Consider the following 115,343-nt stretch of genomic DNA (forward strand, 5'->3'; position numbering starts at 1 on the left):
AACGACTGCTGATCGTGGAAGGCAATGTGACAATTCGCCAAATCTTGGTTCAACAAGCTCAGATGTGGGGCGTCACGGCTGAAGCCGTCGGTTCTAGCCAGGCAGCCTTGGAGCAAATTACGCAAACTCCCGCCTTCGATTTAGTGATGCTGGACCCGCAGGTTCCAGGCTTTGATGGCTTGAGCTTGGCTACAGCGATTCGCCAACAGCCGCAAGGTCAAACCGTCCCCCTCGTCCTGCTGAGCTCTGTAGGCAATTCCAAAGCCCAGACCGAGCTAAGCCCGATCAAGATTGTTGCAATCCTGAGTAAACCGATTAAGCAGTCGCATTTCTATGAACTCCTGATGCAAGTTTGGGGACCAGAGGCAGGTTCTGCTTCATCTGCTAGCCTGCGGGCTTCGGAAGTCAAAGCTGAGATTCCTTGGCTGGCGGCGCAACATCCTTTACGAATTTTGCTAGCTGAAGACAATGTGGTGAACCAAAAAGTAGCCTTGCATTTGTTGCAACGGATGGGCTACCGCGCTGATGTGGCAGGTAATGGCTTGGAAGTATTAGTTGCTCTGCGCCGCCAGCGTTATGACCTGATTCTGATGGACATGCAGATGCCCGAAATGGATGGCTTGACGGCAACAAAACAGATTTGTCAGGCTTGGTCGGTGACTGAGCGGCCTCGCATTGTTGCCATGACTGCCAACGCCATGCAAGGAGACCGAGAAGTTTGTCTGCAAGCAGGGATGGATGACTATATCAGCAAGCCGATTCGAGTTGAAGAATTAATGCGGGTGCTGCGAGAGGGTCAGGCTATAACAGCCCAAAAAGCTAGTACTTTTGCCTTTGGAGCCCTAGAGACTGTAATTGATTTGGAAATATTGCAGTCTTTGCAACAGGGCGAAGACCTAGCTGCTAGTAGCTTTTACCAGGCGATTGACAGTTATCTAGAGGAAGCCGCTGATTTGATGCAAGCGATCGCGCTAGCGGTGACGAATCACGACCCAGCCGCCTTACATCAAGCCGCCCAAACCTGGAAATCTTTGAGTGTGATAGTCGGGGCTTTGCCGCTAGCTGAGCTTTGCCAAGAACTGGAAGCGATCGCGTGTCAGGCAACGCTGGAAGAAGCCGTGGTTTTGCTGCCCCGCTTAGACCTGGAGTACAGAAAGGTGAGAACGGTGCTCCAGCAAGTTAAAGACTGTTGATACACTCAGCATGGTCATAGGCAGGACTGTTGACTTTGGTGCTAACTGGGTAAGCAGTCATAGCCTCGGCTGCATAAGGCTGAAGCCAAGGTTGCAACTGCTCAGGCTCCCGCACAGTGGGATCAAGCCACAAGTCGTGACTTTCGGGAGGCAAAATCACGGGCATGCGATCGTGGATCGAGCTGAGTAACGCATTGGCTTGGGTAGTGAGAATAGTGCAGGAATCAAGGCGATCGCCCTCTGGGGTTTGCCAATGCTCCCACAGCCCTGCAAAGGCAAACGGTTGCTGATCTTGCAGTCGGAAGTAGAAGGGTTGCTTTTTCTTCTCTAAGCGCTGCCACTCATAAAAACCATCTGCCACAATCAGGCAACGTCTTTGCCGAAATGCGGATCTAAAAGCAGGCTTCTCCGCCACTGTTTCCGAGCGAGCATTAATCAACCGAGATCCCATACTCATATCTTTAGCCCAATTGGGAATCAGTCCCCAGCGCAACTGACGCAATTGTCGCTCGGGCTGTTCTGCGGGTTCTGCGGTCGCGAGAATTGCCATGATCGGCTGCGTCGGCGCAATATTGTACCGGGGTGCGAGATCAGGTACTGCCGCTAAGTGAAATGTGGCAGCAATGGTTGCTGCGGATTGGCTCTGAGTAAATCGTCCACACATGCCTAAATCCTTCGCCTCTCAAACCTGGGATAGCTTTTTTTCTGAGCAGATTCTCTTACATTGAATGTAGAGCTAGGCCGAACCAGGCTTGCTCTGTCTAGCGAAGAATATTCATCCTTGGTAATACTCTTACTAGAGTTTATTTACTAGATTGGGCTTGACCTCCGTGGCTGATGATCGGTTGCAACTAAAAACTCAATCTGAACCCCCTGTCCAGCGGCCTACGCAAGCTCGGCGGCTGTTGAATTGGTGGCAATCACTCAAGCCGTTTCCGCGCTTTTTGGCGATCGCGCTGGCAGCACCCCTCCTCGTGCTGAATGCTTGGGCGCTGGCGTTGATGTTCGAGTACTTCCACTCCCTGATTGTGATTTTGATTGGCGCGTCTTTGATCGCCTTTCTACTCAACTACCCAGTCAGTTGGTTGGAGCGGCATGGTGCACAACGGCAGCAAGCAGCAATTTTGGTGTTTTTGTTGGCTTTGTCAGTGTTGTTGGCCTTAGGCGTGACGCTAGTGCCTTTGGTGTTCAGTCAAGCTCAACAATTAGTCAGTCGCTTGCCCGACTGGATTGACTCTGGGCGGCGGCAATTGCTGATGTTGAATGAGCGGGCGGAAGCGTTGAATTTGCCCGTTAATTTTGATGCGTTGGTAGTGCAAATCAACGATCGCTTGAAGGGGCAATTACAAGGAATTGCAGGGCAAGCGCTCAACTTGGCAGTGATTACGGTTACAAGTTTGCTAGATGGTCTATTGACCATTGTGCTGTCGTTCTACTTGCTGCAACATAGCGATCGCCTCTGGTTTAGCGTGGTGGAGTGGCTACCTGCTCCCGTGCGTCAGCCTTTTACTCAGACGTTGCGCCTGAGTTTTCAGAACTTTTTCATTGGGCAGTTGATTCTTGCTACCTGCATGGCCTCTGCCTTGATTCCCACATTTTTGTGGCTGAAGGTGCCTTTTGGCTTATTGTTTGGCTTGACCATTGGCTTGATGGCTTTGGTGCCCTTTGGCGGTACCGTCGGCATTGCCCTCGTGACGCTACTGGTAACTTTGCAAAACGTGTGGCTAGGGCTGCGAGTTTTGATTGCTTCGGTCATTGTCCAGCAGATTCTAGAAAACTTGATTGCCCCTCGAATCTTGGGCAGCATGACAGGCCTAAACCCAGTCTGGGTCCTAATCTCTATTTTGGCAGGGGCACGGGTCGGTGGATTGCTCGGTGTAATTGTGGCGGTGCCCACAGCAGTCGTGATCAAAACTGCTTTAATGGCCTTGCGATCGCCTAACCTTGGCCAAGCCGCAAGCCACAATTTTGTGACGGAAGGGCCGAGTCTCAGCGCTCCACGTACGATTGTGGAAACCGCACCCATGCACCCGCCAGAAGACCCCACGCTCAAAGAGGTACCAGAAGCTTAGCGCTCCATCCAGTTCGAGCCTAGGTCTGAGGATTTACCATCGAACCCATGAACAGCAAGCTACCTGTCTGATTGTCTCGGATTGCGTAAAAGAAGGGGCGATCGGCCACTAGCTTGAATGGCGTTGGTGGAAATTGAGTTGAGGTAACGATCATCTCTACCGAAGTTGCTGCGGCTGCCTCAGTGCCAACTTCATTGACTTCCACAAAGGTTTTGTGTCGGACCTGATCGATCGCCAAATCTGCCTGACTCATTCCCGAGAAATCCGCCTTGCTGCTATTGAAAGCAATGCCCATACCCAACGTTTTCAACGCGTTGTTGAGATTGAGGTCGTACTCTAGCTTGAACTTGGGAATTTGAACGGAACCGGGACGATTTCGGAACTCCTTCATCCATTGCTCCCAATTAGCGGCGGTTAAATCGCGGTAGAAGGACGGTAGATTAGATTTAGATTTAGGCAAAAACAGATACAAGCTCAAGCGCCCTTCTCCATAAGGCAGGCTTACCGCTTGAAACTTACTAGTTTCGTAATAGTCGTATTCCCCGGTTTGGGTCATCAGGGGGTGCTGCTTACGGGTACCATTCGCCAGCGTAAAGGGACGTTCTACGGTGGCTGCTGCGTCGAAGGCTTCGCTCCACTTGCCTTTGAAGTAGACCGCATTGAGTAGCAACAGCACCAAATTCGGTTGCACTTGGTCCACAATCTGGCTGATTTTACCTCGGGTCTTCTGCTGCACCCAACGGTTGATCTGGCTAGCTGCCTGAGGCTGGGTGAAATCCAGTTCCGTGATTTGGGCTTTGTAGAACTGTTGGTTGCGCTGCAAAAATTCTCGTTGGAATCCCGCGCCTTTTTGGGTCCACAACGAGTTGGCGATCGCTACTTCTACCGCTGGGTCTGCCTTTTGCAATCCTGAGATCAGGGCTGCATTGCTGCGGTTCACGTCCGCTAAGCTTAACCCTTGCAGTTCCAGCGCTTTCGCCATTGCTTGCTGCGTCTCTCCCTTGGCTCCGTTGTAGGTCATTGCTAAGGCGATCGCAACACTAGAGGGTGAGATAAACACATTCTTGCCAGCATCAGCTTTCAGAGCTTGGGCAAATAGCTTGAAGCCAAAGGTGGTGTTGGCAGTCACAAGTTTACGATCAAGGGCCTCTGATTGCGAAGTGGTTGCCTGAGCCTGAGGCCGTACAGAAGCATTAGGCCGTGCCTGGGCAGCGCTAAGCGTCACCAGTTGCCAGCCACCGACCAAGCTAAGCAGTAACAGGGTGCTAGCGGTAATCGTGCCAACTCGTTGCAATGACCGTAAATTCATGAGGCTGCTCTGTGGCTCAGGGATGAAAAACTTTCCTCCCCTAGATTAGTCTGGTCGGGATAAAAGCACCGGGTAGTTACCTTTTCCGCAACATCTCATTACGGTTGGTCACTGACGGTTGGCAACTGTGTAATCCAGAAGCTGCTAGGCATGTTGAGTCTATGTGGCTTTATTTGTAGCTCCAGCTCAACATCCACAGAACACTGCTCACCAGCATCACAGTACAGAGCGCGATCGCCGTTGCCACCCCAGGAACAAAAATAAAGCCGATCGCCGCTCCAATCATGGCTCCGACAATAGTACCTAGGACTGCTCCCAATGCTCCTGACCACAAAGCCCCCGATATGGAACCCGAACTTGGCTGAAAGAAAAAGCTCAGCTGAGAAGCCAACAGTGTATTGAGCAAACCGCCTATCACCCCGATACCCGCTCCATAGCCCGCATAACCTGAACCTGCGGCGATCGCAGTCATTAGGACTTCTGGGGTAATACTGGCAACTGGGAGACCAATGAGACTGCCGATGCTACCAACAATGCCCCCTAAGCCAGTGCCATAAACGCTCCAAAAAATCACATTTGGGATTTGGAGCCGAGCACTAAATAAGGAATTGCTTAACGCCCCACCCATGATCGCCACGATCACCGCGCCAATCGACTCAAAATGAGGCAGATTCGCTTGTAGCGGCACGATAGCCTCAGGCAGCAGCCAGCAAACTACCCAGAACAGCGCTGCACTAGTCACACTGCCAATTGAAGTCAGGATCGTAGCCGCGATCGCGGCATTCACAGGCCCCCAGATGGCACCCCCCACCGCGCCTAATAATCCACCCCCAACTGCCCAAACAATGGCCCAAACAAGTATCCAAACCACAGGCACAATCTGGTTTAACGAGCCGGAACAGTCCACCAAGCCAGCCCATATGGTTGAGTTGCTTGATTCATCTGCTGGCGATACAGAACCCGGATTTTATACCGCCCCGTCGTAGGAATCGCGTAAAAAATATGCTCAACGCTATCAACTTCACTAACCGAGGCCCAGATGCTATCCGCTGGGTCATTATCCTCAGCTCGCATCAAATACAGATCTAGATTATTCAGGCCGCGATCGCTAAAGTTCTCGTTGATATCATACTCACCATTGCGATTTCGGTCTTGTAACTCCACTCGCCGAGCCCAAGCCAAGGTGACAGAGACAAAGCTGCCTTGTTGTAGAGGCTGCTCCAGCACATAGTCCTGAAACGAACTCTTCGCTTGCGCCGCTACAGTTCTGTAATCCCAACCAATCGGAGGAACTGGCGTTGTTGGGTTCCATTGGCCTGGTTGAAATTGTTGGTAGGCGCGAAACGTGTTGAGTTGTCCCGTGCCCATATGCAGGTTGAGGGGAATCGTGCGATCGCGGTAGGCATCTGAAGCGAACCAGTCTTGCTGATTGCGATCCAAAATGGTGCGGCCCATGCCTAAAGTCCAGCCATCACCTCGATCGCGGACTTTATCCGCTGAGTTGAGCAAAACTGATTTCATCACTTCGTGCCGTCGAGCATCCAACCCCCACTGATTGCTTTTTCGGCGCATCGCGGCATCGCCAAATTCTTGTAACAAAGCCACGCTAGCGGTGACGTGGGGTGCCGCAAAACTAGTACCAGTGACTCTAGTGGTTTTGCCATCTGGGTTCAGCGCCACGATGTTACTGCCAGGAGCCACTAAGCTAATAGCGCGACGAGGCCCCACGTTGCTCTCCAGACCAAGCGATCGCTGGGATGGGGAAATAACCTCGTCACCTAAGTTAGCTGCATCTACCAGAGCAAAAGGCCCATTACTGGTTAAACGGCGAGTAAAAGCGACATTCACCCCATTAAAGTTGTCTGTGGGAATAGAAATCCCCCCTCTCCCCTGATTACCAGCGACAACATACAAAACGTCATGGGCGCGAGTGGACCAATCTAGACATTGGGTGAGTAGGGCATTGCCATCAAGACGGGCTTTAGGGCGCGGGTCTTGTTGTAGCGATTCCCCAAAGCTGAAGTTAATAGCTCGGATGTCTCCTCCATTTTGCTGCGCCACATGCTGAGCTGATAAACATTCTTCTGGTTGGCCGTTACCCTGCAATAAGCCAACCGCAGATGCATAAAGCCGCGCTTTGGGTGCCACTCCCCGCATGGTTGGATCAGCGCTAACCATGATGCTGGCCACATTTTGAGCGTGACCGTCGACGTGGGTGTTGCCTTTAGCAGGGCCATCCCGAAAGAAGACCCGCAATAGCGCGATCGCCCAGCTTTGATTAACGGCCTTATCGACACCAAACTTACCCGGACGACCGATTTCTACCTGACCAATCGCAACTTTGTTGCCCGTAAGGTTGTAGGGGGGAGCTTGCAGCCGATAGGCATCAATGCCCGCTTCACCGAGCGAGCTTCTAGCAACCTGGAAGGAGGCAGGCAGAACAGTAACACTGAGTCCTCCCCATAACCCTGCTAAGCTGTTCAACATCCACGGCTGAGTCACAGCCTCTCCTCCACGAAATCTTTACAAGCCAAGGGGGATTTGAGGATCAAATGACAACCTTCTAATTAAATATTTTTTAAACATTTTGTTAAACTGGATACGACAGAGGACACGGGAGAAATCGTTCGCCATGACGCAGCCGCAATCCGAGAAACAGATAGTTATCGCTCCATCCATCCTATCAGCCGACTTTAGCCGTTTGGGAGACGAAATTCGTGCAGTAGATGCAGCAGGAGCAGACTGGATTCACGTAGATGTGATGGATGGCCGCTTTGTTCCTAACATCACGATCGGTCCGCTGATTGTAGAAGCGATTCGCCCCGTGACTCAGAAGCCTTTGGATGTCCACCTGATGATTGTGGAGCCAGAGAAGTATGTAGAAGGTTTTGCTAAGGCTGGAGCCGATATTATCTCTGTACATTGCGAGCACAATGCTTCTCCCCATCTGCATCGCACCCTCTGTCAAATTAGAGAACTCGGTAAGAAAGCTGGCGTAGTCCTCAATCCCTCCACCCCACTAGAATTGATTGACTACGTTTTAGAAGTTTGTGACCTCATTTTGATTATGAGTGTCAACCCTGGCTTTGGTGGTCAAAGCTTTATTCCTGCGGTCCTACCCAAGATTCGCAAGCTGCGTCAAATCTGTGATGAGCGGGGTCTCGATCCTTGGATTGAAGTTGATGGTGGCCTCAAGGCTAACAATACTTGGCAAGTCTTAGAAGCAGGTGCTAACGCGGTTGTGGCGGGTTCTGCGGTCTTCAATGCACCCGATTATGCAACTGCGATCGAAGGTATCCGCAACAGCAAGCGTCCTGAGCTAGCCACTGTTTAATCTGACAGTTACCTAAACTTTTGCTTAGATAATTCAATGGCAAGTTACTAGTTCCTAGTAGCTTGCTTTTTTATTGGTCTTTGATAAAAAACGGTAGACGCTAAAAATGGCAAAGCTCTAAAGGATTTTAGCCTTTAGACTGGGCTGGCTCTATTAAATAATTAAAAACCCAAAGGTAGCTAATTAAAGGTACCTTTGGGTTGAAGAGTTTGTACAGTTTGAACTGTCTAAATCATGAGCACCATTAAAGTGAAGATTTTCAATTAACCTTGACTCGAATAGTGCTGATTCCCTGAAGTTCAGGATTACTTATTGCGGTTAGAGAGCCATCTAGCAGCCACTAACCCAAACGCAGCACCCACCATAGGATTGCTAAAGAATTTAACAATGCCTGGTTGCTCAGCTAAAACATCGCGGAAAAGATCAGGATGATTGTGATAAGCAAAGCTCGCCAGCTTAGTCACATCATCTGCATTCATGCGGCTGGGGTGATGAGTAGAGAGACTCAACTGCCGTTCCAAATCGCGATCGCTCAACCCACGTTCTTTGAAGTGCTTGAAAAACTCACGAGCTACATCGTCCCGCTCATTGGGTTTGATTTGGGCGATCGCTTTCTGTAGCTCAGGCTCCATTTGAGCAGAAGGGATCTTCTCTGGATGGAAGGAACGACCAAACAAATGACGGCGCTCATCTTTAGAAGAACGCTGAGCAAAATCGTCAAAACTTTGATAGTTCTCTAGAGACGAGTTATCGTCGAGTTGCTCGGTGCTGCCATGAGCCAAATCATTCATGATTTGACGCTTGTAATCTTCGCTGCTAGTCACAGTATTAATCTCCTATTAATCATCAGAGTTTTGGCAACATCTGAAGTTATAAAAAAGCTATTTGAAATTGAAAGCTGCTCGTAGAATAGCGATCGCTGGTCTACGTCTTGTTGGTCTACACCTTACTGATACTCAACTTGCTTAGAGCCAGAATCGTAGCGAGCAGTCAAAATCAACTGTTTGTCGGGGGCATACATCAAGACCGTCAGATCACGGTTAGGCGCACTCTGCCGGAAGCCTTGTACCAAAGACTTGGCTAAGGGCCGCACTTCGTTAGGCTTAACTTGCTTGGAAATTACTACTCCCAGCTTGTTGTTATCCCGAACATAAGCATCCTGCACTAAACCATGAGCTGTCTGCACAACCCAGTTAGCAAAGTTGCCACCTGCAGCCGTGTTACCTCGTTCCAGTTGGCTATAACCTGAACGATTCTCAATTTGAGTCGGCTGGTTCACCGCTTGAGTGGCTGAGGATGGCCCACCACAAGCGGTTGTAATGGTAAGTACCAAAACCAAAGCTAAAGCCGTGAAAAACTTACGACTATGTTGAAGTAAATTCACGAAAGGTCTCCTCGCAAAATTAATTAATCATTTGAATTGCTATAACTTCCCACTGTTAAAAGTAGGGCTTGGAAGTTGTTTGGCAAATGGTGAGCCTACTACAGATGGCAACTAGATTTGAGTTAGTTAAAAACAGTATTTTTGAAAACAGGTGAGACCTTCGGAGCTAATATCGGTTTTGTAATTACTCGTAACTAACTCAAATTCAGAAAGCTCAAGAAATATAAGTACCCAGTAATCTGGGTAGCTCGCGAGCTACCCAGCACTCACATTAGAACTAGCTATGACTAGTCAATTGCTTTCTTGATGTTATCTTTGATGTCTTCTTTAGCGTGCTGAGCTTGAGACTCAACTTGCTTGGCTTGTCCTTCTGCTTGGTCTTTGGGATCGCCCGTTATATTTCCCCAAGCTTCTTGAGCTTTGCCCTCAATATTTTTGCCAGCTGCTTTAGCTCTATCTTCTGCACTCATTTTATGTACTCCGTAATTTTCAAAACTCTAAATTCAAATATCACGTTGAAAAGTGAAAATCTATTCCACTTGACAATTCCTAATGTAGCGACAACTACGATCTGAGCCATCTGCCAGAAGTTGCATTAGCCTTACTCTGGATTGCGCCTTTTGATTTAACCTTTAAGGATTACGGTTTATGAATTAAGAAGTTTCTTATTTATTAATCTCTTGAATTTGATTCTTAATTCAGTAAATGTGAGCCGAGAAAGGTAAAAAATATTGCCCTACCTTTGGCTGTCTCAAGAGTTTCCTAGGATTGTGCCCAATCACTAATTGATTTACTAGTTAGATATTTGACTGTTCAATGTAAAGACCTAGATTCTAATCAGTCCTCAGCTCACAGTTCCATCCGCTACAGTTATATTGAGGGTCACTAATGGTTGTAATTCGCAGTTCAGATTGAAGTGTTGAGATATCCTGGGTTGCTTTGGCTGGTTTCATTTGTGATTTCAACGGGCGATCGCGAATTTCACCGTGTTCTAGGCGACCAAATGTACTACTTGAGATCGCTACACTAGAGGAGTGGCTAGTTGACTCCGAGCGACCCCAGATTGCTCTCAAGTCACTAGGCGCAAGAGCCGAAACTCTAGCAAATTTGTGCTTTTATTGAGTCGAGATTATGGCGCAATTCCAGATTCAAGCTCCTTTTCAACCCACTGGCGATCAACCTAAGGCGATCCAGCAACTGACCCAGAGCGTGAGGTCAGGTGAACGTTTCCAAACTCTGCTGGGGGCAACGGGTACTGGTAAAACATTTACGATCGCTTCGGTGATTGAAAACGTGGGAAAGCCCACTTTAGTCTTGGCTCATAACAAAACCTTAGCGGCCCAACTTTGCAACGAGTTGCGAGAGTTTTTTCCTAACAACGCCGTCGAGTATTTCATTAGTTATTACGACTACTATCAACCGGAAGCTTATATTCCGGTGACCGATACTTACATTGAAAAGACAGCTTCGATCAACGAAGAGATTGATATGCTGCGGCACTCGGCCACGCGATCGCTGTTCGAACGGCGCGATGTGATTGTGGTCGCTTCCATTAGCTGCATTTATGGCTTAGGCATTCCCTCCGAATATCTGAATGCGGCTGTGCCCCTGCGCGTGGGGATGGAAGCCGACCAACGCCAAATTCTGCGCGATTTAGCTTCTGTGCAGTATTCTCGCAACGACTTAGAGATGGGGCGCGGTCGCTTCCGAGTCAAAGGGGATGTGCTGGAAATTGGCCCAGCTTACGAAGACCGTATCATTCGAGTGGAGTTTTTTGGCGATGAGATCGACGCGATTCGCTACATCGATCCCGTGACGGGTGTAACGCTGCAAAGCATGGAAGGGGTGAATATTTACCCTGCCCGTCACTTCGTCACTCCCGAAGACCGCCTAGAGGGAGCCTGCAACGCCATCGAACAAGAGCTGCGCGATCGCCTGGAAATTTTAGAGCAAAACAACAAGCTCCTAGAAGCCCAACGCCTAGAGCAGCGCACCCGCTACGACTTGGAGTTGCTACGAGAAGTGGGCTATTGCAACGGTGTAGAAAACTACTCGCGCCATCTCGCCGGGCGGCAAGCGGGAGATCCCCCCGAATGCTTAATCGACTATTTCCCCCAAGATTGGCTCTTGGTCGTTGATGAATCTCACGTCACTGTGCCGCAGATTCGGGGTATGTACAATGGCGACCAAGCCCGCAAACAAGTGCTGATTGAGCACGGATTTCGTTTACCCAGTGCCGCCGACAACCGCCCCCTCAAGTCTGAGGAGTTTTGGGGCAAGGCAAAACAGTGCATTTTTGTTTCTGCCACTCCTGGAGACTGGGAGATGGAAATTTCGGAAGGTCGAGTCGTAGAGCAAGTGATTCGGCCTACCGCAGTACTTGACCCGGAAATTTTCGTCCGTCCCACTACAGGCCAAATTGATGATTTGTTCGGCGAAATTCAAGAGCGAGTGCAGCTTCAGGAACGGGTGCTGATCACCACGCTGACTAAGCGGATGGCTGAGGACTTGACCGAGTACTTGCAGGAGCGCAGCGTTCGGGTTCGCTATCTGCACTCTGAGATTCACTCCATCGAGCGGATTGAGATTTTGCAGGATTTACGGGAAGGCACCTTTGATGTGCTGATTGGCGTGAACCTGCTGCGTGAAGGGTTGGACTTACCAGAAGTATCTCTGGTCGCAATTTTAGACGCGGATAAAGAAGGTTTCTTACGAGCGGCGCGATCGCTGATTCAAACTATTGGTCGGGCAGCGCGTCACATCCGAGGTCAAGCTATTCTCTACGCCGACAACCTGACTGACAGTATGGCCAAGGCCATTAGCGAAACCGAGCGGCGGCGAGCAGTGCAAATGGAGTACAACACCAAGCACGGCCTCACGCCACAGCCAATTATCAAAAAATCGAGTAACGCTATTTTGTCGTTTTTAGAGGTATCCCGCCGTCTCAACGCCCAAGAACTAGATCAAGTCTATGAGCAAGCCAGTGATCTCCCTCTAGAAAACATTCCGCAGCTAATCGGTCAGCTAGAAGCTCAGATGAAGGAAGCGTCGAAAAAATTAGAATTTGAAGAGGCCGCTAAGTATCGCGATCGCATCAAACACTTACGCGACAAGCTATTGGGCCACTAAGCACCTCCGTATTATCTCTCAAACTTTGCCTCTGCTTGATGAAACTCTCATCACTGCTTCAAATTGAGCTGTGAAATCACTCCTAAGCTAGATGTCTAGAAGCGGTTCCTGAAAGCGAGAATATGGAGGCTTACTCGTCTTAAGATTTGTGGCTTTCTGATTAGCAGAACACAGCGCATTCCATGAGAGCTGAGTGAGCTACCTAGATAAACGTCTAGCTAGGAGCTTGATAGTGAAGCAACATAACCGATTGCAAGCATATCGCTACGCGAATCGGGGCAGCATTTACCTCTTTATGCCCATGCTGGATTTTAATGTCATGGCAGAAGTGGGAGAAACTCCACCCTAAGGGATTGCGATCGCAGCAAAGCGATCGCTGGGTAAGTTATTGCCGATCACTATTTGTTAGAAACTTGTTCGCTGAACTTAAGAGTTGGGCAAGATTCTTGGTAGCACTACAGGAATTTTAAGTGGTCGGCTTTCAACCTAGAAAGCTATTGAATAAAGTTGCAAAACTTTTAAAACAATTGGTTTAACTAATAGCTGCTATTAGGAATACAACACTCGGTGGCAAATCAGGGGTCTACTTAAAATTGAGAATCAGGCAATTTGCAACAGCGAGTCTACTCTAGGGGCTCTATTGCAACAGTTAAGTGCTTCGAGTCCTTGTTGGCTGTTGCCACGACAAGGTTGACCAAAACATACCTTACTCACTTAAACTCTTAACTCAAATGCCCTACTCTCCAAGGCCCTCTTCCCAGGCAATTTCTAGTAGAAGCCCTATTCTTCCCTGCAAGCCTTTGTCTCCTGAATTTACAGTTGCCATCCCTACCTATAATGGTGAGCACCGCTTGCCTGGGTTGTTAGAGCGCCTGCGATCGCAGGTGAATACAGAGCATTTTCGCTGGGAAATCCTTTTGGTTGACAATAACAGTACAGACCAGACTGCTGAGGTCATTCGTACCCTCCAGGCAGATTGGCCCGCTCACTGTCCCATCCGATACTTATTTGAGGGTCGCCAAGGCTCTGCTTATGCGAGGCAGCGGGCGGTGCAAGCAGCCCAAGGCGAGCTGATCGGTTTTTTAGATGATGACAATCTTCCAGATCTAGGCTGGGTGGCAGCAGCTTACGCCTTTGCTCAAACTCACCCTAGAGCGGGTGCCTACGCGAGTCAAATTCACGGTGACTTTGAAGTAGAACCTCCCGAAAACTTTAAGAGAATTGCTGGTTTCTTAGCGATTACTGAACGCGGTCCTCAGCCACTGCTATACGATCCTCGACAAAAGTTGTTGCCTCCCTCAGCAGGCTTAGTGGTGCGTAAAAGTGTCTGGAGCCGCTATGTGCCTCAAACTTTTACCTTAAAAGGAAGAGTTGGACAGTCTCAGGGGCAAGCGATCGCGGCCAGCGAACCGGGGGAAGATCTAGAACTGCTTCTGCATATTCAGAATGCAGGTTGGGAAATTTGGTACAACCCAGACATGGAAATGCACCACAAAATTCCCCACTGGCGTTTTGATCGAGATTATCTACTCGCCATGTTTCGAGGGATTGGTCTGAGTCGCTACTACACTCGCATGCTTAGTGTTAAACCATGGCAGCGTCCATTGGCAGCTCTGGCCTATATCCTGAACGATATGCGTAAAATTTTCTTGCACTGGCTGAAATATAGAACCGTCATCCCTCAAGATTTGGTAGCGACTTGTGAAATGGAGCTGTTCCGCAACAGTTTACTGAGCCCCTTCCACCACTGGAAGAAAACCCTGAAAAACTAAGAGGGCCTAAGTTCTAATCTTCCTATGGATGTAACGATCGCAATTCCTACCTACAACGGTGCCGATCGCCTGCCGCTGATTCTGGAGCGCTTGCGATCGCAAACTGCTGCTGAATCGATTCGATGGGAAATCATCATCGTTGACAACAACAGCACCGATGGTACTGCCGCTGTGGTGCAACTGTATCAAGCCAACTGGTTTCACCCTTATCCCCTCAAGTATTGCTTTGAGCCAGAACAAGGAGCCGCTTTTGCCCGCCAGCGAGCGATTCGAGAAGCACAGGGTGAACTAGTTGGCTTTTTAGATGATGACAATTTGCCAACGCCAGATTGGCTCGTCGCTGCCTATGAATTTGCGCAAACTCACCCTCAGGCAGGAGCCTATGGCGGACAGATCTATGGAGATTATGAGGTAGAGCCTCCCGCTAATTTTGAGAAAATTCAGGCATTTCTGGCGATTCGGCAGCGCGGTCCAAATCCAAATTTGTATGAGCCAGAGCGGATCAGTTTACCGCCAGCAGCTTCTTTAGTGGTGCGACGGCGGGCTTGGCTTGAGCATGTCCCGCAACGTCCTGCTTTGAGCGGTAAAGTTCGCGGGTGCATGGTGCAGGGGGATGACTACGAACCTCTGCTGTATCTACACAAGGCAGGTTGGGAAATTTGGTACAACCCTGCCATGCAAACTTATCATCAAATTCCTCATTGGCGTTTAGAACGACCCTATTTGACTGAGCTAGCTAGAGGGTGTGGGCTGGCGACCTGTGAGTTACGCCTGATCTACACTGCGGATGCCCAGAAGCCCTGGATCATGGCCAGAACTTTTTTAGGTAATTCCCGGAGAGCTGTGATGCATTTACTCAAGTATCGCCAACGAGTCAAAACAGATCTAATTGCCGCTTGCGAACTGGAGTTTTTTCTAGGTAGCTTGATGAGTCCGTTTTACTACCTCAGAAAAAATCTTCAGACTAAAGCTGTTTCTAATCCGCTACAGACTCCTTCAGGCTCTAACTAAACTAGGGCGCGATCGCGGTTTACTAGGGTGCGTTATTTGGGCCAGAGATTGCGCCACCATGGAGCGGTTTGGCTAGAAATTTTAGGCAACTTCTGACGGATATCCTGGATATTCCAACCCGTTAGCTTAGCCAGGGTTTGAGCTTCTTGTTCAAAGCGGGCGGGTAAAGCTCTCTTATACTGTCGCCCAGCCGCGCAGTTCGTCTCGCCTGTAAAGGCATGGCGCAGAACATAGCGCCCTTGGAAGGACTGTCGATTCGAGGTTGCCTGGAACATTAGATCCTCAGGAAACTTGTCACGGGTATAGCGGACATGAATCCGGGTCAGGAAAACATTGGAGGAGGCGTTATCGTTGAGCCAAAAAACACCCGCCTGACGCAGTTCCTCAGGGTTGAGAGGTTCAGCTGAGCAAGGGTCGCAGTTGCCCATATCCCAGGCATATTCTAAAAAAGCTACCTTTTTACCTTCACGAGTGTAGGCTGTCTGGAACATAGATTTGTAGAAGTCGCCAAACTCGTTTTTGACAAAAACTGGAATTTCAGCATCTGAGGGCACCTTCACGGTTCGGTAGTTAGTGACTTCAGCTTGGCCTTGAGGAGACAACAGGTAAACGATTAAGTCTTGCTCGGTGGCAGCATTAATCATGCCCAAACGGATCGGCAGCATGAACTTGGGTGATTCGTAAGCCATCTGGATTGGGCGGAGAAATTGATAGCCCGCTTTTTCAAACTCTGCTAGATTCACCTTGGCGACGAAAAACTTTAGGTTCTGGCGAATGTAGGGTTGCAGAAGTTGCTTCGCTCCTCTAGGAATGCGGTAACCACTGCGGTTCAACCAAGTTTCTAAACCACTGGATTCCTTAGCGCTGAGGATGACAATGTCATACTCACCCACCGTGAATTGAGCTTCAACTTTGACTCCCAGGGCATTGTCGCTCGCAGCTTCTGTAGGCGCACCAGCCATTGCCGCAGACGGAGCCATTACCCTCCCATTAAAAGTTTGAGTTTCACAAGGATTGGAGTCGAAATATTCCACCAGACGAGGGGCACTAAAGGCATCCAGCCGTTCTAGCACTTTAGGATCGCCGACATGAACTTGCTCCTGCTTTAGCACCACTGGCACAGGCACCACGATCGCAAAATCTTTGACATCACCCTGGAAATCATTGGCCATCGTCAGGACAGTGCGTTCTTCATCTCTGGCGATCGCAACCTGAGAAGCTTTGTTATAGAGTTTGGTATCTGCTTTAGCGACGTAGAAGCCACAAAAAGCCCAAGCATTAGGTACATACCCAATTAGAATAACCAGCGCCAAAAGCAAGCCCAGCAATATTCGTAACGGCTTCATCATAGTTTTCTCCAGGTGCGTGAATTAAGAAGGCTGAGAAATGTTGCTCCTATACTTCAACTACTTCAACGGCAGTGGCACTGATAGGTTCACCAGATTCAGGAGCAGGCCGAGACCAAGTAAAGCGAGGCGCGGACCAGATCAGGTCTATTAGCAAGGTGAGCGGAGCCAGCGCAAATAAGGCCCAAAACACAGCAGTCGGGATGAAGAACTGATTGCGGAGCACAAACGTGACAGCGGCAATGGCGACAGACCAAACCAATCGCCCGATCCGAGCATTGGGAATTGAGCGAGGGTCAGTAATCATAAATAAGGCAAACAGCAATAGAGACCCACTCATTAATCGGTGCCAGTAGACATCCCAAGTCCAACCCAGCCAGAAATTGCGATAGGCTTCTAAGCCAGCGTAGGTGCCTAGGAAAGCGGCTGAAGTATCCCAACGCCCGACGCGCTGTAATACCAGACCCCCAGCCCCCAGAAAAAGCAGCCCGTACCACCACTCATCGCCCCATTGCCCCGGAGAAACCCAGGCATCTTGAGTGAGCATTAGCACAGCAATGATGCCGAAGTTAGCCGGATTAAAGAAATGCTTGCCTTGTACTTGAAAGACAAACTTACTGAGAATCGCTAAGCTACCAGCTAAAGCCATTGTGCTGGCATGATCCGCTCTGAGCAGTAAACACAGCCCTAAAGACGTGATCAGGGCACTCCGTAGCGATCGCCCTTGCTTTTTGACGGGAGTCGAAGGAGTAGAAATTTCTGTTTGAGTGGTTTGTGAAGTGAGCGATCGCTGTAAGTCCTGGCACTGCCACCACTCCTGTAAAGCAGACATAACCCATTGAGTCGTGAGGCAAGTCGCAATCGTCACGGCAATGAATTCGGGTCGAACCGTCCAGTCTCTCGTGCCTAAGCCCAGGATGAGAAACAATGAGAGAAACAAAATCTGATAATCACGCGCGTCCTGTAGCAGCATGGCTAGAGCACAGGAGAGGGTCGTCCCCAATCTAGACGAGCCCACTCTTAAACGGTTCTGCTGTTACAGAAATTGTTACAAGCTGTCTCCGTACTTTTGCCAAATAAAAGCCAAACCTCACCCCGCCCCTCTTCCCAGGGTGAGAGAGCGGCTTTAAAGTCGGTATTGCCGATATACATCACTCGCAGCACGATGTAAAAGTGAGTGTCGATATACTAAAGCCTGCAAATCATCCGCATAGCCACCCCCGATCACGCAAGCAACAGGGTAGCCCGACACCACACAGGTACTCAAAACTTGCATTTCTCGACGGAATAAACCTGTATCGGTGAGCGCCAGTTTACCCAAGCGATCGCCTAAATGTGGATCAACTCCTGCATCGTAGAGGACTAGATCTGGACGTACCTCAGTGAGTAAATCGGGTAAATAGGCGGCTAAGGTTTGTAGATAAGCATCGTCTTCCATGCCTACAGGTAAAGGCACATCCAAATCACTTTGTTGCTTAGTACCTGGAAAGTTAACTTCACAGTGCATTGAGAACGTGAAGACACTCGGATCATCCTGGAAGATTAGGGCTGTACCATCGCCTTGATGTACATCTAGGTCAACAATCAGAACTTTCTCCACCAAGCCCAACTTTTGCAGGGTACGAGCCGCGATCGCCAAATCGTTGAAAATACAAAATCCAGAGCCATAACTAGGAAAGGCATGGTGAGTTCCGCCTGCCGTATTACAAGCAAGCCCTTGCTGTAGAGCTAGCTGTGCCGTGAGAATCGTGCCTCCAACCGCAGTACAGGTGCGATCGACCAAAGCTGGGCTCCAAGGCAAACCAATGCGGCGCTGGGCCTTAGGGTCGAGGGTGCCCTCACAATAAGCTTGCACATAATCTCTTGTATGGACAAGTTCTAGAACTGTTTGGGCAGGCCGCTCAGGGGTAAAAAACTGCTCTAGATGCGCCACCCCATCCGCTAGTAGCATCTCGTACAACAGCTTAAACTTCGCCATTGGGAAACGATGTCCTGCTGGCAGAGGCGCAACATAAACTGGGTTATAAACCAAGGGTAAGTCCATCGACTTTCTTACACTGAAGACAGAATCCTCAACGGCGATTTCTCTAGAAATTGCTTCACCCTTTCAGCGAGGCTGATCATGGAACTAAGAAGCATTTGGCAATATGGCAGCAATAGCCCTGAAAACAGTAATCACTTTGCCACGATTAGCCAATGGTGGCACAACCTCAACGGCAAAGAGATTCTGTGGCAACAACGGTTGATGCCTGCAACTGCGGAGGCCACCAACCTCAACTGGGAACCCCAGCGTTTTGATGAAAAGTTTTTAGTAGTAAACCCTACTATTCGTGGCATCACCCTCTACTGGCAGAAGCCTGATTCATCGCAAGAGCGCAGCACCACAGTCCACAAACTGGAACTAGACCAACTGCATCAGCAACTATACATTTTCCCGCAGTCACAAAAGGAAGTGGTGATTCGGGTAGAGCTGCCGCAGGTTGCGCTCCAGACAGTAGTCATGAAAAATCCCCAGTGGCAAGTTACTCCCAACGGAGATACCTACCTACTGACACTGCGAGACGATCGCCAGAAAGTCGTAGTGCAAGCCACCTTTGACTCAACTCAAATGAGCCAGCTCAAACAACAATTGCCTTAGGAACTGCCCAAATACAACACAACTACCGAAGCAAGACTAGAGCTTTCCAGCCTTTGCCTCGGTAGCTTTTTAGTTGTGACGGGTGAGTCGTAAACTGCACCTGTCGTTAATCATGAAATACGATGACTGTGAGATGGAAGTTCTGCTGTACGCAGCTTTAGTTAGTTGCTTGAGCTGCCAACAGTTGCTTTAACTTTTCTAGGTCTTGAGCCCAACGTGGGTCAGGCTGAACCGCATCGCTATCAGTAGAAGTGCTAGCCGCAACTCGTCGAGACTTATTGTTATTGTTGCTATTGCCCTTGCTACGACGGCTACCCGTAGAAGGAGCACTGGGGCTAGGACTGCTGCTGACGCCCTCTGCACCCTCTGCACCCTGTTCTTCCTTACCTTTGGCGCGAGGCAACGCTTTCTCAATTTTTAGAGCGCAGTCTTTGAGCACAAAGCCGTTGTATTTTTCAATAATTTCATCGGCTTGCTCATCGGTTTTGACAGTCACAAAACCAAAACCTCGACATTTGCCTGTTTTGCGGTCAGTGATAACCTTGGTAGAGACAGAATCACCAGCTTCTGCAAATACTGCTGCTAGCTCTTGGCGCTCCACTTCTTTGGGTAAATTGCCCACATATAGACGAATAGACATGAAAGATACCTCCAGACATCGGTTCAGATAAACTTGCTTGAAAGCATTAACCTCACGCAGTTAGCGAGAGATTGCCTTGATAGACGACTCTACGAATAGCTACGCCTTGTACTCTCCTCGCTAACATCGAAAACACAGCTCCTCGCCTCAAAAAAGCTGTCCAGTACCCTTCATCCAATGCTTTACACTCCAGAAAAGAGCAAGTTGAACTTCATCATGGTTGTAGGTTTTTAATGATCACTGGAGGCTTATGTTCGAGCGTTTTCTGTTTAAACTGCTTTTCCAGGATTTCTATGCCATTCATTAAGGTATCACGGCCTTAGATACGCAGCTAGGTAAAATCATAAGTTTCAGACTTGAGCCAGATCTTTATCAGTAGATTGGCGAAACAAGCTTTGAATATACCAATAGATTGACGTAACACGCAGGTATATTTCTAGACTGTTTCAATAAAAACCAGCCGATGGCTACGGCTGGTCGAGCTTGCTGTGTTGGGAGGAAGAAAACCTGACACCAAGACGGTTTTGCTGTAGAAACTGCCATTGTTAAGGGCTGAGCCACGTCTTCGGTAAATCGGATCTCTCTGTAAAGAAAAGTAACATAAACTTCCAAATTAGTGCAACTTTTCTTTACACAAGATTTGATAGTGGCAAAAAAATCAATAAGTAGATATTACTAATATCCTCCAATAAATAACAGGATATAAGTGCCAACGCAGGCGGCTACCCCAGCTAGCAAGGTAGACCAAATCGGATGGCGACTAATGCTAGTTTTGCCGCTCGAAGTTCGTAAGGTTTCTAAATCGATCCAGGAAGTAGCGCCCCGATGGAACCAGCCTTTAGCAGTTACGGCTTGGTGAACTAAGTCACGGGGTTGGGGTGATCGCCACCAAAACGCCCCCAGTGGCCCCACGGCTGAAGTATGATCCAGCGCCACTAACCCCGTGTCGGTTTGGAGAATCAAGCTTTGGCTCAGCCAATTAGCCAGCCCCGTCCGCCCCAACAGCTTGCCTTGCAATTGCACAGGTTTACTGTCGATGGGGAGAAGTGTGGGATTGGCTATAAGTGTGGGGAGTGGAGATGTGGCTCGGAGTGTTACTGGGGTGATGTCTGGAAAGAACGGATTGATCCGAACAAAAATCCCTAAGCTCAGGCCCAAGGGTAAACAACCGATAAGGACAGCCCAGTCACCCACCAACCAAAACAAATTCCACAACCCTAAGAACTCACCGATCGCAGCGATTAACCAAATCCCTAATCCGATCGCAACGCCTAACCCCAAGCCCCAGAAGGGAGCGCCTTGGAGGGCTAGGCGTTGTCCATGGCGAGTTAACCACTGCTGCCAGGTGAGTTTGGGCGTGGGTGCTTGAGCGGAATTAGCAAAGTTTAGCTCAGAGTCGAGTCGCCAGTGACGAGCATAAGAACTCAGGAGTTGCAGGCGATCGCCTAATAAAGGATGAGATTGGTTGAGATTGAGCCAATGGCGGTGAGGGTTGCTGCGGTCCCATTCTAAAAGTGCCTCAAAGGAGACCGCTGGATAGAAGCTACCGACCGTCAGGGCTGTTTTGTAATCGAGCGGTGTTAAGAAGTTGAAGCCTTCGAGGACATAGCTGGTTTGTTGCTGCTGTTGCACATCTTGAGCCACCCCGATCGCGGTTTTGAGTAAGGCTCTGGTGAGTCCGTTAGGATTGCCCGTAAATTCAGCGGCTAAGCGATCGCTGTAGTAGAGCCGCTGACGAGACAGCCACAACAGCGGCCAGCGGAGCAGCCAATAGACGCCATAGTTGAGACTGGAAAAGGCAGCAATGATGTAGACCAGTACCGTGAAGAGGTAAAACAAGGCCGTATTTTGTCGCTGCGCTTGCTTTCTCCGAGCTTCCAAGCGATCGCCCCAAGTGGCTACCTGCCAATACAGCGTATAGGGAACTTGCAGCAGCAGCACTGCTAGGGACATCACCGCAAAATCCCAGTGAGTAATGTGAGCAATTTCCCCAGCATAGAGGGCCGCAATTTCGTCATCTGCCAGTTGTTCTAGCAGTCCTTGGCTGACGGCAATGCGGGCGAAGCGAGGTAGGGAGCCGTAGGTGAGAGCGATTGGTGCCGCTGTAGGCAAAAGCCGCAAAGCAGGAGTTGCAATCTTCTTTTGCCGAGGCAGGCGATTCAGAACTTTGGTGGCTTCTGGACTGTAGGTGGCTAAGGTGGCAGTTGAGAGGGGTTTCAAGCCGTACAAAAGCTTGAGTAGCGCATCCATTAGCCAAGGCAGCAAGGCTAGCATCAGCCCCACCCCCAGGATAAAGATGACAGTTGGATCGCGGTAGAGTAGTTGGATCGGCTGGACAAACGGGAGCTTGACCAACAGCCAGTTGGTAGCTCGCATAGAGAACCGTAGGACAAATAACGCCGAAGCGAAAAAGGCGATCGCGCTACCTGCTTGCAAGAGCCAAAGGCGAGTGAGTTTGAGCTTGCTGAGCGGTTGCCACTTTTGCGCTCGACTTGCTTGTTTCCACTCGCGCGGTTCTATGGCTGCTGATGTCGCTAATATTGGGTCTGGATTTTCATCATCCTCCACCGTTTCCGGGGGTGGTGTAACGGTATCAAAAATCGGTTGAGGCGATTGCGGCTGCCTGACTGAAGCTGTTTGAGCACGCAGCTTATTAGTTTTATTAGTCCGAGAAGTTTTACGAGTGGAGGCAGCATCTAGTGGGATGAATCCAGCCTCACTAGCATTAGATATTGTGGATGGAGCCTCGGATGCGGGTGAGGTGGACGGGTACAACTCGGTAGATGCCACCAGTTGAGGATAGCGTTTGATGAAGCTAGCTAAAGTTTTGTCGGCCCAAGCTTTCGCCTGAGGATTAGGTGTTTGGGTGAGGGCTTGGCAGAGGGCGATCGCTTGCTCCGTCAGACCTTGACGCTCATAGGCGGTTACCAGCCCAATCTGGGCTTGCAAGCTAGTTGGGCTATTGGGTGTAGGTATTGCAACCTGATTTGGAGAAAAGTTGGCACAGCGCTCTAGCAGAGAGATGGCGGTGGGGTAATCTCCCTGCTTCAGGGCAGTTAAGCCTGCTTTCAGCGTCGCGTTGGTAGATGGTTGGTGAGATGCAGAAGGGTCGGAACTAGACATACAGATGCTGCTGCCATAATCCGCTCCAACATAGCATCAAGTAGAGATAGGTTCTTGCCCAGAAACTACGGGAGCGATCGTGCTTAATTTTAACTCCGGGTGTTCGCCCTCTACTTGCTGGCAGTTCCACTCGTTACGGAAGAGCAGCACAGGACGGCCCCAAGAATCTTTCACCGTGACGGTATTAAACAAGCGACCCACTTTTTGCAAAGCGTCCCAGCCTCCCGTGACCCAACGAGCCACGCTGTAAGGTAGGAGTTCTATCTGGGTTTCCACGTTGTATTCATTTTGCAACCGGAACTGTACCACTTCAAATTGCAGTTGCCCCACTGCCGCCAAGATCGGGTCACGCTTGGCTTCATCTGCCGAAAACATGATCTGCACCGCTCCTTCTTCCCGCAACTCCGACACACCTTTGTGGAACTGCTTAAATTTGGAGGGGTTGGGGTTTTTTAGGTAGGCAAAGAGTTCGGGTGAGAAACAAGGGATGCCTTCGTACTCTAGCTTCTGGCCCAGATAAATCGTGTCTCCGATCGCGAAGGCTCCAGGGTTGTTGAGACCGATCACGTCACCGGGGTAAGCCGCCTCTATCGATTCGCGTTCTTGAGCAAACAGCTTTTGCGGGCGAGACAATCGCACGGTTTTACCCGAACGAGCGTGGTTCACGGTCATATCTTTTTCAAACTTACCGGAGCACACCCGCACAAAGGCAATGCGATCGCGGTGTCTGGGGTCCATGTTGGCTTGCAGCTTGAAGACAAAACCCGAAAACTCTGGATAAGTAGGCTCCACCTCACCCACCGTACTGTGATGAGGCCCAGGCTTGAGGGCGTAGTCTAGGAAAGCATTCAGGAATGGCTCCACTCCAAAGTTGGTCATGGCGCTGCCAAAGAATACGGGCGTCATTTTGCCTCGGTGTACCTGCGCCAGGTCTAGCTCTGGACCTACCCCCTCAATCACTTCCAAATCTTCTTTGAGTTGGTAGTAAAGTTCTTGCTCCAGCAAGTCTTCGATCCGAGGGTCGCCCAAATCGACGGTTGTGACTGTGGCTTCGCGGCTACCGTGAGCACTGCGCTCGAATAGGTGAATTTTTTGCTCTCGTCGGTCAAACACGCCTCTAAAGCGATCGCCCATCCCAATCGGCCAGTTTACCGCGTAGGTTTGTAAGCCTAGTTCTTGCTCAATTTCATCCAGCAGTTCCAGCGGTTCACGCCCTGGACGATCGAGCTTGTTGATAAAGGTAAAAATAGGCAGCGATCGCAGCTTGCAAACTTCAAATAGCTTGCGAGTCTGCGGCTCCAAACCTTTGGCTGCATCGACTAACATCACCGCATTGTCAGCGGCAGCTAAGGTGCGATAGGTGTCTTCACTGAAGTCTTGGTGTCCCGGCGTATCCAGCAGGTTGATATGACAGTCTTTATAAGCAAACTGCAAAACCGTCGAGGTAATCGAAATCCCCCGCTGTTGCTCCATTTCCATCCAGTCTGAGGTGGCTTTGCGCTGAGCACGTCGGGCCTTGACCGCTCCCGCCTCGTGAATCGCACCTCCGTACAGCAATAGCTTTTCGGTCAGAGTGGTTTTGCCCGCGTCTGGGTGAGAGATAATCGCAAAATTGCGACGACGTTCAATCTCTGTCTCCAACTCAACTTGAAGCGATTTGTCTTGAACCGATTGGTCAAGGGCAAGGGAATCAGTGGACATGCCGGAACCTGACTGGGTAAATCTGTAAAGCAACTTATCAACGCTAAATCGCTAAATTCAACGTTGCCTTTAAACTTGATGATAGCGACAAAAGCTGCGCCTGCGGAAATCCTCCTCAGGTAGAGGATGAGGAGATACCTACCGGAGAGCATCGGATTTCCCTATCTATGTCATACTTTCAGGCAAAGATTAGCTAGATATGATTAAGGCAATTGCCCTGATTGCAATCGCAAACACCTTAACTCCGTGATGGAGAGAAACTGGAATGTACGACCCGGATAAGCGGAAATTATTATCGGCAGTAGCGCATGGTTCGATCTTTTTTAGCGCTGCCTTGGTATCTATTGGTGTGCCGATCGCGATTTTGTTTGTTTCTGATGACCCCGTGGTGAAGGAAAACGCCAAAGAAGCCATTAACTTTCACCTTAATATTTGGGTCTGGGGAGCCATTATTGGAGTCCTGTCCTGGATCTTGATTGGTCTCCTCTTGGTGCCTTTCTACTTCCTGGCTCATTGGGGATTGGCGATTTGGGCGATCGTGACTTCTCTAAGTGACACTGACCACGCATTCCGTTATCCCTTCATTTTCCGATTGGTCTAGGGCGCTTTGGCAATTCCTAAGGATTTGGGAGAGGTGCGCTCTCAAATTTTTTGGTTGAAATAAATCGTTGGTGAAATTTCCTGACTCCATCCACTTCTCCCTGTCAAAGGTAAGGGAAGGTGTGATGGAGTTACTTTATGAGCGATCTTTGTCTGCTGGTAGCCGATGTTTTAGTGAAGAGTCAGTTAGCTAAGACCGCAGCACCAGAAATACCTCAGATTAGCTACTTATTCGCAGCAGACGATTTAACCAAAGCTCAAACAGTCGCTTTAGCTTCACCCCAGGTCACCACCGAGGTTGAATTTGGTGCTCCAGAATTTAGCCAACCCGGATGTCAGCCTCAGCTTGCTGCCCAGGTAGGAGCCGCTCAGGTGGGGGCGATCGCGCCCAACCAACAACTTGCTACAGAAATTCACGTTCAAGAAGACAACCTGATCGCCTCCATTCTGGATGACCAGCGTGGTAGTCAGCAGGTTTCTAAAGTTAGTCCTGCTTTGATTCCTAACTTTACTGATATACCGCAAGCTCGGGCTTTGGCTCCGCGATCGGGCAACCAGCTCTATCGCCAAAGACTAGAAGCCCTGAGAGCAGGCACTCTTTACACCCGGATCGCTAGCAATAGTTTTTACTCAGCTTGGTCTCAAGCAACAACGAAGCCCAGCTACAGCCAATGGAAACAACTACTGGAGCTAGAAGCCAGAGCGGTAGCACGAGGCCAAGGAGACAATCGCCTCTCGGTCGTTGTGGGAGATTCGCTTAGCCTCTGGTTCCCAACCCAACGCCTACCTGAGGGGCAATTGTGGCTGAATCAAGGAATTTCGGGCGACACCACAAGTGGCATTCTCCAGCGGCTTTCAGCTTTTACTCAGACGCGGCCTGACACCATTTACGTCATGGCTGGCATCAACGATCTGCGTCGAGGCCATAGCGACCAACGGATTTTGAGTAATTTGCGCCAAATTATGCGACAGCTCCATCAGAAGCATCCTGGTGCCGAAGTTGTTGTGCAGTCGATTTTGCCAACTCGCTATGCTGCGATTCCCAGTAGTCGGATTCGTGGCTTGAATCAACGCATTGCCGCGATCGCCCAACAAGAGAAAGTAAGTTTTCTAGATCTGTACCCCTACTTCACTGACACGCAAGACACCTTGAATCGAGCCTTGACCACTGATGGCTTGCACTTGAATCCGCGTGGTTATCAAGTTTGGCAAGTCGCCCTCCAGCAAACAGAATCTCAGCTCAAAATTGCTCGTTATCAACGCTTAACGGCTGCGGCTGTCTCTGGGACTGCTGTGAGGTAATTAGGCCATGTAGAATAGCTTCAACCTGTGTGATGCTGAACTCCATGACTGTTTCTCATCCTGTTGTGTCTGCTGCTTGGCTGCACGACCATCTCAACGATCCGCAAGTCGTGGTTGTAGATTGCCGCTTTGCCTTAATGCAACCTGATTTGGGAAAGCAGCAGTATCAAACCAGCCACATTCCAGGCGCTTACTATTTAGATCTCAATCGCGACTTGTCGAGTCCGGTGAATCAACACGGCGGACGGCACCCAGTACCAGATCCAGAGAACTTTGCCGCCAAGTTACGAGCGATGGGTGTTAATTCTGAGAGTCCAAATGGGCCAACTTTAGTTGTGGCTTATGACAACTCACGCTTAGCCTTCGCCTCCCGCCTTTGGTGGTTGTTGCGCTACTTCGGGCACAGCCATGTCGCAGTTTTGGATGGTGGTTTCGCAGCTTGGCAGGCAGCAAGCTATCCCGTTACCGTAGACGTACCACCACCGCAAGCAGGCAACTTTGCCCCACAGCCGCAGCTTGAGCAGGTAGTTGATATTAATGTCGTCAAAGCTCGCCAAGATACACCAAATGTGGTTTTGGTAGATTCGCGCGAAGGCGATCGCTACCGAGGGGAACGCGAACCGATTGACCCAGTGGCAGGCCATATTCCGGGCGCGGTGAATTATCCTTGGCAAGAAGTCACTAACGAGCAAGGCTATCTGCGACCAACCGTAGAGCAACGCGATCGCTGGACTGAAGTCGCTTCAGCTGAAGAAATTTTGGTTTACTGCGGTTCTGGCGTGACAGCCTGCGTCAATCTACTGTCCCTAGAACTGGCGGGCATTGATCAAGGCAAACTCTACGCTGGCAGTTGGAGCGATTGGTGTTCTTATTTGTAGAAGTGAGGGGTGAGGGAGTTAAAAGAGGGGCAGGTTAACAGATAAGCTGACGCCTAGGATGGAGCTGTCGAAATTTACATTGCGGTTAGAAGAATTGCCGCAGCCGAAGCCTCCGAATACCGTAATGCGGCTGTTGCGAGACCAGTCATAACTTAGACGAGCCAGCAGTTGGTGATAGTTGTCTTCCCGTCCTTGCTCCGTAAAGCTCGATAGTACGTACTGATAGTCCAGCCCTGTCTGAACTTTACTAGTCGGGTTGTAATTTAGAGATGCGCCCAAGGCATTGACCACTCGGCTGCGATCGCTCGGGTCGGCAAAGCTATAGCGTAGTTGGTAGAAGCTATCAATGGTTACCGCATTCCCCAGTGAGTCCCGACGCCCCAGACCCACACGGATGGAGTTGTCATTTAAGAAGCGATCGCCGCCTCCAGCCGTAAATAGCTGCTGATTGCTTAAGCCCACCTCCCCGTACATTTTGGGAGTGAGTTGTTGATAGATGGATGCCCCCACCCGTACTTCGTTGTAGTCGAAGTCATCCAAGTTGGCATATTTGATCAGATTGGCATTGATAGAGCCAATTAAATAGGTTTTAGGCCCGATCGCTGGAGTTGCCCACAGGCTCAGTCCCGTGCGGATCAAGCTGTCATTAATGGGGTCAACACTGGAAAAAATGTTGTCACTTTGGAAAAAATCAACTCGACCTTGCAAGTAAACAGTTCGCTGGGAACGACTAGCCTGCACAGGTTGTTGTCTCAGGCGCAATGTACCGAGTTCTGGGTCAAGTTGTTGATTGCTGTTCTCTACAGACTCCTGTAGGCGCAAGTTGCCTAACTCAGGATCAGCAGCTTGTGGCTCTGCTTCAGAGTTACTTATATTTGTTGTATCAGATGTATCAGACTCATTATCAGTAGCTTTTCCAGGCTCTTCTGGCTCCCCTGAACTTTCCTGGACGGCATCGCCTGGTTTTTGCAACCGCAAATTACCTAGCTCTGGATCTGCTAATGTTTGCTCCAGGTGACGCTCTTGCTGCGATTGCACCTCAACTTCAGAAGGCGCGTTTAGCTGAGACAGATATCTCAGCGGCAAGTTTTGATTCGCTAAGGCTGGATTGGTCAAGGATGGCTCTACTGCCACCTCTGACCATAGGATCTCAGTTTCAACGGTTGGTAAACTGAAGCCTACATCTAAGGATACAGAATCCTGCTTTGTTCCTAGGCTATTATCAGGTTGTAAAAATTTTGGCAGCGGCAAAACAACCGGATTGGCTGTTGGCTCAACAGTAGCTTCCGGAATTGGAACAGTTGCTGCGGTAGCACAAGCTGAACTACCTGCAAGACTCAGCCATAGACCTAGGTGTTGCCAAAGTCTGAGGTGCGGATGATAAAACAAGCGTAGATAAACTTGCAAGTTGGATACCGTATATTTACTGAAAAGCCAGCCAAAACTCATCGTAGAAGTAATTCTCCTTGGTTGCTAGGGTGGTACGAAATATAAATCAGGGTTTTTAGCTTAAATTTTTTGTTTTAGGGAACTACCAAACTAAGTTGATCGTCGCCTGAATGGATGCCTACCGATAAGTTGTGATTCCTAATATAGGAAATAGACGAAATTCAGCTAATTTGTTCATCTTGGTTAGTAAAGAACGGACGAAAATTTTCGTCAATAGATTCAAATCTTGGATTGTATGTATATTTCCTTAGGGGAATATACGGAAATCGGAAAACTTTCATATAAAATTTTGATGTTGCACCGCCAGGAACCGCTTATGTCTCAAAAATTAGCTCTGTTCCTTGCTCTGATGCTGTCGGGTCTAACTATTGGGAGCTTTCCGCAGCCTGCGGATGCCAAAACTCCCTTGACTCGTGCTGTCATTCAGGCACTCCGGAATCGTGTGCAGTTAATGCAAAAAAGCCGACCTGTTCGATCGGCACGAGTTTCTGATGCAATGGCTCCTGGCGATGCTCTAGCAACGGCGCGTGCTTCTCTAGCAGAGCTACGTTTTAATGACGGTTCTTTAGCTCGTGTGGGTGAGCAAGCCGTTTTTCGTTTCGTGCCTAATGCCCGTACATTTCAGCTCTCTAATGGCACAATGTTACTCCTCATTCCGCCTGGTCGTGGTCCTACAGGAGTAAGAACCCCCAATGCAGCGGCGGGCATTAAAGGTTCTGCTTTGTTTGTCCGCTATATTCCTGACACAGATACCACCCTGGTTGGGGCACTGACCAATAACCCGCAAGGGCCAATGGTAATTTATAACCGTGATGCTTCTCAGAGTCAAGGCTTACGAGCTGGCCAGTTGGCGGTTATAGTCAAAAACCGGATTGAGCAAGTCTACGACTTTGATCTCAATACCTTCTATGAAACCAGTGATTTAGTCAAAGGGCTGAATCTCACGCAAAAGGATGCTGCTAGCCCCTCAGATGAGGCGATCGCGGCAGTTCGAGCTGAGACAGTAGAGGCTTTGCAAGGCCAGTCCTCCTTCAAAAACGCAAACGTCATCGAAAACCCAACCTTTGTCCGGTTGCCCTCTGAGTCAGCTGGTTTCCCGGTTAACAACCTCGATCGCGTCTTCAATTCATTAGATGTTCGCCGAACCGTAGAAGCAGGGGAAGTCCAGTCTGGGCAAACCGCAGCATCGCCTCAACAGAATAGCAGTGGTTCTAGTCGAGTTCCCCCCAACCCTGGCGCTACTACACCTGCTGCACCATCTACATCGGCTCAAGACCCAACCCCTGACAACCGACCTACTATCAATCCACCTGCTCAGCTTGGAAAACCAGCAAATCCAGCTTCACGGCCTGACCCTGTTGTGAGCCAGCCTGAGCCTTCTGTAGTGATTCCACCACAGACATCAGGAGAGGGACCCTCATTTCCTGAGGAGCCTCCTATTGTGAGCCAGCCTGAGCCTTCTGTAGTGACTCCACCACAGACATCAGGAGAGGGACCCTCATTTCCTGAGGAGCCTCCTATTGTGAGTCAGCCTGAGCCTTCTGTAGTGACTCCACCACAGACATCAGGAGAGGCACCCTCATTTCCATCTCCTGTGGGACCAGAAATCCAAAACCCACCAAATCCACCAATAATGGTTGATGGAATTGGAACGGGTGGAGCAGTAGTGATACCAATTGATCCAACGTTGCCAGCTCCCTTCCCTGGCGGCGGGGCAACAGGGGGTCAATTCCCTGGTGGAGCCAATGGTGGGCAGTTCCCTGGCCAAGGTCCAGCAACACCCAATCCTAATCCCAATGCACCGGGTGTAGAACAGCCTACTAACCCAGAAACTGGTAAGTTTCCCACTGAAGGAGAGACTGGGAAGGAGTTTCCAGGTAAAGCCAATGAAGGCAAGTTCCCTGGGGGAGGGGCAACGGGAGGCGAGTTCCCTGGCCGAGGTCCAATAAACAAATAACTAGTGTTTGTCTACTGGTTTATTATCCACGGGGTCACTGACCTCCGTGGATTCTGTTTCTCCTTCAAGAGTATTGGGCCAAGCCACTGTAGAAAATGCAGCATCTGTAAGCGACACTGGGTCTGTAGAGACATCCACATCCATATGGGCTATATCTAGAGGGGAAAGCCCATTCGCTGCGCTAAAACTAGTTGAATGATTAGTAGTTGTTAGCTTTCGGAGTGCTTCTAAAACTTCAGTGGCAGATTGGTAGCGCTGGCTGAAGTGATAGCGCACGAGTTTGCTGAGTATGATTGCTAGTTCATGGCTCACCTCAGTTTTATGCTGCCACAACACTTCTTCAGTTGCTTGGTCTTTTTTGAACTGACTGGGGGGGATGCCAGTTAGGGCTTGGATGGCTGTGATACCGAGAGCATACAGATCGCTATTGCAGCGCGGAGTACCAGCATATTGTTCGCTGGGCATATATCCCTGAGTACCAATACCAACCGTGATGCTGTCTGGCGTGTCATTTTCGGCTAGGTGAGGAATTCTCTTTACAGCTCCAAAATCAATCAGGACTAGCTTGCCATCCGTTAACCGTCTAATGATGTTGCTAGGCTTGATGTCTCGGTGGATAACGCCTTGACTGTGGACAAAGGCAAGAACTTGCAACAAGTCCTTAAGTAGGTCAATGACTTGAGCTTCGGGTAGCTGTCTACCTAAAGTCAATTCGTGGCTTAAAGGACGGCCAGGAATAAATTCTTGAACTAGGTAAAACTCTTCCTTCTCCTCAAAATACGCCAATAGTTGAGGAATTTGATCGTGCTTGCCAAGACGCTCTAGAGTTTCGGCCTCTCCGATAAACAGCCTTTTTGCCATCTCTAAAAGATTGATGTTGTTGGTGGCTGTTTTCAGTCGCTTCACAACACACTGAGGATTGCCAGGACGCCGGGTATCTTCAGCAATGTAGGTTTCGCCGAATCCGCCTGACCCTAGAACCTTTGTGATTACATACCGACCATCAAGCTTAGTGCCTAAGATGGCGGTCTCTCGCTCTCGTAATAGATCTCCGACGTGTCCCTGTTGGCTTTGGCTAATAATGGTTTGGATGAGAGGAGAATCAATATATTTTTTAAGGGTATGCCATAACTTTAGCTTCTTGAAATGCTCAAGGGTGGAGCTAGCAAATGTGTAGGAAAGCCCACTGAGAGCGATCGCGGTGATTGGTAAGGCCGTTGGCAAGATCAACCCACCGTAAGAAAAGATGAGGTAAGTAGCGCCCCCCCAGCTCAAAGGAGCGACAATGACTAACAGCCACCGAAGCCAGGGTCGCTTGGGGAAGCTCAATAAAAAACCGACGCCGATACTACCAACTAAGCAAAAAATTCCTTGTAAAGACCGATCGGGAATCCCGTCTGCGATCGCCCGACCTTCCATTAAAGTAGCGATCGCATTGGCATGAATTTCTACCCCTGGCATGGCCTGAGAATTTAGCCAGTTAGCAGAAAAGGGCGTTGGTAAAAAATCTTGTAAAATTTCAGCCGTTGACCCAATCAAGACAATTTTGTTCTTGAAAGAAAAATCTTGATTTGGTTTCAAATAATTATTCCAGTAGCTAGGGTCAAGCACATGCCAAAAGGGAATCTGCTTGAAGGTTCCTGCAGGGCCATAGAAAAAAATATGGTCTCCCTGCGAACCGCTAGACTTTACCTGGGCTGCCTTGAGTGTCGCCTCAGCAAAATCAGGTACGTTTTGAGGTAATCCGTTAGCAAAGTTAGGGTCTTGAGCTAAAAGCGCAGAATATTGATTGCCTAGACGATGCACCTTGCTGTCAGGCTCTAGCAGAAAATTAATTGAACCCACTGAGAGAGGATTAGTGCGGAAACGAGGATAAATGGGAGTTAACTGGGCAGTGATGCCTTGATCATTGATGATGTCTTCATACTTAGTGGCTAGAGTGACGCGACCTGCATAACGCTGTAAGCTCTGACGCAATCGCTCATCATCTTTGGTGCCATAACTGCTGGGCGTTGTAAACTCAATATCTAAAGCCACAGAGCGGGCTCCAGCAGCCATCAACTTGTCAATGGCTTCAGCATAAGCGGCTCGTCTCCAAGGCCAAGTCTCTAGAGCTGCGAGAGATTTATATCGCTTTGGATCGGCTCGATAGAACTGCCCTTGAGACATTGATTCATCATCGATCGCCAAAATTACAATGTTGCTCGGTGCTGCAACGGGACCCCGTAATTCAAAAAATAGAGTTTGGGCTTGCCGCTCCATAATTTGGCCTAGCGGAATATTGGTGGCCGTTGCGATCGCTGCTGCTGCTGCCCAGACGCCTGTTAGGATGTGCCCCAAGTTAGTCAGATTCAGAAACCGCTGTGCAGGCTTCGTTGACTTTACCTTTTCAGTTACTAAAGGCCGAACTGTAGTACCAATGTTTTTCTGCGCTGGCAGCAAACTTCGTTCTTTTGGCATGGGTTGTCTCAGTGATTTAGCTGGTTTCATCCAGAGACTTATGGCGTTGTCACTCGTTTGAAGTTAAGCAATTTGAGTTGGTTTGGAGATGAGTTATCAATGTTCAGGAATAGGATTTAATCGCTTTTAGATTTGCTTAACCTGGACGAGTTCTTTCTAATCAACTTAGCAAACCCTGACTAAGAGCACAGGCTATCTTTATGTAATACTGTGCCTATGCAGGAACCATCCGCTTTCTTGTTTGATGGCATTCAACGAAACTAGAGAACTCTAGTATAAGTAGTTGCGGTCAGCAGGCCGAGCCGTAAAGCTAAAAATAGAAACATATCTCAAGCTAGAACCCTAAGTCAGTTCTTGAGGTTTTCCCCAGATGCATCTTAGAGAGTAGGTCTCTATAATGATGGCAGTCTAAAGGGGCTTAGTTCCCCGAAAATCTGAAGCTTATATACAAACCCACCTCAATGTAGATGAACTGATAACAACCTCTAGAGTTATATTCTGTACACTTACATTAAATAACCTACAACAACCTACAACCCAAAATTATGCACCCTCATAAACATACTTTAGGATGGCTCAACTTTATCTCGCTCGATAGAGGTAGAGCCAAGAGACAATAGCGGCTAATAGAGAACTGATTAGATATAAATTCCGCAGGCAGCTAGCCTCTATCCACAAGTAACTGCTCTAATGTGGGCTAACTACAATTGCCTAGTAGACCACCTATATAGACAAGTAGATAAAGTCCATAACTTTCAAATTAATTCTCTAATTTTTATTAGGTCTAAGCTTCTATGCCTTGCTCAATGAACCGTCTGTCTATTTTTGTAGACGGGAACAATATGTTCTATGCGCAACAAAAAAATGGTTGGTTTTTTGATCCAAGACGTGTCTTGGAACATTTTACAAATGATCCGGATGTCATGTTGGTCAATGCTTTTTGGTATACCGGAATTAAAGATCCTCAAGACCAACGTGGCTTTCGTGACGCCCTGATTAGTCTAGGCTATACCGTCCGCACCAAAATTCTGAAAGAGTATTACGACGACAATTCGGGTCGTTACTCGCAAAAAGCCAATCTGGACATAGAGATTGTGATCGATATGTTCAACACGGTTGAGCAGTACGATCGCGTGGTTTTGTTTAGTGGGGATGGTGACTTCGAGCGGGCGATCGAGCTACTCCGCTCCAAGAGTACTCATATCACAGTGGTATCAACAGAGGGCATGATTGCTCGTGAACTCCGCAACGCCACCGATCGCTATATTGACCTCAACGATATTCGGCCCAAAATTGAGAAATTCGATTCTCAGTTCTAAAAGTTGCACCTTAAACGTCAACGGGGTTCCTTAGAATAAGAAAAGTGTTGTCCACTTGCACTCAAGTTGGCTAAATCTGCTATGAAAATTCAACCCCAACCAGACCGAATTATTATTTTCGATACGACCTTGCGTGATGGTGAACAGTCGCCCGGAGCCACGCTGAACGTGGAGGAGAAGCTGACCATCGCCCGACAACTGGCTCGTCTGGGAGTTGATGTCATCGAAGCAGGATTTCCTTTTGCCAGCCCTGGAGACTTTGAAGCTGTTCAAAAAATCGCTCAGACTGTAGGGACCGAGCAAGGCCCGGTGATTTGTGGTTTGGCTAGAGCGACTCGTCAAGATATCCAGACCGCAGCAGAAGCTCTCAAACCAGCGGCTCATGGTCGGATTCACACCTTTATTGCTACCTCGGATATTCACCTCAAGCACAAACTGAAGAAGTCTCGCTCTGAAGTGTTGGCGATCGCCGAAGAAATGGTCGGCTATGCCAAATCCTTAATTGATGACGTGGAGTTCTCGCCTGAAGATGCAGGTCGCTCTGAGCCAGAATTTTTGTATCAAGTGTTAGAGCGGGCGATCGCCGCAGGTGCCACCACCATTAATATTCCCGATACCGTGGGCTACACCGTGCCCAGCGAATTTGGCGCTTTGATTCGCGGCATTAAAGAAAATGTCCCCAACATCGACCAAGCCATCATTTCGGTACATGGTCACAACGACCTCGGCTTAGCCGTCGCCAATTTCCTAGAATCCGTGAAGCATGGAGCTCGCCAGCTAGAATGCACCATTAACGGGATTGGCGAGCGAGCTGGCAATGCTGCCCTAGAAGAATTGGTGATGGCGTTGCATGTGCGGCGGCAGTACTTTAACCCCTTCCTCGGTCGTCCTGCTGACTCAGAAGCATCTCTGACTAATATCGACACCCGCCAGATCTACAAAACCTCCCGCTTGGTTTCTAACTTGACGGGCATGTTGGTACAGCCCAATAAGGCGATCGTCGGTGCCAATGCCTTTGCTCATGAGTCGGGGATTCACCAAGATGGAGTGCTGAAGAACAAGCTCACCTACGAAATCATGGATGCCCAATCTATTGGGTTGACCGATAACCAAATCGTCTTAGGTAAGCACTCAGGCCGTAACGCCTTCCGGACTCGCTTAAAAGAATTGGGTTTTGAGCTGTCGGATCAAGACTTGAATAAAGCCTTTGTTCGGTTCAAAGAGCTGGCAGATAAGAAGAAAGAAATCTCAGATTGGGATTTGGAAGCCATTGTCAACGACGAAATTCAGCAGGCTCCTGAACTATTCCGGCTAGAACTAGTGCAGGTTTCCTGTGGCGATCGCGCTCGTCCCACTGCCACCGTCAGCCTCCGCACCCCCGAAGGCGAAGAGCTCACCGATGCCGCGATCGGCACTGGCCCTGTGGATGCTGTGTACCGAGCTATCAACCGCGTGGTGAACGTGCCCAACGAACTGATTGAGTTCTCAGTGCAATCCGTCACTGCTGGAATTGATGCGATCGGCGAAGTCACGATCCGATTGCGTCACGGCGATCGCGTCTTCTCCGGTCGAGCCGCCAACACCGACATCATCGTGGCCTCCGCCCAAGCATACGTCAACGCCCTCAACCGTCTCTATGCCGCCATTAGCGCCCCCACCAACGTCCCTCACGCCGAGAGAATTGGAGCGGAAGTCTAAGAAGGATGAAGTAGGAAGGATGAGGGATGAAGAAGTGAAGAGCTAGAAAGTGAGGAGTGAGAGAGTAAGATTTCTGATCGCCCAAACTCGAAACACTCACACATAGCTTCGTTTGGAGGGGGTCTGGGGGACGCAACCGTCCCTCAGCGGGAGTTTGAGGGCAGGTGCCCTCAAGGCTCGGATTAACTAACGTCGATGCACCAACGTCGGCCCCGACTGATCCGTTGGCAACAACAAAACCTCACTTAAATTGACATGCGCCGGACGAGTCGCACAAAACAACACCACATCCGCCACATCCTCAGGCGTGAGTGGTGTCAATCCCTGATATACCTTCTCAGCCCGCTCCGTATCCCCATGAAATCGCACCTGACTAAATTCTGTCTCCACCAAACCAGGATCAACAGAACTGACTCGCACAGGCGTACCCAACAAATCTTGCTTTAACCCTTCCGAAATCGCTCTCACAGCCGCTTTAGTGCCGCAGTAGACATTGCCATTAGGATAGGTTTGATGCCCAGCGATCGAACCAATATTGATCACATGCCCTCGGCCTCGCGCCACCATCCCAGGCACCACAGAGCGAGTCACATAGAGCAAGCCCTTGATATTGGTATCAATCATCTCCTCCCAATCTTGCACATCGCCCTCGTAGAGCTTGTCTAAGCCACGGCTCAGGCCCGCATTGTTGACCAAAATATCAATGTTGCCCCAAGAGTCGGGTAGCGATTGGAGGGCAGCTTCTACTTGAGGGCGATCGCGTACATCCAACGGCAACAGATGAATCTCGCTAGCAAACTCTTGATTTAGCTCATCTGCCAACTGTTCTAAGCGATCGCGCCGACGAGCCGCCAACACCAGCTTGGTACGTGCCTCAGCAAAAGCTCTAGCACAAGCCGCTCCAATGCCGCTGCTAGCCCCAGTAATTAAAACGACTTGATCTTTAATCGCAACCACAATCACACCCCAATTTCAGCTTGCTGACTCACATCAGATTCAGCTTACCGTGAAGGTTTGGGAGGTTGAGTGGCAACAGGTTGACCTACGACTCGTAAGCGTTGAGTCACAATCGTCATGCCATCTTCTCGCACTAAAACCGCTGAGATCCAGCGATCTTCCGGTCTAGCAGGTGCGCGACCCACCTTATAAATGCCACCTGCCGACAGCAACTCTAGGTTGAACGTAGCGGGGTTGAGATAATTGTTCGGTTTGATCGGTTCTTCTACGGCTGCTCCTAAGAGGAGGCTATCTCCCAAAGGTTCTCGCACGATCGCATCGAAGCTGTATTCCTGGTTGGGCCGCACTTGTTCTGGCAGCGTGATTTCTACGCGGGGGGGCGCTTCTCCCGTGGTCAACTGAGTCTCCTCAGCTAGAATCTCTTGCCGCACAATTTTCTGGTTTTCCAGCCGTTGCCGCGATCTCAGAGTTGTGTTCAGAACTAAGTTCCGCTCACCTAATTGCTGCACGCCGCTCATGTAAGTCACTGTTTCCGCCGTAAAGCCTCTTCCTTCGGCTTTCCAGGACTTTAGCTCGGTGCGGTAGTTGATCTGGGGATACTGCTTCCACAACGCCGCTAAGGCTTTTTCAACTCCTTGGCGCGTTAAACCGTCCGAGTGACTGAAGTTTGAGCTGTAGAACTTCATGACTTCCGAAAGATTGTGGCTATTGGCAGCCGCATCAATTTGAGCCAGTAAATTCTTCAGGGGTGCTGGGGCCGCTGGGGTTGTCGTGGCTGGCGCTACTGGTCTAGTTTGAGCCTGCACTGCTACAGGTTGCACTCCCTCTCCCGCAAAAACAGTCAATCCTAGCGTCAGCAGACCCAGGAGCGGCCAAGTCCCTGCTTTTGCCCGGATGTGGCGGGAGTTAGGTTGGAGATTGCGGCATAGACCCGTGAGCGAGTTGTGCATAAGTGATAGCCTGGATAGTTGAGTAGCAACGATCAACGTTTTGGATGCGAAGTCGGCGATGTGGACAGTTTGATCTCCAATCGCAGCCTGTAACTGCTTCCTGCATTGTAGAGTACCCTAAGCGATCGCCTAGTAGTTGAACTGTGTCCCATGAATAGTCCTGCGGCAAATTCTCCTCTTCGATTACTCATCGCAGCGAGTGGCACTGGCGGTCACTTGTTTCCGGCGATCGCAGTAGCAGAGCAACTCCCTGACTACAAAATCGAGTGGCTAGGTGTACCGAATCGGCTCGAAACTCAACTCGTTCCCGCTCAGTATCCGCTACGAACCATCCCGGTCGAAGGCTTTCAACAACGGCTAGGTTTAGGGACGCTCAAAATTCTTTTCCGTTTAATTCGCTCGATTGGACAGGTGCGCCGCTTACTCAAGCAAGGCAATTTTCAAGGCGTACTTACGACAGGCGGTTATATTGCGGGACCGAGCATTATTGCGGCGCGATCGCTTGGCTTACCCGTCATTCTGCACGAATCCAACGCTCTACCAGGGAAAGTTACGCGCTGGTTTAGCCCTTGGTGTACGGCAGTCGGCCTAGGATTTGAAAGCGCAGCCCAATATTTGCCCAAAGCCCACAATGTCTACGTTGGGACTCCAGTGCGATCGCAGTTTCGAGCCGCAGCCGCTCAGCCGTTGGAAGATTTGTCTATTCCCGCTGATGTCCCATTAATTGTGGTCGTTGGTGGTAGCCAAGGGGCCGTTGCAGTGAATCGAATGGTGCGGCAATCCGCTCCAGCCTGGTTAGCGGCAGGTGCTTGGATCGTCCATCTCACGGGGGACAGTGATCCAGAGGCGCAAAGCTTGCAACATCCGCACTATTTCGCGTTACCGTTCTACGACAACATGGCGGGATTATTTCAGCGGGCTACCCTGGCTATTAGTCGGGCTGGAGCGGGTTCGCTGACGGAGTTAGCCATGACAGGCACCCCATCGATTTTGATTCCTTACCCTTTCGCTGCCGAAGATCACCAAGCACATAATGCGGCTATCTTTGCAGCGGCAAGAGCCGCCCAAGTCTATCGCCAAGCAGACCTGACCCCAGAACTACTAGAAACAAAAGTGCTAGAGCTGCTGCGATCGCCCAATCTCTTGCGAGAGATGGCTACCAAGACAGAATCTCTCGCCGTAGCAGATAGCGCTGAGCAATTAGCCGCCCTTGTACGGCAATTAGTTGAACAAAAACATCAATAAAAAACCCCCTTTTTCAAGGAGGCTAACTTCAAATCTTGCTTCCTTCCTTAGTAGGGAAGGGGCCAGGGGTTAGGTTTATTCTTCTTCAACAAAAGCTTCTTCGTCCTCAACCTCTAGGGGAGCCACGGAGTTAGCAGAAACCACAGCGCCCATTTCGAGCTTCTGGCGGACTTGCTGTTCCACGGTTTTAGCGACTTCGGGGTTTTCTTCCATGTACTTGATGCCATTATCACGGCCTTGGCTGATATTCTCGCCGTTGTAGCTGTACCAAGCGCCTTTACGAGTGATCACGCCCATTTCTTCCGCGAGGTCAATCAAGCAACCCAGCGTCGAAATCCCTTTGCCAAAAATGACATCAAATTCAGCAATGCGGAAAGGTGGAGCCACTTTGTTTTTGGCAACCTTCACTTTAGCCCGAATCCCAAACTCCTCAGTGCCTTTCTTCAGGGTTTGAATTCGGCGAATATCGAGGCGAACCGAGGCGTAGAACTTAAGAGCATTACCCCCCGTTGTTGTCTCCGGGTTACCGTAGGTTACGCCGATTTTCTGACGCAACTGGTTGAGGAAAACGACAGTACAACCAGAGCGACCAATATTGCCAGTAATTTTCCGCAAGGCTTGGCTCATCAACCGAGCCTGAAGACCGACGTGGATGTCACCCATATCGCCTTCAATTTCTGCGCGCGGTACAAGGGCTGCTACCGAGTCAATTACGACAATATCGACAGCCGCAGAGCGAACGAGTTGATCAACAATTTCTAAGCCTGCTTCACCTGTGTCAGGTTGAGAAACCAGCAGATTCTCGATATCGACGCCCAACGCTGCGGAGTAAGACGGATCAAGAGCATGCTCAGCGTCTACAAAGGCGGCGATTCCCCCGGCTTTTTGCACTTCCGCGATCGCATGCAGCGCTAGGGTTGTTTTTCCGGAACTTTCAGGGCCGTAAATCTCAATTACCCGCCCCTTGGGTAACCCCCCACCCAAGGCCAAGTCGAGGGTCAACGCTCCAGTGGGAATCGTCTCTACCCGCATCCGGGTAGCATCTCCCAAACGCATGATCGACCCCTTACCAAAGTTACGCTCAATTTGAGTGAGCACTAGGCTTAGGGCTTTTTGCTTATCGGGGTTATCAGTAATTTTGGTAGCCATTAACGCCTCAAGACAGGATTTTTTGCAGGATGTAACAGGCTGGACAAGACAGAGGGGTGAGACTCTATTCTAGAAATTTAGAGCCGATATGAGGGTGACAACAGCAGCGAAATTACCGTAATAGAGTTAAATTTATCTATCCAATTAGCTGAAGTCTCGTTACTCTGGAAACAGGCAAAGCAGTCTAATTGCTCCCTCTAAAATTTTACCTTGTTTTCAGTACGTTCGTACTAAAAAAAGAATTAAGGTTTTCAGGCACTTCGGTAGACCCCTATGACGAGGGCATAGTCCCTAGATGATGTTACGATGACCTTCTACCTTCCCGATCTCCTAGTTCCCGATACAGCACTTTCAGTGGCAGGTCTGACGGCCTACATTCAAGCCCTGCTAGAGCAAGACAGTCAGTTGCAGCAGATTTGGGTCACTGGCGAGGTTTCGAGTGCTAACCGTTATCGGAGTGGGTTGTTTTTTACGTTACAAGATCCGGATGCGAAGGCTGCCATTAGCTGTGTGGTTTGGAGCAGTCAGCTCGGCAAAGTAGTAACCCTACCCACCCCAGGCGAACAGATCATTATTCTAGGGCGGATTCATCTACATCCTCAACGGGGACATTATCAATTAATTGTTTGGCAAGTGCTCCCGGCTGGTGAGGGCTTAAGAGCTTTACGATACCGTCAGTTGCGGCATCGGCTAGAAGCGGAAGGATTGTTTGATCCCCAACGTAAGCGATCGCTCCCCTCCCATCCGCAAACCGTTGCCGTCATCACATCTCCACGAGCTGCGGCTTGGGGAGATATTCAACGAACTCTGAAGCGGCGTTATCCCGGTTTAAAGGTGCTGTTCTCACCCACCTTAGTGCAAGGGGATCAAGCCCCCGTCTCAATTGTGAATGCGATCGAACGGGTTGAGCGGGATGGACGAGCTGAGGTACTGATCTTATCCCGTGGCGGGGGTGCGACTGAAGATATGGCCTGCTTTAATGACGAACGGGTGGTGCGGGCGATCGCCAACTGTGCCATTCCCGTGATTGCTGGCATCGGGCATCAGCGGGATGAGTCGTTGGCAGATTTAGCCGCAGATGTGTATGCTCACACCCCTACGGCAGCTGCAGAGCAAGCTGTGCCACAATTAGCTGACCTTTACACGCAACATCAGAAGCGAGCGATGGCTTTACAAGAGGCAGCGAGCCATCAGTTTGGCCGAGTCGAGGAAGAACTACGCCAGTTGCGTGATCGCCTACGCAGGTTGCCACTAGAGCGCCAATTGCAACGGGAGGTAGGCAACCTGGCGTGGCTGCGTCAAGAATTAATTAAAGGTGCCCTACGGCAATCTCAACAAGCCACGCATCACTGTCAAACCCTACAGCAAAAGTTGGCCAATCTTGATCCCCAGTCAGTTCTGCATCGAGGGTATGCCATAGTCAGACAGGGAGATGGCACCATTACCCGCTCTACCACAGGGTTAAACTTGGGCCAAGAGCTGTCGATTAACCTAGGGCAAGGTCAGCTCAAAGTTCAAGTGACCGAAATTTTGCCGGCAAAGCCTAATGCCAGTGAGCCTTCAACTGTACTATGAACGACCTAACAAGCTTGAATCAAAGCACTTCTAAGCCAACTGACCCCGCACCTAGTACTAATTCCCCCTCCACTTCATCCCAGGTGGACTGGAGTTATGAAGCAACGGTGGACCAAATTGAAACGATTATTGGTCAGATTGAGGCAGGAGACCTAGATCTCGTTGAGGTTTTTGATCAATTTGCGATCGCAATTGACCAACTGCGGCAATGCGAAACTTTTTTGCGTCAGCGTCAGCAGCAGATGGATTTGCTGATTGAAAAATTAGTCGATGAGTCTGAATCTTACTAAAACTCGCCCATTAGTAGCTAACTCCCCGGAAGCTAACCTCTGTTGCAGGGATCGCTGTTTTTTCTCGTCGCTATAAATAGCGTGGCTCTTTAGGCGATACTGCCCCGTTTGCGCGCTTCCTTGTAAGACGTACCAATATTTCGTAGCCCCGCTCGAATCATTTGCTGCTCTAGAAGGGCAAAAAAGCGAGAGCGATCGCCGCCCCGAACCACCGCTTGGTTATGGGCCTCCGCCAACACAACTGGATACCCGTAGCCCTTCTGCACTTGAGCCAGGGTTAAGCTGAGGGCCATCTCTAACAAAGCAGTATCTTCCGCCACCCAAGCAGGAAACTCTACTCTGGCAATTTCAGTGCCCACGTGAACGTAGCAAAAGTAGATGTTATGTGGACCGTACAGATCTAAAATCCGAGCCGAACTGCGCCAAAGCGGGCTACGTTGTCCTGGTTCGAGAAATGCGGACCACAGTGCAATATCTCGTAGCGGGTCAAACACATGGCAAGGAGCGCGATCGCTTTGGCCAGGGCAGTACGTGGCGCAGTCGGGGGCAGGGTGAGGACAGGTTTGTAAGCGCAAGAAGTTGAGAGCTTCACCACTCCGAGAAGCACTGAGATAACCAATGAGGGGAATTTTGGCTAATCGCAGTTGCTCCCAAGCCTGTAAAATCTCTGGCAACAAGCGATCGCGAGCTTCATTCGGCAGCGCTTCCAAAAACCAATAAATTAGCGAACCATCTACCATCGCCAGCAGGGGAACTTGTCCTGCCTCCTGTTTCTCATCTTGCTTTCTTTCTACTTCATCCTTTACCTGGCACGCCAAGTCTGCCAATACCGTCGCTTCTGAGACAGTACGGCGATGCCCCATCCATTCCTCAGTGCGAATTCCCCATTGACGGGAAACGTAGAGGTCTTCAGGACGGTAGAACACTTCTGGCAAGCTATCCAATAAAGGATGCAAACTTTGCCCGTAATGCAGCACGACTCGCCCGACATTAATTAAGTAGCAGTAAGCAATCTCGTGGTGGCTAGGAGCAATTTGCGATCCATCGGTGGCGATCGCGGTATGAATCGCAGGAGCAACTCCTAAATTGACTCTTGTAGTGAGTGGTTCTACGGGTTCCGCTGCTGCAAAGCCCAGGCGATCGCTCCAGGTTTGTCGTTGCAAGACGAGTTCTGCTTGCCGAGATTGAGCTTGGGTTAGTAATTTTTGGGCTAGTTCCAAGCGCTGCCGCAAAGCAGTTGCTTCGTCCGATAAGTGCTGGCTAATTCCCTGCATCTGCTGCGCTAGTTTAGTCAGATCAAGCATGGGGCAATTCCTAGGGCCAAGCAGCAAACTCTTGGCTAAATTGAGCGAGAGAGAGCAGTTGAATCCGAGAGGTTTGAGCAGCCAGGCTGCGGTCTGTGGCGGTGTTATAACCCCAATCTGCTAAGTAAAGCTGGACTTCTGTTAAATCAGGCTGCTTTTGTACCGATTGTAAGGTTTTTAAGCGGTCTTCAATAAACCACAACTCAGCAGCATTTGTGAGGTGATATTCAGAGGTCGCCAGCAACTCTCGTAAAATTTGGTGTTTGGGGCGCTGCACTTCTTTGCCAAAAATTTGGTTGGGAGCTAACTCAATGCCTTGCTGCTGCAACAGTTGCTCAACAAACCGCCCTTCCTTCGTAGTCACGATCACAGGTTGCCCTGACGCAGCCAAGAATTGCTGAAGTCGAGCAATCACTCCAGGATAAAAGCGATGTAGAGCTAACCAGCTACTCAAATCGGTAGCAATCCATTGATCGCGCCCTTGATCGAGAGCAGCAGCGACTTCTACGGCCTGTAGGTTACTTTCAGTTAAGATTTCTTGGGCGATCGCAGGCCAATCTTGAAAAATTTTAGCAGTCGGAATCTTTAGCAATATCGCTTGGATTAGAACCGGCATTTCCCAACCTGTTTCCACGACTGGACGGAGTTGGTAAAACAGCTCAGCCACTTCTTGACTAGCTTCTGGATTGGCTACAGCCTGAGGGCTATTCCAGAGGTGACAGTAAGTTCGCCATGCGGTCTGAAAATATTCCAGCAACCCGTCACAAAGAACTCCATCAAAGTCAAGGGCAAGGACTCTTGGTGCACTTAGGGACATAACTTGGATTCTAAACTGCGCTTCAGGTAAGAACTATCTCACCTATGGCAATAAACTGCTTAGAATAAAGTATAATTGTTTAGATTTAACAACTGGGGCGCTAGGATTCGAACCTAGGAATGGCGAGACCAAAACCCGCTGCCTTACCACTTGGCGACGCCCCATTGGATTCACATTGACAATAATAGCAGCAAAATCCCATAGTCTGTCAAGCACTTTCTAGCCAGTAACTTAACTTTTTTTCAAACTTCCGCTTGGCTAACTCAGATGAAGCATCACTGCTACGAAGTTTTCATCGCCTTCGGAATCGCGTTTCTTGTTGGTCCGCGGGGAAAACTGGGCACTCTCAGGTTAAATCGATTGGTTGGAGGCGACAATAAGGATATGCAACCGAACCATCGCTTCTAGTTTCAGTTCGCATGCCCTCCTTGGGTTATCTCGCTCCATTGCGTTTATTTAGACTGCGTCAGCAGACTAGAGATAGGAATATGTCCTCAGACCTAGGTTATCAAGCAACGATTCTTGCCGTAGATGACAGCGTTGTCATGCAAGAACTGATTAAGCGAGTTTTGGCGGTAGATTATCGGGTTTTGGTTTCCGATAGCGCTGTAGATGCCTTGTCAGTTCTAGGCCGTGAAAAGGTAGCGCTTTTACTTCTAGATGTTTCCATGCCAGGCATTGATGGCCTAGAGTTTTGCCGCACGGTGCGTAAATTACCTCAGTTTGAGGCGTTGCCCATCATTATGCTGACGGCCCGCGATCGCGCCTTTGATAAAGTTCAAGGGCGGCTCGCAGGCGCGTCAGAATATTTGACCAAGCCGTTTGATGCCACTCAATTGCGCCAGTTAATCCAAAAGTTTGTTGGCGCTCAGGCTCCGGGCAGCTCCAGCTAAATTTGGCTGCAAGGCTATTTCTGGAAGACTTTGGCTTGAATATCTAGGGCCAAAGCCTATATTTGGGCAAGAACTTATTTTCGGGCAAATATCTTATCGGGCTAAACCAAGCCAAGTTAAGCGGCAATGAGACTGTCAATCTCATTCAAGGCTTGCTCAATTTCAGCAATGCCTGTCGTGATCTCGTCCCAACTTCTTTGTTGAATCTGTTCTTCTATGCGCTCAGCTAGGTTTTGAATGACTTTGACCCCAACATTAGCGCTGGCTCCTTTAATTTGATGAGCTTTGTGCTCTAGGGTCTTAAAGTCTTGAGCCAGTACGGCTGCCTTGGCCAGAGAAATGTTTTTCCGAGTATCTTGCAGGAATAGCTGTAGCACTTGTTGCTGGAATACACCGTTGCCACGAGTGATGCGTTGAAATCGATCGAGGTCTAAGCCAACTCTTGTAGCTAATTCAGGCGTCACAACCCCTGTAGTTTCTGTAACTGGCTCCGTCTCTGGAGGCGCGATCGCGTCACACACCCAAGCGTGACTCCAACGCTTTAACTTGTCAACGAGTTGAGCTTCGTTAAAAGGTTTGTTGAGAAGGTCGTTCATGCCCGCATGGAGGCATTTTTCTTGCTCTCCCTGGACATCATTGGCAGTCATCGCAATCACCACGGCTTGTCGATTTTGTCCTTCTAGGCGACGGATTGCGGCCACAGTAGCGTAGCCATCCAAGACAGGCATCTGACAATCTAACAGGACGATGGTGTAATTCGCCTGAGCCATGAGCGCTAAAGCTTCTTGACCGTTAGTTGCTACATCGGGTTCGCAGCCTAGGTTCTTGAGCTGTCTAACCACGACTCTCTGGCTGACAGGACTATCTTCTACTAACAGAATTTTAAGCTTCGATAGGTCTGTCATGGAAACGAGTACAGATTCCTCTGAAAGTTGCTGAGCTAATCCTGCTTAGTTAACGCGCTTAGTTAAATAGCATACTTAAATATTTTCTCTGTTTATTACCTATTTCGACAGGTTATGCAGTGAGTAAGATCACGGTCTGTATTGATTTCAACCGCTCCTACAAACTTTTTCTTTTGGCAACTAAAACTTTTTGGGCAAGACTTTGCTAGTAATAAAATTGGCGATGTCATTGATGGGTAATACGTGCTGTGCCGCCCCCAGCGCGATTGCTTCCTTAGGCATACCAAACACGATGCTACTTTTCTCATCTTGAGCAATGGTGAGGCCGCCTGCTTCAGCGATCGCTCGCATGCCCTCAGCGCCGTCTCGGCCCATTCCAGTTAACAGAGTACCGATCGCCGCCTTACCATAAAACTTAGCCACAGAGTTAAAGGTCACAGTGACTGAGGGGCGATGCCCATCTACCAAGGGCGAAACTGAGCAAAGGAACTTACCTTGGCGATCGAGTTCTAAATGCGATCGCTCCGGGGCAAAATATACCGTTCCTGCGAGTGGTACTTCACCCGCTTGAGCAATTTTGACATGCAATCGACATTCAGCCTTGAGCCAATTTACTAATCCCTGCAAAAATCCTTCGCTGATATGCTGCACACACAAGACTGGGAAGGGCAAGCTGGCAGGTAGTGGTCTCAAAACTGCTTGCAGTGCCTGGGGGCCACCTGTGGATGCTCCAAGGGCCAGTACCCGCTTTGGCCCTGTATTCAACCCGATACGCGCCTCTGTAGAGGTTGGATAGTTAGTACTAGGCGTACTTCCTGAAGATGAAGACTGAGTCATTGGGAAGCGACGCTGCTTTGTAAAGACAGTCACACCAGACAGGACTCTAATCTTAGTGATTAATTCCTGCTTGACCAGCTCGTAGTCAGTGGCCAACCCTGCACCGGGCTTTGGGAAGACATCCACCGCTCCCGCTTCTAGCAACTGAAAGATATTATGCGTGTTGTCAGGCTGAACAGAGGCACTAATTACCAAGATGGGGCGAGGATACTCTGCCATGATTTGCTTGGTAAACTCTAGCCCATCCATCCCTGGCATATAGAAATCTGTGCAAATGACGGTCGGTTCCACTTGGGGAATCAGTTGCAAAGCTTCAATGCCATTCCGGGCGGTTCCAACAACTTGAATATCTGTTGAAGAAGAAAGCATCCGTTGCAGGATAACCAGAGATACTGGAGAATCTTCTACTAGAAAAACCCGAATTGGCAAAGACGACATCTAAACAAGTCTCCTTAGGGTGTCTAGTAACACCTTCTGGTCAAAAGTACCTTTTGTGATGTAGGCGTTGGCTCCCGCTTCTGCTCCTCGGCGCTTATCTTCATCGGTTGCTAAAGACGTGACCAAAATAATTGGCAGCTCGCTATATTCTTTATGCTGACGAATCTTAGCAGTTAACCCCAAACCATCCAAGTTGGGCATTTGGACATCGGAAATTACGGCATCAAATTCACGATTTCTCAGCTTGTTGAAGCCATCTAAGCCATCTACTGCTGTCACTACTTCGTAACCAGCACTCTCCAAAATGCGCTTCTCTTGAGTCCGAATGGTGATCGAATCTTCTACGAGCAAGACTACTTGTTTGGGTGCTTGCACTTCTGCAAAAGCCTTGGGAGCCAAAGTGGTAGCTCGCTGTCGCACTGACTTGAGTAGGTCTTGGGGATTGAGCACCATGCAAACTTCGCCAGTCCCTAAAATTGTTGCTCCAGCCACATTCCGGACTCGCTTGAGTAATTTGCTTTGAGGTTTGAGGACCACATCTTGTTCGTCGAGTAGAGCCTCTACCAGTAGCCCGACGCGATCGCTGCCCACCTTCAAGATGATACAGGGTAATAACTTGGAGCTGAAACCAGGCTGGGCAGGACGCGACGGTGGACTTGATTTTAGTTCTAGCAAATCCGCCAATTTCACAATCGACACAGGTTGGTCTGCCAGGATAATGGTTTCCCGCCCCTCGATGGCAAAAATCTCATGAGGTTGCACTAATAAAGTCGTATGCACGGCTTCTACGGGGATCGCATAAGGTCGCCCCTGCACTTCTACAATTAGCACATGAGCTGTCGCTAAGGTTGTGCCCATTTGGATGCGGAAGGTGCAACCTTGACCCAACTGCGATTCTACTTGAATGGTCCCCTTGAGGCGCTCGACATTGGTGCGGACCACATCTAGCCCAACCCCTCGGCCAGAAATTTCGGTAACAAAGTTTCGGGTGGAAAATCCGGGCGAAAAGATGAGTGCTTGAATTTGGCTGGGAGTCATAACGGCCAAATCTGCTTCTCGAATCACCTCTCGTTTGAGGGCTGTCTGCCTAATACTCTCAACATCTAAACCCCGACCATCATCACTGATTTCAATGACGATATTCGTGGCGGTTTGGTAGCCCTTGAGGCGAATCGTAGCCTGCCGAGACTTGCCCAATTTTTCTCGTTCTGCGGGAGATTCTATCCCATGATCAATGGCGTTGCGAACCATGTGCATCAAGGGGTCTTTCATCTCCTCCAGTATCCGCTTATCAGCCCGGGTTTCTCCACCCTCAATGATCAAATTGACTTCTTTGCCTTGTTGCTTGGCTAAGTCTCGCACGATGCGAGGCAGCAATTGAAAAATTGTGGATAGTGGCAAGAGGCGCAGAGTCCGAACGCCTTCTTCCAGTTCGCTGGCCACAATATCTAGGCGGGCATTATCCTCGTAAGCGTCACTCTTTAAGCGATTAATGAGCAATCCAAGCCGATCTAGGCGTTCTTCTGTCCGTTGGTAAAACGTTTGCAGTTGTTTGAGGTCTCTCTGGGTGGCGGGGCGATCGCTAGAACTGAAGACAAACCGATTGACAAAGGTATCGCGACTCCATTCTTCCCACAAACTCGCGATCGCTTCAATCTCACTTAAGCGATGAGCCACCCGGATTTTAGTCACGGTTAGCTCACCTGTCTGGATCATCAAAGCATCGAGTTTTTGCGTCTCAACTCGAATTGTTTCAATCTTGTAGCCACCTGAATTGTTGGCATCCGCGATCGCTGGAGCCGCTGATGGCAAATTTGTCGCTGGAGTTTGAGGGAGGGCCGCAGGAATTGCTGTGGAGTTGAGAGTCGGAGGCTCTTGAGTTGAGGGGAGATGATAACCGTTGTCCCCGCTGTTTTCTTCCAGATCAGCAGTCACAAATTCGCCGATAACCACATGGCCGCTCTCGTGAGGCAACCCCTCAGCCGCAATCAAGGGAATCGTTGCGGCTGAATCAGGATCAGCATCTTTAGTATCTAGTGGAGTTTCTGCGTCAACAGGCTGTATCAGGTGGCCGTTTACTACTTCAGCGATATCCCTAGCGCTGTCGCTCGCTACTAAAGATGTATCAGTGGGAATTTCCTGGAGATCTGTGGCGGTAGGTAAGGCAAGCGTGGTGCTGGCAGATTGATCAGCAGAGACGGCTGAGGACGAGGAATCTGATTCCGGTGCTCCCATTAAATGAGCGAGGACGTGGAAAGCATTAATGTCAGCAGGTTCTCCTGTGACTGATTCATGCACTAATTTACGGATTGCATCTAAGCCGTAGTAGAGGCGATCGCTTACTGCTGCTAGCCTGATGTTGCCACGCTTAACCGTTCCGAGAACATCCTCAATCTGGTGCGCTAAGGTGCCGACATCTCTGACTCCTAGCATGTTGGCATCACCCTTCAGGCTGTGCGCTTCTCGCAGTAAATCTTCTAATCTAGTGCGATCGCTCGGATGTTCCTCCAAATACAGTAAGCCTGCTTCCAGGTGCTGTAAATGTTCTTCGCTGGCAGTTTTAAAGATACTCCGGAGTTCATCGTCGTCGATCATCATAATCAGGGGTCAACCTACTTGAAATATCTAGGTTAAATTCTTCCAATGCGATGCTGCTTCATTACCAAGAAATGCACCAATGAGCTTAATTCGCAGGGGCATACCTTCAAACATGGAACAAATTCCATTTAAATGAATCCACTACACCACTACCTTTAGGTCGTAGGCAGCTTCGTTCAGTTTTTGCGTACTGGCTTTGGTTTGACTAATACCACTTGCTGTTTCCAGGGCTCTCTGATTGAGGGAAATCATTGCGTCCACAACTTGCTCAATCGCGATCGCCTGTTGTTTTGCAGTCAATGAAATCTGTTGGTTATTGACAGTGATATTGTTCATCGCCGTCACAATTCCCTCCACAGTTTTTGTGCCTTCATCGGCCACCATTACGGTAGAGTTCGTTGCATTTTGAACATCAGAAACAAGCGAACTAATTCGTTCTGCTGACTTACGGCTTTGATCAGCCAGCTTGCGAATTTCGGCAGCGACTACAGCGAAACCTCTGCCATGTTCTCCCGCCCTAGCTGCTTCTACAGCCGCATTCAAGGCCAACATATTAGTTTGGTTGGCTAGATCGCTAACCAAGCTAGAGATGCTGCCAATCTGATTTGTTTGTTCACTTAAGCGCAGAATTTGCTCAGCAATCTGTCCTACTTTGTCGCGCAGGCTAGTGCTATGCTCTCCTCCCTGCCGCCCACCAAAACCATTGCCATCAACCAAAATAAGCGCTTGTTGGGCGCTATTCGCTGCCGCTTCAGCTTGCTGAGCTGACTGCCGAGAAGAAGCACTCAACTCATCCATTGTGGTTGTAGTTTCGCTGACGGCTGCAGCTTGCTGGGTAGCCGTGTGCTCCTGCTGCTCCACGGCTGCGGCAATTTCTGAGGCAGAGCTAGCGATCGCGGTTGCAACTTGATTAATCGGCTGGACTACCCGCCGTGCAATAAAAATCGCTACTGAGGAGCCTAAAATAATTGCCACTAAAGTTCCCCCTAGAGAGATCAAAGAGGCAAGTTGCTCAGCTTGTGTGGCTGATGCCTGCCGTTGCACCAATAGGTCATCCTCGACGGATTGCATCTTGTTAAGCTCGCGGCGAATGTTGTCCATTATGGTTTTGCCTAGGCCAGACAAAACTAAAGCCCTGAGTTCCTGCTCTTTACCTTGGCGCTTGAGTGTAATGGTTTGGGCTAGCTCATCTAATTTCTGCTGGGTTAATCTCTCGACTTCAACCAGCGATCGCTTTTGCTCTTCATCCCTAAGTTCACTTCTCAACTGACTAATATCAGTCGGAAGACTGGCCGTCGCTGCGTTGTAGGGTTCTAGAAACTCTTCTTTGCCTGTAAAAATAAATCCACGTTGGCCTGTCTCAGCATTAATCAAAGACCTTTCTAGCTCTTTAAGACTTCCTTTAATTTGATAGGTGCGGTTAACCGATGCCATTGAGTTAGCCAAGACCTGCATACTTAGCTTTGAGGCCAAACCAACACCAATCATCAGGGCAAAAATAGTCCCAAATCCAATGGGTACAACTCGACTCAACTTCATGTTGTTGTGCAGCATTTTATTTCCTTTGGCTCAGCATTTTTATGATTGCAGTACAAATTATTGTATTTTTCTGGCGATCGCTTTGCCTAAAACAACTACTTAATATTTTGCACATCGGAGCACTTTTAAAGATTTCGCAAACTTCAGTGAATCTCAGTATTTACACTGTTTTTGCTTTTTAATTTAAACAAAAGACATTGAATTTATGGCTCACTGACCGCAAAGCAATATTCAGTCAAGCTTGACTTCTTTAAGAAATCCCATTCCTGCCTGAAAACTATAGGTTATTGATAAAATTTCACGATACTAAAAATTAGAAATAGTTTCTTTTAGATTTATTTTAAAGAAATAGGCTGCGATAAAAACTTGAAAATACAGCTCTTAATAAGAGTTAAAACTAGAATCAAGTGAAACTTGAAATTTAATCAAGAAATCTATAGTTCTTCTTCCACGAACAAATTACCTTGATCTAAAACTTTTGATATATCTAAAATTCCCATCATTTTTTCTCGATAGAAAGCTGTACCTTTAAGAAAATTACTACCTTCTGAATACAGAGTCGTGGGCACAGCTTTTAGCTCACTGGGCTGAAGATAACTCACATCAAATACTTCATCTACAGTGATTCCAGCGATTAATCCGTCAATATCCACAATCATGGCTTTCATGCCAGAATGACTGGGGTTGCCCGCTAAATTCAAGAGGCTGCGAGCATCAATGAGTGTGACAATTTCACCACGCAAGTTCATATTGCCAATAATATGATCTGGGCAACAGGGAACTGGAGTAATTTTGCGGATATCTGTAAATTCACGGACAAACTTGAGATCTAGGCCAAAATATTCTCCATTCAGCCCCACCACAGCAAGTGGGATCAATCCCGTAAAATCTTGATTCTGAGGTAACTGTAATAAGTTAGCAGCTCGTTCCCGTAAGATGGCTTTTTCGGCTGCGGTGAGATGGGGGCAGAACTCTGATGTCGAGTAGCTTGCTGGCTCTACTACCCCTTCTAAGGAAGTCAAAACCTCATTTACTGAGGGATACCGCACTAAATTTTTTTGATTAAGAATAGTAATAATTTCACCATCAACTTTGGCAATCCCAGCGGTGAACCTCGATGTAGTTTCTGCCTCTCTACCATAGGGAACTGCTACTTCAATACTGGCCAAATCAAGATTTTTAACTTCATCAACTTGATTGACCAAAATGCCAATCATTAGCTCCTGCCACTCCAGCACGATAATACTATCGCTAAGCTGATAATCCTGAGGTTGCCGTCCAAATCGACGATCCAGATCCATAACAGGCAGCACTTTGCCCCGAAGATTAATCAAGCCAATAAAATCTGGCGGCATCTCTACAGCCGTTGTGAGTTCTGGTAGATAAAAGATTTCCTGAATTAGGTTAGCTTCGAGGCCATAGAGAGAACCATGTAAACTGAAGACTAAATAGGGAGTCGGTAACATTGGTTTATAACAGATGAGTAGTTTTTTTAAGTTTTTAAGAAATGATAGTTGAGTAATTTTAATTAAGTATTTTTATTCAATAACTTCTTGACGTAGAGTAGTAAATCACCTGCTGCTGAATGATTTTGGTATTCTACAGTTGTATCAGGAGAAATTTGCTTCAGAAGATCTAATGCTGTACTACGCATTTTTGCAGACCTAATGATGTCATTTTCTCTTGCATAAATTGCGCCTAAATCCAGATAAGCAGCGATCGCCTTAGGATCTAAATAAATAATCTTTTTTAAGATAGATTTGGCTGACTCAATGTCTCCTTCTTCTTCAGACACTTTAGCTAATAAGTAGTAAGGCTTAATAGAATATATATCTAAGGAAATTGCTCTTTGACAGTAGTTTTTTGCCTCCTGATATTGCCCTAAGTTAGCATGGGCCTGAGCCATTAAGTAATAAGCATCGAAACTAATTGAGTCATACTTAATAGCTTGGCTTGCTGCTTGCAGAGCTAATACACACAGACCATCTCTCAACAAATTTTCGGCTTGGGTGAGAGATGCTTGATATAGAGCCAAGTGGATTTTGGTTGAGGCCTTGGAGTTAGCCTGTGAGTTTGTATCTAACTCACTAACTGTTTTATAGGTGGATTTATAACCTACCTCAGAACTGGGGAGAGAATTTGCTGGGAACGCCTCTTTCCCGACGGGCTTAATTTCTTGGGTGGGCGATCGCTGAATTTTGAGTTCTTGGGAACCTAGCTGATGAGTCTGACTTCTGGCTAGATTAGCATTGGGTTCAGTGGATGAAATACGGCGCTGATACACCACCGATTCTGGCCAGATTTGGGTTTGAAACTGAGTCAGTTCTTGATTGTACAGCTCCGCGTGGCCCGTAATTAAATAGCCACCAGGCCTCAAGCAATCGTAAAATTTTTGCAAAACTATCGCGATCGCCGCAGCATCAAAATAGATAAATACATTACGACAAAGGATTAAATCTAAGTCACAAATATCAGATAGAGGGTTAGGAAGTTTATCTTGAATCAAATTCCCTGGATAAAACTTTACCCTTTCTCGAATTTTTGGGTTGATTTCCCACCCAGATCGATGAGGAGAAAAATATTGTTGCTGTAATTCAGCGCCAAACGTTCGGAAAGACCAAGAGCTATAGCTACCTTTTTTAGCTTTCTTGATCGCTTCAGGATTAATATCAGTTCCTAAGATAGTGATGTTCCAGTCATCTTGTCTTGGCAACAACTCATGCACCAAGATTGCCAGTGAATAAGCTTCCTCCCCTGTAGAACACCCAGCACTCCAAATTTTGAGTGAAGCTTTAGATTTTCCTTGCTTAACTTTTAAATCTTTTCGGTAGTCAATTAGTTCTGGTAGTATTTTATTTTTTAGTAAACTAATTTGTCCTTGGTCACGAAATAGATAACTTTCTCCTGTGGTTAATAGAATAATTAATTCTTGCCATTCGCGATCGCTTTGAGGCGTAGGCATTTCTAGAAGCTTATAATATTGAGCCAATTCAGATATTTTGAGGCTCTGCATTCTGCTGAGAATCTTCTTGTAAATATTAGGCTGATCTTGCAGACGAATTTGTAATCCTGTCCGTGCTGCAATCAATTCAGTAAGAGCTTGCTGAAATTTATCCTGAATTGGAGGCATAAGTTATAAGGTCTTGATTGTTATCACTATCTACTTTTAGGGAAGTAGCAGTAGAAAAATCCAAAAGTATTGAGCTTAACTTCTATTAGTTACCTAATAAACGAGAGAGCGCTGCGGTAGAGTCTAAACTAGCTTATGCCGTCATCCTGTGGATGTGATCTGTGGATGTGGCCTGTGGATGTAGAAACTACTGCCGTCTAGTTTTGTTTAGGCGACATCAACTGTGGTGGTTTCTACGGGTCTTAGAGCGGCAGGAGGAGTGATAGGAATTTGAATCCAAAACTCTGACCCTTGCTCTGGCTCTGAAACACACTGAAGAGTGCCACCGTGCTTTTCTACAACGATCTGATAGCTAATGGAAAGCCCTAAACCTGTACCCTTTCCTACTGGCTTTGTCGTGAAGAATGGATCGAATAAACGTCCTCTTACAGATTCACTCACACCAGGACCATTATCCTTAATGCGAATCAAAACTTGCGGACTAGAACTAGTGGTTGCTAAGCCTGACAGTTCTGAAACTGCGGCTAATTCAGGAGTGAGCAGTTCGGTTCGAATTGTAATCTGACCCAATTGCGGCTGTTCTTCTAACGCATCCACTGCATTGCCAAGAATATTCATAAACACTTGATTTAACTGGCCTGCGTAACATTCCACCAAAGGCAGTTCTCCGTATTCTTTCACCACTTCGATGCCTCGATGACTTCCCGCAGGCTTGAGGCGGTTTTGCAAAATTAATAAGGTATTATCAATGCCTTCGTGAATATTGACTGGTTTCATCTCGGCTTCATCTAAGCGGGAGAAGTTGCGCAACGACAGCACGATTTGGCGGATGCGGTCTGCCCCCATTTTCATGGAGGAAAGCAGCTTCAATAAATCTTCTGTCATAAACTCAACATCCAATTCTTCTATCTGCTGCTGAATACTCTCCACAGGCTCGGGATAGCATTTTTGGTACAGATGCAGTAGTTCGAGTAGGTCTTGGATGTAGTTGTCGGCGTAGATGAGATTGCCGCTGATGAAGTTCACCGGGTTGTTGATTTCATGAGCTACCCCAGCCACTAGTTGACCCAAACTAGACATCTTTTCGGTCTGAATCAGTTGAGTTTGAGTGTGTTTGAGATGTTGTAGCGCCTCTGTCAACTGTTTTGCTTGCATCTGGGCTGCAAAAGCAGCAGCCCGAGTTTGAGCATACAGCTCCGCTTGATCAATCGCGATCGCCAGTTGGTCGGTCACGGCCCGCAACAACTCTACTTCTACCTCAGTCCAATGCCGAGGGCCACTTGCATGGCTACAAACAATGGCTCCAAATTGTCCCGAACGAGTTTCTAAGGGAAGCAGTAATTGCGAAGTCATCCCTAAATGGGACAACAAAGCATGCACATCTACATCGATGTTCTGCTCATTGCTAGCATCATCGATTTGAATGACATCGGCGCTCAGAACTTGCCTAACGACTAAATCAGTGTACTGGGGCGGAAAATCTCCTAATAAGCTGGGTAGAGTGGCATGCCGAGCTTCATGAGTGACGGCTAGAGTGGGTTGCTCTGGATGTGGCCAGCACCAAACAAAGTGACATCGATCGATCTTTAGCAAGCTGCGGATTTCGGTGACAGCCGTTTCTAAAATGGTGTCTAAATCGAGGGAGTTACGAATTTGATTGGCTAAGCGCAACATTAAAGCTTCACGCCGACTCAGCAACTCTTCTCGCGCCCAAGCTCGGTCAATGGCGACTGCAATACTGTTGGCTACCCAGCCTAAAAAGTTCTGGACTGTGTCTGTAATCACCTTGCGACTAAAGAGCGCCATCACTCCGACGAGCCGATCTTCCACAATCAGCGGATAGCCTACAAAGGTCTGCATCCCTTCTTGCTGCACCCATTCAGTAGCTCCAATGCACAAATCCTTAGCCACATCATGACTTAAGTAAGGCGTACGATTTTGGGCAATGAAGCCAACAATAGAGATGCCCAAAGAGATCAAACTGGGGAAGTCTTCTGTATGGCTGTGTTGTCCTGCGATCGCCTGTAGCTCTAATAAATTCGTATCGGCGTTGAAGGTCCAGATGCGTACAAAGGCGGCTTCGAGTTGCTGAGCTACGGCGTTAACAAAGCGATCCAGCACCTCTGGTAAATCTCCGCCATGGGCTAAGGCAATCCCGATTTCAGCGCTTAAGGTTGAGAGGCGCGATCGCTCAATCAGAGCGACTTCCGCTTGCTTTCTAGCCGTTACATCTCGGAAATAAACCGAGAGGCCATCTTGGTAAGGATACGCCTGCACCTCAAACCATGTTTCTAGAGGTGCGTAGAATTCCTCAAAATGTACCGTTACCTGCTCGCTCACAGCTCTGTGATACTCACGGTGAAATGTAGATCCTACAGTCTCCGGTAGCTGGTCCCAAATCCGCTGACCAATCAACTCGGCTCGATCCCTAAATAAGATCTGCTCAGCTTGCGAGTTGACGTAAGTAAAGCGCCAATCGCGATCGAGCGCAAAAAACGCATCAGTGACACTCTCTAAAATATTGATGATGCGCTTGTTCGACTTTTGCAGCTCTTCCTCGGCCCATTTGCGATCGCTGATGTCGATCAAGATGCCATTCCACAGGAGATCTCCGTTAGCTTGCCGAGACGGACATGACGCCCCTTGAATCCATTTCACCTGGCCTGAGGCCAAAACAAATCTTCCCTCCCAGGTCCACGACCCTAAGGTTTGAGCTGAAACTGCAATAGACTGATCTAAACCTGGGCGATCTTCTAAGTGGACTAGGCTAAAAATGGCATCAGCATCCTGTTGAATGACTTCTGGCTCCAACTCCAGCAATTCCCGTGACCCAGGGCTGATAAAGGGAAAAGCCAACGAGCCATCGGAGCGCAGGAGAAACTGGTAAACCATCCCAGGAATTGTGATCGCCATCTTTTGGAAGTTGGCCTCACTCTCTTTTAAGGCCGCTTGGGCTTGCACCCATTCCGTCACATCATTCAGCGTGCCAGACGCACCCATCACGGTGCCATTTGCTGCACACATCTGTTGCATATAGATTTCTAGCCAGCAAAGTTCGCCCGCTTCGGTGAAAAAGCGGAGTTGCTGCCGAAAAGCTTCTATGTCTCCTCTCACGATCGCTTGCAGTTGGACGTGGGTAGACTCACGCTCATCCGGATGCAAGTAGTCAGTAATGGGGCTGCCAATCGATTCTCCCAAAGAGAATCCAGTAATTTCTGTCCAAGCAGGATTGAGGAAAGTCCAGCGACCATCCACACTCAGTTGGAAGATGACTTCTTTGATACTCTCGACCACAGAGCGGTACTGCCTTTCGCTCTCCTGTAGGGCTGCTTCGGCTCGCTTGCGCTCTGTAATATCTTCCGAGATCCCTAATAGATACTGTGGGTTTCCAGTGGCATCTAATAAAGGAATTTTTTTGGTATGTAAAACTCTAGAGCCTCGGTGCTTGGTGCGAATCTTTTCTTCTGAACTATTAACTAACTGTTTAACCTGTACTACTTCTAGATCTTTGGCTCTAAAAAAGTCGGCTTCTGATTCTGGAAAGAAGTCATAATCATCTTTGCCAATCATTTCAGCTCTAGAAAGACCCGTCAGCTCTTCGCCGAACTTGTTGAATTTAACAAACTTGAATTCTTTAGCATCTTTCACAAAGATCATGTGCGGAATGTTTTCGACGATCGAGTCTAAAAACATTTGGGTCTGCCGTATTTCTGCTTCGGAAGCTTTACGCTCTGTGATGTCGTGAGCGACCGCATAAATCAATCGCTGTTCTACTAAAGGCGTAGCTTTCCAAGAAAGCCATCTATAAGAACCATCTTTGCAGCGATAGCGGTTTTCGAAGCAAAGTGTTTCTAGACCTGATTTCAATCTTTCTAGTTCTGCTGCAGTAGCTTCTTGATCGTCTGGATGTAGCCATTCACTCCAGGGATGAGCCGATAACTCTTGATTGGTAAAACCTAGGTTCTTTTCCCAAGCTGGGCTGAGGTATCTAAAATAGTGGTCAAAATCAGCAATAGAAAGCATGTCGAGCGAGAGCGTAAAGAAGCGATCGCGCTCCGCTTCAGCATTTCTCCGCTCTGTAATATCGATGCCTGTACAGATAATGTGCTTGATAGATTCATCTGTATTTAATAAAACCGTGTGTGACCAAGCAATAGTGCGGTGCTGTCCTGACTTGGTTAGACATTGGCTTTCATACTGACTGGCTGCATCTCCCCAATGCAATTTCTGTAGAATAGCCTCGACCTGCTTTCCTTCATCGGGAGCAATAAACCAGTCCCAGAAATACTCTCCTTTGACTTCTTCAAAGGTGTAGTCAGTTGTCGCTGTACAGACTTCGTTGATCCGAAGAACTTGACCTTGAGGATTGAGCACCACCACCAGAGCATTAGCTGTTTCTAGCACGGTAGAAACAAAGTTGCGAACTAGGTCATCCGTGGAATCCAATACGGTGGCGAGGAGAGTGCGCTCTTCCTCAAGGGCTTTCTCCGCTTGCTGGCGATCGCTAACGGCTTGAGTCAGAGCTTGGAGATTGAGCCGTAACTCTAATTGCGTCACCACTTGACGGCTCAGGGCTAGCAGTGCGTCTTGTTGCTCCGGACTTAGGGTGCGGGGGACATAATCAATCACGCAGAGCGTCCCCAAAGGAAATCCTGCCTGGGTGACTAAAGGTGCGCCCGCGTAAAAACGAATGTGGGGAGCATCAACAACTAAAGGATTAGTCGCGAAGCGATCGTCTAGTAAAGCGTCTTCAACCAGGAACAACTGCGGTTGCAAAATCGCATGGGCACAGAAGGCAACTTCTCGTGAGGTCTCACAGGCTGTCAACCCAACTTTAGATTTGAACCATTGCCGATTTTCATCGACCAAGCTCACCAAAGCAATCGGAGTTTGACAAATATGAGCAGCCAAACGGGTGATATCATCAAAACTAGTTTCAGGAGGAGTATCCAGGATTTGATACTGCTTCAAAGCCGCTAGTCTAATTAATTCGTTGCTAGGGATGGGTGCTTGCATAAACTAGTTGCTACCTACTGGCTGAGTCCTGTGCTAGCTGAGCGCCTGATCTGCGGTGCAGCTTGACTGTCATCACAGATGTCACAGAACATTGATATTCAAATTTGGGGACTAACAGGGGTCGTTAGGTTGTGTTTAGGGATAAGGATTTAGCATCGCCACACATCTGCGATCGCAACTAACTGGAGCCAATGATTTAGCCTCCGTATCAACACTGAGACAGTTATTAAGATTAGACATTTAACCTTTGCTAGCAACCAGACTCAGGGCACTTTCATTCTGATTTATGATGCCCTAAAAGTTACTGACAAGAACCAAAAGCACAGCCACTTTACATTTGTCTTTATATTTGCACTTGTGCTCTGCCAATCAAGCTCTGATTGAATAAGCTGCAATATGACTGGAAGCTGAAGCTCTGATTGCTGTTCGTTTTTAGAGTTTGTGCGATCGCCAACTCTAAGCAAATTAAGTTCTATTTTTCTGCTTAGTCAACTGCTGTTTTTACTACTTAGAAGCCAGCTATTACGGTATTAGTCAGTAGTTCAACTTAGGTTAAAGCTAAGTTGCAAGCCAATTTGTCGTATTTTTAAGATATGTTAAGCAAAAGATAATTAAAGTTTGAATAGGGAATTTATAACTTTAGTTGAAGTGAAGCTCAAGACAGGATAGAAACTAAGATTTGACTTATTTCGCAGCTTTTGAATCAGGCATCAGTCTGAACAACTCAAAGATTAAGCAAAGATTAAGTTTTTATTCTGTCTTTTTTTGATTTTGTTGTAGCTGAAAATCCAGCTTTTCTAATATATAACTACTATTTCACTGATAGCGATCGCCCCATCAATTGTGATGGTTACGCAGAACTTATGCCATCCTCTTCTCCAGATTCGATACATACTGTTCTAGTAGTAGATGATAGTGCTGTAATTCGAGACTTAATCCAGACAGCTTTATCGCCTAAATATCGGGTTCTGGCTTTGAGCAATGCGGTTGATGCGTTGGCAGCAATTTATCATGAGCAAATTTCCATTTTGCTACTAGATGTTTTGATGCCAGAAATTGATGGTTTAGAACTCTGCCGCACGATTCGAAATTTACCTCAATTCCATCAGCTACCTATCATTATGATAACGGCCAAGGATAGTCTCTTTGACAAGGTTCAAGGTAGGCTGGCGGGTGCAACTGAATACTTAACTAAACCTTTTAATGCTTGTCAGTTGCTCCAAACTATTGAAAGGCTGATTGAGATTAATTCACTCAAAAACTAAATTCTAGTAGCAGCACCCTAGGAACAGAGCTACTTCTGTTTAGAAATTATCAGTGAATGATAGATTTTATTAACTTTGAATTGATTGAATCTAATTGAGTCAGTGCAGAAGTATTACAGGTGGAAGAATGAGCAAAGTATTAGTGGTTGATGACCTACATAGCGAACTAGAGAGAATTTCTAGTGTTTTGCGGAGTGCTGGCATTGACGTAGTACAGGCTCACGATGGTGAAGAAGCCATTAAAAAACTACAAGAGCAAGAGCTACCTGACCTCGTAATCTTAGATGTGGTTATGCCGCGAATTAATGGTTTTGAAGTAATTCGTGAATTGCGTGAAGACGACAAAACCAAGAAGCTCCCGATCATTATATGTACTCAAAAAAATACTGACATTGACAAGATCTGGGGTATGGAGATTGGTGCAGATGCTTATGTGACTAAGCCTTTTGATTCAGGGCAATTGCTTAACATTGTGCAGCGCTTTTTGTGAATTCTGAGCTTTGGTAAATCTTTACTTGGACCCTATAGAAACTTCTATATTTCTGAATCCAGGTTAATTGTTTCAACATCCTTCAGAGTAGCTATTTGCAATGACTGTTCTCCCTGTACCTGCTATTGCTGCGCCTGCTACCGTTCAGCAGTTTCTTTTGTTTCGTCAAAAAGACAGCTATTTCGCGATTGAGTTGACTAAAGTCTGTGAAGTTCTCTTCTTAAAAGATCAATCACTAGCTTCAGTTCCTAATACTGCCTCTTTTATTTTGGGTTTAACTAACCTGCGAGGGGAAATTTTAGTGGTTGCAGATTTTGGTCGTTTGAGCAACATCGGATTAGTGGAATTGCAGCGAGCTCAGGGCCGAATTCTGGTTCTAGAAATTCCTGATCCACAAAATATGCAGTTGCTGCCATTACATGTGGGCGTAGCGGTATCTCAGGTTGAGGGAGTTGTCTCACTTCACCCAGATCAAATTGTTTCTGCTATGGACGTGAGCCCAGAGCTAGCTCCAGTGCTCAAAGGGTTATATGACTACGAGGGCCGCTTCTTGATGATTTTAGATGCAGAAGCGATCGCTCAATCCCAGCACTGGTAAGCATTTGCTTATTGACTGCCTGTTTGTTGACTGCCTGTTTACTGTCTACTGGTTATTTCTTTCCTCTAGAGGCTGCCCTCATGTCTGTTCATCCAAGTTTAGAAGCTGGTGTTCGTGCTCTTCAGGCGGGTCATTATCAAGAAGCGATCGCATTGCTGGAGCAAGTACAAGCAGACAATCCGCAAGATGCCAATCTTCACTACTGGCTCGCCCGTGCTTACCAGAGGGCAATATATGCCTCTGAGCATGCTACATCCTACAGTGCTATTCCTACGGCTCCGCCTCGGACTGTTTTCGAGCCTGCTGCTGAAGTGACAGAACCTCACGCTGCTCCAGATTCAGGCATCAATTCCAGCCGACTCCGAGATGAACTGCTAGCAGATGAACAACGCTTGATTTTGGCCCGCGAGCTAGGATTACTCAACCTCAACTACGTTGCAGCTCCGACTGCCTCTCAACCTGTGATGCTCGGTCACTCGCCAGAGCAGCCTCTAGGCTCGCCGCCGTTTGGCCGAAAAGTCATGATTACCGTTCTAAGTCTCAGCATTGTGCCTACATTGTTGCTGGGAATGCTAGCCATCGGAGCAACTACCTATTTCACCATCCAACCTGATGCAACTGCAGGGCAGCCATCCTGTTTAATCACATTAACGGTGGCAACAGGACTGATCGCAGCAGTCGCGGGCGCGATCGCCACAAGCCTATCTCGGCAAACGATTCACCCTTTATTTGCAGCCGCCGCTGTCGCCACAAAAATCAGCCAAGGAGATTTGAGCGCCCGTGTACCCGCCGCAGGCAACCAGGAAATTGTCACGCTAGGAGCTGGGGTCAATCACTTGGCAGAGCGAATCCAAGGCTTGGTGCAGCAGAATCAAGAGCAAGCACAGCGGCAGCAAAAAGAACAAACTCAATGGCAACGACAGGTTCATGCGATCGCTCAGACCGTACAGAACTTGGCGGCAGGCAAGCTAGATGCTCGCATCTCTAATGTTCAAGTCCCCAACTTTCTGCAAGAGCTAGGCGATCAAGTCAACTCAATGGGCGGTCGGCTAGAAACGTTAATTACAGAATTACGCAATCAACAGAAAGCCTTAGATGCCTCCGCGATCGTGTCAGTGACCGATCGCCAAGGACTCATTACTTACACTAATCAAAAATTTTCTGAGATCTCCGGCTACAGTCGGGAAGAACTGTCAGGCCAAAATCATCGGATTGTCAATTCTGGAACGCATTCCAAAGAATTCTTTACAGCGCTTTGGGCGACTATTGCCAATGGCAAAACATGGCGCGGCGAAATTAAAAATAAGCGCAAGGATGGCTCCTTCTATTGGGTGGATTCCACTCTTATGCCCCTATTTGATAGCAAAGGTAATATCTCTGGCTACATTGGGGTACGCTTTGACGTCACAGAACGCAAACAAGCAGAAGAACGCCTGCAAACCTTGGCATTAGCACAGGTAAGTCTAGTTCAAGAAATTAAAAATCGGCAAAATGTTCTAGACGAAGCCGCTATTGTGAGCGAAACCGATCGCAAAGGAAATATTACCTTTATCAATGACAAGTTCTGTGAGATCTCCGGCTATAGTCGCGAAGAACTACTAGGTCAGAATCACCGGATTGTCAATTCTAGCCATCATGCCAAACCCTTTTTTACTGAAATGTGGAGCCTGATTTCCAGTGGTCGAGTCTGGAAAGGCGAAATTAAAAATAAGCGCAAAGATGGAGCATTCTATTGGGTTGACTCCACGATTGCACCGATCTTTGATACTGACGGCAAAATCGTCAAATATATCGGCATTCGCTTCGATGTGACTGAGCGCAAGCAGGCTGAGGAACGTCTGGAAAAACAGGCTGAAGAGCGTAAATTCGAAGCAGATGCGATCACCCAACAAGTCGTCAATCTGCTGAATGAGATTAAAGGCGCTGCGAAGGGGGATTTAACCGTCAAGGCTCAAGTCACCAATGACTCTTTAGGAGCACTGGCCGATTCTTTTAACTACCTGATCAGCTCGCTGCGCAAGGTTGTCCTGAATATTCAATCTGCGGCTATTCAGGTGAATCAATCGACTACAGACTCGATCAACAACACGAATGAGTTAGCCCAGCAAGCCCGGACCCAAGCTTCTCAAATTGAAAGTACCCTGCGGCAAATTGAGCGACTGCTGAACTCTATCCAAGATGTTGCTGAAGCGGCAAATCGAGCCGAGCATGTGGCTAAACAAGCTGCTCAAACTGCAGAAATCGGTGGTGAAGCGGTCGATCGCACAGTCGATGGCATTAATGACCTCCGCCTCACGATTTCTGAGACCTCCAAAATGATGAAACGCTTGGGAGAAGGTTCGCAGCAAATCGGCAAGATTGTTACCTCTATTTCTCAGATTGCTTCCCAGACCAACCTCCTAGCCCTCAATGCCACGATTGAGGCAGCGCGAGCAGGAGAGCAAGGCAAAGGCTTTGCGGTCGTAGCCGAAGAAGTTCGCAAGCTCGCAGAACGTTCCGCTTCAGCCACTGAGGAAATTTCTGACATTGTCAGCACCATCCAAGACGAAATCAGCCGAGTTATGGCAGCGATGGAAGCAGGAACGCAGCAGGTAGTAGACGGAACCCTATTAGCCTCCGAAGCCAAAACTAATCTGAACGCCATTATTGACGTTAGTCGAGAAATTAATGGCTTGGTGCAGAACATTACCAAGGCGGCTCAGCGGCAGATAACTTCGGCTGAAGATATCTCTGGCACTATTCAGGAGGTGAGTGAGATCTCTACTAATACTGCCGAAAAAGCAGAGAACGTCACGGTGGCCTTGGATGGATTAGCCGTTGTCGTCAACAAACTGCAAAGCTCGGTCGCTAATTTCCGATCGCAGTAATGCTCAGGGAGTACCCACGTTTGCCCTAGTTGTGCCTCGTATGTCAGCCATTGGGATTAGGCGATGAATGCAAAGGATTTAGACAGGTTGATCGGTTGTTTCATAGCAGAAGCCCAAGAATTTCTCCAGATTCTAGAAACAAATTTGTTAGCGATCGAGTGCAATCCTCAAGCCCATCGTCGTTCAGAAGCCGTGAAGGAGCTATTCCGAGCCGCCCATTCTATTAAGGGTTCAGCCTTAATGTTTGGTTTTGAGGGTCTCTCCACAGCAGCGCACGGCCTGGAAGATTGTTTTGCTATTTTGCGCGATCGCGTTGATCTGGCTCAACTGAACTCTCCGACGATCACAGCTTTGCTACAGGGGGTAGATTGTCTCAAAACCATCACCAACAGCAACTTTCAGGGTAAAGCAGAATTTCTAGCTGAATTGCAGGCGATCGCTCAAATCAAAGCTCAGCTTGAAGCACGCTATCCCAAGGTGTTAGATACCGCTCTTTTGCCCCTGAATGCCCCTGCGAACTATGAAGTGATAAAGGCGATCTTTGAACACGAAATTCTGACGGTGCTGAATCAGTTGGAAGCTGAGTTATCTCAAGCTAGACCTGAAACGATCCCATCAGCGGTGGAGGTGCTGTCTAAGATTTATTACCAACTCTCCGGTGTGGCAGGTATGCTGCAACTGCCTGAGTTTGGTCGTGTTGCCGACACGTTGGAGGTGCTGCTCAGTTCACCAGAGTTATCCTTTGAGCAATTCCAGCAGCAAGGCTGGGCGATCGCGCAAAATCTCCAGACTGCTCGTCAGCAAATCTTAAATGGACAGCCGATTACGGTTTTACCGCAGGCAACCGCGATCGCCGTTCCCTCTCATCGTTCCGAACCCGATAATTTGTTACACGAGCGGTTCGGAGCTGAACCCAGCCAGTCCCAGCAACCACAGTCCTCAGATCAACTGCCAAGTCTCTTGGCGGAAAGTCACTTAGATCAGCCAACCGTGCCTATCCTGGGCCACACTGAGGCAGAGACTCCAGTTTTTGCTGAGGCATCTACCCCCATACCCAGTCCTAGTGCAGGCTCTACTTCATTCAATAGCTGGCAACGTCCGACGATTCGCATTGAAGTGGACCGCTTGACGGAACTGGTTAATTTGGTGGGAGAACTGGTGATTAACCGCACCAATTTGGAAGTCCAAGGAGGACAGTTACGCTCAGAAATCAAGCACATTCGGCGAGGCATGGCAGAGCTACACCAGTTTGGTGGCCAACTTAGAGAAGAATATGATCGTTTGAGTGTGGCTGACTGGCAAACTGCGATCGCGCCATCTGGTTTGTCACCTAGCCCCGCTAACTCACGCCGCTCTGCTCCATCGACATTCGACGCTTTAGAGCTAGACCAATATACTGAGTTTCATTCCAGAGCTCAGTCTGTGCTTGAGACTACCCATACGGTGGCTCAAACGGCTGACAAACTGGATGCTCTGGTTTTTACCTTTGACCAAAGTACCGAGCAACTCCGCCGCATTACCGAACAACTGCGATCGCGCGTGATGCAATTACGGGTAGTCCCCTTCAGCCGAGCGGTCGATCACTTACCCCGTGCCCTGCGAGAGCTGTGCTTGACCCATCACAAAGAAGTGAACTTACTGTTAGTGGGCCGAGACACCAAAATTGACGAAAGCTTATTAGATGCGTTGCGAGAGCCATTAGTTCAGTTATTACGGAACGCCCTTGACCACGGCATTGAACTACCTGAAGCTCGCGTGAATGCCGGGAAGCCACCTAGTGGTCAGATTGAAATTTCTGCTTTTCAACAAGGCGGTCAAACTATTGTTACCGTCACGGATGATGGCAAAGGCATTGATCCGGAAGCCATTCGTCAACAAATTGTTGCTAGAGGCCTTGTGCCTGCCGAACAAGTTCAGGATTTGTCCCTCGCCGAGCTGTACGACTTTCTATTTTGGTCAGGGTTTAGCACTACCAAAGATGTCACGAATCTTTCTGGGCGAGGGGTAGGACTGGATATTGTGCGCTCTAACCTGCGGCAAGCCCGAGGCACTGTGAAAGTTGATTCTCGACTAGGGCAAGGAACTAGCTTTATCTTGAAGTTGCCACTTATGCTCTCGATCGCCGAAGCCTTAATGGTGCGGATTGATCACAATACAGTGGCGGTGCCCTTAGACGCGATTGAGGAGATTCTGCACATTCAGGGCGATCAGGTGCAAATGGCTGGAAATCAGCCCATGATTCGTTGGCGTGGTGAATTTATCCGGTTGGTGCGGTTGCAAGATCTATTGCACTACCATCCGGCTGACTCAGATTTACCATCTCCAGATCCACTGACCCAAGACTTGATTCCTATCTTGGTCCTGAGTGCTGGAGAGGGCGTAGTAGCGATCGCGGTAGAAAGACTGATGGGGCAGCAAGAAATTGTAGTTAAACCAATTCCTGCGCCGCTTTCAAAACCTAAAGGCGTGGTGGGCAGCACCATCTTAGGAAATGGACAAGTAGCTGTCATCTTAGATATTGATGACCTGGTTGAACAGTTCAGTTACCAAACCAGCCAAGCGATCGCCATGAGCGACAAAAGCCCACAGATTTTAGCACCGGTGCCCGCGACCCAACCTCAAATTTTGGTGGTAGACGACTCCTACACGATTCGACAACTCCTGGCTTTGGCCCTAACGCGGGCGCGGTATCGAGTAGCGCAAGCCAAAGATGGCCAAGATGCGATCGAGCAACTCCAACAAGGGCTGCAATGCGATTGCATTATTGCTGATATTGAGATGCCTCGCATGGATGGGTTTGAGTTATTGCGATCGCTCAAATCCAATTCTCAATTTGCTCACATTCCTGTCGCGATGTTGACTTCTCGCAGCGGATCCAAACATAGAAAGTTGGCGCAGGAGTTAGGCGCGGCTCACTACTTCACTAAACCCTACAACGAAGCCCAAGTTCTAGAAGTGCTCGCCCAACTTTTAGCCGCTAGCCGGATAGCCCTTTGAAGTCTTGATATTGCTATGCCACCTACTCCTTATCACCGCAGGTTCCAGAAGCAGGTTTCCAGCCAGGCTCCTAACTTAACCGAAAAACTGATTGCCTTGCGATTTGGCAGTGAGCAATATGCCATTCCCATGCGCCAGGTTCAGTCCGTCTTGAACAACTTTACGGCTTACGGAGCGCTAGAAACAGGCCAAAGTTTGGTCATGCACAATCAAGGCATTGTCACCTTAATTGATAGCGCTACCCTGTTCCTGAGCCAGCAGGCGATCGCACCCTCACAATTCTTAGTTATCTGTCTGCTAGATAGTGGTGAACTTTTAGGCATTCCCACTTCCGAAATGCCCACCATTTTGGAGGCTGACCTGAGCAAACTAGCAACGCTGCCAATGGGGTACCGTCAGGGCCGTTTATCCCCAGCGATCGAAAAGCTGATCCCAGTCCCCGATAGCAGCGTGGTGTTTTACATCAATGTAGAACGGTTGTTACCTGTTGCTACCTACTAACTGCACCAGTTTCATGCGGGATAGATCCGCAAGCGCCGATTCGGTTCCTCTCCAAAGCTAGAAGACTTGAGATGATAGTGCTCTGCCAACTCATGTTGCATCTTCCGCACTTTGGACGATCGCGGCAACAACTCGACTGGCTGGCCTTTAGGAATCACGATTTGCTCAACTGCAAGCCTGGCTTCCTCTAGCGCCTCAATTTCGTCTTCATCACCATCACGGTAAAACAGACTTAGATCAGAGGCTTCAGGCACCGCCGGATCATCCATATCCAATAGGCGACGGAGAGAGCGAACAATCTGCGGCACCGTGTTGGCTTTGATTGTATGGATCGGCACATGGCGGCTCTTGGCCATACTTCTCAGCTTGGCATGGTTTTTGACATGCGATCGCAACGCTAAAACGGCATCGGCGCTGTCAATATCTTTTGTCAGCACGACAGGTAGATTCAGAGTTTGAATCACTTGGTCGAGTTGATGCCGACTAATGCCATAGGGATAGACATGCAAGGGCAGATCTTCACCATTAGGGCCTGTGGTGCGAGCGGAGATTTCACTAACAAAATCTGAACTGCTGCTACTAATGCCAAGGCTGCCTTGAGGCCAAGAGGCATCTAGTAATTGCTCAAACTCCTGGGCCGCCGGAGAACTATCTAATCGGTTGGTCAAGGCTGAGCGTCTAGCCGAGAAACTCTTTTCACCAAAACTAGGACTTGGCAGTGGCGTCATTTGTCCTGAAGCCCGCCAGCCCACGGCTCCTTTCGCAGCCGCAGCAAAGCGATTGGGGGGCAGTGGGTTTTCTGCGATCGCATTAGGCAATTCGTGGGTAATCACTACTGCGCCCGCTTCGTTCACCGTTCTGGTCTGAGGGTTAGGCTGGCGACCCCGCAGCAAACTGTCCACCGTCTCGGCAACATGCTCATGCACCACCCACTTTTGCCGCTCCAACATCTCTACTGCGATGTCGAAGGTCGGTGGCGCTTTGCGCTCCAGAACACTTTTCTGGCTGCCCCGCCGTCTGGCTTCCTCGTCGCCCAATGTGACTGACTGGATACCACCTACTAGGTCAGACAATGTGGGGTTTTTAATCAAGTTTTCAATCCGGTTGCCGTGAGCGGTGCCCACCAGTTGCACACCCCGTTCTGCGATCGTGCGGGCCGCTAGAGCTTCTAATTCCGTACCAATTTCATCAATCACGATGACTTCTGGCATGTGGTTTTCCACCGCCTCAATCATCACTTGGTGTTGAAGTTCGGGTCGAGCTACTTGCATCCGCCGTGCTCGTCCGATCGCGGGGTGAGGCACATCTCCATCACCTGCAATTTCATTCGAGGTGTCAATGATGACCACTCGTTTCTCTAGCTCATCTGCCAAAACCCTTGCAATTTCGCGGAGTGCAGTAGTTTTACCAACTCCGGGTCGCCCCAACATCAAAATGGAACGGCCACTTTCTACCAAATCTCGAATCATGCCAATGGTGCCAAAAATGGCTCGCCCGACTCGGCAGGTCAGACCAATGACTTCCCCTCGCCGATTGCGAATGGCACTAATTCGGTGCAGAGTTCGTTCAATCCCCGCGCGATTGTCTCCCCCGAAGTTTCCTACCCGCTCAATCGAGTACTGGAGGTCAGTTTGCGAGACGGGTGTTTCTGACAAGTACTCTGCTTTGCCTGGAAAACGTGCTTCTGGACGGCGGCCTATATCCATCACCACCTCAACCAAGCTCTCTTGGTCAGGATGCTGCTCTAAGCGCTGGCGGATCTCACTTGGCAATATATCTAGCAATTTACTGAGATCGTCTGTAATTTGCATGTTGTTCATCGTGACGTTTTCAGGCTCGATCGCTGCCATGTCTGCTGTCATATCTAAATCTGATGCGGGCTGCTGTTTCTGTTGGCTCGATGCAGCTAAAAGCGGGTCTACTGGACCCGGCAAACTTTCCTGATTGTCAAAAGAATTTGTCTCGTTCAGACTCACCATAGTGATTAAAAAAGTTGAATTAACAGCAGGCGCTTAGGAAAGCAAAGGTTGATTGAGAGCGGACGGCGTCTTGATTTGGCTCACCAAGGAGTGCGCTAAATCAACTGCGGGCCAAAGTAGGTGCGGTTGGCTTTCCAGGGGCAGGGATTGCACTGATTGAATTGGTTGCAGTGGTGCTTCGGCTAAGGCGATCGCTCCGGAAGATTGCCCGGTGACAGGCAGTTGCAAACTTTCTAGCTGCTCCAAAATTGGAGACAACAACACTCGTGCGTAACTACCATAGGCCACTCCAGCAATGTATCTCTGTAGGCTTGGGGAAGCTAGAAGCCCTAAGCTGTTTAGCTTCTCGACGGTATGACGGTTAGTTCCTCCTGCTAACTGCACAAATCCTGGCAAGTTGGCTGCCAACACTTTTTGGCCTAACTTGACGGCGGCACGGGTCGCACCGTCTCCAATATCACCACTCATGGGCCGACCATCCGTTTGCCAAACTAAAGCACAGGCTAGCGGCGAAACCGTTTGATAAATTGACCAGAGGTAGTCAATTAGGCCATCGCCATCCGGACAACTAATCGCTAGTAATTTGAGTTGTCCCGCCCAAGGAGCGATCGCCTGCCAAAGTCGCTGGAAATCAGCTAGCCGCCCTACTTGGGTGTGAATCTCTAGAGCATCTACGCCCGCTTGCAGTACTAAAGGGGCAATCGCTTCCGGAGTAAACACATGGGAGCGAGTCGTAATTTGCTGAATCGGACAAATGGGTAAACACCGTCCGCAACCATAGCAACGGGCATCTATAACTCCAGAAAATTGCTCCGGTTGGTTTTGCTGTGGTTGCTCAAAGACAATTGCTTGCGCGGGGCAAATCGTTTCGCAAGGCCGAGAACAGTCGGAAGGACATAAAGTTGGGTTAAATTCTGCTTTGCGGAAATGGGGATCTTCACCGTCATTTAGGCTCACCATCAGCCACGGGCGGCCCTGCCAAGCTAAAGAGGGATGCTGAGAGGCGATCGCAATGTCATCCGCTGTGTCTAAAGCTGCTTGGGCGATCGCGATTACCGCTGGGTCTGCGGCAACATCAATACAATCAGCACCAGCCAACGCGTAGGCTAAAGTTAAGTTTCGGACGGCAGGGAGATGTTGGAAACTGGCTCCGCAAATTAATTTAAACCAGCGTCCCTCCCTTAGAGAACGTAAGGGATGGTCAAAATTAGTCACACCTTCATGCTAATGCTCTCGCTGAGAAATGACGAGGCTCTAGACAAAATTTGATCCCCTGCCGCTAGGTTGGGGGCTGTTTGCAATCGAGTGAGGAATTGCCTGACTCTTGCTCATTCACCACATCTGCTGCTTTAAGAGATACTTCGCCGCCAACTCACGCCAAATCTGGTAGCGGTTTGCCTGACGATCGCCACCCAGCATCCTCAAAGGCAGATGCGGTGTGATTACAGTTTGTTAACAAACTACTGATCTGCTTCTAAAGCGGCTAAATAATCGATCGCGGCTTCCAGCTTAGAAGGGTATTGCTCAGCAAACTGGTTAAACCAAAGCCCTTCCGTAGACAACGGATCTAAGTTCTTTAACCAATCTTGGGCGGTGCGAGCCAAAGTATCTCGACGGGCTTGTTGCGCTTGAGCTTGACGCTGTTGTTCCGCCATTAATTGCTGCTGTTGAGCTTCCTGTGCGATCGCGTCCTGCACCTCGTACTGGCCTTTGACTTCTGCCAACAAGCTATCAAGCGGGTCTGGCTGCCGCCCAGAAGTTGGCTTTGCTGGAGGAGAGCTAGGTGGTAACGGGGATGGTGAGGCTGGCGGTGCAGGTGTTTCGCTGTATTGAGCTTTGACTTGTGCGAGTAACCGTTCGATCGAGTCCATATCGTTCTGCACTTCTAGTCATTAATGGCATTGAGCAACACTTCGCTCAAACTCATCTCCTCAATATCGGCAAAGGTGATCGCATCACAAATATCAAACTTCGCGCCTACCCCTGCGAGTTGATCATCTAAAGCTTGGAGAAATTTGGTGGCTTGGGGATCAGCACCAATTTGAATGAACGAAATGGCTAATTCTTCATCTCGCTCCATTTTGCGGGAGGCATCAACAATCACCTCCATAACCGCACGGCGATCGTCCGGTTCTCCATCTGTGATCACCAAAATAGTTTCGCCAGCGGGCTTTGTTTTCCCAGCGGCTTTGCGCTGAAAGTAATAATTGGTGGCATCTTGTAGCACTGCCGCCAAGTTGGTGGTTCCGGCGGGGTCGTTCTCTTGAAAGAGCTGTTCTACTTTGGCTGAAGTCACATCGTCATAGCGCTTGAAGCGGCCTGAGAACAGGTAAACCGTGATGCCATCCGGGTCAAACTGCTCACACTTGCGGGCCAGCGCCAAAGTAGACTCCTGTACTTCCATCCAACGACTGCGGCCACCTCTCTGATCTGGAGTGGACATACTGCCACTTTTATCCACGATGAGCGTATAGTCCCGATCTTTCACGACGTAAACCTCAATGCATCCGTGTTTTTCGTCCAGTCTAGAGGATGAAACCTCGCAGCGTCACGAGTAAAGACGCGAAAATTAGCAATTAGTCGGTTGGCTAAAAACTAATTGCTAAAAATTGGTTGCTAAAAACAAGTAGATGAACCGGTGCTGGAGTTAAACACCGAGCCAGCTTAAGCCGGAATCAAGGTTTCTTGCAAAGGCTGCCAGCGACAAACGCGATCGCCGCCGCGCTCTACGACTATCTTGACTCGCGGTTCCAGAGTTGGCAGCAGGGTCAGAAATTCTACTTCTTGGCGTGACAAAATATGACCTTCAATCAACCACAGCACCAAACCTTTGGCATGAGTGGGCAGGTTTTCTAGGTGATAGTTGATAACTGGCGGCGCAAAGTAAACTCGAATATCTTTTTTGCCCAGGTGAGGGGGACGAATACCATGAACTCCAGTCAGGTAACTTCCCAAGTCGCCTAACCCTTTCGCACTCATATGCACCGTCACATAGCCAGCGGCTCGTAAACGTCGCTGATAGCGGCCTTCAAAACCACCTTCCAAGGGCACATAGAACCCCAAAGAGCCTGACTTTTCTAAATCGCGAATTAGTTTGCCGCCATTTGCGATAAGTGCCATAAGTTTTATGCTTTACCCCGCTCAAAGTCCTATTGTGACTCACTCCACCACATGTGTGGCTGCGATCGCGCCCTTACTTTGGTAGAGAAACTGCTTAAATCTCTCACCTGCTTGTTCATTTTATCCTGTAGCTAGGTACTTATGCCGCCCAGTTCAAAAACCATGCAAGATCTAGAAAACTCGCAACCTTGGCCTCACCAAGATTGGTATCGCAACGATCTTACCCAAAGAAAAAGTTGGTATGGCGGAGTCGCCCAGGCATACGACCAAGCCAGGCCACGGTATCCCCAAGCTCTAATTCGGCGAGTCGTAGAGTTGGCGCAACTTCCCGCTGATGCCAAGATTTTGGAATTGGGGTGTGGTCCTGGCATCGCAACTAGGCCATTCGCTCAGCTAGGCTACTCAATGGTTTGTCTGGAGCCAAGCCAAGCTGCTTGTCAGTTAACTCAGCAACACTGTGCAGCCTATCCAAACATTGAGGTTCACAATACCTCCTTTGAAGAATGGCCATTAGAGGCTCAGGAGTTCCATGCGGTTCTGGCCGCGACTTCTTTCCACTGGATTGATCCTGAAATCAGACATGTCAAGGCTGCTGCTGCGCTGCGCGATCGCGGGTCTCTGATTTTGCTGTGGAACACACCTCCCCAGCCCAGCTACGAAATTTCTCAAGCATTAGAGGCGGTTTATCAAATTCATGCTCCGTCTCTAGCAGGCTATGAAGACCATGCATTCCATGCGGAGAACCTGAACCAAATTGCTCAACTGGTGATTGACTCAGGACAATTTCAGCACTTACTGTCCGAGCAGCTAATTTCCGAAGTCACCTACAGTATTGACAACTACCTGATGCTTTTGAGTACCTTATCCCCGTACATTGCTTTGGAACCACAGCAGCGGGAGGCTTTGTTTACAGATCTACAGGCAGTTCTAGAAGAAACCTGCGATGGTAATCTGCTGACTTCCTATCTTTCCGCATTCCATATTGCTCGAAAGGTTTGAGTTTTAAGGTTTAGCGCTTGATTGCTAGAAAGCACTTTTCTCTTGTAAGTTCACGAAGTGTCACACTGAATTTAGAGGATGAGTTGCAATATCAGCGCTTTGAAGTCGGTTATGTCCAAAAAGCAAAAGTTTCCTTATCTAGTTGGCTCCAAGTGGACAGCCCGACAAACCCAAATGGGATGGCGGCATTTTCAAGTCGTGAATCGTAAAAATGAAGGTCAATGGGTCTTTGCGGAAATGGTAGCGGCCTGTGACCCCAATGTTCGCTTTTGGCTCAATGCTAAACAACTCAAAAATCGTTCGATGTGGCAGGCGGGCTGGCAGTCTCTACAAGAACAAGGCTTTGAATCAACTGAAACCGAGCCCCTAGAGACGGTAATTTACCCAACTTAGTTTTGGGCGGATCACCGCCTGTCTTCCCTTCGTTAGACAGAGCCAGCTTCACGGAAATTTATTTAGGCTGAGAGGTGGCTTTGTTGGGAAGGCGCTGCTGTGAATCAGAGTGTTTCAGGGTAGTCCATCAGGATAGCCAAAGCTGGAGTAGATAGTAGGAGCGAAGCGTGGAAACCAAACAGCTGGGCAATACAGATATTACGATTAGTGCGATCGGTTTGGGTGGCATGCCGATGTCCTTGAGCGATCGCCCCGCTGAAGTGCAAGCCATTACTACCATTCATCGAGCCTTGGATCTGGGCGTGACCCTCATCGATACGGCAGACTCTTACTGCAAAGATGAATCTGATAAGCATCATAATGAACGGCTGATTCACAAAGCGCTCCAGCAGTATGACGGCGAGAAAAGTAACGTCAAAGTTGCGACAAAGGGTGGCTTGATGCGCCCCAATGGGTCTTGGACTCGTAATGGCGACCCAGAGCACCTGCGAGAGACGATTCGAGCCAGTTTTGAGGCGTTAGGGGGTGAGCAACCGATCGACCTCTGGCAGTACCACGCTCCTGACCCCAACTACAGCATCGAAGCATCGCTCACGCCTGTCAAAGAAGCGGTGGAGCAAGGTTTGATCCATTTCGTGGGGGTTTCCAACTTCTCGGTCGAGCAAATCAAACAAGCCCGCCAGGTAGTGGATGTGGTTTCGGTGCAGAACCAGTACAACCCCTGGTATCGCCAACCAGAGACGGATGGGGTTTTGGAGTACTGCGAGCAAGAGCAGCTCACCTTTATCCCCTGGAGTCCTTTAGGCGGTAGTCGGCGATTTGGGAAATTGCAAGATATTCCGGCGATCGCCCAACTCGCTCAGTCCCACAACGCTTCTGTTTACTGCATCGTGTTGGCTTGGTTACGCGCTAAGTCTCCCTGTGTGGTTCCCATTCCTGGCGCGAGCAAACCTTCTAGCATCGAAAACTCTGTACAAGCGATCGAGGTGCAACTGTCAGCAGCAGACATCACGGCGATCGATCGCGCCACAGCTAGTTAAGCCTCTTATGCAGCTAAGCCTCTGATTTCAGCCAGAATACGGCCATATTTCGCAGCAAACGCTGTTGTTGTCAGCCTAGCAGCGGTGAAACGATGGTAATAAAGCTGCGGAGCTGACCTCCTAAAGTTGCTTAGCGTCTGGATTCATGCTTTATTTCCCTGAGACCCTGCTCAGCTCGTCTGGTGGGCGCTTGGTTGCTCTTGCGACTGGGCTGACTTTCTTTGCTGCTAGCGCACGTTGGCTGAGCGCTAGGGTAGCTACGGCGATCGCCCGTGTTCTAACTAACCCATCACCTCAAACCCCAACCATTCCAGACGAGTGGCACCCAGACGAGTGGCACCCGTTTCAGCAAGCTCCTCTCGCCGCGATCGCCTGGAATGTACATGGTGAGATCACTCACTGGAATCACAGTGCAGCTCAAGTCTTTGGTTACAGCCCTCGGGAAGCGATCGGTCGGCAAGCAGCTTTAATCGTCCCTAGCCACATCAAGGCTTATGCCAATCAAGTTTGGCATGACTTGATTAACCAACGCGGTGGCACTCGCAGTATCAACGAGAATGTGACGCAAGATGGCAGAACGATTATTTGTGAGTGGTTCAATGCGCCGCTACTAGACGCAAAAGGGCAGGTGCTTGGGGCCATTTCTTTCGTGCAGGATATTACAGAACGCACGCAGGTTGAGAAGCAACTGCTGCAAAGTGCTTTTTTTGATAGCTTGACTGGCTTGCCCAATCGCGCTTTCTTTAGCGATCGCCTGCACCAAGCAGCCACCAAAGTCAGCCGCCAATCTGATGGTTGCTTTGCCGTTCTTTTTCTCGACCTAGACCGCTTCAAAGTGGTGAATGACAGTCTGGGACATTTATTCGGCGACCAGTTGCTGGTTGAAGTCGCCCAACGATTGCAAGCTTGCTTACGTATAGGCGACACGCTAGCTCATCTGGCTGGAGATGAGTTTGCGATTCTACTAGAGCACATTCAAGACATCAACGATGCGACCTGCGTAGCAAGGCAGATTCAAGAAGCCATCAAGATGCCTTTTATGCTCAACGGCCATGAGGTGTTTACCACCATTAGTATTGGCATCGCCCTCAGCACGATTGATTACGAAAAGCCAGATAACCTGCTGCGAGATGCAGATACAGCCATGTATCGCGCCAAAGCTTTGGGCAAAGCTCAGTACGAAGTCTTTACTTTGGCCATGCACGATCATGCTGTCACACTGCTGCAACTCGAAAACGACCTGCGACGAGCGATTCAGCGACAAGAGTTTTTGGTGCATTACCAACCAATTGTTTCACTGCGAAACAGCAAAGTGATTGGATTTGAAGCTTTAGTCCGTTGGCAGCATGCTACCAGAGGCCTCATCTCTCCAGCGGAATTTATTCCGGTTGCTGAAGAAACGAACTTAATTGTGCCCATCGGATGGTGGGTACTAGAAGCCGCTTGCCAGCAGATGCGGTCTTGGCAACTGCAATTTCCCACGACAGCGACTTGGACAATGAGCGTGAATCTCTCTGGGAAGCAAATTGCCCAACCTGATCTAGTAGAACGGATTCGTCAAATTCTGACGGCAACGGGTTTGAGCCCTCGCAACTTGAAATTAGAAATTACCGAGAGCGTGCTCATGCAGAATCCTGAGGCGACCACAGCCCTCTTTTTACAACTGCAAGCCCTAGGAATTCGGCTATCAATTGACGATTTCGGGACAGGTTATTCCTCGTTAGCCTATCTGCATCACTTTCCCATCGACACCTTGAAGATCGATCGCTCGTTTGTAACGAGTGTGGATACAGATGCCGAGAAGTTAGCCATTATTCGCACCATTGTTACCCTAGCCTGGAACCTAGGGATGGATGTAATTGCCGAGGGTGTGGAAACAGCGAAGCAGTTAGCTCAACTCAAAGCCTTAAAGTGTGAAGCGGGACAAGGTTACTTGTTTGCCAAGCCTATGAGTGGTGAGGCAGCAACGGCCTTCATCCAAGCTCATTGCTACCGCGTCACCCGCAAATCTAGTTGAGATATTTGGCGATCGTGTTTTCCTAGCGCACCACCGTAAACGGAAACCGCACAGCGGCCTTAGTGTCATCGACAGAGCCAGTCAACTCTTTGGTCTCTCCTTGGACTAGCACGGTTAAGGTAAAGGGAACTGGCCCCGAAGCCGCACAGCGCCGATATAACCGTGCCTCGACTGTGTACTTACCTGCTGGCGACCCACCTGTGGGCCAAAAAATATTTTCAACGGGTTTAGCGACAGGCTTGATGCAGTCAGCATTGGCATCTACATCCTGCTGTCCCCCGGAACGAATACGAGGATTTTTGTAGAACACGGTCTGACCACTGGGGTCAGTAACGGCCAAGTCTAAGTCATCCACCGTTTCCCAGCGCAACGTGGCTTGAATATCGCCAGTGCCCAACTCTGGTTCTTGCCCTCCCGTCACACAAAACACATCTAAGTTGATCAACCGCCCCGAATCAGTCTTCATATAGCAAGCTAAGCTCGGTTCCCTGCTAGGTTTTGCTAGCGGATACCCAAATTGCTTGGTTGGCGATGGATTCGCAAAGCTAGGAGCAGCAAACCCTAAAGCCAAAATCAGTGAGACTGCCGTTGGGCGAATGAGTTGCAACATGGTGCTAGGTAGATTGAGAAATGGCGAATGAGGATGCTTATAGAGTTCCCTAGCTAGAAAGAAAAATCAGAAGGTAGCTGCTAGAGGTTAAGCCAGAGGTTAGGCCAGAAGTTAGAGCAGAGGTAGGGCGATCGCACTTCCGTGTCCAAGGCACAATGGGAAAGGGCGTTCCTTCGGGTATTGAATCGGGTATGTCTATCATCGTGGCTGAAGACCTGAGCAAGGTCTATCCTGTAGCGGTCAAAGAGCCAGGTCTGAAGGGGACATTGCTTCACTTCGTGCGGCGTAACTACCGCTTGGTGCAAGCAGTACAGCAAGTTTCGTTTCAGATAGAAGCGGGTGAAGTAGTTGGTTTTTTGGGAGCTAACGGTGCTGGCAAAACTACCACACTCAAAATGCTCACCGGGTTGATTCACCCTTCATCGGGACAAGTGCGGGTGGCGGGGCAGGTACCGTTTCGGCGTGAGGCCAGCTTTCTGCAAAACATCACGCTAGTCATGGGTCAAAAGCAACAACTGATCTGGGACTTGCCAGCGCTGGATTCTCTGCGGATCAATGCTGCGGTTTATGGCATCTCCGACAAAGAACTCCAGTATCGCATTGGCGAGTTGGCCGAGATGTTGTCTCTGCAAGCCAAGCTAACCCAACCTGTCCGGAAGCTGTCTCTTGGTGAACGGATGAAAGCGGAACTTCTGGCAGCTTTGCTCCACCATCCTCAAGTTTTGTTTTTAGACGAACCCACTTTAGGCTTGGATGTCAACGCTCAGGTGAGTGTACGGGACTTTTTGCGGGAATATAATCAGCGCTATGGAGCCACTGTGCTGCTGACCAGTCACTACATGGCAGACATCACAGCGCTGTGTAAGCGGGTGTTGGTGATTCATCAGGGACAGTTGATTTACGACGGTAGCTTAGAAGGGCTGTCGGAACGCTTTGCCCCTTGCCGTGAAGTCAAAGTGGAATTGGCTCAACCCAAGTCCAAAGCGGAGTTGTTGAGTTACGGGGACATTGAGGCAGTAGATGGCCGCATGGTTCGATTCGTCGTACCTCAAGAGTCTTTAACCCGTACAGTGGCTCGGATTCTCGCGGAACTAGAGGTGGTAGATCTAGCGGTGACAGACCCTCCGATCGAAGAAGTGATCGGTCAGTTGTTCCGGGCAGGAGTGGCGGTATGAGGAGAGCCTGGAAAATTACTCAAGCTTTGCTCTCGGTTTACTACGCTTATATGTTGGAGTACCGAGCGGAGCTGCTGTTGTGGGCTTTGTCGGGTTCCTTGCCCCTGATATTGATGGGAGTTTGGATTCAAGCAGCTCAAGGCGGACAGTTGAGCTTGTCTCCTATCGATTTTGTGCGCTATTTTCTGGCCGTGTTTATCGTGCGGCAGATCACGGTCGTTTGGGTGATTTGGGAGTTTGAGAAAGAAGTGGTGGAAGGCAAGCTTTCACCCCGACTCTTGCAGCCGCTTGATCCGGTTTGGCATCATGTCACTGCTCACGTATCCGAAAGATTGGCGCGTTTGCCCTTTGTCGGTGGGCTAATTATTTTATTTTTCCTGCTCTATCCGCAAGCGGCCTGGATTCCACCCGTAAGCAATATTTTGTTGTTTAGCTTAGCGACTGCGATCGCCTTTGCTCTGCGTTTTCTGATTCAGCATACCTTTGCTTTATTCGCCTTTTGGATCGAACGAGCCAGTGCGATCGAGCAGTTCTGGTTTTTGCTTTATCTTTTTTTATCCGGTTTGGTGGCACCGCTAGAGATGTTTCCACCCGCAGTTCGCAACGTGGTTCTGTGGACGCCGTTTCCTTACATGGTTCACTTTCCTGCCAGCTTACTCGTGGGACTGCCAGTGAATTTCGGCCAAGGATGTTTAGTCATGGCAGGTTGGGGTTTGCTGTTTTTAGGGCTGAATCGTTGGCTGTGGAGACAAGGGCTGAAGCAGTATTCGGGGATGGGGGCTTAGGGAGGGTGAGGAGTGAGGAGTTAGAAGGAAGGGCGAAGGATGAGGGAGGAAGGATGAAAAAAGAAGAGAGGATCAAGGAGAAAGGGATACAGCGTTATGGGCGGGTGTTGCGGTTGTTTTGGGGAACGGCGATCGCGGCGGAGATGGAGTATCGGCTCAACTTTGTGCTGTCGGCTTTGACGAGTTTGGGCAACTTGATTGGTAGTTTGTTTGGGCTGTTTTTGTTTTACCGTACAGGCTACACCTTTGAAGGTTGGTCTTGGGCAGAAGCTTTGGTGGTGTTGGGCGTGTTCACGGTGCTGCAGGGCTTTTCTAGTACCTTTCTCGGCCCCAACTTAAACCACATTGTGCAGCATGTGCAGCAAGGCACGTTGGATTTCGTCCTGTTGAAACCGATTAACAGTCAGTTTTGGCTCTCAACCCGTACTATTTCTCCTTGGGGCTTACCGGATATCTTTTTTGGTTGCTTGGTGATTGGCTATGCGGGGCGGCAGTTGGGAATTGAAACTCCTGCTTATTTCCTTGGTGCAGTGCCATTGTGCTTCGGGTTTATCAGCCTCTACAGCTTGTGGTTTATGTTGGGAGCCACGAGTATCTGGTTTGTCAAAATCTATAACGTCACCGAGGTTTTGCGCGGTTTATTAGAAGCGGGCCGTTATCCAATGGTGGCTTATCCCGTCGCTTACCGATTTTTCTTTACCTTTATCGTGCCTGTGGCGTTTCTGACCACCATTCCTTCCGAAGCCCTACTAGGCCGAGTAGAACTCGTTTGGTTGCTGGGAGCAGGCTTGTTAGCCTTAGCTTTGTTCTTAGTCTCGCGGATGTTTTGGCAGTTTGCTCTGCGCTTCTATACGAGTGCATCTAGTTAAGCAACATGGGTGACTCAGCAGCGCGATTTATTTTTCTGTTCTTAGATGGGGTGGGATTGGGAGAAGCGCGAGCAACTAACCCTTTAGCGGCGATCGCAGCCATGCCATTTTTAACGCAGCTTCTGGACGGGCCGTTATTGGCTAGACGAACGGCTTGCCGAGCAGGGCTGTTATTGCAACCGATTGATGCCATCCTCGGAGTGCCAGGGCTACCCCAAAGTGCGACGGGCCAAACCTCATTATTTACAGGCTGCAATGCGCCTGCTTTTATGGGACGTCATCTCAGCGCTTTTGCCAATGGCTCTCTACGAACTTTGATTGAAGCCCACGGCATGTTCAAGCAGGTGCTGAGCTTGGGTGGATCTGTAACCCATGCTAATCTGTATTCTCCCGCTTACTTTGAGGCGATCGCGAAACGGCGACGGCGTTATTCGGTGGGCACGCTTTTGACCCTGACGGCTGGGGTGCCTTTTCGCATGGGTGGAGGAGGTGAGTGCCAAACTGCGATTTCCTGGGACATTACTGGCGAGTATGTGAATCAGCGGGGCGGCAATGTTACACCCCTGACACCCGCTGCCGCAGGTCACAGACTGGCCACAATTGGGAGCCAGCACCATCTCACCCTATTTGAGTGTTATCTCCCCGATTACGCAGGTCATAGTCAGGACAAAGCCCAAATCATTCAGGTTTTACGGTTAGTAGATGCGTTTGTTGAGAGTGTCGTAGCGCACCTGCAACCTGGGGTTAACCTGGTGATTAGCAGTGATCACGGCAATATTGAGGACTTATCCCATCCGCATCACACCGCCAATCTGGTGCCGCTGATTGTGATTGGCCCTCAAGCGATCGCGTTTCAGCCTGTGCAAGACATTACAGGCATTACACCCAAAATCGTGGAGTTGTTACAAGTTGGCAGCAATACGGCTCCAAGCTTGTACCACGTTTTGTAACTCTGCTGGTAACTGATTTTGCACTATATCTGCATAACGGGCCGTTACAGTAGGCCCAGACAGCGTCACGGTGAAATAGTCGGCGGCTCCCTGAGGAGCAGGGTAGCTATGGCGATTGAATTGAGCAAAGTTTTGCTGTTCGAGTAATTGCCGAAAGCGTTGCACCTCAGCCGGAGATACTTGCACCACTTTCACAGGAGTGACAACACCATTGGGTTGTAGTTGACCTTGAATCAGCTGACCATTTGCTTGCAAAGCGATCGCGGAAGTTTGTCCTGCAATGCCGCCACTGGTGACTACTCGAAAAATAACTCCTGTGGTTAGAGGCGGAATCAATTCACTGCCACCAATCAAGTTTGGCTGCAAGCCTGTGGCGCTACTCACATTACTGGCTTGGCGATCGAACTTCACCAAGGAACCAGAATCATTGGTGCGATAGGCTAAGCGCTGCCCCCCACTTTCTACAGTGACGAGCCAACCGGGAACGATAACAGCGGCACAAAACACTCCCGGTTCAGCTAAGCCTAAGCAAGCATCAGGCCAGGTGGTTTTTTCTGATTGCACAATTTGCAACTGAGTAGTAGGTACCCGAAATTGCTGAGCCGCAGCCTGCAAGACAGTTCTAGAAACGTTTTTGGGTAAGCCCGCTGGGTAAAGACCGCTGGCTGGCGTGTCTAACTTGATCACTGAGCCAGATTCATTGGTGCGATAAACCAACTGCTGCGATCGCCCTGCGACTGTAACTTGCCAACCCGGAGTTTCGGCTTGAGTGCAAAACTCACCAGAGGTCGCCAAACCTAAGCAACCATTACTCCAGGTTTGCTTGGCAAACTTGGCAATCTGGACTTGAGTCGCTGCAATTCCCAATTGCTGAGCCGCTGCTTGAGTCACGCTAGCCGCGATCGCCTGGGGTAAATCGGCCTTGGAAGCATCGACTGCTAGACGTAAGCTTTGGCCAGTTTGGTCAGTGTGGTAAACCCAAGCCTGCTGTCCAGCGGAGAGTACCACTCGCCATCCTGGAACTTGGGCTTGAGTACAAATTTCATTGGTAGCAGCTAACTCTAAGCAGCCGTTATTCCAGACTTTTGGCTCGGCTAAAGTGACTCGCAACCTACCAGGTGGAACATTGATGCGACGAGCCAAATCTTGTCGAACTAAGTTCTCTACAGAAGCTGGAAATGAATTGCTGGTTGAAGAGCCAGCACTTCTACCTCGCCCCCGACGACCTTGCTGGGCCAGTAAAGTCGCCTGTTCTGGTTGACCAAGCACTGCCTGCGGAGCCAAGGGAGAAGCATGAGTGGTGGTGGCAGCGATCGCAGCACTCAGCCAACCCAAACTAGAACCAACCGACAAAATTCCTGTCAACAAAACAACCATGAAGCGAGGCGATATTGATGAGGCAGTAATGGTTGCAGAACGATATTGGGTCGGGGGTCGCATAGAAAACCTCACAAGAACTCACTAAACTCAAGCTGATGATGCAGCGCCAATGAGCATGACTGACTCGGCAATTTTAAGACGCTGCTACAACAATCTACGCCAGCCTGACAAAACTTCAGACGGCGATCGCTTACAGATGAGTTCCGTTAGGGTTCCTATTGCTTAGGAGGAGTGATTTGATTGGGCAGAGTGGGCAACCCTGCTTTCTGCAAAAACTGATTAAAGCCTGCAGGTTGGATGAGATACCAAGCAGTTGAACCCGCGAGAACCAACGCTCCTAACATCAACAGGGTAGAAAACACTTGGGCGATCGCGCCTGGAGCATTAGAAGAACGTCGATGCGATAGAGATGGCGTCGGCGTTGTCCTGACCACTGTGGAGCGAGGTCTGGAAGCGTTAGCAGTCGCAGCGGTTTTGCTAGATACAGTACCGACTTTGCCTGCACCCACCACAGGGGCAGTTTCCATTTGGCGCAACTGCTGGGTTACAGCTAAGGGTTGCCGTTCGGTGCGACACCACTGACGCAGAGCAGCCGCAGTAATGCCACAGAGATTAGGTGCTTCTACTCCTTGGACCCGCTGCAACAAAGACTGATCGGTCGTCACTAAAACCACCAACGAACCGGGATGGTTGCGTGCCAGCCCGTAAGCGGCTTGGGCTACAGCTAAGGATAGCCTAGCTTTTTTGCTAAAAGATTCTCCGCTCGCAGGTTTGAGAGAAGCATGGGGCGCACTGATGGCCGTCATATGCCAGCCACTATCAGGGTAGAAGCGCATGAACTCTCTAGCCGTCTGCTCCAAGCTCGCCTCTGGCGCTCGGTCATGGAGATAACGGATTTCGTCAAAAACAACCTGGGGAATAAAGCACTCGCCTACACGAGAGAATTCCTGCCACTCTCTAGTTTTTCCTACTTCCAGAGCGCTTAAATCCAAAACCACTAAAATCGGAGCTGGTGCAGCCATAGCGATTCGGTGTCACACCTTGTAATGCTGAGTAATGTAGATGAAAGAATGAATTGAGGAGCACCCTATTCAAATTATGGATGATGGCCGCTAAAATAGCAGACTTTCTGGTGAAGTTAGCCACCAATTCCTAAGCGGCCTGCCAAGCTAGGGGTAAGGGGCAGGAGGGTGGCAATCATTAAGAACAGAGCCAGCAATCCTAAGCCAGCGCGGGCATCGTTGGGTTCGGAGAGTTCATTAAGACTAGGCCGCTCTAAATCTCGCTGTAAAAACAGAATGATGATCGCCCAATACAAGGCCAAGGCATTAGCAAAAGCCGCGATCGCCAAAAGAATTAAAGTCGCTACCGTGGTTCTGCCAGCCGTTTTGCGGCCATAAATGGCTTGCACGATCCGCCCACCATCCAATTGGCCAGCAGGCATGAGGTTCAACGCGCTCACCACTAAGCCCAACCAACCAATCACAGTCAGGGGATGCACATCGACCAGCGAGTTTTGCAAGGCAGACCCCAACACCACTTTCGCCAAAGTGCCGACCAGAATGGAGCCTTTGAAGAAGTCCGCTGGCACCTGGAACAAACTGCCAGGATGAGACAAGACTAGCCCCGTTACCAGCATCAGTAAGGAAATTAAGCCTCCTGCGGCTGGTCCCGCAAACGCCACATCAAAGAGCACGGTGCGGTTGGGCACAATCGACTCGAAGCGAGTCAAAGCTCCGAACGAACCCAGTTGAGAGGTCGGGAAGAAGAAAGGTGGGCTAAGGCGCACTTGATGACGGCGGGCCAGAACTCGATGACCGATTTCGTGAGCTGCCAACACGGCCAAAATTCCGCCCCCAATCGGTAAAACTTCTCGGAACCGTTCTGGAGCACTGAAGAAATCGAAACCTAAGAGAATGCCGCCTGTTTCTAAGCAAGTTGCCACCGTCGCGATCGCCAGTGACAAAGCCAAGAGCTTCTGTGGCAGCGTGGTGGGCTTGGGGTCGTTGCGACTCGGCAGCACAATCACGACTGGTCTGCCATCCTGGTTTTCTACCAAAAACAAGCGATAGCGATCGCCCAATCGCTCTTCCAAGCTACCCGCCAGACGACTATAGGCAGCCTCTACATCTCCTCGCAGGTTGCCCTTAAAAATGGCTCCATCTTGGTAAGGAATGGTTTCAGTAGCGAAGAAGGTATCAATCCCAAAAATGCCTTGAATGGCCTGCAAATCTGCGGCAGGAATGGGTATGCCTTCGCCTTCCCCAACAGAAGCAGTTGATTCAGTTCCGGATGACCCAAGTTCGCCCTCAGCTTTCTGGTTGGCGGGTTCAGCATTCACTGCTTGCCGTGCCTTCAGCATGGCAGTCGCTCGTTCTTGCAACACGGTGTCTTGACTAGCCGATCGCAATTGATTCCCTAAGAAGACATAGAGAGCAGTGGAGCCAACTACTAGAAACAGAATGCCGACTAAGTTGAGATAAATGCCAGCGGCGAATAGCCCGAAAAACAGCAGCCAAGGCAGCATCAATACCACGGACTGTAGCCAAGCCAGAATCCCTAGCTTGCCAAAAGATTTAGCTCGGTAAAATCCCCAGCCCAAAATTCCTAGGGTAACTAGGACCATTAAAGTGATGGCAGAGGCTTCTGACGCAGCCGTAATCATGGTTATGGTGTGCTCCTGAAACAGAACCCGACAAAGTCAGGTAGTCGCTGATTTGCTGCTCCTGCTGCAACGAACGAGAGTCATTCTCGGTTGAATTAAGAATGTTTCGCCAACGGAGCAGGTACGTATAAATACTACTGTAGCTGAGGCTGTACCCCCAATCACACGCGACCCAATCATCGTTTGGGAGATTGCGGATAGCTCAGCACGACTTGGCGCAAGTTTCCTTGGTGTTGAGTTAAAAGGCGATCGCCTTCTTCTCGCGATAAACCCGTCCAATGCATCAACAGCGCTAGCTTCACTGAGCGACCGCTGCGCTCCAGCAACCAACCTGCTTCTTCGCGGTTGAGGTCGGTTAAATCTTGCAAAATCCTCAGGGCGCGATCGTGCAACTTTTTGTTGGTGACGGAAACATCGATCATGCGGTTGCCGTACACCTTGCCCAGTTGCACCATCGCTCCTGTGGACAGGATATTCAGCGCTAACTTGGTGACCGTACCAGACTTGAGACGGGTAGAGCCTGCGAGTACTTCTGGCCCCACAATCAAGCGAATATCAATGTCTGCTTTGACGGGAACCTGCTCCGCTGGCACGCAGGCGATAAAAATCGTTGTAGCTCCCCGTTGTCTCGCGGCTTGCAACGCTCCGTGAACATAGGGGGTGGTGCCCCCAGCCGTAATGCCCACCACGACATCTAGTTCTGTGATATGACGATGCGCGATCGCCTCTGCTCCATCCTCAGCGCGGTCTTCCAAATCCTCGGAACTCCGCACCAATGCGCCCGCGCCCCCAGCAATAATGCCTTGGACTAACTCAGGTGGCGTACAAAAAGTGGGAGGACATTCGGCGGCATCCAAGACTCCCAAGCGACCACTGGTGCCTGCACCGATGTAAAACAGCCGTCCCCCTTGTCGCAGTGACACAGCCGTCCGTTCGATCGCCTGGGCTAGTTCTTGTCGAGCCGCTGCGATCGCGGCAATGGTTTGGGCGTCTTCGCGGTTAAATAACTCAACCAACTCTAGAGCACTGAGTTGATCGAGATTCTGACTGTTGGGGTTCACTTGCTCCGTCAGCAAGTAGCCGCGCTCATCAGGAAAATGCTGGGGGAGCTGTTCGCCATTGACAGCGCTAGCAGGGTGAGGGTCTTGAGGCATGTTACTTATAGAAGTCCTTCCAAACGACGACGAATGCGGTCGATCTCCGAGTCTGGAGCTTCTGTTTCTGGTTCCGCCCCTTCTTCGCGCCAATCGGTTTCTTCTACATTGGACTCTGGAGGCATCGCCAGGGTGTCTTCTGGAACCAAGTTGCAGTCGTAGTCAGCACCTTGGCAAAATTCTTCAATTTCTTCTAGTTCAAATACTTCCACCGATGGGGTTGGGAAGTCCTGAGCTTCCAACAACAAACCAAACCGAGTGGCATCATCTTCCGACTCAAACATCAGCACCACATTGCGTTCTCCCCGCTCCGGGTCTTGAATTTGAATCGTGTGAATTCCTTCGTTTTCAGTTCGGGCATTAAAAAGTAGAACGAACACACGCATGGGTTTTAGGCATCTTGTGACCACAGTTCTTTCCTATCTTAGAGGCGATCGCGACGAGTGCATGCGCTAAGCTCATTCTCAACTTCGATCCATCGCTACCTGAAACTTGCAACTCCAAATCGGAGTCAAGCTCTGGGTGGAATGCTATTGATTCACCCAAGGCTGCTGAAACCGACTGAACCACCATCCCAAAATACTTTCAGAAGAATGTATTGGTTTTTGTAACCCAACGATGGTTTCAGCTTGGGAATTTGAGCATCGTGGGATAGATTCTTATTGGCGTTCCCCAGCTTGCTATTGTTGCAAATGCGATGACCCAGTCTTCTCCTCCGGGTAACGAACCCACCCCTCCTAGCCGACGCCTGTGGCTGCTCCTGTTGAGCCGTACCAGTGCTGTGGTTGGAGTTGTTTTGCTTGCTGGCATCACTGGTGGTGCTTGGTGGGCCTGGAATTTTGTGCGTAACGACCTCGCCCCCCTGATTGAGAAGAACCTCAGTCAAACTCTAAGCCGCCCAGTAGAGCTAGGGGAGGTGGAGCGATTTGATCTCAACAGCATTCGCTTTGGGGCTTCTGCGGTGCCTGCGACACCCACTGATCCCGATCGCCTTGCTGTGGCCGCGGTTGAGGTCGAGTTTAATCCGTTGCAGCTATTGTTTACCCGGACGCTGAAGCCCAGCATTACTTTAGTCAAGTCCACCATTTATGTAGAGCAAGCCAAAAGCGGCGAATGGATTTCCACGCGAGTTAAAGCTCAAGAACAGGCGGGGCTGATCAAAACGGACCTAGATGTGATTCGCTTTCGCGATGCGGGCATTGTGCTGATTCCCTATCCCGCTCCTCGGAGCAAACGAGTGGCGATCGCGTTTAATCAAGTCAATGGGGCGGCCAACTTTTTTGATAAAAACCAACGAATTGCCTTTGAGGTCAGTGGTAAACCTTTGCGGGGAGGCAATCTACGGCTGAAGGGTGAATCCCAACTAAAAAGCCAGCAGACAAATTTACAGATTCGAGCCCAAGATCTCCTAGCGTCGGATGTGAGTCGGATTATTGACCTACCCCTTGATTTCCAGGGGGGGCGCGTGGATGGCACGCTGGCTGTGCGATCTCACCCGGATGAACCTGTGAAGCTAGAGGGGCGCGCGGAACTAAAAACTGTTACGGCGCAAGTGAGGCAAGTCCCACAACCTTTCCGACAGGCCAAAGGCTTTGTGCGCTTCCAGGGGCAGCTTATTGGGCTGGAAAACATCAGCACGTTTTACGGCAAATTGCCGATCCAAGTGGCAGGAGTCCTCAACACCCAGTCCAACTACGATCTGCGGGGACGCTTGGCCCCAGTCAGTGTGGCTAATTTGCTCGACACCCTCAAGGTTGAAGAGTTACCCTTTGCCACCGCAGGCGAAGTGCGGGGAGCCTTTTTACTGCGGGGGCCGATTGCCAAGCCTGTCCTAGCAGGCACCGTAGTCACCACCAAAACCGCTCGGGTTGATAAAGTTGATTTCAGCCGCATCAGCACTAACTTTGCCCTGGTCACAGCAGAGTCGAAAGTTATTTTCGATCAAATTAAGGCGACCCCAGAGGTGGGTGGTACGGTCACGGGTAGCGGTGGCATCAAATTTGGCGAGGCAGGCGGTCTCGTTTTAGATTTCGCGGGCCAAAACTTGCCAGGAAACGCGATCGCTCAAACCTACGGCACTGAATTGCCTACCAGTATTGGCTTAGTCAGTGGTAGAGCCCAAATTTATGGGCCTTTGGGTGGCAATTTGCAAACAGTGGTACAGGCGCAGGCCCCCAATGCCGCAGGTGGCATCGTCAGCGCCAGAGCCCGGTTAGCCGAAGGTCGCTGGCAAGCCCTGGTCAAGGCGCAGCAAATTCAACTCAGTCGGTTTGAGCAAGTTCCAGCCCAGTTTCGCGGCCAACTCAGTGGCGAAATTGCCTTGGCAGGCACCACTGATAATCCACAGACGAATGCGGTTCAAGCGGCAGGTAAAGCTTTCCTGAATGTCGTGGGGGGCACTGTTGCCCTGAGCAACATCAGTTTGAACCAAGGCCGCTGGCAAGCGTTGGCAGATTTATCCCAAATTCAACTGAAACGCCTTTCCCCGGACTTACGCGGACAGTTGAGTGGCGCTTTACAGTTGGCAGGTACGACTGAAGCCTTTGACCTGAGTGCAATTCAAGCAGCGGGTCGGGTGCGGCTCTCGGAAGGGTTGGCGATCGTGCAGCAACCCCTGGCTGCCTCGGTGCGTTGGACAGGACAAAACTTACTGGTGCAAGAAGCGACCGCTCCTAACTTGAGTGCCAATGGCATCGTCGCCGTGCGGACCGAAGGCAAGAATGCGCCAGAAGTTACCAACCTCAACTTAAATGTGCAAGCCCGTGACTACGCCCTCAACGCTCTCCCCTTTGCGGTGCCTAGCACTTTTCAACTGGCAGGCCGAGCCGATTTTACGGGCCGCTTAACGGGCACGCCCACGGCTCCCAATGTCGCAGGCAACTTGCGGCTGAATCAATTTGTCCTGAATGGCGTCCCTTTTGAACCCGTTTTGGCAGGCAACCTCAAGGTAGTCACTGGACAGGGGTTAAATCTGGCTGTGGCAGGCGATCGCGATCGCATCGACCTCGCCCTCGACCCTAACAATCAACCCAGAGCTTTCTGGATCCAGCGAGATGAGGCGATCGCTCAGGGTAAGGCCCAAGGCGATCAGTTGTTGGTGAATGTCCAGAGCTTCCCACTGGCCGCGTTGAATCTAGCTCCCGGTGCTCAGTTCGGTTTAGGGAATGTGGCTGGACTGCTCAGCGGCAACTTCGATGTGAACTTGAAGCAATCCTCCGTGGTAGGTGAAGTCGCGATCGCCCGACCCGCGATCGGCACCATTGCGGGCGATGAGTTCCGGGGCCGCTTTCGTTACGCCAATGGCATCGCTGCCCTCACAGGCGGCGAACTCCGCATCGGCCAGAGCCAGTACCTCTTAGCAGGCAACTTCCTGCAAACCGCAGCAGGGCCACAATTTAAGGGGCAGGTAGATGTTGCGCAGGGGTCGCTGCAAGATATATTGGCGACGCTGCAATGGTTTGAGCTGCAAGACATCACCCGTGGGTTGGGAGCACCAACCTATGCTAGGGCAGCCGATGTGCAAACCGTGGCCGTGGGCGTACCGGAAACACCTCTACAAACCCAACTCCGTCGTTTCTCCGAAATCGAGACCTTATTGAGTCAGCAAGTGGCTCGCCGTGAGGCCGCTTCTCCCCTGCCTGATTTAGCAGATCTCGAAGGCAACTTCACGGGTGGCATTCGCTTCGCAGGCTCTCCAGAAACTGGAATATCGCTCAATTTTGATATTCAAGGGCAAGACTGGCAGTGGGACGAGTACACCGCTGACCAAGTCGTGCTAAACGGCAGCTTTGAGAACGGCGTTCTGACTTTGTTACCATTGCGCTTCCAATCCGCAGATACCTTAGTGGCGTTCTCCGGGCAAATCGGTGGCAAAACTCAGTCAGGCCAATTGCAAATCGAGAACTTATCTTTAGAAACGCTCGATCGCTTTGTCACTTTACCCGTTGATATCAGCGGTAAGTTGAATGCTACAGCCACATTGGCAGGCAGCTTGGTCAATCCGCAAGCCGTGGGAGAACTCAGCTTAGTCGATGGCACGCTGAACGATACGGCAGTGCAAACCGCTAGAGGCAGTTTTAACTACAACAATGCTCGCCTGAACTTTGGCAGTACTGTAATTGTCAATGGCCCAGAACCGTTAACCGTAGCTGGCAGTTTTCCGGCGGCACTTCCTTTCAGTGCGCCCCCCGCCAGCAACGAAATTAGTTTAGATGTGGATGTTAAAAATGAGGGTTTGGCGCTCCTAAATGTGCTCACGCCTCAGGCCGCTTGGGTGGATGGTCAAGGCCAAGTCAACCTTCAAGTCCGAGGTACATTAGAGCAGCCGATCGCCAATGGCATCGCTACTTTCCAAAATGCCACCTTTGAGGCTCAAGCCCTGCCTGAACGCTTGACCAATGTCAATGGCACCATTCGCTTTGATCGCGATCGCATCCTCGTAGAAGGTATCCAAGGCCAATTTAGCCAGGGGCAAGTTAACGCTCAAGGCATTCTCCCCATCTTTACCAGCTTCCGCCCAGGCAACCCAGATGCTGCCACTCCCCTGACGGTTAACCTCGACAAAATTTCGCTCAACCTCAAAGGCCTATACCGGGGCGGCGTAGAAGGACAGGTAATGGTGACTGGCACCGCTCTAGAACCAAGAATCGGCGGTGAAATCAAACTTGCGAATGGCCAAGTTCAACTCCCTGACACTAGTAGCGCTCCTGCGACGGCGACGAATGCCAGCACCAGCGATAGCCAATCCGGTGCTGCGCCTGCTACGCCTCGATTCAACGATTTGCGACTCACGCTAGGGGATGGCCTGCAAATCGTCCGTCAGCCGATCTTAAACTTCCTTGCTGTCGGCGATATTACCCTCAATGGCACCTTAGACAACCTGCGGCCTAATGGCACCATTCGCCTCCGTACAGGTCAGGTCAATCTATTCACCACTCGCTTCACCTTAGCGCGGGGTTATCCTCAAACGGCAGTATTTACTCCCGAACGGGGCTTAGACCCAATTTTAGATATCCAGTTAATTACCTCTGTGCCTGAAGTCACCCGCAGCCGCACAGTTTCTACCTTGTCTCCCTCGGAAGTAGAAGATGTGCCCGCTACCAGTTTGGGGGCCCTGCAAACAGTGCGCATCGAAGCTACAGCGACGGGGCCTGCAAGTCAACTGTTCGACAACTTAGAACTGAAGAGTAGTCCCTCCCGGAGCCGCAATGAAATCGTTGGGCTATTGGGGGGTGGCTTCATCAATACACTCGGACGCGGCGATAGCACTCTGGGGCTAGCTAACTTGGCAGGTTCAGCCTTACTGACCAACATTCAAGGGGCGATCGGTAATGCTTTAGGCCTGAGCGAATTTCGTCTATTCCCCACAATTGTCACTTCTGAAGAATCGCGTTCCTCAACCCTGGGCTTGGCAGCGGAGGCGAGTGTTGACATTACGCAAAACGTTTCTGCCTCTGTGCTGCGGGTGCTAACAGCAGATCAGCCAACTCAGTTTGGCTTGCGCTATCGCCTGAATGAGGAATTTCTGTTGCGCGGTTCGACAGACCTTTCGGGAGACAGCCGAGCTGTACTGGAGTATGAAACTCGCTTCTAGCTTTCCTCACAGTTCAAAGTTTCTTGAGTTTGTTTTTGACTCCAAGCGGTATGCCCACTAGCCACCAAGCAGAGGTACCGGCGCGTCATTTCGGGCAGGGTGACACCACTAAATTCTGCCCCTTCAATCTTGACGCCTAGAACGCTGGCATCGCTCAAATCAGCTTGGCTTAGATCTGCTCGGCTCAGATTGCTCCAATCTAGTTCGGCCCGACCGAGGTAGGCTCGGTTGAGATTCGCTCCACTCAAGTCGGCTCCGATTAAATTAACGCCCCGAAGCTTGGCTTCAGTAAAATTTGCGGTGGACAAATTGGCCTCCTGCAAATCAGCTCCACTCAACTTGGCCTCACTCAAGTTCACCCCACTGAGGTCTACGCCCCTGAGATCAACGCCGTTGAGGAAAGCTCCCGCCAAGTTCACCCCATTGAGGAAAGCCCCTTGCAGCATAGCCCCACTCAATCTCGCTCCTTTGAGATTGGCCCAATTGAGGTTGGCTCCTTTAAGGTGAGCATTCCGTAGATTCACACTTTGTAGGGTGGTGCCGCAGAGATTAGCTCGTTGTAAGTTGGCGTTCCGCAGATTGGCATTGCTCAGATTAGCCGCGCTGAGTTTGGCTTTTGCTAAATCGGCTTTGACGAGGAAAGCTCCGTTCAAATTCGCCTTTGTTAAGTCGGAATCGACTAAACAACTTTCACTCAGTTTGGCAAAGCTTAAATTGGCCCAATTGAGAAAGACACCATTGAGATTTGCTTTGGTTAAAAAGGCGCGACTTAAGTTGGCCCCGGTTAGATTGGCACCTTCTAGGTTGATGTCAATCAAGGTTGCTCCACTTAGGTCAGCTCCTCTGAGGTCAACGCCAGCGAAGTCTCGGCTTCCCATTTCGTAGCATTTGAGCAAGTAACTAACGTCCATGTCTTGATGCCTCTAGTTGCGGCTAGCTTAGGGGTGGGCAACGTCGATCTACGGGGCTGACCCAGATTGAAGCTTGGGCTTGTGTTCTTAACTTGCCCAAGCGCTTTTCGGTTCTTGACGCACGAGCTGTTACGTTGTTTAACGGCTTTGAAAACTTTAGAAACACTATCCTTTTATCTTGCTTTTCCATACTAGGAATAGAGGCAGCATCTCAGGGCTACCCTTAAAATTGATTAACTTAATAATGCGTAATTATTAAAGGTGCTTCAGGCTGGAATGACCTGAGCCCAAAGGTTTAACGTTATTAGATTTTTTAGGCGAGCATGGGTAGAAAACTTGGACTTTGGCTGCTTTGGGTTGGGGCGATCGCGTATGCCTTTCTGCTAGCTCCCCCTAACCAACCAGATACTCTCACTCTGATTCAAAAGCTATCTACAGGCGATTGGGAGGGGATTAATCCCCTGATTATTACTTTGTTTAACATCATGGGCGTCTGGCCGATGATCTACAGTGCCTTGTTGTTGATAGATGGCAGAACCCAAAAAATTCCTGCTTGGCCTTTTATAGCGGGCTCTTTTGGCCTGGGAGCGTTTGCCTTGTTGCCTTACTTAGCGCTCCGCCACCCTAACTCGGACTTCAGTGGGTCTAAAACATCTTTGCTGAAGCTGCTCGACTCCCGTTGGACAGGGGCAGTTCTGGCGTTAGGCACGATCGCTTTAGTCGGCTATGGGGCGATCGCAGGTGATTGGAGTGATTTCGTAGCGCAATGGCAAACGAACCGCTTTATCCACGTCATGAGTTTGGATTTTTGCTTGCTGTGTCTGCTCTTTCCGACAGTGTTGAGGGATGACATGGCCCGGCGAGGATTGCAAGATGCTCGCATTTTCTGGGCTGCCTCTCTACCCTTGTTAGGGCCAGCGCTTTACCTTGCTTTTCGACCATCTCTGAGCAGTTCTGCCGCAACCGAGGCTAAAGGTCTGAGCCAACAACCGACGGTAACGGGCCAATCCTAAAGCGTCACCCTAAGCATCCAAAACTCGGTGGTATGCAAGGGTTGATCAAATGGGGCGATCGCTAAACTGAAGTGAGGCTAAATCCGTCAGGCATGATCGCTCCTCGGAGGCAAGCCCCTTCTAGCGTGGCTTGGTTGAGATTTGCGCCTGCTAAATTGGTTCCTTCCAGGGTGGCACAGTTGAGATTCGCACCTACTAGACAAGCTCCTTGAAGGTTGGCACCGCGTAGATTAGTCATACACAAGTTAGCGTTGCTCAGATCAGCTTGGCTCAAGTTAGCTTGGCTTAAAGTAGCCTCACGCAAATCAGCTTTGCTCAGATTAGCTCGGCTCAGGTTGGCTTTGTAGAGGTTAGTGCCAATACAGTTGGCTCCAATCAGCATCGCTTTGTAAAGAGTGGTGCCCATCAAGTTGGCCATGCAGAAGTTAGCCATACTCAGATTGGCCATTGTCAGGTTAGCTTCGTGAAGAGTAGCGCCGATAAAGTCAGCCATGCAAAGGTTGGCCATGCCCAGATTAGCGCGGCTGAGATTGGCTTCCCGCAGCTTCGCCACACTTAAGTCTGCTTCCCGTAAGTCTGCTTTGTAGAGATTGGCTTCTCGCAAATTGGCTTTACAGAGCGTGGTTGTGTAGAGGGTTGCGCCTTCCAAATCCGCTTGACTGAGATTTGCTTCGGTCAAGTTCGCCATACAGAGGTCAGCATGTCGGAGGTTTACCTCTCGCAAGTCAGCCTTGCTTAAGTTGGCTTCTCTCAGCTTCGCTTGGTACAGGTTGGCTGTGTAAAGGCTAGCTCCCATCAGCTTGGCTCGATGGAGATTTGCCGTCTCAAAGTTGGCTAAGCAAAGGTCAGCTGCTTCTAAGTTGATACCGCTCAAATTTGCTCTACTCAGGTTGGCATTTCTGAGGTTGATCATGCCTATAGAGGCACCCGCTAAACGTGGGCTACTTATAGCTTGGGTCGTCCACCACTGATTCCAGCCAGTTACTCCTCGCTCCAGCAAAGCAAGGTGTTCCGGATTTGCCATATGCACCCTAGTCTCACCAGAAAGTCCTTAGGCCTAGGATTCCCCACAGGTGTAATTAGGCAACTTAGCGGATGCCACTTCGCCAGTAATATTTACAGACCTAACTGAGGTCTAACCTTATATTTGCGAGGCCAACTGACCCGCTAATTGCGTCAAATATTTATTCAAAGCTGCTTGTTCTGACAAAGTAGGTTTTTGCGAACCTCGACCATTCAAGGTGTAGCGATCGCTAAACATATCCGCACCTTTATTCGAGCTTTGCCACTGAAACTGACCATATTGCTTTAGCAACAATTTTTTGAGTTGCACGCGATCGCTCTCCGGCAAGTTACCTCGGCTCACAACCGTTTGCTTGCGGCAGTCTTCCAAAACATAGGCAGCACTGGAGCGCAAAGTTAGACGCTGACAGATACCTGCAATGCCTCCAGAACGCTCCCAAACGATCGCTGCTTGAGTCTGCTGGGGTTGGGTAGGCGTTGACTTGTTAGCGATCGCATTGGAACTAATGGCAGTTGGCAAAGCCAGGACTAAAAGAGTGACACCGAGAGCCATGGGGCTTTTCATAACAAGAATTTCCTTGGATAGGGGGCGTTGAACGTGGGGCGTATTGGTAGAAACACTCAACTTCAGCCCTTCTCCGCAGAGCAGTTGACTAAAGAGACTGCTGAAATCACTCTGGTCCTATTTCCCTGGCTAACGAGAAACCCGCTACGGCTGTTTTCAGGAATCCTCATTAGACTCAATAAAGACTGGAACACTTTACAATCTTTTACCTTCGCAGGAGTCAATCTTTTAGATGTGCCGTTTAATGGGCTACTTAGGGCCATCCATTTCGCTTGATCGCCTGCTCGACAAGCCTGAGCACTCACTCATTGTTCAAAGCTACCAACCCCGTGAAATGACAGCGGGCCTACTAAATGCCGATGGGTTTGGCGTTGGTTGGTACCACTCGCAACAAGAGACACCTCCCTTCACTTACAAAAACATCCTGCCTATCTGGAACGACCCCAACCTCTCTAGCCTTAGCCGCTACATCGAATCAGGTTGCGTCTTAGCTAACGTTCGTAGCGCGACTCCAGGGTTAGGCGTTGATGTAAGCAATTGTCAGCCTTTTCAGAAAGATCGCATCTTGTTCATGCATAATGGCTTCATCAAAAACTTCCGGCAGACATTGCGTAAAGCCATTTGCGATCGCCTCGATGATACTTCTCATCAGGTGATTCAAGGTACAACCGACTCCGAGCACATCTTCGCGCTGTTGCTACACTACTGGTACCAAGCTCCAGAAAAACCTCTGGAAGAGGCGCTGCACCAAACTCTGACCACTCTCTCTGAGCTAGCAGAGAGCCAACAGTTAGAGTTTTCGGCCAATATCTTGATTAGCAACGGCAAACGGTTGATTGCTTCGCGCTTTGCCAGTCACAGTCCCAACCCCTCTCTCCACTGGCTCCGCGACGACCCTACGCTTCCGGATGCCGTGATTGTGGCTTCTGAGCCTTTGTTCGCTGGAGATTGGACCACCTGCCCAGAAAGTAGCATTCTGACCGTAGAAGATGACCTCGACATCCAGATTCGCCCCATCTGACCCACAGCTCCGCGATCTAGAGGTACGTCGGCAGCAGATTCAGCAAGCGTTGCAAGACTGTCGCACCGGTACTCTGGCTCTGTTTCAAGCAGTTGACTCCACCACATTTTGCCAACAAATTCATCCTGAATTTAGTCCCATCGGTTGGCACTTAGGCCATATTGCTTTTACCGAGGGGCTGTGGATTCTTGAACACTGTGCGGGTCAAGCGCCTCTCCTGCCCCAATACCGCCGCTTATTTGCCGCCGATGGCTTGCCTAAAGCAGAGCGCTGCAACTTGCCTAACCTGGCTGATACTTACACGTATCTCGATACCGTGACAACCCAGGTGCTGCAATATCTGAAAGTTGCACCACTTGACTCGCAAGAACGCCTTTGGCACTGGCTATTGCAGCACGAAAGTCAGCATTGCGAAACCATTAGTTTTTTGCTGCAATTGCAGCGGTGGACTGCCGATTTGGAACCTTCAAGTAGGCTAAAGCAACCCCAGCAGCACTCAGACTCTAGCGATTTTGAGGAAATGGTCTGCATTCCCGCTGGGGCATTTCAGCAAGGCAATGATTCTCTAGACGCGATCGACAACGAGCGCCCGGTACATTCGGTTGATCTCGATACCTACTGGATCGATCGCTACCCTGTTACCAATGGCCAGTACCGCAAATTTATCGCGGCTGGGGGCTACCAAAACCCCCATTGGTGGTCAGAATCGGGTTGGCAATGGCGACAAGCAAATGGTATTACTCAACCGCTCTATTGGCCAAATGATCCAGCCTGGGCAGATCATCCTGTCTGTGGCGTCAGTTGCTATGAAGCCGAAGCCTATGCTCGCTTTGTGCAGAAGCGCCTACCTACAGAAGCCGAGTGGGAAAAAGCTGCAAGTTGGCATCCGCAGAAACAGCAACGCCAAACCTACCCTTGGGGCGAAGCCTTTCCTAGCACTGAATCTGGGATTGGACGTTGCAACCACGACCATTTGGAGGGACAAACGACGCCCGTTGCTGCTTACCCCAAGGGGCAAAGCTTCTACGGCTGCTACGACATGCTAGGCAACGTTTGGGAGTGGACAGCTTCCTGGTTTGATGGCTACGACGGGTTTGAGTTCTATCCCTATCGTGGCTACTCACAAGTGTATTTCGATGGGCAGCATCGCGTGTTGCGGGGTGGCAGTTGGGTGACACGACCTTGGGGGTTACGCTGTGCCTTTCGCAACTGGTATGACCCTGGAACTCGGCAAATTTTGGCTGGCTTTCGCTGTGTGCGGGATGCAGAGCCTCGTGCCGCTTAGCCAGATGCTAAGGATTTCTTGAGTTTTGCTCAGCAACCTTAATGGGAAAATACAAGCGATTAGCCAAAAAATCTCACCTGAGTTCGATTTGGCTAAGATTCGCTGTGTGGTTCTCTATTTAAGAAGCTTCGCAGCGTCAATCTAACGGTTTTACATGGATGCGCTAACTTGCTGCGAGTGGTAACAATCTCGCTTCCATCACACTTACGGAGGTAGGATGTCGATTTTTAAAGCAGTGGGCAGCAATCTTGTGTCTCACCCCCCGGACCAAGGCGTTGCTCAGCCCCTGGAAAAGCGCTTGCAGATTGAACATCTGATTAGCCCTAGTAATCCTTTAGCCACGGAGCTTACAGCGGGTAAAGATGTGGTTGATGGTTTAGGCCAAGCGCCCAAATCATTGCCCCCGCATTATTTCTACGACGATCGTGGCTCTCAGCTATTTGAGCAAATCTGTGGGTTGCCAGAGTACTACTTAACTCGGACTGAGACAGCCATTCTGCAACAGTATGCAGCCGCGATCGCCCAAATTACGGGTCCTTGTGAGCTGGTCGAACTTGGTAGTGGCAGCGCTGTCAAAACTCGGATTTTGCTAGATGCTTATGCTTCCCTAGAGCAGCCTCTGCACTACATGCCAATTGATGTCAGTGCTGGCATCCTGGAAAGTAGTGCGCGGGATTTGCTCGTGGATTACCCAACCTTGCAAGTACATGGCTTAGTCAGTACCTATGAGCTAGCCCTAGCCAAGCTAGAGCCAGCACAACTCCCTACCCGGATGATTTGTTTCCTCGGCAGTTCCCTGGGGAATCTCACTCCTGCTGCATGTGAGGTTTTCTTTGCTCAGGTAAAGGCAGCCCTAAAGCCTGGTGAATATTTCCTGTTAGGGTTTGACTTGCAAAAATCACCCGATATTCTGGAAGCTGCCTACAATGACAGCCGAGGGGTGACAGCAGAATTTAATCTCAATATGCTGCACCATTTGAATTGGCGTTTCCAAGGCGACTTTGATGTCTCTCAGTTCCAGCATGTCGCTTTCTACAATGAGTCGCTGCATCAGATTGAGATTTACTTAAAGAGCTTGCGATCGCAAACAGTTCACCTGCGATCGCTCAACTTGGCGCTTGAGTTTGCTGCGGGCGAAACAATTCATACCGAAATCTCGCGCAAGTTCAATCTGGCATCCATGCAGCAAGACCTCCAAGCTAAAGGCTTAAACCCCATTCAAGCTTGGACGGACGCTAAACAGTGGTTTGGTCTCGTCTTGTGCCAGGTTTAGTCTCGTTTAACCCTTAGTACACCCACCCAAAAAAGTAGGGGCACAATAGTCTGTACCCCTACCCTCACTGTTATTCAGATATTAAGAACTTGTGATCCGTTGCTTACTTAGACTTCGGAGCTGCTTGTTCAGTTAGCTCAGAGCTGAACTCATTAAACATGCGCCGTCTTAGAGGTACAGATTCGGAACGGGGCAACAGGTTAAATACCTCTCGGAAAGTATCATCCACCGCTTCAAAGGGGACTTTACCCTTGGCATTCAGCGCCACTTTACCCTCTTGGTTGATCACTACCGTTTGAGGCACGATGCCAGCATAGTAGTAACCGGGTTCAGTTGGGCTGTAGCTAGATTTGGTCGGAATGGCATCTACGTTGATGGGAATGAAGTCTACAACCTTGCCATAAAAGCCTTGGAGCTGGGAGACAACTGGGGAGAACTGCTTGCAATCCTTGCTGTCATCGACAAAAAACACCAGCAGCGCAGGCTTATGACGTTGGATTGAATCTGCCAAGGTGGTTCTAGGCGGGACCAACGCGCCATTACCCGCGTAGAGCGCAAAAATATTGCCATCAAAGCGATCGTCGTCTATGCCTGCGAGTGCAGGAGAAGCTCCTACCGACCAGAAACCAGCGATCGTGACCATTAACACCAGCAGCACAGCGAAAGTCTGTTGTCGCCATGACCGACGCTGCTTTGGTGCTCCTACCTGTGAGGACAGTTCACCAGTCGTCAAATATTTACTAGCACTAGTCATAGACACAATGGGCAACTTCCACCAGGGAGACATTCTAAAACTCAATACTAAGGCTTGACGATTCTACCGTATGTCATTTTCCCATTATTAGGGGAGAGGCGATCGCAAAAAAATAGCACCTCCTCAAGCTTGAGAAAGTGCTACGGGTATGGATTTAACTTTGCGTCAGGATGTAAGAAGATTTCTTGCTATTTCTAGCTCTCAATCTTTAGCTATCTCTAGCTGTGCTGATGATTGCCATTGGTGCGAGGGCTGCGGGCTCCCACAGAAGCGCCAACCATAGCAGCTACTAAGCCGAGTAGAGAACCAAAGGTGAAGGACCAACCTGCTTTCGCGGCATTGCCAGCTAAATCACGGGTGCCTTGAGCTGAGATACTGGGGCTAGGGATAGCAGCTGGGTTAGGAATATCGACGCCACCTGGTTGTGCTGCGGCAGTAGCAGCAGAAGCAGCACTATTAACTAGTAGACCAAAGGTTCCAGTCACGCCACTCGCTAGCAGCCAAGAACTAATAGCCAAGGTAGTTGCCCAAAGGATCGCTCCATTTAACAGGGCAGTACTACGGTTCATCGGACCACAAGTACGGCTCGTAATCCAACCACCAATAAACAGAGAAATAAATAAACTAATAATGCTCCAGATGCCAACAGCAGTACCAACATCTCCAGCATCGGATCGGGGAGCACCGGACCCCGCAATGCTAGATAGTCCGATCGCAGCACCCAAAGCGCTTAATACTAATTGGGTTGCCAAAGCTGTGAGCAAACCTGCCAAAATGGGACCCCAACGGACCCGATCATGATATTCAGTAACTGGACCGTAAGCTGTTCTTTCAACTACATTATCTGCTGGCCGATTTGTATATGCCATAGCCTAATCTACCCCCTCCCACTATATAGGTTCTTAAAGAATTTGCTTTAGCAATTTCTACATTTGAGCTCTACTTTAAGCTGACTCTACAGTGACTACATCTACCGGCGGGAATAAGATTTAGCTCCTTTCATACTCTCAGACACAGAAATTAAAATTTGTTTTTTTCTAAACTAAGAGGCGTGAATTAGTTAAGTTTTTGTCAAGTTGCTCATCCCAAACATTCGAGAAGTTCTAACTCAGTTCTTATCGTGAAAACTAAGCTAACTTGAATCTGCTTCTTCCATCAAAGGGTTTCAGGCGATCGCCGTTAAAAATACATTGACTGAATTTACATAATATTGCTTGACTTATTAAAGTCTGAGACTTTGTAACACTCTTAACCAATTCAGTCCAGAAGGTATTCCTGCTTACATGAATAACTATTATGTCTGAGTCGCTCTTCACAGATATTAAAACATACGCTTCTGCTTGATTAAGTTAGTAAAGGCTCAGCAACTCAGTTACTTGCAAAATACCTACTCCTTTGGGCATAACAACTGGGCAGCTTAGCCATAAAAAGCATGGTTTACTGAGTGGTATATAACCCTTTAGAAGTAGATTGGCTTAAGCCTTAACGCAGTCGAATTGCAGTTCCAGTCGCAGTGATGAGCAACAACACTCCAGACTGATCCAGGCTGATCGTTCCAGTGTCGATCTCAATGCCAATGACCGCATTCGCTCCTAAACGCTCTGCTCGCTTCTCTAGCTCTGCGAGTGCATCTCGTTGCCCTTGCTCAAAAACGCGCTCGTAGCTGGCTGTCCGCCCGCCAATAATGTCTCGAATTCCCGCAAAAAAATCTCGCAACGCATTACTGCCGTAGACTACCTCAGCCGTCACGATGCCTAAATAAGCTTCGACGGTGGCTCCTTGAATGACATCAGTTGTTGATAAAATCATCGGTTGTCCTCACGCAACAATACTTAAACAGTTAACTGCCTCACCTCAATCTAGTGAAGCTACACCTGACAGCCTCAGCCAGGGTCTGGAGGCCGCCCAACTGGGCTGTTTCTTACTGGGCTTCTCAACTGATAGGGCTCTCAACGTAACTCAAGTTTAGAGCCCAGAGTTTAGAGTCCAGATGTTATCAGCTTGGTTTCAACGAATGGCAGCGATCGAACTTCACTGCAAATGGAACTTGTCGTTGGTGGTAGCAGTCTCCTTCCTGATCCTTTTTCAGGGTCGCTGTAGCCGTTAATCATTGCAAACGTCGTCTAGGAAAATTGGCCGTGTATAGACAATCTCTTTTGGCCCTTAGTGTGCTGTGCTTAGCAGGCTTAGGTCTAGCCGCACCCGTAACTCAAGCCTATGAAGCAAAACAGACCCCAGCAACCAACCGCCATCAATCGGCGATCGCGAGCGGCTTAATCGCTCAATCTAGCGGGTCCAACAGCGAAGAACTAAGCCGACTGCTAAAGGAAGGACGGAAGTTGGTTGATTCTGGCAACTTCCCTGGTGCCTTAGCACTCTACGAGCGAGCTGCCAATTTGGATGGTAAGAATGCCAAGATCTTCTCTGGAATTGGTTACCTGCAAGCTCGACAAGGCAATTTCCCCGCTGCTGCTGCTGCCTACCGTCAAGCTGTGGCGTTGGATCAGAAAAATGCCGATTTTCAGTACGCCCTTGGCTATAGTCTGGCCAACTCTGGAGATAATCCGGGAGCTGCTGCCGCCTATCAACGAGCGACTCAGTTAGACGGCAAAAATATAGAAGCCTACCTAGGATTGGGGATCGTCTTAGCTCGCCAAGGTAATAACGATGGGGCGATCGACGCTTATCAAAAAGTCATTACCATCAACCCCAAGAGCGCTAAACCCTATGAAGCGCTTGGCTCACTGTTACTTCAGCAAAAGCGTTATCGGGAAGCGATCGCTACTTTACAGAAGGCGGCTCAACTAGCCCCCAATCGGGCCAGCACTCAAATTAATTTGGGCGTCGCTTTCCTGAATCAGGGCGATACCCGTGGTGGCATTACCGCTCTCGAACGAGCCGCCCAAATGGAACCCCGCAATGCTGATATTCACTTGCAGATTGGCAAAATTTTGCAAGACCAAGGCGATCGCCCTGGATCTTTGCAAGCTTATCAACGCGCCGTTGCGATCAAGCCTAGTTTGACTGAGGCCCATGCTGCGATTGGTGATCTTTATTTGGAGGACCAAAATTTCCTGCGGGCGATCGTAGCTTATCGCGAAGCCTTGGAAGCTAGCCCCGATGATGCCAGGACCGTTTACAACCTGGCTGTGGCTCTCAGAGGCCGCGATCGCCTAGACGAAGCCGAAGACACCTTCAAAAAAGCCCGCGATTTATTCAAGCGCCAAGGCGACAAAGCAGGCGAGGAAAAGGCCGAATCCGCCTTACGCAGTTTTAAGGACTAAAATCAACTTTTCGAAGCTACAGGTTCTTGCAAATGAACAGGGTTGGGGAAGACCCAATCTCGCGGCCAGAGTCTGAGAGTCGTTACTCCTAGGCTCAGCTTTAGGCTGCAAAAGGTGAGACTGCTCAATTCTTGGTTACGAGTGCTTATAAAGGCTGAGCGATTCCTAAATCGTGCCTCAGCGGTCTTCCCACCCCAAACCTCTGGAATGAAAGATTTCAGAATCATCTCCGAGCTAAAACTAATCAGCGAAAGCTCAATTTCCTGATTTACATAAATTCAAAAAGAAAGACGAAGCTGTAACAAGAAATATAAATCTGGGAAAACTTCTCTAAGCCCTTGACAACCTCACAGGGCGCTCAACTACCGAGAGCAATCTTCACCATAAATTTAAACAGTGCAGTTTACATTTATTAACAAAATGCAATAGTATGTATTTAGGTATATATCCTCAGTTGAGTATATATTCTTATTTGTCCTGATCGTGTTGACTCAGTCTGTCAAGGAAACCTTATACAGGAGCGGCGGGAGAAGCAAATTCCCTCTAGCTTGGGCTACTGGTTAAGCTGCTATCCCAATTATTCAATCATCGATTTCGAGAGCGCCTAGCACCATCTGGTCTGACCTCCCTTCAATCGGTAGACCTCCTATCCAATCGAGACGGATTGATTCAGCACCCTGAATGCCCTTCGTAACGAAACGACCGAATTATTAGGTCTTGACATGAGTACCCATTTTCCTTGGCTCACCACCATCATCTTGCTGCCTCTCGTGGCATCCCTGCCCATCCCCTTCTTACCTGGTAAAGACAACAAAGTTGTCCGCTGGTACGCCCTAGGGGTGGGTTTAGTAGATCTAGTCCTAACTCTCTTCACCTTCTGGCAGCACTACGATTTACAAAACCCCGAGCTACAGCTCGTTGAAAGTTATACCTGGATTTCCCAGATAGGTCTTAACTGGTCAGTCGGCGTTGATGGTTTATCGATGCCTCTGGTGCTTCTAACGGCTTTGGTCACGACCCTCGGCATCATGGCAGCTTGGCCCATCACCCACAAGCCGCGCCTGTTCTACTTCTTGATGCTGGCCATGTACAGCGCCCAGATTGGAGTATTCGCAGCTCAAGATCTGCTGATGTTTTTCCTCATGTGGGAACTAGAGCTGGTACCCATCTATTTGCTGATTTCGGTCTGGGGCGGTCAAAAACGCCTCTATGCAGCAACCAAATTCATTCTCTACACGGCGGTTGGTTCGCTGTTTATTCTCGTTGCCGCTTTTGCAATGGCTTTCTATGGCGACAACGTCACCTTCGACATGCGAGAGCTGGCCCTCAAGGACTACTCTCTAACTTTCGAGTTGATTGTCTACGCAGCCTTTCTAGTTGCCTACGGGGTCAAGCTCCCCATGTTCCCCCTACACACTTGGCTACCGGATGCTCACAGTGAAGCGCCCGCGCCTGTGTCCATGCTGCTGGCGGGTGTGATGCTGAAGATGGGCGGCTATGCCCTAATTCGGATGAACGTGGAAATGCTGCCAAACGCCCACGTTTACTTTGCGCCTGTGTTAGCTCTGCTCGGTGTAGTCAACATCATTTATGCAGGCTTGACAGCGTTTGCTCAGACCAACTTAAAACGCCGCATGGCCTACTCTTCTATCTCCCACATGGGCTTCGTCCTGATTGGGATTGCCTCCTTTACAGAGGTTGGATTGAGCGGGGCGATGCTGCAAATGATTTCCCACGGTTTAATTGCAGCGGCTCTATTCTTCCTGTCTGGGGTGGCTTACGAACGGACTCACACCCTGATGATGGACAAGATGGGCGGCATGGCGAAGCAAATGCCGATTGTGTTTGCTTTGTTTACCATGGGTTCGATGGCCTCGCTGGCGCTACCAGGCATGAGCGGTTTTGTCAGTGAATTGAGCGTTTTCCTCGGCTTTACCAGCAGCGAAGCTTACAGCGACCCCTTCAAAGTCGTTGTGGTGTTGCTGTCGGCAGTGGGATTGATTGTGACTCCCATCTACTTGCTCTCGATGCTGCGGGAAGTTTTCTACGGCACAGCTAGCCCTGAAATGGCTCAGGTCAAATTCTGGGATGCAAAGCCAAGAGAAGTGTTCATTACGGCTTGCCTGATTGTGCCCATTATCGGAATTGGTTTGTATCCTAAGCTGGCGACCCAAACCTACGACGTGAAGACCGTCGCGATCGCCGCTCAAGCCAGAAACTCCCTACCTCTAATTGCAGAGCAACCTCCCTCTCGCTTGTTCTCTCGCGTCTTGAGCGCACCTCAACTACAAACTCCGAAACCGAGTGAACTGCTGGGTGTGCTGAAGTAGATTTCTGCCCCATTAATTCAACGGACAACTTTGATTGTTGTCCTTGCCCCTGAAGTCAGCAGTATGATTTCAGGGGTTTTTGTTGATTGCAAGGATTGAAACTATGAAAGTTTGGACTTCTGTACTTCTGGCTCCCGTGGTTGCTTTAGTCTGGTCAGCAAGCGCCCAAGCAGCTCTACGCACCAAAGTTGTGGAGTATAAGCAAGGAAACACTGTGCTGGAAGGATATTTGGCTTACGACGATGCGGTAACAGGCAAGCGACCCGGTGTATTGGTAGTGCATGAGTGGACAGGTATCGGGCCTTATGTGAAGCGCCGCACTAACCAGCTGGCCAAGATGGGCTATGTTGCCTTTGCACCTGATATTTATGGCAAGGGCATTCGGCCTAAGAACCCGAAAGAGGCAGGCGCTGAAGCGACCAAGTATCGATCTAATCGCGCGTTGTTACGCGATCGCGCCAATGCTGGCCTCAATGTTTTGCGCCAACAACCTCAGGTAGATGCTAAGCGAATTGCGGCGATCGGGTATTGCTTTGGCGGTGGCACAGTCCTAGAACTGGCGCGTAGTGGCGCTGATCTTGCAGGGGTGGTTAGTTTTCACGGTAATTTAGACACCCCCAACCCAACCGATGCCAAGAACATTAAAGCTAAAGTTTTGGTATTGCATGGCGGGGACGACCCTCTAGTACCTGATGAGCAGGTGCAGTCTTTTAAGCAGGAGATGCGCCAAGGTAAGGTCAATTGGGAACTGGTGAGCTATGGCGGTGCCGTCCACAGTTTCACAAATGCCGAAGCAGGCAATGATGTCTCTACAGGGGTGGCTTACAACCGCACCGCCGATCGCCGCTCTTGGGAAGATATGAAGCAGTTTTTTACGGAGATTTTTGGAAATAGAAGATAGGGAGGAGTGAGAAGTCAGAAGCCAGGAGCAGAAGGGTTTTAGTTCCCCTAACTTCTTAAGCGATTCGCCTCTCATAGAGAATCGGAACTGTCTCTAGTGCTACTGACTTCTAACTTCTAGCCCCTTCCTTCTTCATCTCTCATCCCTTCTCTTTCATCCTTCCGTCTTCACCGCCTGCTCCTGCACCAAATTTGGGCGAGTCACATTTGAGGTAAAGAGATTTTGGAAAGCGGTTTTGCGACGGGCGACGTTGTTGGTGTCAAAGTTCCACATGGTTTCGTAGTAGAAGAAAGACACGCCCTTGAAGTCGCGATCGCGTACCGCTTGCACTTGGGCTTGGATTTGTGGAGTTGGCATCAATCGGTCTTTTAAGCCTGCCAAAATGCCAATCGCAACAGGAATATGTTGTTTTGCAGCTCGAACTTCAGGCTGATCGAGTTCTGAAATAAAGGTGTTTAAGTCAGTGCGATAAATCTGCAACAACAGTTCTTCTACCAAACCACGACGTTCCCACGTGGCCCAATCGGCCAAAAATTCCTCGTAGGAGAACTTTTGCGGATTGGGAGAGAGGGAAACGATCGCCTTAGGTTTACGAGCCTTAATCGCCTCAAACGTGCGAGCAAAGACCTGAGTAATTTTGTCGGCACGCCAACGAGTCCATTCGGCATCTTTGGGATCGCTAGGTGGGCTTTGGCCTTGATGTTCTTGTTGATAAAGCTTGACGGTAATGGGGTCGTAGCCAAACTGAGCAGGTAGCCCAAAGTGGTCATCAAACTGAATGCCATCAATGTCGTATTTGGTGACAATTTCGGTGACCAAATCGATCATGAACTGTTGCACTTCCGGCTGGAAAGGATTGAGCCAAACGCGACTGTGCTTGCCTTCTGCCCAAATCGTGGAACCGTCTTGTCGAGTGGTAAGCCAGTCAGGATGACGCGCCACTAAATCTGACTCGGCAGGAGCCATGAAACCAAACTCAAACCAAGGAATCACAGCCAGATTATTACGGTGGCCTTCTTCGACTGCTTCCGCGAGCATGTCTCGCCCTTGCAGGCCTGGTGTTGGGTCAACCTCGGTACCAATTACTTTTTTGGCGACTTGGCTAGGGTAGAGTGTATGGCCCCAGTTCCAAACAGTGGGGTAAACGGTGTTGAACTTGAGTTTCGCTAGGTCTTGTAAGTCATTCTTGAGGCGATCGCGGCTAAACAAGATCTCGCTATCGACGTTGGTGAGCCACACGCCTCGGATTTCGCTCGTTTTGTTAGTGCTTTGAGGCTGGGACTGAGGTTTATTCCCTGCCACATATTGAGCGGGAATTAGGGCGAGTTGACTAGTACCTGCTCGGCTCTGACAAATGGCCGCAGCTACATCGGCGCGGGTTGCTACTTGGTTGGGATTGAGGGATTTGGCGTTGGGATAGTTGACGACAATTTGCCTTTCAGTTGCTGCTGCGATCGCATTCCGAGCATAGTCAGGAATCGCCTGAGCATCGTTAAAGTTAGCACTCAAGGTCGTGGCAACAGGTTGAGCAGCTTTGTAGCCCAAGCCACCTGCTAATGCCACTAGAACTTGAGCCCGAGGAATGTTCTGGGCTGGTCTAAAAATTCGACCGGGATAACCGGACATAAACCCCGCACCAGATGCTTTATCAATCGATTGAGCCGCCCAATAATTAGTCGCTACATCACTAAATCGGATGGGTGCGGTCGGTAGGGTAGCATTAACGGCTCCCGGAAACGCTTTCACCACCATTGCGGCAAATTCAGCACGCGTGACGGGGGCACTGGGGCGGAAGCTACCATCGGGATAGCCACTAATGATTTTCTGATCAGCCAAATTTTCAATACAGTTCTGTGCCCAGTGACCTTGAACGTCCTTAAATTTAGTTGGGCTCGTTTGTGCGGTGGTGGGGGTCATCAAACCCGCTGCAATCACCATCGCGATCGCAGTCAAAAAGGTGGTGAGGAAGGTCAGCGGCGAGCGGGGTCGGTAGATTTTATGCATGGAAAAGTTCTGTAAGACCGAGGTGACAGGCAAAGACGAATGGATGGCGGCTTATCTCTCTTAATCCAATTAAGTTGCCCCAAATTCCGTCAAAAAAAGTGGGCCTCATCTAAGCCCATTTAATCCATGACTCTGAAAGTGATGCCACGGTGCCGCTCGCGTCGGTAATGTTACAAGGCGATCGCTCCTTACCTCAACCCGACTTACCACTTGCCTTGGCTTTGTAGCCTAGTTTGATCAAAATTTCTACGAGCTTCTGTGTGTGGTCACCCTGAATTTCAATCGCATTCTCTTTTACGGTGCCACCCGCTCCGCACTGGGCTTTTAGCTTTTTCAACAAATCGGCTAATGTTTCTGCCTTGGCTTGAAATCCTATAATTTCAGTCACCGTTTTGCCACCCTTGCCTTTCCGGGTCGCCTGCACCTTCAAGTTTTGTTGATTGGGCGGTAAATCGGGCACCCCACGCGCAAATGCATCAGGATTGGCAGAGTTACCAAACTCAGAGTAGACAACGCGATCGCTCTTATCAGTCGGCTTGCGCTTAGAAGAAGCCATAGTCAGAAGCTGCTTATTGCTGAGTAGAATTTGTGGGAGTCGTAGGCTCTCCTTTCACTCCCCCAATGTAAAACAACCGCGTCACCGCTTCATAGGCCCAATGGTCACGAGGCACATCGGAGAAGGGTGGCTCAAATTGCTCAATAGGGGTTTCGTAAACCTGAGGGATTGGCAGCGGCGCATCCTGACGGCGAATCGGATAACCCTCGTTTAGAGTCGGATCTACTTGCGTCGGTTGCGATGGAGATTCAGTAGGTGTGAGATCAGGCGTTTGAGCTTGAGCAGGATGAACGGCGATCGCGCTTCCAGTCAAAGTTCCTAAAACCAAGAGCCATCCTAAAGGACGAGCCAGAATTTTTTGCAGCATAGGAGGATTGAACGTGCGAACTTTATCTCCACGGTAGCGCGATCGTTTTGGCTGTTGCCCAATTTCATAACTCAGACAACCCCTAAATGCCGAGCTTCACCCGCATTACTTCATATAAAACCCGCGATAGTTCTCGCCGTTGTAGCACTTGTTTGTCGGCAGGAGTTCTCGCAAAAGCACGATCGTAGGCAGCAGGCAGTGCTTTTTTGACTAAGAACGAGAGTTGCTCGCGAGTAATCGGGCGTTCTGGGGCAAAACGGCGATCGCCCACACCAGCGGCAATTTGCTTCGCGACTAATGTTTCAATCATCGGGTAAGCCCAGCGGTAGTTAGGCAACACATCCACGAAGGTTGGCGTGGCAGGCGAAACCAGGTCAAAGCCCAACAGCTTGACCAATGCGGTCGCGACCACAGCTCGATTGACGCTGGCTGAGGGCCGAAAATGCAGATCGGTGTAGTTTTCACTGCGAATAATTCCAGCAGCGGCTAGAACCTGAATCGCTTCAAAGTCGGGATCATCGTGAGCAATATCATCAAACCAAAAGAGCGGGATGCCATTGCGAGCTAGGGTACCTTGCAGCTTGCGTTTGAGCGTTTCGTTGGTGGCAATATCGCGAACTTCTACTCCTGCATTGACGGCTAGAGCGGCTAAATAACCTCCTGCTTCTCCGATCGCCCACTCTACGGGGTGCATGCGATAAGCCGCGTTGGTAATGTGGGTAGTGCCGATGCTTTTGGCCGAGAGGATCAAGCCATCGGTGTTAATCGGAATCAAAGCGCCCAGAGGCAAGGTAAAAGGCAACGCAATCACGTTTTCGCCTGGCAAGCTGGCATGCCCTGGCTCGTCATTGCCGTGCAGATCAAGATAGTGGTACTGCCCAATGCCGACACTATCCTCAAAGCTTTTTGCTCTTGCCTGGCCAGGGAAAAAGGGCTTGGCGACATCTTCATGGCGAATTGTGGTGGCCGCAATGCCACGTCTAGCTTCGCGAATGTAAGGCTCTATGGCAATACCATCCCGAGTCCAAGTGAGGTCGCCGCGTGGTTTCAGGTCTGGGACTCCGTTGGTTTGCAAATAGTGAACGTAAGCACGGGCGCGATCGCGGGCTTGTTGAATATGGCGCTGCCGTTCTTCTCGGCTCATACCTACCAGAACCCCGACTCGATAGTCATTGCCACAGCACCAAGGCCCGTTTTCCCCATGTTGATGTTGGCCCCAGTTTAGGACGGTGACATCTCCAGGGCTAATTGTTTTCTCATTTTCGGCTGCTCGGGAAATTCGTCGATAGCGAAAGATGCCAAAAGGATTGAAAAACTCACGGGGTTGGGGTTCCCACTGTCCACGGCTTTTGTGCCAAAAGGCGCTTTGAAACTCTGCGGCATTTAGCCAAGGGCTGCTGTTATATCCAGGAGGAGCCCCGATCGCCACCCCACGTCCCGGAGCCGTCCGTTCGACAACAGCACCAAAGGTAAAAGATTGCTGACATTGGGGCAAGGCTCGTTCGGGCAAGGCTTGCTCTCCGGTTTCACTCCGGGCTTCCTGACCGACGCGAGATTCAATATTGCCTAGTTCTAGCAAGTCTCCCAACTCTGTCGCTTCTAGGATGACTCTGCTGTTGATCGTAAAGGTGTGATTGTTCTGGCGATCTTGAAACACAATTCCCGTCACGCGCCGACGCTGGCCTGGATCGTTGCTAGTCACGACTTTAATCGGTTCAGAAAAAGGAATCAGGATGAGCTTGCCTTGGGCGAGGTAAGGGGCGATCGCTTCGTTCATCGCGGTGGCGGCGACCACAGGGGTCGTGGCTAGGGGGCTGACCCAACCTCCGCCGGGATTGGCAACTTTTTTACCGTTGAGCTTTTGCAATTCCCGTTGGCGATCGCGGAAGCTGCGTTGGGTTTTAGAAATGGCAAACCGCTCGCCTTCGACTTGAAAGGGAGTGGCTGCTTGGCGCAGGAGATCGCCATCATCGGAGGCGGGGAGGGCTTGAGCGGTGAATTGTCCGCCAACTACGGCTTGGGGTTGGACAAGACAAACGGTGATGCCACTGCGTAGGGCTGCGAGGGTGGCAGCATAGGCGGCTGTGGAACCGCCCACAATCAGAATTGGGTAAGACAGCGATCGCCCATTCTCTGGCCTTGTGAAGGTGTTGGGGTCGAAGATTCCCCCTTGCTGGCGGACTGGCTGTGGTGTCGGCATGGCTTTAATTTGGCGGTTGAGAATGGTGGGATGCGGAAAAGCCTGATTTATGGATTTTAAGCAGGGTTAGGGGTTTAGCTTGGTTTGCCACAGCTTGATTTAAGTTCTGGGCAAAATCAAGACTTGAGGGCACCTGCCCTCAAACTCCCGCTGAGGGACGGCTGCGTCCCCCAGACCCCCTCCAGACGAGTCTAAGTGTGGGTGTTTTGGTACTTTGTTTTCGGCACTTTGTAATGCTTCACTCTCCCAACTCCCGACTCCTGACTTTTCATCCTTCATCCCTCCTCTTTCATCCTTTCCTGTTCCCTCCTTTTCTCGCGATCGCTGTTTCAGAACTAGTGGGATTTCCTATAATGAACCTGTCCCCTCACTGCGTCAGGTCTGTGACACGTACTCCTCTTTCTTCTACCCATCAATCTGCGATCGATAATCTTGCTGAAGTGATTACCTCGGCTCAGCGGCCTGATGCGCTAGGGCGGTTTGGTCAGTTTGGTGGTAAGTATGTGCCAGAAACGCTGATGCCAGCGTTGAGTGAGTTGGAGACTGCGTTTCATCAGTACTGCAACGATCCAGAGTTTCAGCAAGAGTTACAAGGCCTGATGCGGGACTATGTGGGACGGCCCAGCCCGCTTTATTTTGCGGAGCGGCTGACGACTCGGTATGCTCGTCCGGATGGGAGTGGTCCCCAGATTTATCTGAAGCGTGAAGATTTAAACCACACAGGCGCTCACAAAATCAATAATTCTTTGGCTCAGGCGCTGCTGGCGAAGCGGATGGGTAAGCAGCGGATTATTGCGGAAACGGGCGCGGGACAGCATGGCGTGGCGACGGCAACGGTCTGTGCTCGCTTTGGGCTGGAGTGCATCATCTATATGGGTGTGCACGATATGGAGCGGCAAGCTCTGAACGTCTTCCGGATGCGATTGATGGGCGCTGAGGTGCGTCCGGTGGCTTCTGGGACGGGCACGCTGAAGGATGCGACTTCGGAGGCGATTCGAGACTGGGTGACGAATGTGGAAACGACTCACTACATTCTCGGCTCGGTTGCAGGTCCGCATCCTTACCCAATGATTGTGCGCGACTTCCAAGCGGTGATTGGTCAGGAAACCAGGGCACAGTGCCAAGAAAAGTGGGGTGGTTTACCTGAGATCCTGCTGGCTTGCGTGGGCGGTGGCTCGAATGCGATGGGTTTGTTCCACGAATTTGTGAATGAATCGAGTGTCCGGATGATCGGTATTGAAGCGGCTGGAGAAGGCGTAGATACGGAGAAGCACGCAGCGACGTTAACTCGTGGTCGTGTGGGTGTGTTGCATGGGGCGATGAGCTATCTATTACAAGATCAAGACGGCCAGGTAGTCGAGCCACACTCGATTAGTGCGGGCCTAGACTACCCTGGCGTTGGCCCTGAGCACAGCTACCTCAAAGACAGCGGTCGAGCGGAGTACTACAGCATCACGGACGCAGAAGCACTAGATGGCTTCCAGTTGATTTCTAAGTTGGAAGGAATTATTCCCGCTTTGGAAACGTCTCATGCGATCGCCTACTTAGATTACCTTTGCCCCCAACTCGAAGGTAGCCCCCGCATTGTGATCAACTGCTCTGGCCGTGGCGACAAGGATGTGCAAAGTGTGATCAAATACCTGAAGCTGGACGAGCAGAATTCCTAGGGATTCTACCTTTTGCCTTTCGTAGGGGCGAAGCGTTCGGCAATAGTACTTTGGGCAACTCCAAAGACTCTCAACCGAATGCTTCGCCCTTACTTTGAGAAGCGCGATAAGGGCTACGCCCTCGCAAGCGATCGCCAATTAGGGAACCATTGTTCTAGTTACAAGTCCGAATAGATCGGGTGTTAGCTTGAGAATCTTTTCTCTCCTCAAAACTTGACTGACTCAGGGTTGCATGCACCTCATCTACCATTTCTGACTTGCTCTAGATCAAATAGGAGCCATGTTTCATGATGCGACCCCTCCTGACTGGGATTGCTTGCAGTGCCGTCGTGATGACGGGTGGATTGGTGGGAGTTTTCACTCACCAAAATCCTGCCCCTGCCATCACCAAATCTCTTAGCCCAACGGCTCAGCCTGCTCACTCACACACACAACTACTCGCTCAAACCCCAACAACGGCTAGTTCACTCACCGCTATTGAAAAATCTGCTTTTGATCAGATCAATAAGTACCGTGCTTCCAAGCGCCTACCTGCATTAACTTGGAACGCAGCGATCGCGGAGCAATCTCGCAAACACAGCCAAAACATGGCCAATGGTAAAGTGCCATTCAGCCATGATGGATTTCAACCACGAGTCGCAGCGATCGCTAAAACAGTAGCGTACAGAGGGGCGGCTGAAAACGTTGCTTATAACCAAGGCTTTAGTGATCCTGCGACTAAGGCAGTGCAAGGCTGGATTAAAAGCACGGGACACCGCACCAACATCGAAGGCAACTACAACGT

General features: G+C 49.6%; 90 protein-coding genes and 1 tRNA gene (2 of these 91 cut by a window edge). 42 read left to right on the plus strand and 49 right to left on the minus strand.

Translation table 11 applies throughout. The features are described 5' to 3' along the window. Positions 1 to 1,193, plus strand: the final stretch of a protein-coding gene (locus H6F68_RS17815) for a response regulator (RefSeq protein ID WP_190561065.1). Its footprint begins 2,254 nt before the window's first position; 1,193 of the gene's 3,447 nt are visible here — the last part of the coding sequence; its start codon lies beyond the left edge, outside the window; its stop codon occupies positions 1,191 to 1,193. Here the strand turns inward: H6F68_RS17815 and H6F68_RS17820 are convergent. Next, positions 1,180 to 1,857, minus strand: coding sequence for an SOS response-associated peptidase (locus H6F68_RS17820; RefSeq protein WP_190561066.1), 678 nt, complete (start codon positions 1,855 to 1,857; stop codon positions 1,180 to 1,182). The two genes, H6F68_RS17815 and H6F68_RS17820, sit on opposite strands and share 14 nt — an antisense overlap. A 166-nt stretch (positions 1,858 to 2,023) precedes the next feature. Here H6F68_RS17820 and H6F68_RS17825 point away from each other — a divergent pair, with 166 nt between their 5' ends. Next, positions 2,024 to 3,265: an AI-2E family transporter gene (locus H6F68_RS17825; RefSeq protein ID WP_370588049.1), complete on the plus strand. Its 1,242-nt coding sequence runs from the start codon at positions 2,024 to 2,026 to the stop codon at positions 3,263 to 3,265. A gap of 19 nt (positions 3,266 to 3,284) precedes the next feature. Here H6F68_RS17825 and H6F68_RS17830 read toward each other — a convergent pair whose 3' ends face one another. The 3 genes from H6F68_RS17830 to H6F68_RS17840 all read right to left on the minus strand — a co-directional run bounded on the left by H6F68_RS17830 (position 3,285) and on the right by H6F68_RS17840 (position 7,076). Beyond that, positions 3,285 to 4,574: a serpin family protein gene (locus H6F68_RS17830; RefSeq protein WP_190561068.1), complete on the minus strand. Its 1,290-nt coding sequence runs from the start codon at positions 4,572 to 4,574 to the stop codon at positions 3,285 to 3,287. 169 nt (positions 4,575 to 4,743) lie between these two features. After that, positions 4,744 to 5,481, minus strand: a complete 738-nt coding sequence (locus H6F68_RS17835) for a hypothetical protein (RefSeq protein WP_190561070.1) — start codon at positions 5,479 to 5,481, stop codon at positions 4,744 to 4,746. Then, positions 5,460 to 7,076 (minus strand): S8 family serine peptidase, encoded by a 1,617-nt coding sequence (locus tag H6F68_RS17840; protein WP_313930188.1) that lies wholly within the window; start codon positions 7,074 to 7,076, stop codon positions 5,460 to 5,462. Before H6F68_RS17840 ends, H6F68_RS17835 begins: the two co-directional genes overlap by 22 nt. 130 nt (positions 7,077 to 7,206) lie before the next feature. Between H6F68_RS17840 and rpe the strand changes: the two genes are divergently transcribed. Continuing rightward, the gene (gene rpe, locus H6F68_RS17845) at positions 7,207 to 7,908 is read left to right on the plus strand and encodes a ribulose-phosphate 3-epimerase (RefSeq protein WP_190432196.1); all 702 of its coding nucleotides are present in this window, start codon (positions 7,207 to 7,209) and stop codon (positions 7,906 to 7,908) included. A 305-nt stretch (positions 7,909 to 8,213) separates the two neighbouring features. On the opposite strand, the gene H6F68_RS17850 is transcribed toward rpe, so the two are convergent. The 3 genes from H6F68_RS17850 to H6F68_RS17860 all read right to left on the minus strand — a co-directional run bounded on the left by H6F68_RS17850 (position 8,214) and on the right by H6F68_RS17860 (position 9,762). Beyond that, complete coding sequence (locus tag H6F68_RS17850; RefSeq protein WP_190432194.1) at positions 8,214 to 8,732, minus strand: hypothetical protein; 519 nt, start codon at positions 8,730 to 8,732, stop codon at positions 8,214 to 8,216. Between the two features lie 122 nt (positions 8,733 to 8,854). After that, the gene (locus H6F68_RS17855; protein WP_190432192.1) at positions 8,855 to 9,292 is read right to left on the minus strand and encodes a hypothetical protein; all 438 of its coding nucleotides are present in this window, start codon (positions 9,290 to 9,292) and stop codon (positions 8,855 to 8,857) included. Positions 9,293 to 9,579: 287 nt separating this feature from the next. Further along, positions 9,580 to 9,762 carry a CsbD family protein gene (locus H6F68_RS17860; RefSeq protein ID WP_190432190.1) on the minus strand — a complete coding sequence of 61 codons (183 nt, stop codon included), beginning with the start codon at positions 9,760 to 9,762 and terminating at the stop codon, positions 9,580 to 9,582. 661 nt (positions 9,763 to 10,423) lie between these two features. Between H6F68_RS17860 and uvrB the strand changes: the two genes are divergently transcribed. The 3 genes from uvrB to hpsE (H6F68_RS17875) all read left to right on the plus strand — a co-directional run bounded on the left by uvrB (position 10,424) and on the right by hpsE (H6F68_RS17875) (position 15,204). Further along, positions 10,424 to 12,421: an excinuclease ABC subunit UvrB gene (gene uvrB, locus H6F68_RS17865; protein ID WP_199300155.1), complete on the plus strand. Its 1,998-nt coding sequence runs from the start codon at positions 10,424 to 10,426 to the stop codon at positions 12,419 to 12,421. Between the two features lie 800 nt (positions 12,422 to 13,221). Then, positions 13,222 to 14,193, plus strand: coding sequence for a hormogonium polysaccharide biosynthesis glycosyltransferase HpsE (gene hpsE / locus H6F68_RS17870; protein WP_242065559.1), 972 nt, complete (start codon positions 13,222 to 13,224; stop codon positions 14,191 to 14,193). A 24-nt stretch (positions 14,194 to 14,217) separates the two neighbouring features. Next, positions 14,218 to 15,204, plus strand: a complete 987-nt coding sequence (hpsE, locus tag H6F68_RS17875; protein WP_190561074.1) for a hormogonium polysaccharide biosynthesis glycosyltransferase HpsE — start codon at positions 14,218 to 14,220, stop codon at positions 15,202 to 15,204. 32 nt (positions 15,205 to 15,236) lie between these two features. On the opposite strand, the gene H6F68_RS17880 is transcribed toward hpsE (H6F68_RS17875), so the two are convergent. The 3 genes from H6F68_RS17880 to H6F68_RS17890 all read right to left on the minus strand — a co-directional run bounded on the left by H6F68_RS17880 (position 15,237) and on the right by H6F68_RS17890 (position 18,594). Then, entirely contained in the window at positions 15,237 to 16,553 is a 1,317-nt protein-coding gene (locus H6F68_RS17880) for a DUF2330 domain-containing protein (RefSeq protein WP_399314389.1), read from the minus strand. A 46-nt stretch (positions 16,554 to 16,599) separates the two neighbouring features. Further along, positions 16,600 to 17,523 carry an RnfABCDGE type electron transport complex subunit D gene (locus tag H6F68_RS17885; RefSeq protein WP_190561076.1) on the minus strand — a complete coding sequence of 308 codons (924 nt, stop codon included), beginning with the start codon at positions 17,521 to 17,523 and terminating at the stop codon, positions 16,600 to 16,602. Positions 17,524 to 17,676: 153 nt separating this feature from the next. After that, positions 17,677 to 18,594, minus strand: coding sequence for a histone deacetylase (locus H6F68_RS17890; protein WP_190561078.1), 918 nt, complete (start codon positions 18,592 to 18,594; stop codon positions 17,677 to 17,679). 78 nt (positions 18,595 to 18,672) lie between these two features. On the opposite strand from H6F68_RS17890, the gene H6F68_RS17895 reads away from it, so the two are divergent. Next, entirely contained in the window at positions 18,673 to 19,188 is a 516-nt protein-coding gene (locus tag H6F68_RS17895) for a hypothetical protein (protein ID WP_190561080.1), read from the plus strand. A gap of 157 nt (positions 19,189 to 19,345) precedes the next feature. Here the strand turns inward: H6F68_RS17895 and H6F68_RS17900 are convergent, their stop codons facing one another. From H6F68_RS17900 to prfC, 3 genes are all read right to left on the minus strand, one after another. Beyond that, the gene (locus H6F68_RS17900) at positions 19,346 to 19,828 is read right to left on the minus strand and encodes an RNA-binding protein (protein ID WP_190432184.1); all 483 of its coding nucleotides are present in this window, start codon (positions 19,826 to 19,828) and stop codon (positions 19,346 to 19,348) included. Positions 19,829 to 20,503: 675 nt separating this feature from the next. Continuing rightward, positions 20,504 to 22,951, minus strand: a complete 2,448-nt coding sequence (locus H6F68_RS17905) for a M48 family metalloprotease (protein ID WP_190561082.1) — start codon at positions 22,949 to 22,951, stop codon at positions 20,504 to 20,506. Positions 22,952 to 22,987: 36 nt separating this feature from the next. Further along, positions 22,988 to 24,652 carry a peptide chain release factor 3 gene (gene prfC, locus H6F68_RS17910; protein ID WP_190432181.1) on the minus strand — a complete coding sequence of 555 codons (1,665 nt, stop codon included), beginning with the start codon at positions 24,650 to 24,652 and terminating at the stop codon, positions 22,988 to 22,990. A 265-nt stretch (positions 24,653 to 24,917) separates the two neighbouring features. Between prfC and H6F68_RS17915 the strand changes: the two genes are divergently transcribed. The 3 genes from H6F68_RS17915 to H6F68_RS17925 all read left to right on the plus strand — a co-directional run bounded on the left by H6F68_RS17915 (position 24,918) and on the right by H6F68_RS17925 (position 27,432). Then, a complete protein-coding gene (locus H6F68_RS17915; RefSeq protein WP_190561084.1) occupies positions 24,918 to 25,253 on the plus strand; it encodes a DUF4870 domain-containing protein in 336 nt (111 codons plus the stop codon). Between the two features lie 137 nt (positions 25,254 to 25,390). After that, positions 25,391 to 26,554, plus strand: coding sequence for an SGNH/GDSL hydrolase family protein (locus H6F68_RS17920; protein WP_190561086.1), 1,164 nt, complete (start codon positions 25,391 to 25,393; stop codon positions 26,552 to 26,554). 44 nt (positions 26,555 to 26,598) lie between these two features. After that, positions 26,599 to 27,432 (plus strand): sulfurtransferase, encoded by an 834-nt coding sequence (locus H6F68_RS17925; protein WP_190561088.1) that lies wholly within the window; start codon positions 26,599 to 26,601, stop codon positions 27,430 to 27,432. Between the two features lie 18 nt (positions 27,433 to 27,450). Here the strand turns inward: H6F68_RS17925 and H6F68_RS17930 are convergent, their stop codons facing one another. Continuing rightward, the gene (locus H6F68_RS17930) at positions 27,451 to 28,881 is read right to left on the minus strand and encodes a hypothetical protein (RefSeq protein WP_190561090.1); all 1,431 of its coding nucleotides are present in this window, start codon (positions 28,879 to 28,881) and stop codon (positions 27,451 to 27,453) included. A 316-nt stretch (positions 28,882 to 29,197) separates the two neighbouring features. On the opposite strand from H6F68_RS17930, the gene H6F68_RS17935 reads away from it, so the two are divergent. Then, the gene (locus tag H6F68_RS17935; RefSeq protein ID WP_190561092.1) at positions 29,198 to 30,838 is read left to right on the plus strand and encodes a FecR family protein; all 1,641 of its coding nucleotides are present in this window, start codon (positions 29,198 to 29,200) and stop codon (positions 30,836 to 30,838) included. On the opposite strand, the gene H6F68_RS17940 is transcribed toward H6F68_RS17935, so the two are convergent. Further along, complete coding sequence (locus H6F68_RS17940; protein ID WP_190561094.1) at positions 30,839 to 33,298, minus strand: serine/threonine-protein kinase; 2,460 nt, start codon at positions 33,296 to 33,298, stop codon at positions 30,839 to 30,841. An 806-nt stretch (positions 33,299 to 34,104) separates the two neighbouring features. Between H6F68_RS17940 and H6F68_RS17945 the strand changes: the two genes are divergently transcribed. Then, positions 34,105 to 34,617: an NYN domain-containing protein gene (locus H6F68_RS17945; protein WP_370527439.1), complete on the plus strand. Its 513-nt coding sequence runs from the start codon at positions 34,105 to 34,107 to the stop codon at positions 34,615 to 34,617. 81 nt (positions 34,618 to 34,698) lie between these two features. Beyond that, on the plus strand, positions 34,699 to 36,315 hold the full coding sequence (locus H6F68_RS17950; protein WP_199300156.1) for a 2-isopropylmalate synthase: 1,617 nt from the start codon (positions 34,699 to 34,701) through the stop codon (positions 36,313 to 36,315). A gap of 186 nt (positions 36,316 to 36,501) precedes the next feature. On the opposite strand, the gene H6F68_RS17955 is transcribed toward H6F68_RS17950, so the two are convergent. Both H6F68_RS17955 and H6F68_RS17960 read right to left on the minus strand, forming a co-directional pair. After that, on the minus strand, positions 36,502 to 37,278 hold the full coding sequence (locus H6F68_RS17955; RefSeq protein ID WP_399314400.1) for an SDR family oxidoreductase: 777 nt from the start codon (positions 37,276 to 37,278) through the stop codon (positions 36,502 to 36,504). Positions 37,279 to 37,316: 38 nt separating this feature from the next. Next, the gene (locus tag H6F68_RS17960) at positions 37,317 to 38,222 is read right to left on the minus strand and encodes a nuclear transport factor 2 family protein (protein WP_242065560.1); all 906 of its coding nucleotides are present in this window, start codon (positions 38,220 to 38,222) and stop codon (positions 37,317 to 37,319) included. A 150-nt stretch (positions 38,223 to 38,372) separates the two neighbouring features. Between H6F68_RS17960 and murG the strand changes: the two genes are divergently transcribed. After that, positions 38,373 to 39,467, plus strand: coding sequence for an undecaprenyldiphospho-muramoylpentapeptide beta-N-acetylglucosaminyltransferase (murG, locus tag H6F68_RS17965; protein ID WP_190561096.1), 1,095 nt, complete (start codon positions 38,373 to 38,375; stop codon positions 39,465 to 39,467). A 75-nt stretch (positions 39,468 to 39,542) separates the two neighbouring features. Here murG and recA read toward each other — a convergent pair whose 3' ends face one another. Beyond that, entirely contained in the window at positions 39,543 to 40,616 is a 1,074-nt protein-coding gene (gene recA / locus H6F68_RS17970) for a recombinase RecA (protein WP_190432165.1), read from the minus strand. A 306-nt stretch (positions 40,617 to 40,922) separates the two neighbouring features. On the opposite strand from recA, the gene xseA reads away from it, so the two are divergent. Then, positions 40,923 to 42,191, plus strand: a complete 1,269-nt coding sequence (xseA, locus tag H6F68_RS17975; RefSeq protein ID WP_190561098.1) for an exodeoxyribonuclease VII large subunit — start codon at positions 40,923 to 40,925, stop codon at positions 42,189 to 42,191. Then, positions 42,188 to 42,481: an exodeoxyribonuclease VII small subunit gene (gene xseB / locus H6F68_RS17980; RefSeq protein ID WP_190561100.1), complete on the plus strand. Its 294-nt coding sequence runs from the start codon at positions 42,188 to 42,190 to the stop codon at positions 42,479 to 42,481. The genes xseA and xseB overlap by 4 nt, the downstream gene beginning before the upstream one ends. Positions 42,482 to 42,570: 89 nt before the next feature. Here xseB and H6F68_RS17985 read toward each other — a convergent pair whose 3' ends face one another. The 3 genes from H6F68_RS17985 to H6F68_RS17995 form a co-directional block, all read right to left on the minus strand. Further along, positions 42,571 to 43,785 (minus strand): DNA double-strand break repair nuclease NurA, encoded by a 1,215-nt coding sequence (locus tag H6F68_RS17985; RefSeq protein WP_190561102.1) that lies wholly within the window; start codon positions 43,783 to 43,785, stop codon positions 42,571 to 42,573. A 10-nt stretch (positions 43,786 to 43,795) separates the two neighbouring features. Beyond that, positions 43,796 to 44,602, minus strand: a complete 807-nt coding sequence (locus H6F68_RS17990; RefSeq protein WP_190561104.1) for an HAD family hydrolase — start codon at positions 44,600 to 44,602, stop codon at positions 43,796 to 43,798. 92 nt (positions 44,603 to 44,694) lie between these two features. Then, positions 44,695 to 44,766, minus strand: a tRNA-Gln gene (locus tag H6F68_RS17995). Positions 44,767 to 45,090: 324 nt separating this feature from the next. On the opposite strand from H6F68_RS17995, the gene H6F68_RS18000 reads away from it, so the two are divergent. Next, the gene (locus tag H6F68_RS18000; protein ID WP_190561106.1) at positions 45,091 to 45,495 is read left to right on the plus strand and encodes a response regulator; all 405 of its coding nucleotides are present in this window, start codon (positions 45,091 to 45,093) and stop codon (positions 45,493 to 45,495) included. Positions 45,496 to 45,611: 116 nt separating this feature from the next. On the opposite strand, the gene H6F68_RS18005 is transcribed toward H6F68_RS18000, so the two are convergent. The 7 genes from H6F68_RS18005 to H6F68_RS28725 all read right to left on the minus strand — a co-directional run bounded on the left by H6F68_RS18005 (position 45,612) and on the right by H6F68_RS28725 (position 59,958). Further along, complete coding sequence (locus H6F68_RS18005; RefSeq protein ID WP_190561108.1) at positions 45,612 to 46,400, minus strand: hybrid sensor histidine kinase/response regulator; 789 nt, start codon at positions 46,398 to 46,400, stop codon at positions 45,612 to 45,614. A 180-nt stretch (positions 46,401 to 46,580) separates the two neighbouring features. Further along, entirely contained in the window at positions 46,581 to 47,675 is a 1,095-nt protein-coding gene (gene cheB / locus H6F68_RS18010; RefSeq protein ID WP_190561110.1) for a chemotaxis-specific protein-glutamate methyltransferase CheB, read from the minus strand. Then, entirely contained in the window at positions 47,676 to 50,273 is a 2,598-nt protein-coding gene (locus H6F68_RS18015) for a hybrid sensor histidine kinase/response regulator (RefSeq protein ID WP_199300157.1), read from the minus strand. 141 nt (positions 50,274 to 50,414) lie between these two features. After that, a complete protein-coding gene (locus H6F68_RS18020) occupies positions 50,415 to 51,827 on the minus strand; it encodes a CHASE3 domain-containing protein (protein ID WP_242065561.1) in 1,413 nt (470 codons plus the stop codon). A 419-nt stretch (positions 51,828 to 52,246) separates the two neighbouring features. Beyond that, on the minus strand, positions 52,247 to 53,278 hold the full coding sequence (locus tag H6F68_RS18025) for a chemotaxis protein CheW (RefSeq protein WP_190561112.1): 1,032 nt from the start codon (positions 53,276 to 53,278) through the stop codon (positions 52,247 to 52,249). 62 nt (positions 53,279 to 53,340) lie between these two features. Then, a complete protein-coding gene (locus tag H6F68_RS18030; RefSeq protein ID WP_190561114.1) occupies positions 53,341 to 54,942 on the minus strand; it encodes a protein-glutamate O-methyltransferase CheR in 1,602 nt (533 codons plus the stop codon). A 207-nt stretch (positions 54,943 to 55,149) separates the two neighbouring features. Next, positions 55,150 to 59,958: a PAS domain S-box protein gene (locus H6F68_RS28725; RefSeq protein WP_190561116.1), complete on the minus strand. Its 4,809-nt coding sequence runs from the start codon at positions 59,956 to 59,958 to the stop codon at positions 55,150 to 55,152. Positions 59,959 to 60,821: 863 nt separating this feature from the next. On the opposite strand from H6F68_RS28725, the gene H6F68_RS18040 reads away from it, so the two are divergent. From H6F68_RS18040 to H6F68_RS18065, 6 genes are all read left to right on the plus strand, one after another. Beyond that, positions 60,822 to 61,223: a response regulator transcription factor gene (locus tag H6F68_RS18040; RefSeq protein WP_190561118.1), complete on the plus strand. Its 402-nt coding sequence runs from the start codon at positions 60,822 to 60,824 to the stop codon at positions 61,221 to 61,223. A 127-nt stretch (positions 61,224 to 61,350) separates the two neighbouring features. Continuing rightward, positions 61,351 to 61,713, plus strand: coding sequence for a response regulator transcription factor (locus H6F68_RS18045; protein ID WP_190561120.1), 363 nt, complete (start codon positions 61,351 to 61,353; stop codon positions 61,711 to 61,713). A 100-nt stretch (positions 61,714 to 61,813) separates the two neighbouring features. Continuing rightward, a complete protein-coding gene (locus H6F68_RS18050) occupies positions 61,814 to 62,311 on the plus strand; it encodes a chemotaxis protein CheW (protein ID WP_190561122.1) in 498 nt (165 codons plus the stop codon). An 80-nt stretch (positions 62,312 to 62,391) separates the two neighbouring features. Next, positions 62,392 to 65,178: a PAS domain S-box protein gene (locus tag H6F68_RS18055; protein ID WP_190561124.1), complete on the plus strand. Its 2,787-nt coding sequence runs from the start codon at positions 62,392 to 62,394 to the stop codon at positions 65,176 to 65,178. A 63-nt stretch (positions 65,179 to 65,241) separates the two neighbouring features. Beyond that, positions 65,242 to 68,175 carry a chemotaxis protein CheW gene (locus H6F68_RS18060; RefSeq protein ID WP_190561126.1) on the plus strand — a complete coding sequence of 978 codons (2,934 nt, stop codon included), beginning with the start codon at positions 65,242 to 65,244 and terminating at the stop codon, positions 68,173 to 68,175. Positions 68,176 to 68,190: 15 nt separating this feature from the next. Continuing rightward, positions 68,191 to 68,676: a chemotaxis protein CheW gene (locus H6F68_RS18065; protein WP_190561128.1), complete on the plus strand. Its 486-nt coding sequence runs from the start codon at positions 68,191 to 68,193 to the stop codon at positions 68,674 to 68,676. A gap of 11 nt (positions 68,677 to 68,687) precedes the next feature. Here H6F68_RS18065 and H6F68_RS18070 read toward each other — a convergent pair whose 3' ends face one another. Further along, the gene (locus tag H6F68_RS18070) at positions 68,688 to 70,655 is read right to left on the minus strand and encodes a R3H domain-containing nucleic acid-binding protein (protein ID WP_399314416.1); all 1,968 of its coding nucleotides are present in this window, start codon (positions 70,653 to 70,655) and stop codon (positions 68,688 to 68,690) included. Positions 70,656 to 70,688: 33 nt separating this feature from the next. Beyond that, complete coding sequence (gene ldpA / locus H6F68_RS18075; RefSeq protein WP_190561130.1) at positions 70,689 to 71,870, minus strand: circadian clock protein LdpA; 1,182 nt, start codon at positions 71,868 to 71,870, stop codon at positions 70,689 to 70,691. Positions 71,871 to 71,950: 80 nt separating this feature from the next. Here ldpA and H6F68_RS18080 point away from each other — a divergent pair, with 80 nt between their 5' ends. Beyond that, entirely contained in the window at positions 71,951 to 72,097 is a 147-nt protein-coding gene (locus H6F68_RS18080; protein WP_190561132.1) for a hypothetical protein, read from the plus strand. An 18-nt stretch (positions 72,098 to 72,115) separates the two neighbouring features. On the opposite strand, the gene H6F68_RS18085 is transcribed toward H6F68_RS18080, so the two are convergent. From H6F68_RS18085 to ndhN, 3 genes are all read right to left on the minus strand, one after another. Further along, the gene (locus H6F68_RS18085) at positions 72,116 to 72,526 is read right to left on the minus strand and encodes a salt stress protein, Slr1339 family (RefSeq protein ID WP_190561134.1); all 411 of its coding nucleotides are present in this window, start codon (positions 72,524 to 72,526) and stop codon (positions 72,116 to 72,118) included. A gap of 14 nt (positions 72,527 to 72,540) precedes the next feature. Beyond that, complete coding sequence (locus tag H6F68_RS18090; RefSeq protein WP_190561136.1) at positions 72,541 to 73,143, minus strand: VWA domain-containing protein; 603 nt, start codon at positions 73,141 to 73,143, stop codon at positions 72,541 to 72,543. A 176-nt stretch (positions 73,144 to 73,319) separates the two neighbouring features. Beyond that, positions 73,320 to 73,775 (minus strand): NAD(P)H-quinone oxidoreductase subunit N, encoded by a 456-nt coding sequence (gene ndhN / locus H6F68_RS18095; protein ID WP_190432127.1) that lies wholly within the window; start codon positions 73,773 to 73,775, stop codon positions 73,320 to 73,322. A 141-nt stretch (positions 73,776 to 73,916) separates the two neighbouring features. Between ndhN and H6F68_RS18100 the strand changes: the two genes are divergently transcribed. The 4 genes from H6F68_RS18100 (at position 73,917) to H6F68_RS18115 (ending at position 78,224) form a co-directional block, all read left to right on the plus strand. Continuing rightward, positions 73,917 to 74,774 (plus strand): class I SAM-dependent methyltransferase, encoded by an 858-nt coding sequence (locus H6F68_RS18100; RefSeq protein WP_242065562.1) that lies wholly within the window; start codon positions 73,917 to 73,919, stop codon positions 74,772 to 74,774. A gap of 111 nt (positions 74,775 to 74,885) precedes the next feature. Further along, complete coding sequence (locus H6F68_RS18105) at positions 74,886 to 75,167, plus strand: TIGR02450 family Trp-rich protein (RefSeq protein WP_190561138.1); 282 nt, start codon at positions 74,886 to 74,888, stop codon at positions 75,165 to 75,167. A 167-nt stretch (positions 75,168 to 75,334) separates the two neighbouring features. Next, the gene (locus tag H6F68_RS18110) at positions 75,335 to 76,207 is read left to right on the plus strand and encodes an aldo/keto reductase (protein ID WP_190561140.1); all 873 of its coding nucleotides are present in this window, start codon (positions 75,335 to 75,337) and stop codon (positions 76,205 to 76,207) included. A 145-nt stretch (positions 76,208 to 76,352) separates the two neighbouring features. Then, positions 76,353 to 78,224, plus strand: a complete 1,872-nt coding sequence (locus H6F68_RS18115; RefSeq protein ID WP_190561142.1) for a bifunctional diguanylate cyclase/phosphodiesterase — start codon at positions 76,353 to 76,355, stop codon at positions 78,222 to 78,224. Positions 78,225 to 78,246: 22 nt separating this feature from the next. Here H6F68_RS18115 and H6F68_RS18120 read toward each other — a convergent pair whose 3' ends face one another. Beyond that, a complete protein-coding gene (locus tag H6F68_RS18120) occupies positions 78,247 to 78,834 on the minus strand; it encodes a hypothetical protein (RefSeq protein ID WP_190553851.1) in 588 nt (195 codons plus the stop codon). A gap of 191 nt (positions 78,835 to 79,025) precedes the next feature. Between H6F68_RS18120 and H6F68_RS18125 the strand changes: the two genes are divergently transcribed. The 4 genes from H6F68_RS18125 to H6F68_RS18140 are packed head-to-tail and all read left to right on the plus strand — an operon-like array spanning position 79,026 to position 82,613. Continuing rightward, positions 79,026 to 80,009, plus strand: coding sequence for an ATP-binding cassette domain-containing protein (locus tag H6F68_RS18125; protein WP_190432121.1), 984 nt, complete (start codon positions 79,026 to 79,028; stop codon positions 80,007 to 80,009). Further along, a complete protein-coding gene (locus tag H6F68_RS18130; protein WP_190432120.1) occupies positions 80,006 to 80,794 on the plus strand; it encodes an ABC-2 family transporter protein in 789 nt (262 codons plus the stop codon). The genes H6F68_RS18125 and H6F68_RS18130 overlap by 4 nt, the downstream gene beginning before the upstream one ends. 53 nt (positions 80,795 to 80,847) lie before the next feature. Next, entirely contained in the window at positions 80,848 to 81,663 is an 816-nt protein-coding gene (locus tag H6F68_RS18135; RefSeq protein ID WP_199300158.1) for an ABC transporter permease, read from the plus strand. Positions 81,664 to 81,668: 5 nt separating this feature from the next. Beyond that, a complete protein-coding gene (locus H6F68_RS18140) occupies positions 81,669 to 82,613 on the plus strand; it encodes an alkaline phosphatase family protein (protein WP_190561144.1) in 945 nt (314 codons plus the stop codon). On the opposite strand, the gene H6F68_RS18145 is transcribed toward H6F68_RS18140, so the two are convergent. The 5 genes from H6F68_RS18145 to H6F68_RS18165 all read right to left on the minus strand — a co-directional run bounded on the left by H6F68_RS18145 (position 82,566) and on the right by H6F68_RS18165 (position 88,198). Further along, positions 82,566 to 84,053: a hypothetical protein gene (locus H6F68_RS18145; RefSeq protein ID WP_190561146.1), complete on the minus strand. Its 1,488-nt coding sequence runs from the start codon at positions 84,051 to 84,053 to the stop codon at positions 82,566 to 82,568. The genes H6F68_RS18140 and H6F68_RS18145 overlap by 48 nt on opposite strands. Before the next feature lie 155 nt (positions 84,054 to 84,208). Beyond that, positions 84,209 to 85,015: a PIN domain-containing protein gene (locus H6F68_RS18150; protein WP_190432116.1), complete on the minus strand. Its 807-nt coding sequence runs from the start codon at positions 85,013 to 85,015 to the stop codon at positions 84,209 to 84,211. A 116-nt stretch (positions 85,016 to 85,131) separates the two neighbouring features. Then, positions 85,132 to 86,658, minus strand: a complete 1,527-nt coding sequence (locus tag H6F68_RS18155; protein ID WP_190561148.1) for a site-2 protease family protein — start codon at positions 86,656 to 86,658, stop codon at positions 85,132 to 85,134. A 176-nt stretch (positions 86,659 to 86,834) separates the two neighbouring features. Then, a complete protein-coding gene (gene murQ, locus H6F68_RS18160) occupies positions 86,835 to 87,812 on the minus strand; it encodes an N-acetylmuramic acid 6-phosphate etherase (RefSeq protein WP_190561150.1) in 978 nt (325 codons plus the stop codon). 5 nt (positions 87,813 to 87,817) lie between these two features. Beyond that, positions 87,818 to 88,198, minus strand: a complete 381-nt coding sequence (locus H6F68_RS18165; RefSeq protein ID WP_190561152.1) for a DUF3110 domain-containing protein — start codon at positions 88,196 to 88,198, stop codon at positions 87,818 to 87,820. 311 nt (positions 88,199 to 88,509) lie between these two features. Here H6F68_RS18165 and H6F68_RS18170 point away from each other — a divergent pair, with 311 nt between their 5' ends. Next, positions 88,510 to 93,405, plus strand: coding sequence for a translocation/assembly module TamB (locus tag H6F68_RS18170; protein WP_190561154.1), 4,896 nt, complete (start codon positions 88,510 to 88,512; stop codon positions 93,403 to 93,405). On the opposite strand, the gene H6F68_RS18175 is transcribed toward H6F68_RS18170, so the two are convergent. Beyond that, positions 93,402 to 94,316 carry a pentapeptide repeat-containing protein gene (locus tag H6F68_RS18175; protein WP_190432109.1) on the minus strand — a complete coding sequence of 305 codons (915 nt, stop codon included), beginning with the start codon at positions 94,314 to 94,316 and terminating at the stop codon, positions 93,402 to 93,404. The genes H6F68_RS18170 and H6F68_RS18175 overlap by 4 nt on opposite strands. Positions 94,317 to 94,639: 323 nt before the next feature. Between H6F68_RS18175 and H6F68_RS18180 the strand changes: the two genes are divergently transcribed. Further along, positions 94,640 to 95,329 carry a DUF2834 domain-containing protein gene (locus tag H6F68_RS18180; RefSeq protein ID WP_190561156.1) on the plus strand — a complete coding sequence of 230 codons (690 nt, stop codon included), beginning with the start codon at positions 94,640 to 94,642 and terminating at the stop codon, positions 95,327 to 95,329. 61 nt (positions 95,330 to 95,390) lie between these two features. On the opposite strand, the gene H6F68_RS18185 is transcribed toward H6F68_RS18180, so the two are convergent. Next, a complete protein-coding gene (locus H6F68_RS18185) occupies positions 95,391 to 96,353 on the minus strand; it encodes a pentapeptide repeat-containing protein (protein ID WP_190561158.1) in 963 nt (320 codons plus the stop codon). A 117-nt stretch (positions 96,354 to 96,470) separates the two neighbouring features. Continuing rightward, positions 96,471 to 96,917, minus strand: coding sequence for a hypothetical protein (locus tag H6F68_RS18190; protein ID WP_190561160.1), 447 nt, complete (start codon positions 96,915 to 96,917; stop codon positions 96,471 to 96,473). 232 nt (positions 96,918 to 97,149) lie between these two features. Here H6F68_RS18190 and egtC point away from each other — a divergent pair, with 232 nt between their 5' ends. The 3 genes from egtC (at position 97,150) to egtD (ending at position 100,496) form a co-directional block, all read left to right on the plus strand. Next, on the plus strand, positions 97,150 to 97,938 hold the full coding sequence (gene egtC, locus H6F68_RS18195; protein ID WP_190561162.1) for an ergothioneine biosynthesis protein EgtC: 789 nt from the start codon (positions 97,150 to 97,152) through the stop codon (positions 97,936 to 97,938). After that, positions 97,907 to 99,223, plus strand: coding sequence for an ergothioneine biosynthesis protein EgtB (locus H6F68_RS18200; protein ID WP_190561164.1), 1,317 nt, complete (start codon positions 97,907 to 97,909; stop codon positions 99,221 to 99,223). The genes egtC and H6F68_RS18200 overlap by 32 nt, the downstream gene beginning before the upstream one ends. A gap of 217 nt (positions 99,224 to 99,440) precedes the next feature. Then, positions 99,441 to 100,496 (plus strand): L-histidine N(alpha)-methyltransferase, encoded by a 1,056-nt coding sequence (gene egtD / locus H6F68_RS18205; protein WP_190561166.1) that lies wholly within the window; start codon positions 99,441 to 99,443, stop codon positions 100,494 to 100,496. Between the two features lie 103 nt (positions 100,497 to 100,599). Here egtD and H6F68_RS18210 read toward each other — a convergent pair whose 3' ends face one another. The 3 genes from H6F68_RS18210 to H6F68_RS18220 form a co-directional block, all read right to left on the minus strand. Further along, positions 100,600 to 101,283: a thylakoid membrane photosystem I accumulation factor gene (locus tag H6F68_RS18210; RefSeq protein WP_313930189.1), complete on the minus strand. Its 684-nt coding sequence runs from the start codon at positions 101,281 to 101,283 to the stop codon at positions 100,600 to 100,602. Positions 101,284 to 101,468: 185 nt separating this feature from the next. Further along, a complete protein-coding gene (locus H6F68_RS18215; RefSeq protein ID WP_190555093.1) occupies positions 101,469 to 102,119 on the minus strand; it encodes a hypothetical protein in 651 nt (216 codons plus the stop codon). A gap of 613 nt (positions 102,120 to 102,732) precedes the next feature. Beyond that, positions 102,733 to 103,059, minus strand: a complete 327-nt coding sequence (locus tag H6F68_RS18220) for a YbjQ family protein (RefSeq protein WP_190432100.1) — start codon at positions 103,057 to 103,059, stop codon at positions 102,733 to 102,735. A 329-nt stretch (positions 103,060 to 103,388) separates the two neighbouring features. Between H6F68_RS18220 and H6F68_RS18225 the strand changes: the two genes are divergently transcribed. The 3 genes from H6F68_RS18225 to H6F68_RS18235 all read left to right on the plus strand — a co-directional run bounded on the left by H6F68_RS18225 (position 103,389) and on the right by H6F68_RS18235 (position 107,765). Continuing rightward, the gene (locus tag H6F68_RS18225; protein WP_199300159.1) at positions 103,389 to 104,534 is read left to right on the plus strand and encodes a tetratricopeptide repeat protein; all 1,146 of its coding nucleotides are present in this window, start codon (positions 103,389 to 103,391) and stop codon (positions 104,532 to 104,534) included. 722 nt (positions 104,535 to 105,256) lie between these two features. Continuing rightward, positions 105,257 to 106,864, plus strand: coding sequence for an NAD(P)H-quinone oxidoreductase subunit 4 (locus H6F68_RS18230; protein ID WP_190561170.1), 1,608 nt, complete (start codon positions 105,257 to 105,259; stop codon positions 106,862 to 106,864). Between the two features lie 103 nt (positions 106,865 to 106,967). After that, the gene (locus H6F68_RS18235; RefSeq protein ID WP_190561171.1) at positions 106,968 to 107,765 is read left to right on the plus strand and encodes a dienelactone hydrolase family protein; all 798 of its coding nucleotides are present in this window, start codon (positions 106,968 to 106,970) and stop codon (positions 107,763 to 107,765) included. A gap of 153 nt (positions 107,766 to 107,918) precedes the next feature. Here H6F68_RS18235 and H6F68_RS18240 read toward each other — a convergent pair whose 3' ends face one another. The 4 genes from H6F68_RS18240 to H6F68_RS18255 all read right to left on the minus strand — a co-directional run bounded on the left by H6F68_RS18240 (position 107,919) and on the right by H6F68_RS18255 (position 112,892). Then, on the minus strand, positions 107,919 to 109,769 hold the full coding sequence (locus H6F68_RS18240; RefSeq protein WP_190561173.1) for a family 10 glycosylhydrolase: 1,851 nt from the start codon (positions 109,767 to 109,769) through the stop codon (positions 107,919 to 107,921). Positions 109,770 to 109,962: 193 nt separating this feature from the next. Then, positions 109,963 to 110,325: a translation initiation factor gene (locus H6F68_RS18245; protein WP_190561175.1), complete on the minus strand. Its 363-nt coding sequence runs from the start codon at positions 110,323 to 110,325 to the stop codon at positions 109,963 to 109,965. 13 nt (positions 110,326 to 110,338) lie between these two features. Further along, entirely contained in the window at positions 110,339 to 110,692 is a 354-nt protein-coding gene (locus tag H6F68_RS18250) for a hypothetical protein (protein ID WP_190561177.1), read from the minus strand. A gap of 82 nt (positions 110,693 to 110,774) precedes the next feature. After that, positions 110,775 to 112,892 carry an FAD-dependent oxidoreductase gene (locus H6F68_RS18255; RefSeq protein WP_190561179.1) on the minus strand — a complete coding sequence of 706 codons (2,118 nt, stop codon included), beginning with the start codon at positions 112,890 to 112,892 and terminating at the stop codon, positions 110,775 to 110,777. A 383-nt stretch (positions 112,893 to 113,275) separates the two neighbouring features. On the opposite strand from H6F68_RS18255, the gene trpB reads away from it, so the two are divergent. Together trpB and H6F68_RS18265 are read left to right on the plus strand one after the other, a co-directional pair. After that, positions 113,276 to 114,559, plus strand: coding sequence for a tryptophan synthase subunit beta (gene trpB / locus H6F68_RS18260; RefSeq protein ID WP_313930190.1), 1,284 nt, complete (start codon positions 113,276 to 113,278; stop codon positions 114,557 to 114,559). Between the two features lie 287 nt (positions 114,560 to 114,846). Next, a protein-coding gene (locus H6F68_RS18265) for a CAP domain-containing protein (RefSeq protein ID WP_190561183.1) crosses the window boundary here: on the plus strand, positions 114,847 to 115,343 show its 5' portion. It continues 73 nt past the right edge of the window; 497 of the gene's 570 nt are visible here — the first part of the coding sequence; the start codon lies at positions 114,847 to 114,849; its stop codon lies beyond the right edge, outside the window.

This window comes from Trichocoleus sp. FACHB-262 (genome assembly GCF_014696035.1).
GTDB lineage: Bacteria > Cyanobacteriota > Cyanobacteriia > FACHB-46 > FACHB-46 > Trichocoleus.

Bases quoted from the DNA above. Each gene is read 5' to 3' on its own strand.
- H6F68_RS18210 (WP_313930189.1), bottom strand. From the start codon at position 101,283: ATGTCTCCCTGGTGGAAGTTGCCCATTGTGTCTATGACTAGTGCTAGT.
- H6F68_RS18150 (WP_190432116.1), bottom strand. From the start codon at position 85,015: ATGGCTGCACCAGCTCCGATTTTAGTGGTTTTGGATTTAAGCGCTCTG.
- H6F68_RS17895 (WP_190561080.1), top strand. From the start codon at position 18,673: ATGGAACTAAGAAGCATTTGGCAATATGGCAGCAATAGCCCTGAAAAC.
- H6F68_RS17925 (WP_190561088.1), top strand. From the start codon at position 26,599: ATGACTGTTTCTCATCCTGTTGTGTCTGCTGCTTGGCTGCACGACCAT.
- egtD (WP_190561166.1), top strand. From the start codon at position 99,441: ATGTCGATTTTTAAAGCAGTGGGCAGCAATCTTGTGTCTCACCCCCCG.
- H6F68_RS18040 (WP_190561118.1), top strand. From the start codon at position 60,822: ATGCCATCCTCTTCTCCAGATTCGATACATACTGTTCTAGTAGTAGAT.
- ndhN (WP_190432127.1), bottom strand. From the start codon at position 73,775: ATGGCACTTATCGCAAATGGCGGCAAACTAATTCGCGATTTAGAAAAG.
- H6F68_RS18235 (WP_190561171.1), top strand. From the start codon at position 106,968: ATGAAAGTTTGGACTTCTGTACTTCTGGCTCCCGTGGTTGCTTTAGTC.
- H6F68_RS18020 (WP_242065561.1), bottom strand. From the start codon at position 51,827: ATGCTGCACAACAACATGAAGTTGAGTCGAGTTGTACCCATTGGATTT.
- H6F68_RS17990 (WP_190561104.1), bottom strand. From the start codon at position 44,602: ATGTCCCTAAGTGCACCAAGAGTCCTTGCCCTTGACTTTGATGGAGTT.
- uvrB (WP_199300155.1), top strand. From the start codon at position 10,424: ATGGCGCAATTCCAGATTCAAGCTCCTTTTCAACCCACTGGCGATCAA.
- H6F68_RS18130 (WP_190432120.1), top strand. From the start codon at position 80,006: ATGAGGAGAGCCTGGAAAATTACTCAAGCTTTGCTCTCGGTTTACTAC.
- H6F68_RS18190 (WP_190561160.1), bottom strand. From the start codon at position 96,917: ATGAAAAGCCCCATGGCTCTCGGTGTCACTCTTTTAGTCCTGGCTTTG.
- recA (WP_190432165.1), bottom strand. From the start codon at position 40,616: ATGGCTACCAAAATTACTGATAACCCCGATAAGCAAAAAGCCCTAAGC.
- H6F68_RS18170 (WP_190561154.1), top strand. From the start codon at position 88,510: ATGACCCAGTCTTCTCCTCCGGGTAACGAACCCACCCCTCCTAGCCGA.
- H6F68_RS18215 (WP_190555093.1), bottom strand. From the start codon at position 102,119: ATGGCATATACAAATCGGCCAGCAGATAATGTAGTTGAAAGAACAGCT.
- H6F68_RS18120 (WP_190553851.1), bottom strand. From the start codon at position 78,834: ATGTTGCAACTCATTCGCCCAACGGCAGTCTCACTGATTTTGGCTTTA.
- H6F68_RS17885 (WP_190561076.1), bottom strand. From the start codon at position 17,523: ATGCTGCTACAGGACGCGCGTGATTATCAGATTTTGTTTCTCTCATTG.
- H6F68_RS17930 (WP_190561090.1), bottom strand. From the start codon at position 28,881: ATGAGTTTTGGCTGGCTTTTCAGTAAATATACGGTATCCAACTTGCAA.
- H6F68_RS18065 (WP_190561128.1), top strand. From the start codon at position 68,191: ATGCCACCTACTCCTTATCACCGCAGGTTCCAGAAGCAGGTTTCCAGC.
- H6F68_RS18185 (WP_190561158.1), bottom strand. From the start codon at position 96,353: ATGGCAAATCCGGAACACCTTGCTTTGCTGGAGCGAGGAGTAACTGGC.
- H6F68_RS18240 (WP_190561173.1), bottom strand. From the start codon at position 109,769: ATGCATAAAATCTACCGACCCCGCTCGCCGCTGACCTTCCTCACCACC.
- H6F68_RS18200 (WP_190561164.1), top strand. From the start codon at position 97,907: ATGACCTCGACATCCAGATTCGCCCCATCTGACCCACAGCTCCGCGAT.
- H6F68_RS18050 (WP_190561122.1), top strand. From the start codon at position 61,814: ATGACTGTTCTCCCTGTACCTGCTATTGCTGCGCCTGCTACCGTTCAG.
- H6F68_RS17915 (WP_190561084.1), top strand. From the start codon at position 24,918: ATGTACGACCCGGATAAGCGGAAATTATTATCGGCAGTAGCGCATGGT.
- H6F68_RS18015 (WP_199300157.1), bottom strand. From the start codon at position 50,273: ATGATGATCGACGACGATGAACTCCGGAGTATCTTTAAAACTGCCAGC.
- H6F68_RS17900 (WP_190432184.1), bottom strand. From the start codon at position 19,828: ATGTCTATTCGTCTATATGTGGGCAATTTACCCAAAGAAGTGGAGCGC.
- H6F68_RS18105 (WP_190561138.1), top strand. From the start codon at position 74,886: ATGTCCAAAAAGCAAAAGTTTCCTTATCTAGTTGGCTCCAAGTGGACA.
- H6F68_RS18175 (WP_190432109.1), bottom strand. From the start codon at position 94,316: ATGGACGTTAGTTACTTGCTCAAATGCTACGAAATGGGAAGCCGAGAC.
- H6F68_RS18145 (WP_190561146.1), bottom strand. From the start codon at position 84,053: ATGCGACCCCCGACCCAATATCGTTCTGCAACCATTACTGCCTCATCA.
- H6F68_RS17860 (WP_190432190.1), bottom strand. From the start codon at position 9,762: ATGAGTGCAGAAGATAGAGCTAAAGCAGCTGGCAAAAATATTGAGGGC.
- H6F68_RS17905 (WP_190561082.1), bottom strand. From the start codon at position 22,951: ATGTCTAGTTCCGACCCTTCTGCATCTCACCAACCATCTACCAACGCG.
- rpe (WP_190432196.1), top strand. From the start codon at position 7,207: ATGACGCAGCCGCAATCCGAGAAACAGATAGTTATCGCTCCATCCATC.
- H6F68_RS18230 (WP_190561170.1), top strand. From the start codon at position 105,257: ATGAGTACCCATTTTCCTTGGCTCACCACCATCATCTTGCTGCCTCTC.
- H6F68_RS18220 (WP_190432100.1), bottom strand. From the start codon at position 103,059: ATGATTTTATCAACAACTGATGTCATTCAAGGAGCCACCGTCGAAGCT.
- H6F68_RS18245 (WP_190561175.1), bottom strand. From the start codon at position 110,325: ATGGCTTCTTCTAAGCGCAAGCCGACTGATAAGAGCGATCGCGTTGTC.
- H6F68_RS28725 (WP_190561116.1), bottom strand. From the start codon at position 59,958: ATGCAAGCACCCATCCCTAGCAACGAATTAATTAGACTAGCGGCTTTG.
- murG (WP_190561096.1), top strand. From the start codon at position 38,373: ATGAATAGTCCTGCGGCAAATTCTCCTCTTCGATTACTCATCGCAGCG.
- H6F68_RS18055 (WP_190561124.1), top strand. From the start codon at position 62,392: ATGTCTGTTCATCCAAGTTTAGAAGCTGGTGTTCGTGCTCTTCAGGCG.
- H6F68_RS17945 (WP_370527439.1), top strand. From the start codon at position 34,105: ATGAACCGTCTGTCTATTTTTGTAGACGGGAACAATATGTTCTATGCG.
- H6F68_RS18025 (WP_190561112.1), bottom strand. From the start codon at position 53,278: ATGTTACCGACTCCCTATTTAGTCTTCAGTTTACATGGTTCTCTCTAT.
- hpsE (WP_190561074.1), top strand. From the start codon at position 14,218: ATGGATGTAACGATCGCAATTCCTACCTACAACGGTGCCGATCGCCTG.
- H6F68_RS18180 (WP_190561156.1), top strand. From the start codon at position 94,640: ATGGGTAGAAAACTTGGACTTTGGCTGCTTTGGGTTGGGGCGATCGCG.
- H6F68_RS18255 (WP_190561179.1), bottom strand. From the start codon at position 112,892: ATGCCGACACCACAGCCAGTCCGCCAGCAAGGGGGAATCTTCGACCCC.
- H6F68_RS17880 (WP_399314389.1), bottom strand. From the start codon at position 16,553: ATGATGAAGCCGTTACGAATATTGCTGGGCTTGCTTTTGGCGCTGGTT.
- H6F68_RS17820 (WP_190561066.1), bottom strand. From the start codon at position 1,857: ATGTGTGGACGATTTACTCAGAGCCAATCCGCAGCAACCATTGCTGCC.
- H6F68_RS18115 (WP_190561142.1), top strand. From the start codon at position 76,353: ATGCTTTATTTCCCTGAGACCCTGCTCAGCTCGTCTGGTGGGCGCTTG.
- H6F68_RS17950 (WP_199300156.1), top strand. From the start codon at position 34,699: ATGAAAATTCAACCCCAACCAGACCGAATTATTATTTTCGATACGACC.
- xseB (WP_190561100.1), top strand. From the start codon at position 42,188: ATGAACGACCTAACAAGCTTGAATCAAAGCACTTCTAAGCCAACTGAC.
- H6F68_RS17890 (WP_190561078.1), bottom strand. From the start codon at position 18,594: ATGGACTTACCCTTGGTTTATAACCCAGTTTATGTTGCGCCTCTGCCA.
- H6F68_RS18125 (WP_190432121.1), top strand. From the start codon at position 79,026: ATGTCTATCATCGTGGCTGAAGACCTGAGCAAGGTCTATCCTGTAGCG.
- H6F68_RS18250 (WP_190561177.1), bottom strand. From the start codon at position 110,692: ATGCTGCAAAAAATTCTGGCTCGTCCTTTAGGATGGCTCTTGGTTTTA.
- H6F68_RS17985 (WP_190561102.1), bottom strand. From the start codon at position 43,785: ATGCTTGATCTGACTAAACTAGCGCAGCAGATGCAGGGAATTAGCCAG.
- murQ (WP_190561150.1), bottom strand. From the start codon at position 87,812: ATGCCTCAAGACCCTCACCCTGCTAGCGCTGTCAATGGCGAACAGCTC.
- H6F68_RS18030 (WP_190561114.1), bottom strand. From the start codon at position 54,942: ATGCCTCCAATTCAGGATAAATTTCAGCAAGCTCTTACTGAATTGATT.
- H6F68_RS18000 (WP_190561106.1), top strand. From the start codon at position 45,091: ATGTCCTCAGACCTAGGTTATCAAGCAACGATTCTTGCCGTAGATGAC.
- H6F68_RS18135 (WP_199300158.1), top strand. From the start codon at position 80,848: ATGAAAAAAGAAGAGAGGATCAAGGAGAAAGGGATACAGCGTTATGGG.
- H6F68_RS18165 (WP_190561152.1), bottom strand. From the start codon at position 88,198: ATGCGTGTGTTCGTTCTACTTTTTAATGCCCGAACTGAAAACGAAGGA.
- H6F68_RS18045 (WP_190561120.1), top strand. From the start codon at position 61,351: ATGAGCAAAGTATTAGTGGTTGATGACCTACATAGCGAACTAGAGAGA.
- H6F68_RS18140 (WP_190561144.1), top strand. From the start codon at position 81,669: ATGGGTGACTCAGCAGCGCGATTTATTTTTCTGTTCTTAGATGGGGTG.
- egtC (WP_190561162.1), top strand. From the start codon at position 97,150: ATGTGCCGTTTAATGGGCTACTTAGGGCCATCCATTTCGCTTGATCGC.
- H6F68_RS17935 (WP_190561092.1), top strand. From the start codon at position 29,198: ATGTCTCAAAAATTAGCTCTGTTCCTTGCTCTGATGCTGTCGGGTCTA.
- H6F68_RS18085 (WP_190561134.1), bottom strand. From the start codon at position 72,526: ATGGACTCGATCGAACGGTTACTCGCACAAGTCAAAGCTCAATACAGC.
- H6F68_RS18070 (WP_399314416.1), bottom strand. From the start codon at position 70,655: ATGGTGAGTCTGAACGAGACAAATTCTTTTGACAATCAGGAAAGTTTG.
- H6F68_RS18100 (WP_242065562.1), top strand. From the start codon at position 73,917: ATGCCGCCCAGTTCAAAAACCATGCAAGATCTAGAAAACTCGCAACCT.
- H6F68_RS18060 (WP_190561126.1), top strand. From the start codon at position 65,242: ATGAATGCAAAGGATTTAGACAGGTTGATCGGTTGTTTCATAGCAGAA.
- prfC (WP_190432181.1), bottom strand. From the start codon at position 24,652: ATGTCCACTGATTCCCTTGCCCTTGACCAATCGGTTCAAGACAAATCG.
- H6F68_RS18155 (WP_190561148.1), bottom strand. From the start codon at position 86,658: ATGATTACGGCTGCGTCAGAAGCCTCTGCCATCACTTTAATGGTCCTA.
- xseA (WP_190561098.1), top strand. From the start codon at position 40,923: ATGACCTTCTACCTTCCCGATCTCCTAGTTCCCGATACAGCACTTTCA.
- H6F68_RS17830 (WP_190561068.1), bottom strand. From the start codon at position 4,574: ATGAATTTACGGTCATTGCAACGAGTTGGCACGATTACCGCTAGCACC.
- H6F68_RS17960 (WP_242065560.1), bottom strand. From the start codon at position 38,222: ATGCACAACTCGCTCACGGGTCTATGCCGCAATCTCCAACCTAACTCC.
- H6F68_RS18005 (WP_190561108.1), bottom strand. From the start codon at position 46,400: ATGACAGACCTATCGAAGCTTAAAATTCTGTTAGTAGAAGATAGTCCT.
- H6F68_RS17940 (WP_190561094.1), bottom strand. From the start codon at position 33,298: ATGCCAAAAGAACGAAGTTTGCTGCCAGCGCAGAAAAACATTGGTACT.
- H6F68_RS17920 (WP_190561086.1), top strand. From the start codon at position 25,391: ATGAGCGATCTTTGTCTGCTGGTAGCCGATGTTTTAGTGAAGAGTCAG.
- cheB (WP_190561110.1), bottom strand. From the start codon at position 47,675: ATGTCGTCTTTGCCAATTCGGGTTTTTCTAGTAGAAGATTCTCCAGTA.